Origin of the sequence: Massilia phyllostachyos (assembly GCF_021044825.1) — a bacterium.
GTDB lineage: Bacteria > Pseudomonadota > Gammaproteobacteria > Burkholderiales > Burkholderiaceae_D > Telluria > Telluria phyllostachyos.
The window spans coordinates 680,491-793,679 of sequence record NZ_JAJNOC010000002.1 but is presented as its reverse complement, the minus strand read 5'-3'; the positions used below and the strand labels follow the sequence as shown (position 1 = coordinate 793,679).

Sequence of the window (113,189 nt, the reverse complement as noted above, 5' to 3'; positions counted from 1 at the left end):
TCCAGATCAACACGTCCGCCCCCGGCTACTCGCCGCTCGAGGCCGAGCAGCGCGTTACCTTCCCGATCGAAACGGTCATGGCGGGCCTTCCCGGTCTAGAGGAAACGCGATCACTCTCGCGCTATGGCCTGTCGCAGGTGACCGTCATTTTCAAGGACGGCACCGATATTCACTTCGCCCGCCAGCTGGTGAACCAGCGAATCCAGGAAGCACGAGATAATCTACCCGCCGGGGTCGTACCCATGATGGGACCGATTTCGACCGGTCTGGGCGAAATCTACTTGTGGACCGTGGAAACCGAGGCGAACGCGAAAAAGCCGGACGGCACGCCGTACACGCCGACGGATCTGCGCGAAATCCAGGACTGGATCATCAAACCGCAGCTGCGCCAGGTGAAGGGCGTCACCGAGATCAATTCCATCGGTGGGTTCGCCAAGGAATACCTGATTGCGCCGGATCCGGCCAAGCTCAGTTCGTACGGCCTGTCACTGGCCGATGTCGTCGGCGCGGTCGAGCGCAACAACAATAACGTGGGTGCAGGCTACATCGAGCGCCGCGGCGAACAGTTCCTGATCCGCGCTCCCGGCCAGGTCCGTTCGCTGGACGACTTGCGCAATACCGTTGTCACCAACGTCAAGGGCGTAGCGATCCGCATCCGCGACGTCGCAAGCGTCGACATTGGACGCGAATTGCGCACTGGAGCGGCGACCGAAAACGGGCGCGAAGTCGTGCTGGGCACGGTGTTCATGCTCATCGGAGAGAATAGCCGCGCTGTTGCGCAAGCCGTGAGCGAAAAGATGGTCGAAGTGAACCGGTCGCTGCCCAAGGGCGTGATTGCAGTGCCGGTCTACGACCGCACGGTCCTGGTCGACAAGGCGATCGCCACGGTCAAGAAGAACCTGCTCGAGGGCGCCGTTCTCGTCATCGTCATTCTTTTCCTTTTCCTCGGCAACATCCGGGCCGCCATCATCACCGCAATGGTGATCCCGCTGGCGATGCTGTTCACTTTTACTGGCATGGTGTCCTACCGGGTCAGTGCCAACCTGATGAGCCTGGGCGCGCTCGACTTCGGGATCATCATCGACGGCGCCGTGGTCATCGTCGAGAACTGCGTCCGGCGCCTGGCGCATACGCAGGAACACCATCGTCGCGAACTGACGCTCGCCGAGCGCTTCCACGAGGTCTTCGCGGCGGCGAAAGAAGCCCGGCGCCCGCTCCTGTTCGGCCAGCTCATCATCATGGTGGTCTATCTGCCGATCTTTGCCCTCTCGGGGGTCGAGGGCAAGATGTTCCACCCGATGGCATTCGCCGTGGTGGCCGCACTGGTTGGCGCGATGATCCTGTCGATCACCTTCATTCCGGCCGCCGTCGCCCTGTTTATCGGAAAACGTGTCGCGGAGAAGGAAAACCGGATCATGACGATGGCCAAGCGCGCCTATGAGCCGGTCCTGGACAAGGTGCTGCGCAACGGCGCCGTGGTCGTGACGGGCGCGATCGTGCTTGTGGCTCTGTCAGGCTTGCTGGCCAGCCGCCTGGGCAGCGAGTTCATCCCGAACCTCAACGAAGGCGACCTTGCGCTGCAGTCGCTGCGTATTCCGGGAACGAGCCTGACGCAGTCGGTCGAGATGCAGAAGAAGATCGAGGCTGGACTGAAGGCGAAATTCCCCGAAATCGACCGGGTCTTTGCACGCACGGGCACTGCGGAAATCGCGTCCGACCCGATGCCACCGAATATCTCCGACGGCTACGTCATGCTCAAGCCCGAGTCCGAGTGGCCGGCGCCACGCAGGACGCGGGCCGAGCTGATCGAGGCGATCGAAAAGGAAGCGGACAAGTATGCCGGCAACGCCTATGAGTTTTCGCAGCCGATCCAGCTACGCTTCAACGAACTCATTTCCGGCGTGCGCAGCGACGTGGCGGTCAAGGTATACGGCGACGACATGGCCGTGCTTGAGGCAACAGGCAAGGAGATTGCCGCAGTGCTGGGACGCGTGGCCGGCGCGGCCGAGGTAAAGGTGGAGCAGACCGGCGGCCTGCCGATGTTGACCATTGATATCGACCGCGAAAAGACGGCACGCTTTGGATTGAACGTAGGCGACGTCCAGGAAGCACTGGCCATTGCCACTGGCGGTCGGGATGCCGGCACGATGTTCGAGGGCGATCGCCGATTTGACATCGTCGTGCGCTTGCCTGAAACCTTGCGTACGGACCTCGACGCGCTCCGGCAGCTGCCGATCCCGCTGCCGGCCGCCGAAGGAAGGGCCACGTCTTATATCCCACTGGGCGAAGTCGCCTCGCTCGAATTCACGCCGGGCCCGAACCAGATCAGCCGGGAGAACGGTAAGCGCCGTATCGTCGTCAGTGCCAACGTGCGTGGACGGGATATCGGCAGCTTCGTTCCCGAAGCCGCCGCCGCCATTGCCCGCGACGTCAAGATTCCAGCCGGCTACTGGACGAGCTGGGGCGGGACCTTCCAGCAGCTGGAGTCGGCCACCACCAGGCTACAGCTTGTTGTACCGCTGGCCCTGTTCATCGTCTTCACGCTGCTATTCATGATGTTCGGGAACATCAAGGACGGTTTAATCGTCTTCACGGGCATTCCATTCGCCCTGACCGGCGGCGTGATTGCGCTGGCCTTGCGTGGCATTCCGCTGTCGATATCGGCGGCCGTCGGGTTCATCGCGCTCTCGGGTGTGGCGGTCCTGAACGGCCTGGTCATGATTTCCTACATTCGCACCCTGCGCGAAGAAGGCATGGGGCTTGACAAGGCCATCACGCACGGCGCCCTGACCCGTCTGCGTCCGGTCTTGATGACGGCGCTCGTCGCCTCGCTGGGCTTTGTCCCGATGGCGATCGCGACCGGCACCGGGGCCGAAGTACAGCGTCCCCTGGCAACCGTCGTCATCGGGGGCATCCTGTCGTCGACAGCCCTGACTCTGCTTGTCCTGCCCTTGCTGTACCGCTTCGCTCACCGAAAGGATAGTGATGAGGTACCGGTGACTCCCGAGAAGATTCTCGTCCATTAACGTGAGCGGGCCGCGTAGCGCGCGCAGCCCTGTTCGGGAGAATCGATGAGTTTGCACAATGAAATCGGGCCAGATATGCGCGCTCCGAGGCTAGCGCGGGCCGATCTGCTCGCCCAGGCAGTCGCCTTGTCAAGCAGCGGCGTTGGCGGCTATGTGCTGGAGAGCGTGGTACTGGTCGCCTGCGCTGCGCATCATCTGGCGGGCATCGGATTCCGAATGCTTATCGGGGCGGCTTGGCAGGAAAGACCCCAGCCGGTTCAACGTGCAAGAGCATTTACAGCGGTGCAGGTGGTGATCTGGGCCTGTTGCCTGCTTCTGGCCGTTGGCGTGGTGCCCATGGGTGCCCACAGCATCTTCCATGCCGACTCTCTCGCGTCGCTTCAAGTGGCTGTGTATGCCTTGCCGGGAGTGGCTGCCGCAGTAACCTCGGCTTTATTGGTAAGGCCAGCTCGGCAAGCAGGCCTGAAACATTCTGGGGTGGATGCCTGGCTTGCAGCTGTGCCCAGCGCCTTGGCGTTCGCAGTGGCCTTCAGTGGGCCTCAGGCACAGGCCGGCACGATTGACGCGGCAGTGGGCGTGGCGATCGTGTTGCTACTTCCGTTGCGTGCCCTGCTTCACCTGGGGCGGCTTTTGAACTGAAAAGCTGGTGAAACCAGTTGCGGATTATTCAGCGAGGAAAGGAGGCAGCGATGAAGGCAGTCCAGCAGCAAGCAAGCAGCTCGCCCAGCCAGCAAGTGTTCGACACGTTTATTAGTGGGGCCTTGCGATTCGTTTGCGGTTCGTCGCGCGGGCGCAAGAAGTGACACGATAGGGGCTCGGCGTGCAGTCCGGGAATGGATTAACAACAATGGGAGGAGCAATAATGGGTTCAGGACATTCACACGCAGCACAGCCGGGACAGAACGAACGGCCACTATGGATCGCGCTCGTACTGACCACGGCATTTCTGATCGCCGAGATCATTGGCGGGATCGTGACGGGCAGCCTGGCACTGATCTCCGATGCGGCGCATATGTTCACCGACACGGCCGCACTCGCAATCTCCCTTGCAGCGATCCGGATCGGCAGACGTCCTGCCGACAGCGAGCGCACTTTCGGCTACTACCGTTTCGAGATTCTGGCTGCGGCCTTCAACGCGTTACTCCTGTTTGGGGTGGCGATCTACATCTTGTACGAGGCCTGGCAACGCCTTCGTAACCCGCCCGAGATCCAGTCCGGCACCATGCTGGTGGTGGCAGCGTTTGGCCTGGTCGTCAATCTCATCAGTATGCGCCTGCTGTCGAGCGGCAAGGACAGCAGCCTCAACGTCAAGGGGGCATACCTCGAGGTCTGGAGCGACATGCTCGGCTCGATCGGCGTCATCCTTGGCGCCCTGGTCATTCGCTACACCGGCTGGAGCTGGGTCGACTCCGTCATTGCGGTCGCCATCGGATTGTGGGTCTTGCCACGGACCTGGACCCTGCTCAAAGCGAGCATGAATGTGCTGCTCGAAGGGGTACCCGAAGGACTCGGCCTTGCCGACGTCAACGAGACCATTGTACAAATCCCGGGCGTGGCCAGCGTGCATGACCTGCACGTGTGGTCGATCACGAGCGGGAAGGCAAGTCTGACCGCGCACGTGGTTCACCAGAGCGGCGTGACGGATGTGCAAGCACTGTTGGTGCGGATCCGGGAAGTGGTGTCGTCGAAATATGACATTCACCACAGTACCATCCAGATCGAGGCGACTCCATGCGAACAAGCGGCGCAAGAGCATAGTTTCGGTCCGAACACGGGTACCGATCACGCAGACCATGATGGCCACGCGCACGAGCATGAGGAAAAGGGAGAAAAACGATGATCGACTACATCAAAGGGAACTTGATCGAGGCGCGCAATGCGCTGGATCGTCTCATCAACGAGGATGCACAACTCGACAATATCGCACGCGCCGCCGACCTCCTTGTCGACACGTTGCGCGGAGGAGGACGTGTGATTTCCTGCGGCAACGGCGGCTCGATGTGCGACGCCATGCACCTGGCCGAAGAACTGTCAGGGCGCTTTCGAGACGACCGTCCGGCCATGGCGGCGGTGGCCATCAGCGACCCGAGTTACATCAGCTGCGTGGCCAATGACTACGGGTACGAGCACGTCTTCTCGCGCTTTGTTCAAGGCAACGGCAAACCCGGCGACTTGCTCTTCGCCATCAGCACGAGCGGCGGCAGCGCATCCGTCGTTCGCGCCGCGCAGGCGGCCCACGCCAATGGGATGCGCGTGGTCGGCCTGACAGGCCGGCCAGGTTCCGCGCTCGAGCAGCACGCAGACGTGTGCGTCTGCACCGCGGCCGGCCGCTATGCCGACAGGGTGCAGGAACTGCACATCAAGGTGATCCACATCCTGATCGAGCTTGCCGAGCGCGCGCTGCAGCCGGCCAACTACCCCGAGAAGCCGTGAGACGCTCAGGCGTCACGCCCCCGTTTTTGCCTGTAGAGTCGTCAAGAGCCTGAGTCCGTTGAGGACCACGAGCAGGCTCGCTCCCATGTCTGCGAACACGGCCATCCAGAGCGTCGCCTTGCCGGCCAATGCAAGGACCAGGAAAACCGCCTTGATGAGTAGGGCCAACGCGATGTTCTGCCGCAGCACTGCTGCAGCGCGGCGGCTTAGCCGGATGAACTGCGCGATCTTGCGAAGGTCATCGTCCATCAAGGCGACGTCGGCCGTCTCGATTGCAGTGTCGGTGCCCGCTGCGCCCATCGCAAAGCCGATATCGGCTTTTGCCAATGCCGGCGCATCGTTGATGCCGTCGCCGACCATGCCGACGGTGCCGTGCCTGTTACCCTCAGCCGCGACCGCAGCAAGCTTGTCTTCCGGTAGCAGGTTCCCGCGTGCGTCGTCGATGCCGACCTGCCGCGCGATCGCAGCAGCCGTTACCGCGTTGTCACCGGTGAGCATTACCGTCCGTACGCCAAGCCGCTGAAGCTGTGCGATCGCAGCCTTGCTCGATTCGCGTACCGTATCGGCCACGCCGATCGCCAGACGCGGCGCCGTCTCGTCGCACAAGACGACCGCAGTCTTGCCTTCGTTCTCGAGCCGCGCGAGTACCTCCTCTGTCGCGCTGTTGCAGATACCGAGCTCTTCAATCAGGCGGTGGTTCCCAAGGAAATACCATTTTCCGTCGATCCGCCCCTTCGTGCCGCGCCCGGTGAGGGCTTCGAAGTCCACGACCGACGCAAGCATCTGGCCGGTCCGCCCACCGCGCCAGTGCTGGCTGACAGCGCCCGACACTGGATGGTCCGAGCGGTCCGCGAGCGATGCGGCCAGATACAAGGCGTGGTCGGCATCGCCCGACAAGGCGACGACGTCAGTGACTTCAGGACGCCCTTGTGTGATCGTGCCGGTCTTGTCCAATGCAATAGATCGCAGCTTGGCGCCCTGCTCCAGGTACACGCCTCCCTTGATCAGGATCCCCGCGCGCGCGGCAGCCGTCAAGGCGCTGACGATCGTGACCGGGGTCGAGATCACCAGAGCGCAGGGACAGGCAATCACGAGCATGACGAGCGCTTTGTAGATCCAGGTGAGCCAGTCTCCACCCAGCATCAGGGGCGGCACAAGGGCCACGGCCAATGCGATGGCAAAGACGGCCGGCGTATAGATACTGGAGAAGCGGTCGACGAAGCGTTGTGTCGGAGCTCGGCTGCCCTGGGCCTCCTCGACCGCGTGGATGATGCGCGCGAGCGTCGAGTTCCCGTGAGTAGCGGTTACCCGGTACTCGAACGAGCCGGTTTCGTTCACGGTACCGGCAAACACCTTGTCGCCCACACCTTTCGACACGGGGATGCTCTCGCCGGTGATCGGTGCCTGGTTGACGCTGGACTGACCAGAAACGACTTCGCCGTCGAGGGCAATCCGTTCGCCCGGTGAAACCCGGGCGATGCTACCGATACCGACAACAGAGGCCTGCTGCTCGCTCCAGCTTCCGTCGGGCTGCCGAACCGTGAGCGTCTCCGGTGCCAAGGTCATCAGGCTCTGGATTGCATTTCTTGCCCGGTCGAGGGACTTTGCCTCGATCATCTCCGCGATCGCGAACAGGACCATCACCATCGCCGCTTCAGGCCACTGTCCGATCAAGACCGCGCCGGTGACGGCGATCGACATCAAGGCGTTGATGTTCAGGTTGCGGTTCTTGATCGAAATCCAACCTTTTTTGTACACGCCCAGGCCCGTGGTGGCGATTGCCGCCAGGGCGAGCAAAATGACAGGGAGGGAATTTTCGAGCCCAGTGCTCCAGGCCACCACCTCCGCGGCGATCGCCGCAAGCAGTCCGAAGATCAATCCGATCTGCCGCTTGGGTTTGGCTTGGGGCGCGGCGCGATTTGCGCCCTCGGCGCTGACGAGGACGGCCTGCATGCCGACGGATTTCAAGGCCTGCTCGATCGTTGCCGCGGGTCCCGAATGGTGGACAGCCAGGCGCCGCTGCACCAGGTTGAAGTCGAGCCGCTCGACCAAAGGCATTGCGCCAAGCTTGCTGCGAATGAGCGCTTCCTCTGTGGGGCAATCCATGTTCTCGATCCTGAACACGGTGGCGCCGGCTTCGGCCCGGTCTGCCGCGACCGAATCGACCAGCGGCTCCATGCCGGCCGCTCGAATCGCCGCGATAATCGGGGTTTGATCGGAGAGGTGGTGCACAACGCGCAGCTTGCGCTGAACGAGATTGAAATCGAGCTGCGCGACCCCTGGCACACGCCCGAGGGCCTGACGTAGCATGCCCTCTTCGGTCGGGCAGTCCATCTGTTCGATGCGTAGCTGCAGTACCTCAGGCGGCAGGATCTCAGCCTGTGCATGTGAGGCCACTATCGGCTCGGTCGCTCCGGCCTTGCTGCAACAGGATGTGTTTTGGCAATCTGACATAACGGCTCCAACGAATTGTGTATAGTTCGCATTTAAAACCCTGTAGCCGCTGCAGGGTCAAGCGAAATACTTAGATAGGTGCATGATGAAAATTGGTGAACTTGCGGATCGGTCTGGTTGCCTCGTCGAGACAATCCGGTATTACGAGCGAATCGGCCTACTCATGCCGCCCGAGCGCGCGGCCAACAACTACCGTACCTACACCGAGCGGCACAGCGAACGGCTGTCCTTCATACGACACTGCCGCGCATTGGATATGTCTTTGGACGAAGTCCGGCTTCTGCTCGATTTCCGAGACCGGCCACAGGCTGGTTGCGCCGGTGTGAACGACTTGCTCGACAAGCACATTGGGCACGTTGTCGAACGCATCGAGGCGTTGACTTTTCTGGAAAGTCAGCTGCGTGAGCTTAGAAACCGGTGTGTGGTCGACGATACCGCAGCATCCTGCGCGATCCTTCGTGCGCTAAGTACCGAGCCGAGCGGTGAGAGCGTCGCTCAGAAAGGCCACGTCTGATGGCGACCGGGCGTGACCGGGCCATGCAGGATTGTCTCGCGCCGCAGCAAGCGGAAGGTGAAATTGCACCTATAGAAGCGCTACGCGTACCGCGTGAGCTGGATGGTTCACGCGGATCGAATCGCGAATGGGACGTTCCTCGGCAAATCGCGGCCAATACCGACGTCGAGGCCGTGCGCGCCTGGCTGGCCAATTTTGTCGGCGCCAGGACGACGTTCGATGCGTATCGAAAGGAGGCCGAGCGCCTGCTGCTGTGGTCGATCTGGGAAGCCGGAAAGCCGCTTTCTTCGCTGACCCACGAGGACTGGTTGCTCTACCAGCGATTCCTGGCGTCACCCACGCCGCGCCAGAAGTGGGTGTCAGAGAATGGACGCAAGCACCCGCGCAGCGACAACCGCTGGCGGCCCTTTGCAGGCCCACTTTCTCCCGCGAGCCAACGCCAGGCAAGTGTGATCCTCAACTCGATGTTCGCCTGGCTGGTTAGCGCCGGCTACCTTGCAGGCAACCCTTTGTCGCTTTCTCGCCACCGCAAGCTCCGCCAGGTGCCGCGCATCGAGCGCTACCTCGACGAGGACCTGTGGCAGCAGGTCAAGGCCACGATCGACGCCCTGCCCCGCGAGACCCCGCGCGAGCGCGAGCGATACTTCCGTTTGCGCTGGCTAGTGACCCTGTGTTACGTGTGCGGTTTGCGAATCTCGGAGATAGCCGAAAACAACATGGGCAACTTCTTCAGCCGGCGAGACTCTGACGGCACTGAACGCTGGTGGCTCGAGATCCTGGGCAAAGGCGGCAAGGTGCGGATCGTGCCTGCCACGAATGAACTCATGGCCGAGCTCGGGCGCTACCGCCGCGAACTGAGCTACCCGCCAATGCCGGTGCCTGGCGAGTCGACACCCTTGCTGCTGCCCATTGGGGGCGTTCCGAAGGCCATGAGCCGCGGCGGCATCCACGACATCATCAAGTCGGTTTTTTCGATGACAGCCGAGCGAATAAAACTCAAGGGGCCGGAACACGCACATGCAGCCAGCAAGGTCGCCCAGGCCTCGGCGCACTGGCTCAGGCACACGGCCGGCTCCCACATGGCCAACAAGGCCGTGGACTTGCGGCATATACGCGACAACCTCGGCCATGCCTCGATCAGTACGACGAGCGGCTACCTGCACGCGCCGGATGATTCCCGCCACGCCGATACGGAGGAAAAACATCGGGCGAACTGGTAACTACGGGGCCGCAGCTCTTGCCTGGAGCAACAGGTCAAGTGGAAGGCCGTCAATCGCTGGAAACGCGACCTGCCCATGGACCAGGTCGCCATTTACCGGATCGTATTTCACGTCAGCTGTGAAGAAGGCAGCCGAGGCTTCGTGAGAACCAGAGCCCTCCGTCCTTCCATTTCGCATAGACACCAGGCTCCAGTACAACGACGCATATTCGGCAATGAATTGCGCTCGCCAGCAAATACGCACCCGCTCCGCAAAGTCATTGCCATACGGAAAGCCAATATCCCGCTCATCCAGAACGGCATTCTCAGGGCGGCGTCCACCAAACATGCTAGAGAAGCTTTCGTAGCGCATGCGTAACCCAACCAAGGCCAGCAAGTGTAGGTTGCATGCTCGCGGGTGCACGCGAATATCTTTTGTGGGGATCATCAAGTAACGGCGGTATTCGGCGTCGCTGTAAGGGAATGCAAGCGAAATTAGAGACGTCAATCGACGCAGTGTCCCACGATAGACCTGCTGCGCAAGAATAAGGCGTTCGTATTTATACTTGCGCCCGGCCCAGATCCGCGTTTGCGGTTCCGGCGCCTGCAACCTGACTTTCCATCCCAGGACCACAAGCGGCGGAATTGTCTTGACTGAAATACCAGGCCATGACTGTGGCGGTGCCATTGAGTTTGCCCATTGCCTTAAACTTGGACCGGGTCTCAGTTCGTGAGGATAGTTCGACCAACTGGACCAGGGCAGCAAACCCTCGATACATTTGCGCCCTGGCGAGAGCGACTCCCACCACCGCTCCAGCCTGCATACCGTATCCTCTAGTTCGCGCGCCCTCTCCTGCATCGCCAGTCTAAGACCGATTGATGGCTCAATCCCTGAGATGGGCCTGCCACAGGTAGAACATTTATATGGAATGTTCAAGAGACTTCGATAAAACCCGTAATCCTGTAGCTGTGACCCGCAGCTATAGCATTTTACGAGGAGCGGTGCACCATCAAACGGACAACTGGACAGGAATTCACATTGATGCCAGTAGCTATGGTAGAGGTGCTCGAGACAGAGAGGGCAGTATCGCGTCGTCCTGGACCACCAGAGCGATCTGTGATTCTCATGACCGCTTTCGAGCAAGACAGTCTCAGTGTCGTGAGCGCGCCAACCGCTTGCAAGAGCGAATCGCTCGTGGTCATACCTCCGAAAGCAGTTACGCCGGGATTCAGTCGGGTACTTTCCTGTTGAGCAGTAGGTAAGAAGCGTTTTGGCATCCAAACCATTGCGCCAACCAAACCGCCATAACGACGAGACAAACGATTCGCCCGGCAAGTTCTCGAGGTCGGCGCATGCGTTCGGCGCAAACGTCTGGCGTTGTGAATCGCAGACTTTCACCGCTGCCTCCTTTTGATGCGTTTCGCTTCAGTTTTCGCCTCATCCATGGCGTCGGTGAGCAAGGCGAATTCGATCGCTTTTTCCCACAAGTCCGTTGGCGGCGCGCGGCCGAACGTGTCACTGAATTGCCTGGCCGTCAGGTAGTGGCGAATCACCCCAAAAAATTGCCGCGCGGGGAACCCCGTCGACCAGCCGGCGTTGTCCGAGCACGTTCGCACTGCCTCGAAAAACGCGCTTGTTTCATTTTCCAGGCGGAACCCAGCCGCCCATCCTTCGGGCACGAAAAACTGGGTCCACGTCTGCCCGCTGCCAGGTGGCCAGACTGCGGCATCGATCTGCCGGAATATGCTTGCGACATCTTCCTTGCGCGAGAGCAGGCGCAATGCTTGCCGGCGCCTTGCGAACCGGGAGACCAGATCTGATTTCCCTTGTTCACGCAGCCCGGCGACAACGTCGGAGAACTCCGGGTCCTGACCCATCATGATGGTAACGAGGAGGATCCCCTCCCGGTCCAAATCGTTGTAGACGTCCTTCAAGAACAGGAAATCGGCCAGCAGCATTGCGTTCGCTTCATCGATCAGGAGCACGACAAAAGGAGACTGCTGCGATCGCGCCAAATCGATTAGCCTGCATACCAGGCGATGGCGGAGGTCGAACGTCTCGCCACGCAGCTCGGGGTGGCCGACCGCTGTCAGAAAATGCTTGAAAAATGCCCGGATGGATGGGACTTGGTGGTTCCAGCTACTGTGCTGAATGATGACGAGTTCAGGCATCCTTTCGCGCAGCAGGTGTTCGAGAAGCATGAGGGCGCGAGTTTTTCCGGCGCCGCTTTGGGCGGTGAAACAGCAACCGTTCTCGCGCACCAGCAGGACGTGGCGAACTATCTGGTAGAGCTCCTTGATCGGCTCGGTGGTGAGCACTGTCGTTGGACTGAATAGCGGATGATTGACCGTCAAAAGGTCCGCCCGGCCGTCGGCGATTGCATTCATTTACTCTCCCAGATAGAAAGGTTTGCTCGGAGGGGGTTCGAAGTCGAAGAAGCCGACTTGTAGCGGGGCCACTGGCAAGGGGTGAACGGGTGCAGGCGCACGGACCGGCTCCTGCGGCACGATTCGCTCCTGGTCGGCCTGGACCTTGGCGAGGTCCAAAGCATCCTTCGACGCACGCTTGCGGTTTTTTGCTAGCTTGCCCCGCTCGCGCAGCTCACCTTCCTTCATGTCTGTCCAGCGAGTTACGACCGACGAGCCTCGCTCGCGATTGCGCTGCGACAGCCCACTTTGGTTCATCAGGGCCCGGTTACGCCAAGACACATGCAAGCCTTGTTTGCCGCTAGGGGCCTGCAGCAGGCCAAGCTGCTCCCCGGTCTCGAGCACGGTCGCGTGCGCTACCTGTACGTCCCTGCGATCGCAATAGACAATCAGCTCCCGGCCGATGAGACGGTATGCGCTCGCCAATGCGGCATTTGTATATCTCCAGCGGCCCAGGGTCACATACGGCCGCACATTCTTATTCCGATCGCCACGAACGACGACGACTTCGACGTGCGCGAGCAACTTGAGGTCCTTTTGCACGGCACGTGGCAGGGGCTGCAGAAACGTTCCTGACTCCGGTCGCGCCAATGCGTGCTGCAGGGCTTTCATGGGCGACGCAAAGCTGTTGCCCTCGTTGCCCTCTTCGTTATGCTCGCGAATGCAGCCATGGATGATGTCGGTCAGGTCACGGACGGTAATCTCGAATCTCATCGCCTTCTCAAGCGGCTGGCTTCGGCGCGTGTCCTTCGGCCCGGAACCAAGTGTCGAGGGCAGGCGTTTCAAGCCGCGCTCGGTCAACTTGCCGAAAATACGTTCCACCGGATGTCTACGCCACCACGCCTTGACGGGGCCAAAGTTGATCGCGCAGCCCACGGTGCGAATAATGTTGTCGACCACTTCGGTTGCGGCATTGGACCATGCGTTATCCATCTTGAGTACGCTAAACCCTTGGAACGCCAGCTCGGGCATGACTTGTAACGGGAAGACTTTGCCGTCGATGGTCAGGTGACAGAATGCAGTGTCGCTCGTCGGCGCAGGCGGACGCAAGGCACTCTCGACGACCTCCAGCACGCTGTCGCCGCTTGGCGTGAGCTCGAGTGCGACAAAAGCGCCCAGGACAAGGTTCCAGCGCTCTTCGATCAAAAAGCCAATATGCCAGCGCGCAATCGGCACAGGCAGCCTGCCACCGTCTTCGGTCTCAAGAATCATGACGGATGCGGCATCGACCTTGTGAAAGTCCAGCTGGCACGCTCCGTAACCGCGCAGCTGTGGGAGCACGCTGCGCTGGCCGGAGCCCACGCCATGGCGGCGCACCTCCTCTTCGCCGGCGCGGGCGCCGAACCAGCGGGTGGGCTGTTCATCCAACAATCCGAGGCAGAAGGCACGCAAGGACTTGTAGCCGCAATTCTTGGTATTGAAGGGCCAATCCTCGTCCGTCAGTCCAAGTGTACGCAGGTGCTCAAGGAACTCCCCATGCAACTGCGCATAACTGATTCGCACGACAGGCACACCGTGCCCGTGATTGCCGAGGTACCGGTTGCGAACATCGCGCTCCACTTCTGGATACAAAGAGAACAGTTGGGTAAGTGCTCCGGCACAGCCACCGGGACCGTCGCCAGCAATATGTGTGACCGGCGCCCGTCTCTCGTAGCCTGCCAAGCGCTGCCACGGCACGAGAGCGCGGAAGCCGACGATTGCTCCGTCGCCCGCAGCCGTCACACAACGCCCGACGAGGTAGAACAGGCTCTGGCGCGACACGTTAGTCGCCGCCGTGATGTCGGAATGGGGGATGCCATCGGCATACATCTGCACGGCCCGCTTGCGCGGGATGTACCTGGCGAGCGCGTCGTCGTCGAGCGCCTCTTCGTCTGGCGCCGGCCACTGAGAAAGGTCTGCGAACGCCGCAGGAATCAACGTGCGACGCCTGGATGCCGCCGTCATGATCGCACTCGCTTCAGTTGCGAGTGCATTCCGAACAGGCGCCGGGACAGGTCGGTCTGAACGATGCCGTTCTGGAGCGCTTTCGCCACGACCGCGAGCACGACGGCGGGGTCGGCCTTACCAAGGCCAAGAACGTCGCACACGCGTAACGAATCGTGCCGATCGAGCGCAGCCAGCAGCAGCTGGGTTTCAAGGTATGAGGGGCACGAACGGGCGCGCGTCATGATGGCGCACAGCGTGAGCCAGTTATCGAACAGGATTTCCTGGCCGATGAGCTCCACCTCCGTGCGGCGGTACACCTGCACACCGGCTGCGGCAGCCTGTTCCTCGAGCTCTTCTGGAATGACCGCTTTCTCCGCCCTGCCCGGTTTCGTCCGGGTACCCCGTCCGATGAGAAGCCAGTACCGACCGCCGTCGCGCAAGCGCACCCGGACATAGCCGTTATCGCCAGACGACGAGATGCTGAATGGATCGTCGACAAGGTCATAACCGGCGACGGCGGTATCACCCTCCAGTAGCACGAGGTGCATGAAAGGCACGTCGCCCGATACCGTCAGCCGGCGCTCGTTCTTCGGTGATTCGAAAATCCACAGATTCGACACCTTCTGCCCGCGTTTGCGAATCGCGGATAGCGGCGTCGGTTCAGCCTGGGCGCCTCTGCGCCCGACGGCCTGTCCCGATACTTCTTGCACCATTGCTCTACCCTCCATGCCAAGACGGATGCAGCTTTTTTGGAAACAAGAGTTGACCGTCCGGCCGGAGAGCGATATCGTTGAAGTGTCACGTTCGAAGATATATATCTTTGGCCAGAAAGCGGCGGATCTCAATTGTTGGGGTTCGTCGCTTTTTTACATGATTAGTCCTCCAGAAGGATCGCTTCGATCCGCGCAGCTTTTTCTGTCGTGATGAGGGAGGCGGCCTGGACGAGTGATTTGACCAGCATTGCTACCGGAGTCGACGCCGTGGTGCTTTCGCAAGCGGCCGCGCACCGGTCGGCCACCGCAACAGCCAGCAGGCGCCTTGTCTGCTCCGCGTCGAGTTCAAGGGCAGCGGCAATCTGCCGCAAGAGTCGGGGCGAAGGTGGCCCCTTCTTCGAATTTTCCAGCTGTGAGTAGTAACCGCGGCCAAGACCGGCGCGGGAGGCGACATCAGCTTGCGTGATGCCCTTCAGGCGCCGCAAGGCGAAAAGCTCACTACCGAAGTTGACGTCGCGACTGCACATGTCCTGGGAACGATAAGCGAGCACGAGAATGGATAACATTTATACAACCACTTCGCGCATAGTGCAAGCAACATGGCTTAGCCGCTGGTCGTTGGACAATATTCGCTTGGCGCAAACGTCCGTTCGGCAATTATTTGCTTTTATTGAGGCACCAATAAAGGTAAATAACGAATGGTGCATCTGGCACGACTTCGTCCACCGGACCATCAATGGACAGGTGCACTATTGCAGAGCTAACACAAAGGTTATCCCGAGAACCATGGTTTGGTCTTCTGATCAAAATCAGGCATCGGCATTCTGTTCGAAAATGTAGTTGTGGAGTCTACAATGCGGCTGCTAGTCCTATCAGATCTTCACTTGGAAGTATGGCGAGAGCATGCTCCGCGGATTGACCCCTCGGTTAGCAAGCCGGACGTTATTGTTCTGGCGGGGGATATCCATACAAAAGCTCGTGGGCCAGCCTGGGCATCAAACACGTTCCCCAATATTCCCGTGTTGTATGTGGCAGGCAACCATGAGTTCTACGGGGAGACCATCGAGCAGGTGAAAGCTGACATGGTGCGTGAATCCCAGCTCTACCGGGATGTGCATTACCTCGACTGCGAAGAGTATGTACTTGGTAAGATTCGCTTCCTGGGTGCTACACTCTGGACAGATTTTTTGCTGTTCGGATCCGACCGTCAGATGGATGCCATGTCCGACGCCACGGCGGTGATGAACGACTACCAACGTATTAGAATGGCTACAGCCAATTATCGGAAGTTGCGCCCTCAGGACACGACCCAGCTCCACGCTGAGCAGCGGATGTGGCTTAACCGGAAGCTTGATGAGCCATTCGACGGGCGTACAGTAGTCATCAGCCACATGGCGCCCTCGATGCGCTCGGTTACTCCTGTGTATGCGAGCGACCCGGTTTCTGCTGCGTTCGCCTCAAATCTCGACGATATGGTGATGATGGCCGACCTCTGGATTCACGGTCACACCCACACAAGTTTCGACTATCAAATCGGCAAATGCCGCGTCGTAGCAAATCCTCTCGGTTACATCACTCGCGGCGGAGGGCCCGAAAACCAGTCGTTCGACCCGAACTTCGTTGTTGAGTTGCAAGAATAACTCGGTGCAAGGATGGGCCAGCGGGTCCTTCGCTCGCGATGCCTTTTGCGATCGACAAGGCTCCAGGAGCGTTCCGCTCTACTACCGCGACCGCCTCGCCTCTGCTCAATTCACTGCGGTGACGACATACTTGCCACCCTGCGAGACGAACTCGACGTTGACTGGCTTGCCGACCACGAGCTTGTTGAACAAGGCTTTTTCCTTGACGAGGAACGTCATTGTCATTGCCGGCCAGTTCAAGGCTCGCACGGGGCCGTGTGCGAGCGTGACGCTGCCGGCCGCCGGATCGGCCGCCTTCACAGTACCGGTGGCCTTGTAGCTCGTCGACGCGACGCCCTTGGCCGGCGGCGATTTCTGCATGCCCTGCATGTCCATCCCCTGGACGTGCATGGCTGCATGGTTAGATTGGTGCATGTTCTTCATCTCCATCGATGTCGTACTGTCGGCTTGCGCGAATCCAACTGCAGGCAAACAAAGAGTGATGACCATGCCAAGTGTGGTTTTGCGTTTCATTTTCATCCCTTTCAGGTGGTCAGTTGCTACTTGAGTGAATTTCGAGGTCCGGTTGTGGACCTTCCACGGCGTGCCTGGGCTGCAGCTCCCTTCGGCGCACCAGCAGGTACACCGCCGGCACGACGAACAGGGACAGCAGCGGCGCCGTGATCATCCCACCGACCATGGGCGCGGCGATGCGCTGCATGACCTCGGAGCCCGTTCCCGCACCGAGCATGATCGGGATCAAGCCGGCGATGATGACCGCCACCGTCATCGCCTTGGGACGCACGCGCAGCACCGCGCCTTCGCGGATGGCGTCGAGCAGATCCGCCTCGGTGTGTTTCCCCAGCGTCAAGCGCGCCTCCCAGGCATGCTTCAAGTACAGAAGCATAATCACGCCGAATTCCGCTGCCACGCCAGCCAGGGCAATGAAGCCGACGGCGGCGGCAACCGACAGGTGGTAGCCAAGCCCCCACAAGAGCCAGACGCCTCCAGCCAGGGCGAACGGCAGCGTGGCCATGATCAGGGCCGCCTCGTCGAACCGCCCGAAGGTCAGGTAGAGCAACACGAATATGATCAAGAGCGTGGCCGGAACCACGACTTTCAACCTGGCGGACGCGCGCTCAAGGTATTCGAACTGGCCAGACCATGAAACCGAGTAAGCAGCTGGCAGCTGCACCTGCTTCGCGACGGCTTGCTGCATCTCGCGCACCACCGAACCTAGATCTCGCCCGCGCACATCGACGTACACCCATCCGGACAGGCGCGCGTTTTCCGACCTGAGCATGGGCGGACCGTCCACGATGTGAACCGCCGCCACGTCGGCCAGCCGGATCTGGCCGCCGCGCTCGGTCAGCACGGGCAACTCTCGCAGCCGCTCGAGCGAATCGCGGATCTCGCGCGGATAGCGCACATTGATAGGAAAGCGCTGCAGCCCCTCTACCGTTTCCCCGATGTTGTCGCCACCGATCGCCGCCGACACCACGCTTTGGACGTCAGCGATGTTCAATCCGTACCGGGCGGCCGCGTCGCGGTCGATATCGACGTCGATGTAGCGCCCGCCGGCTAGCCGTTCGGCGAGCGCCGACGAGACCCCTGGCACCGCCTTCACGACCCGTTCGATCTCGGTGGAGATGCGGTCGATTTCCTGAAGGCTCGTTCCAGCCACCTTGATCCCGACCGGCGTCTTGATGCCGGTGGCGAGCATGTCGATCCGGTTGCGGATCGGCTGCACCCAGACGTTCGACAGACCCGGCACTTTCACCACACGATCCAATTCCAGAACGAGCTGCTCGGGCGTCATGCCGGCTCGCCACTGGTCGCGCGGCTTGAACTGGATCGTCGTCTCGAACATCTCAAGCGGTGCGGGATCGGTCGCCGATTCAGCCCGCCCTGCCTTACCGAACACCGTCTGTACTTCCGGCACCGTCTTGATCAGGCGATCGGTCTGCTGCAGCAACTGCGCCGCCTTGCCCGCCGACAAGCCCGGCAGCGCCGAGGGCATGTACAGCAAGTCGCCTTCGTCCATGGGCGGCATGAATTCCCCGCCCAGGCGCATGAGCGGCCAGGCGCTCACGCCGACGATCAGGGCCGCGGCCAGCAGGAGCGTCTTCGGAAAGCGCAGGGCCGCGTCGAGCATGGGCCGGTAGGCTGCGATCATCAGGCGGTTCACCGGATTGCTTTCTTCGTGCGGAATGCGCCCGCGGATCAAATAGCCCATCAGAACCGGGATGAGCGTCACCGCCAGGGCGGCCGCGGCGGCCATCGCATACGACTTGGTGAACGCAAGCGGCGCAAACAGGCGTCCTTCCTGAGCTTCCAGAGCGAACACTGGAGCGAACGAAAGCACGATGATCAGGAGCGAAAAGAATAGGGCCGGCCCGACGTCGGCGGCGGCATCGCCAATCAGCCGCCAGTGTTCATCGGCCGTTCGGCTGCGGCCGGGATGCGCATGGTTCCAGGCTTCGATGTGCTTGTGCGCGTTTTCGATCATCACTACCGCCGCATCGACCATGGCGCCAATGGCAATCGCAATGCCGCCCAGGGACATAATGTTCGCGTTCACGCCCTGGTAATACATGACGATGTAGGCCGCCAGGATCCCGAGAGGAAGCGAGACGACCGCCACCAGGGCCGAGCGCGCGTGAAACAGGAACACGGCGCATACCAAGGCGACCACGGCGAATTCCTCGGCCAGCTTGTGCCCAAGGTTGGTGACGGCCCGCTTGATCAGGCTTGAGCGGTCGTAGGTCGGTACGATCTCGACGCCGGGCGGCAGGCTCGGTTTCAGCTGCTCTAGCTTTGCCTTCACCGCAGCGATCGTATCCAGGGCATTTTTACCGGAGCGCATCACGACCACGCCGCCGGCAACTTCCCCTTCTCCGTTCAACTCGGAGATCCCGCGCCGCATTTCCGGCCCGAGTTGCACGCGGGCGACGTCGCCCAGGCGAACCGGCACGCCGGCCGCCGTTGCGCTGAGCGGGATCTTGCCAAAGTCCTCGACCGACGCCAGGTAACCCGAGGCGCGCACCATGTACTCCGCTTCGCCCAGTTCGAGCACGGCGCCGCCGGTTTCTTGATTCGCCTTCTGCACCGCCTCGATCACCTTACCGTGCGGGATGTTGTAAGCCCGCAGCCGGTCCGGGTCGAGTACGATCTGGTACTGCTTCACCATGCCGCCAATACTGGCCACCTCGGACACGTTGGAAACGGCCTTGAGCTCGTACTTGAGGAACCAGTCCTGCAGGGCGCGCAGCTGCGACAGGTCCAGGCGCCCGGTGCGGTCAACCAGGGCGTACTCGAACACCCAGCCCACGCCGGTGGCGTCCGGTCCAAGGGCGGGCCTGGCCTGGGCCGGCAGCCTGCCCTGGATCTGGTTCAGGTATTCGAGCACGCGCGAGCGCGCCCAGTACGGATCGGTCCCATCTTCGAACAGCACGTACACGAACGAGTCTCCGAAGAACGAATAGCCGCGTACCGTCTTCGCGCCCGGTACCGACAGCATGGTCGTGGTCATCGGATAGGTGACCTGGTTCTCGACGATCTGCGGCGCCTGCCCGGGATAGCTCGTGCGAATGATGACCTGCACGTCGGACAGGTCGGGCAGCGCGTCGAGCGGCGTGCGCAATAACGCCCAGGCGCCCCAGCCGGCCAGTTGGAGCGACAGGAGCAGTACCAGCAGCCGGTTCGCGATCGACCAGCGGATCAGGCGCGCGATCATTGCGCCGCCCATTGCCGCGAGCCTGCGCTGGCAGCGCGGGCGATCGTAAGGACCTGGTAGCTGCCCTCTTCCACCTCGGCGATCGTGAACGTCACCGTGTCGCCGACCGCCACATCCTTCGGCAAGCCGGCGGCCGGCAGCTTGAAGCCCATCGTCATGGCGGGCCACTTCAGCGTAGGAATCGGCCCGTGGGAGAGGACAATTTCGTCCGGCCCGATGCTCTCCACCCTGCCCTCGCCGCGGTGCGTGGGTTTCACGGCCGCTTTGCCCGAGCGCGTGGCCTCAGGCGTCGGGCTCAAGCGCCTCATGGCGCCGCGCAGGCTCGCCTCCGAATCGATCAGGAACTGGCCGGACAGCACGACTTGCTGTCCCGCCTCCAGTCCTTGGCGAATTTCGGTTTGGCCGTTTGCCTCCAGGCCGGTTTGCACCTCCACCGGCGCGAAGCTTCCTTCGCCGCGCGCGACGATGACAACGCTGCGCGTACCGGTGCGAATCACCGCTTCGCTTGGCACCTGGAGCACGTCTACGCCGCGCGCCGGGCTCAGGTCGACGGTGACGAACATGCCGGGCACCAGGCGGCCGCCGGGATTGTCCAGCTCGATACGCGCCTGCAGCGTGCGGGTGGCCGGATCCAGCCGAGGCAGCAGTGCCGCGACCTTTCCCTTCAGGACGGTACTGGGCAAGGCAGCTGCGCGCGCCTCGATCGGACTCCCTACTGGCACCTGCCCGGCCATGGCTTCCGGCAGCTCGGCCTCGACCCAGACCGAGCGCAAGCCGTTGATTCGGAACAGCAGTGTGCCGACACCGACCGTCATGCCTTCGCGCACGCCAAGCTCGGTGACGACGCCGCCAAGGGGTGCCGTGACCGTGAGCCGCGCGTGCACCTTGTCGCTTGCCTCGACCTGGCGGATCTGGGCGTCAGTCATTCCGGCCAGGCGCATGCGCTGCCGCGCCCCGTCGAGCAAGCCTCCAGCGGCATCGCCCATGCGCTTGACCGTGAAAAATTCTTCCTGCGCCGCCACCCAGTCCGGCACGTAGAGCTCTGCCAGGGGCTGGCCCTTGGTGACGCGCTCGAAGGGTGCCCGCACGTACACGCGCTCGATGAAGCCGCTGCTGCGCGCCTGCAGTACAACCAGCTCGCGCTCGTTGTAGGCCACGTTGCCAACCGCGTTGACCACTGGTGCCAGTGGCCCCCTCCGGGCTACGACCGTGCGCACTCCCAGGTTCTGCTGAACCTGCGGACTGATGCTGACCCCGTGTTCTGCGCCGGCCTCGTCGGCATAAACCGGCACGAGCTGCATGTCCATGAACGGGGACTTGCCCGGCTTGTCGAACCTCTGGCCAGGCACCATTGGGTCGTGCCAGTACAGGATCTTCTTGCCGTTTGCGGGATCGACCTTGCCGCCCCCCGCGGACGAGTCGCCACCGCCCATTGCCGGCATTGCGGTATGCATGCCGTGTTGCACGCCCGCCCAATACAAGCCGGCGCCCAGGGCACTCAAGACACCTGCGACGGCCAGCGCGACAAAGAGGTGTTTATTCTTGATCATTTCGTGCTCCTGGTGACCGATGGGGGCGCCGGCACCGTGCTTTGCGAAGTCGGGAACAGGAAGTTCAACTGTGCCCAGAGCCTGGCGGTTTCGGCCTCAAGCTGTAAGCCTGAAAGCCTCACCTCCAGTTCGACACGCCGCGCCGCCAACACCTCGGACAGCGACGCCTTGCCACCGCGGTAGGCGGCCACTACGGCCTGGCTGCGCCCTTGCGCCAGAGGGACGAGTTCCCGGGAGTACCGAGCCAAGCGTTCGCGGTTGGCCTGCCACTCCGCCACCATGACGCGCGTCTCAGCCGTATGCGCGCGCAGCGTCTCGTCGCGTTCGGCACGCGTCTTTTCGACCGTCGCAAGCTTGGCCGCCAGTTCCCGGTTCTGGCGATTCTTCTGGTCCCACTGCAGAGGGAGCGAAACGCCGAACGAAATCATGTTGGAATATGCGGGGGCGCGCTGAGCGTAGCCCACCTCGACGGTCCAGTCGGCCTTCTTGTTGGCTTCGGCCAGCTTGGCCTCGGTCGCAGCGGCGTCGACCTGCCTGTTGAGGACGGCAATCTCGGGGTGATGCGCAAGCTGGGTATCGAGCGAATCAGCGTCGAGACGAATGGTGTCGATTGGCGGGCGATCGGCCAGGGGTTGGTTGGCCGAGTCGCCTATCCAACGTGCAAGCGCGATCTTTGCACTCCGTACCCGGCGCCCAGCATCGTCGACGCGGTCGGCAAACTGCGCGACTGCGGCCCGGGCGGACAGCACGTCAGCCTGGCTGCCGCGGCCGGCGCGAAAAGCTGCCTCGGCAGCGGCAAGCTCGCGTTGCGCCTGCTCTTGCTGCAAGGTCACCACAGAAGCCATTGTTTCGGCATAGTAGCGATCCAGCCATGCCAGCGCGCTTGCGCGCTCGATCGTCGCCACCGCGACGGTCTTCTCGGCCAGGGCGAGATCGCCTTCGCGCTCGAACCGTTCGGCGCGCAACCGCCGCTTCTCGCCGCGGGTCAGTTCCTGCATGATGCCGACCCTGCGCATCGTCATCGACTCCGCGTTCAAGCGAAACCGGTCGGAGCCATTGACCGGAACATTGTCGACTCCCGCTTTGAGTACCGGGTCGGGGAGCTGCGAGGCGGCGATCGCCATGTCACGCGCAGCCATTGCAGCCAGGTCCCGCGCCGGCAACTGCCTTGACTGGGCCAGCGCGATTCGCTGAGCCTGCGCGAGCGTAAGCGGCGTCTGCGCGGCTGCTGGAACGGGTGCGAGGACGACAGCCGACGCGGCTAGCGCGAACCTCGCAATGAAGGGAAACACGGCGCGCTCGCGAACGGGCGCGCATCGTCTAGATGCCATAAAACCTCCTGAATACGCTGAACAACATCGCTGCGTGGGCATGCGGCGGCGATGACGGGCCAGGCAGGAGGTGTCAAATGCGCAGGCAGCAGTGCCGGATCGCGATCGGCGGTGCGGTGGCGTGCGTTTGGCGCACGCGCGCGATCAGGGCAGTGTCAGGGAAGCTGGTGGCGATCTCGCCGATCAGCTGAGTCAGGCCGGCCGGAACGAAAGGATGGACGAGGGGCAGCTGCGGCTTGTCGAGCGACTGTTTGTCGGCCTGGTCGTACGCATGGCAAAGGCTCGGCTGGACAGGATCCATGTCGGCACAGCTGCCCATAGCATGTTCGCCACCAGCCGTCGCCATTGCGCTCGGGTGTCCGCCACCGCTCGTCGACTGTTCCGGACAGACATAGGACGCCAACGCAAGCTGCATGAAGAGCATGCTCAAGAGCGCGATCAATGCCGCGACAAACCGGGAGCGTCGGGATGGTTTCATAGGACAGGACAAGGGACGCTACAGGATACTTAGCATGCTGCCATGCTGTCAAGAACACTCGGTGGTGCAGGCCCTGAGATGGGCGCCACCGGTTTCGGTTGGTGAAAACTCAGCCGTCTAGCACCTGGTCCTGCGATCGCCCGGCATGCCGTTTGGCTCTGATATGTCGCCGAGCATATAGGTTTAGGTACAAACGACGAGGTCGTTTGTCGAGTCGGCACAATTAGGTACAACTTACTTCGGCGATGGGACAGGCGTGAACCTAAAACCAGTCACGGTTCGAACCAGGTTTTGAAAATCAAGGAGTTGGATGAACCGATCAGTCATCGGGTTCAGGTACGAGCGCTTTAGCCGCCCTTTCAAGCTTGGTAGCCGGCGCTGCACTCGGTGTCGTCGCAGCTGCTCGCACGGTGCCCGTGTCGATATGCAGGCGGTCGAGGATGGCCAGCGCGCGAGCACTTGGCGCATCCCGGCATAGCATTCCACGCAGGCAGCGCCGCAGTTCCGGATCATCGCGCCACGCCGTTGGTCGATAGCCTTTCTCCTGCGTCAGCCATTCCATCGCATCTTCCTTCACGGCTTGCTCCGGATAATGAATGATGAGATGGCGAGACAGGTCGGGAAAAACCGGATCGTGCCAGAGTGTTTGGCGCACGAAGAACAATACATTTCTTGTTTGGCTGCCCCAGCTCATACAACCGCGTGCGATCTCCGCGCGCGCTGTGGCCAGGTAGCTGGCCTCTCCTGTTACCTGGTGCAGTCGGCATGGCAGGTACACCAGCGCAGGAGCACCAAACGGCAGCTCCTCCATTCGGCGTTCGATGGTAGTGGCAAACTGGTCGCCCAATAACCACTGAAGCTGCACGGCAAGCGCCGCCCGGTCCTCGACCAGGGCCAGGAACGTGTCCGCAAGCTCCTGCCGTTCTTCGTTACCAAGCAGGTCGAAATCCTGACGGTCGAATCCGGCCTTATCGTGAGGATGTGCGTGCAACTCCGCGAGGATCCTGTCTGCTGCGAAGCTCATCATAATCAGTCCAATGGTTGCGTCACCATCACTGTAGCGGATCGCTCAGCAACGCGCTCGCTTGGAGTGCCGCCGGCCGTTTGGAAAGCGCGCTTGCGGTCGCCGCGCGCCGCATCAGCACGAGCTATCGAGATGAGTTCGGCCCGGACACGCTGAAAGACATGCTGAAAGACATGCTGCAGTCTGGCCAGGCACCGGAAAAATTCCATCCTCATCTGATGGCCCTGTTGGACGAGACGCCGCTCCCTGTCGTCATGAAGGCAGTCGCCGAGGCTGCAACGCCCGACGTACCTGCGAAGGAAATCATGAGGAATCTCCATCGCTGGGCCAACGAATGGAAGGTGTGCAGGGCAATCCGGTGATGGCGCGAGAATGGAGCCGCCCAGCGCTGTGCCAAGTAACTGATGGGTTCGGCGCCCTATTCTGATCGTGCACACAGGCGCCCGTCCGGTACCGATGCTCTCCCGGGCGCTTGGTCAACCGTGGTTTCTACTTGGTGGCTTGGCTGAGTATCGAAAGAGGCTTCTTAGTTGTTAGCGGTTCTGCTATAGGTTTTTAATTGCAACCTGTTCGTTAGTTACGTTTTCAGTTGTGCTTCGACCTCAAGCTTACAAACTCGGCCTATACTCGACAGTACGCAGCTTAGCAGTGTCCTAACAAATCATGAAAGCGGCAGATGACGACCAAGACCGATATCGAACAAATTTTCAATACCTTCATCGCAGATGAAGACAAGGCTGTGGCGACCGGCACCGATGGCGACTGGTATATCTACAACTGGCCGACCCTGAATCATCATTTGAGCTAGGCGCCGAAGATCCTGTCCGCGCAAAAGCTCGAGCAGCTCTACTTCCATCTGTTGCGGCTGGGAATCCTGCCTGGAAAAGAAGTCGCCGGCGCCTACCCCGTCCTCGAATCCGCCTATCGCCGCCATGCGCCCATGATGAAGCCGGTCGAAGGCATCGGCCGCATGAGTCTCCTGAACAGCTTCACCGGTTTGCTGCTCTTCGGCTGCGACGCCGAAACGGTGGTCGGGACCAACGCGGGGCCCCAAGATTACCTGCGCTACCGCGCCGCCTATCGCCAGTGCGCCGCCTATTCGCACATGCATGGCATGCTGAGCAAGCCGGAACGGTTCGTGGAACTGGCCGGCGACGCCCTGGTGGTGGCGCGGATCTGCAGCGTCATGCGCCGCCTCGATTTCATCCACGACGACTGGTACCGGGTCAGGCATTCCGAGGAGATCTGCGCGTGGACCTGGCTGCCGTTCTGGGGCGCCATCTACACGCTGCTGCTGAGCCCTCTCGACGACGCCCGGCAGACGATCGCGGATTTCAAATCAACGCCCAACCTGCCCTTGCGGAAAGAACAGATGGAAACGCTGGAGCGTTACGAGGTGGCCAGCCGGTCATTCCTGGCGCGTTGAACTTCTGGGCGCCATCGAGCAGCCACCTCCCTCCTGGCGGCCTGCTTGAGCATTGGGGGATTGATCGTAGTTGTTGGCGCCTATTTGTTCGGGTTGTGGGCCGAACACCGTTGGTTAGTTACCTTTTATGGTATGGTGACGGCACCGACTATTCAGGGAACTCACCATGCACTCCCTCACCCAATGGGATGCCGACCCAGTCAAGGCATTCAAGGCATTCGTCTCTACCGAAGCATTCGCCGAGACGGGCCGGCGCATGCGCGCCGACGGGACGCTGAAGATCCTGTCCGCCGAATCGGCCAAGATCTACACCTTCATGTTCAACAACGTCGCCGGATGGATCGCGGAACAGGGACTCGCCTTCTCCACCGCCACCCAGGCCGACCTGCTGCGCTTCATCGGCCGCACCGAAAAGGGCAAGCCGGTCCTGAACAGCAAGATCGCCTACCGCTACCTGCGTCTGCTCGAACGCTGCTACGAACACCTGACCGTGACGCCGAACCCGGCGCAGCAAGCCATCCTCCAGATCGACCGCGCCCACATCAAGAAGGATGACGCCGGACGCAGCCTCTCGGACGACCAGCTGGAACGCTTCTTCGCCGCCCTCCCCGCCGACGCGCCGCGCAAACGGCGCAATACGCCCTTCGATGGCTGGAAGCGTCGCCGTGACCGCGCCATGCAGGTCGTCATCGCGCTGGCCGGCCTGAAGGTGTCGGAAGCGGTCGGCCTGCTGGTGTCGGAAGTGGGCGGCCAGACGGCGATCGATGGGTCGATCATGCTTACCATTACACCAAGCGAGAAGCTCGACACCAGCCACGAACACACGGTCGCCCTACCCCGCGAAGGCGTCGACGAGCTGCGCCCATGGCTCGAGGAGCGGGAAAAGATGGCGATTCCGGGCCAGTTCGTCTTTCCCGCCAACCTGGCCGGCAACCGGCTGACCAGGAAAACGGTCTACGTGCAGATGCGCGCCACCTTCGAGCGCGCAGGGCTGGACCTGTCGCGTTCGGGCGGGCGCACGCTGCGCAATACCTTCGCCAAGCGGCAGCTCGACGAGGGGACCAAGCCCGAGGAGCTGAAGGACGCGCTTGGCCTGGCGCTCGAACGTTCGGCGGCCGACTACAAGCTGACCCGCGTGACGCCGGATCCCGGCTAATGAACCCTCTTCAGGTCACGCAAGCACTGCGGATTTGTAGGGTGGGCGGTCCTCCGCCCACCCTACGTGAAACCAGCTTACTGGCGCGGCGAACGCGCTTGCCGGTATGATGCGCACCATGATTACCTGTTTCGACATCGGCGGCAGCGCCATCAAGTGCGCGGTCGCGGCCAGCGACGGCCAGATCGGCGACCTGCAACGGGTGCCCACGCCCACCCATGACTTTGCGGCGTTCGTGGACGTCATGCGCGCGCTGATCGCTGAAGGCGGTCCATCGCGTGGCGTCGCGATCTCGATCGCCGGCGTGGTCGATACGAGCGAGGGCCGCATCAAGTGCGCCAACATCCCCTGCATCGACGGGCGCACGCTCGCCGCGGACCTGACCCAGGCCCTGGGTCTGCCGGTCTGGATCATCAACGACGCCGACAGCTTCGCCCTGGCCGAGGCCCAGGCCGGCGCGGGCCGCGGCCACGCCAACGTGTTCGGCCTGATCCTGGGCACCGGCGTCGGCGGCGGCCTGGTCTACAACGGCCAGCTGATCGGCGGCCCGGGCGGCTTCGCCGGCGAATGGGGCCACGGCCCGGTCGCGGCGCAGTTCGCCGGCACGCCGCCGCAAGCCATCCCGCGCTTCCCCTGCGGCTGCGGCCAGGCCGGCTGCCTGGATACGGTCGGCGGCGCGCGCGGCCTGGAGCGGCTGCACCAGCACCTGCATGGGCAGCGGATCGACAGCCGCGCCATCATCGACGCCTGGCAGGCCGGCGACGCCCAGGCCGCGCTCACCATCGACTGCTTCGTCGACCTGCTGACAGGCCCGCTGGCCATGCTGGTGAATACCGTCGGCGCCTCGATCCTGCCGGTCGGCGGCGGCCTGTCCAACAGCGCGCCGCTGATAGCGCGGCTCGATACGGCAGTGCGCGGCGCGATCCTGCGCAAGACCGACGCGCCCATCATCGTGCCGGGCCAGGCCGGCGCGGAGCCGGGCCTGATCGGCGCCGCATGGCTAGGCCTCGCCAAGCTGGGCCAGGCGCATGCTTGAGGCGATCACGCTGGAAGTCTGCGTCGACAGCGCCGACGGCCTGGCGCGTGCGATCGAGGGTGGCGCCGACCGCATCGAACTATGCAGCGCGCTCGAGATCGGCGGCTTGACGCCGAGCGCCGGCCTGATTCGCGCAGCTTCCAGTAGCCCGGTGCCGGTGGTCGCCATGATCCGCCCGCGCGGCGGCGACTTCTGCTTCACCGAGGCGGAAGTGACGCTGATGCTGCTTGACATCGAGGCGGTGGCCGCCGGCGGCTTGCCCGGCGTGGTGCTCGGCGCATCGCTGCCGGACGGACGCCTCGACGAGCGCGTCCTCGAGCGGCTCCTGCGCCGTGCGGCGAGCCTCGGCCTGCGCTGCACCCTGCACCGCGCCATCGACCTGTGTCCGGACCTGGGGCAGGCGGTGAGCCTCGCCATCGACCTCGGCTTCGAACGCATCCTGACTTCCGGCGGCGCCGCCAGCGCCCCGGCAGGGCTGGACGGCCTGCGGCGCTGCTTCGAGGCCGCCGCCGGCCGCATCGCCATCATGCCCGGTGCCGGCATCAACGCCGACAACGTCGACCTGCTTCGCGCGCAGCTGCCCTTGAGCGAGGTCCACGCGTCGTGTTCGGACCCGGTTCCGCCGCCGTCGCCCCAGGTCGCGGCCTTCGGCTTCGATTCGGGCGCCCGCCGCCGCACCAGCAGCGCGAAAGTCGCGGCCCTGAAAGCTAAACTGCTGGGGTGAACCGGCCTTTCGCTTGAAATCGGCGCGCCCGTGTGTGACACTCGACGCGTTTCATTGACACGGGAGCGCCCTGCTTGACGTTCGATCCGACCATCCTCGAGCCCTATCTCGGCGACCTCGCGGCGGGCGCGCGCTTGACCGCCCTGGCCTGCGCGCTGGCCCTGGCCGGCGCCCTGGTACTGGGCATCGCGGTGGCCCTGATGCGCACGGCGAGCGGCTCACAAGCGCGGCGCATCGCCAATCTCTACGTCGACGTCTTCCGCAACGTCCCTTTCATCGTCCAGCTGTTCTTCCTGTTCTACGGACTGCCCGAGATCGGCGTCGAGCTGAGCGCCTTCGCCACCGGCGTGCTCGCCCTGTCGCTGGCCGGCGGCGCCTTCGTGTCCGACGTGATCCGTTCCGGCATCCTGGCGCTGGAGCCGGGCGTGCTGGAGGCGGCGCAGGTCAGCGGCCTGTCGCGCCTCGCGATCTACCGCCGCATCGTGCTGCCGATCGCGCTGCGCACCTCGATCCGGCCGCTCGGCGCCGTGTTCGTGAACCTGATCCTCACCTCGTCGATCCTGTCGGCGATCACCCTCAACGAGCTGACCGGCGCCGCGAAGATCGTCGCCTCCGACACCTTCGCCCCGTTCGAGGTCTACGCGCTGCTGCTGGTCGTGTACGCCTTCATGACCTGGCTGGTGTCGCTCGCCAGCGGCGCCTTGCACCGGCGCCTGAACCGGAACCTGGCCTGATGCGCTACGACGCTTTTACCGCACACGACCTGCTCCTGCTGCTGCAGGGCCTCGGGGTCTCGGTCGCCCTGTTCGCGGCGACCACCTTCATCGGTTTACTCATCGGCCTGGCCTGGGCGCTGCTGCGCTACTACCGCGTGCCGGTGCTGGCGCAGATCGCGGCCCTGGTCGCCGAACTGCTCAAGAATTCGCCGGTGCTGGTGCAGCTCTTCCTCGTGTTCTTCGGCCTGCCGGTGCTGCTGCAGACCGACCTCTCGCCGGTGGAAGCGGCGCTCATTACCTTGTCCGGCAATACGGCCGCCTTTGTCTACGTGATCGCGGTGTCCGCCATCGAATCGGTCGGGCGCGAGCAGGTCGAGACGGCGCGCGTGTTTGGCCTGACCCGCTGGCAAACGCTGCGCCGCGTGGTGGCGCCGCAGGCGGCCGCCTTCGGTTTCGGGCCGCTGACCGGGCTCCTGGTGAACCAGCTGCAGGTGACGTCCCTGATCTCCGTGATCGGCGTGGTGGATCTCACCAAGGTCGGCGCGATCCTCAACCTGCGCACCTTGAAGCCCTTCATCGTCTGGACCGTGATCGGCCTGCTGTACTACCTGATGGCGCGCCTTGTCGCGGGAGTCTGCGCACGGAGGGAAGCGCGCCTGCGCGCGCATAGCCAATGGAAGGGTGTCTAGGATGATCCATATCGACCGCGTCGCCAAGCGCTTCGGCGCCAATACGGTCCTCGACGGCGTCGACCTGCGCGTCGACCCGGGCGAGGTCGTCTCGATCCTCGGGGCCAGCGGCTCGGGCAAATCGACGCTGATCCGCTGCATCAACGGCCTGGAAAAGCTCGACGGCGGCGCGATCACGGTCGACGGCCACCGCGTCGACGATCCCAAGGGCCTGCGCGAAGCGCGCCGCTGCTGCGCCACCGTGTTCCAGCTGTTTAACCTCTACCCGCACATGACGGCGCTGGAAAACATCACGCTGGCGCCGATCGAGGTGCTGCGCACGCCGCGCCGCCAGGCCGAGGACGAGGCGCGCGCGCTGCTGGATTCCGTCGGCCTGCTCGAGCGCGCCGGCGCCTACCCGAGCCAGCTCTCCGGCGGCCAGCGCCAGCGGGTCGGCATCTGCCGCGCGCTGGCGATGAAGCCGCGCTACCTGCTGCTCGACGAGGTCACCAGTGCGCTCGACCCGGAGATGACGGCCGAGGTGCTGGCCATCCTGGCCAAGTTAGCGGGCAGCGGCACCACCATGCTGTTCGTCACCCACGAGATCGAATTCGCGCGCCATATTTCGAGCCGCATCGTGTTCCTGGACGGCGGCCGGCTGCTGGCCGACCTGCCGACCGCGCGCTTCTTCGCGCCGGACGGCGGCCTGGCGCAGCCGCGCATCGCCCAATTCTTATCGAGGATGAGCAAATCGTGAAAATGCTGTTAGCGAACGCCGAGGCCTGGCCCGGCTTCGACACCACCGTCGACCTCCTGAAGGGGGGCGAAGCCGGGATCCCCGCCATGGTGGCCGGCATCGCGAAGGTCGAACGCGAAGCCAGGGTGCGCAGCGTCGGCTACGGCGGCTGGCCGAACATGCTGGGCGAGATGGAGTTCGACGCCGGCGTCATGGACGGGACCACGCGCGACGTCGGCGCGGTCGGCGCGGTGCCGGCCACGCTGCCCGTCTCCGCCCTGGCCTACGAGGTGATGCGGCACCTGCCGCACGTGATGCTGACCGGCGCCGGCGCGCGCCGCTTTGCCACCGAGCGCGGTTTCGCGGTCGACGAGGTGCTGCATCCGGACAGCAAGCGGGTGTGGTGGGAAAAACTGGAACAGCAGATGACGCCGCAGCAGCGCGCGGCCTTCCCCGATATCCCCCTGGCGCCGCTCAGCACCGCCATTACCGACCCCGAACGCGTGCGCGACACCACGGTGTTCCTGGCGCGCGACGCCGGCGCCAACCTCGGCGCCGTGACCTCGACCTCGGGCTGGGCCTGGAAGTATCCGGGGCGGCTGGGCGACTCCCCGATTCCCGGCGCCGGCTTCTACGCCGACAGCCGCTTCGGCGCGGCCGCCTGCACCCATACCGGCGAGATGACGATGCGCTGCGGGACGTCGCGCAGCATCGTGCTGGCGCTGCGCCTGGGCCATTCGCTCGAGGACGCGGTCAAGCTGGCGGTCGAGGAGCTGGCCGAACTGAAAAGCGGCTTCCTGGCCGGCGTCGTGATCCACGCGATGGATGCGCAAGGCAATCACCAGGTGGTCAACTACCGCTGCGACGAAGAGATACGCTACTGGTACTGGGACGAGCGCATGGACAAGGCGGAACTGCGCGTCGCCGCCAGGATCAACCCGTGAAAGGACACCTCATGCAACACCGTATGAAGCAGCTGGCCGTGGCCGCGGCCCTGACCCTGGTCGCGACTTCCGCGCTGGCCGGCCGCATCGAGGACATCAAGGCGCGCGGCTACGTGCGGATCGGCGTCTCGCTGGGCGGCGAGCCGGTGGGCTTCCGGAATGCCGCCAACGAGCCGGTCGGCTATGACGTCGACGTCGCCACGCAGCTGGCCGCGAAGCTCGGCGTGCCGGTGCGCTTCTCCGACGTGTCGAGCGACGCGCGCATCTCGATGCTGATGTCGAAGCAGCTGGATTTGGTGGTGGCGAACGTCTCGATCACGCCGCAGCGCGCACGGGTGGTGGACTTTTCGATGCCGTACAACGTGGCCGGCCTGCGCGTGATCGCGCAGAAAAGCGCCAATGTGAAGACGCTGGCGGACCTGAACGGCAAGCGCGTCGTGGTCGGGCGCGGCACCACGGCCGACGCTTTCCTGAAGAAGTCGGCGCCGCAGGCGGTGCCGGTCTACACCGACAATTTCGCGCCGGACGGCGTCTTGCTGCTGCAGCAGAAGCGGGTCGACGCCGGCATCGAGGATTCCTCGCTGCTCGATTACCTGGCCAGCAAGAACAATCAGCTGGCAACCCTGCCGCAAATGTACGGCAACACGCCGATCGGCATCGCGATGGCCAAGGGCGATCCGGCGCTGCTGAATTTCGTCAACGCGTTTGTCGCGGATTACATTAAGTCGGGCGCCTACGCGGCCAACTACAAGAAATGGTGGGGCACCCAGTCCGTGCCGCCTTCGCTGCAGGCCCGCTAGCGCCAGCCATGCGCGCGGGGATCCTTCCCCGCTGCGCCGCCCCATGTGCGGGCTCAAGCCGCCCGCCCCGCTCGTCGCTAGAATCGATCTGCCTTGCGCTTGACGCAAGCGAGCAATTTTCCAAGTATCAATAGCCTTTGCTTAGGATCGATCAAGGCGCGTGCCGTTCCGGCTCGCCCGCTACCGACGAGGTGTCCCATGAGCGCCAGGTTCGTGCAATTCCTCCTGCTGGCCCGCTGGGGCAGCGCGCTGGTCGCCCTGATGTACCACGTCAGGTTCCTGGCCTTTGTCAACTACGATGCGGTCGAGGATAAAAGTCTCCTGCTGACCGGGCTGTATTTCCTGACCGGACTGGGCCATGAAGCGTATGCGGTGTGCTTCATCCTGGACGGCATGCTCGTCGGACTCATCCTGCGACGGCAGCGCGCCGGGCCGGGGCCTGGAGACGCTTCCCTGGGGCGGCATGCGCTGGGCTTGTACGGCCTGCTGCTGCCCGGCCTGCTGCTGGGGGCGGCGTTCGACCATACCGGTGCGCACCTGTTCGGCGACACCGGGGTCTACACGGCCTTCCCGGAATTCAGCACCCTGGCGCTCGGGCTTGCCGTGCTGCTCGGGAACCTGCTCATGCTGCAACCGTTCGTCGTAGCGAATTTCGGCGGCAACAGCATGCTGTACCTGCTCTCTTACCTGTTCTGGTCGCTGGTGCTGCTCGCTGTCTTCTTGCGCGCCGGGCAATTGCCGCAGCCTCATAGGCGCGCCGCCCGGGTGCTGCTGCCGGCACTGGCCATCGTTTTCCTGCCCTATCAATTCCTGATCTGGTCGGCGATCTGGCTGGCCGGCCTCGGGCTGGTGTTCCTGGCGGAGGGGCGCAGCTGGCGGCCGCCGCTGCCGGCGACACTGCCGCTGTTCGGCGCGGCCCTGCTGCTGTCGCGCTTCCTTGGGCCGGCTACCCGCGGGCTGGAGGCGGTGCTGCGCGACTGGGTGATACAGTTCGGTTTCCTGGGCGCCGGGGTCGGATTCGCTGCGCTGGTGTGGAGTGTGTATCCGAAGGGACAGGACAGCGGCACGTTCGCCGCCGTGCGGGCGTCCGAAGCCTGGCCGGCGCAGGCGGCCTCGTTCACCTTCTTCTTCCACTTTCCCGTCATTATGCTGCTCGCGGCGTGGGGCGATGCGCGCCTCGGCCAGCCGCTGATGCAGCAGCCATCGGTCGCGTATCCCTGGTTCGCCGGCCTGGTGCTCGCCTCGGTATTGACCGCGACCGGCATCGCCCTGACCGTCGACAGCGCGCGGCGCGCGTTCGGCAATGCTGCCCGCTTGACCTCCGGGCGGCGCGGCGGCAGCCCCTCCTGAGCTCCAAGCGGTCTCAGGCCAGCACCGGCACGTTGCGCGCGCACAGGTGCGACATGTACAGGTAGACGAGGTAGAGCGCCGAACGCATGATCGCGTAGGCCATCAGCGAGCCGTGCAGGGACAGCGGCGCCACGAACACCAGCAAGGTGCACAGGAACAGCACGACCTGCCAGCACAGCTCCATCCGCTGCTTGCCGGACACGAAGAACACATAGCTCAAGGGACTGGCGACGAAGTTCAGGAAGCACAGCGGCGCCAGGATACGCGCCAGGTCGCCGGCCGGGCGCCAGTCCTCCCCGAACAGCCAGCCGAACAGCGCCGGCGAGAACAGCAGCAGCACCAGGGTCGGCCCCAGCGCCAGCAGCACCAGCGCCTTGAAGGTGCTCCGGTATACGGCCAGGCAATTGCCTACCGTCTGGAATTCATTCACGGCCTGGCGCTTGAACACTTCCAGGATCGAGGTGGCGATCAGCGCGGTCGGCGCGGCCAGCACGCGCTGGGTCAGGGCGAACAGGCCGGCCGCCAGCGCGCCGTGGTGGATGCCGATCATGAACAGGGGCAATTGCCCCACCATCGTGTTCAGGAGGCTGGACGGCAAGGAGTAGCGCCAGAACGCCCGATGCTTGTGCAGGTAGGCGCGCTGGGTGCGGTCGAGAAAGAAGGAAAAGCGCGCGCGTGGCGGCGACAGCAACAGGCGGCCCGCGACCAGCCCGGCGCCGAGCCCGATCAATTGCCCGGCCAACAGGGCGACGCCGTCGACGCCCGCATACAGCAACGCCAGCTGGCTGGTGGCAATGGTGCCCGCCTGCAGCAGCTTGATCCGGGCCGCGGTCCCGAACTGCCGGTGCGCGGCGGCGTAGGCCAGCGTGGTCTGGATGTTCGCACCCATCCAGGTCGCCAGGCCGACGGTGGCCATCTCGGGCCAGGACACCGTCTGCAGCGGCGGCAGCCCGAGCGCGCAGGCGCACAGGGAACACAGGGTGACGGCGAGCCCCAGCAGGGTCGCGAACCAGGCAACGACGCCGAAGCACAGCCGCTGCTGGCCGCGCTCGTGGTCGATGACCATGGCGTTCTCGACCCGCAGGGTGGCAATGATGGAGGTGACGGCGATCACGCCCAGCCAGACGCTGAAGCTGCCCATCTCGGCCGGCGTGCACAGGCGGGTGAGGAGCGGCGCCGCCAGCAAGGTCAGCGCCTGTGCGCCGGTCGCGCCAGTCATGACCGTGGCGACATTCCTCCAGAATTCGGGACGCGGCATACTCATGGGGATGTCATCGCGGTAACTCACCTGGTAAATCGTATCGGGCTGGCCGAAGTGGGCTTTCACCCGCCTCCAGGCGGTCATGTAAATCTGTGTAAAGGCGCATGAGAGCCCTTGTCTGGCAAAAGAAGGTGCTTGTACAGGGGGGATGCCGTGAATCTGCACCATGACGGTGCTATTGATGAGCTTGCTTACCCAGCGAGGCCAGCTCATGCCGATGCGATGCGCCTCCCAATGCTAGCCTGTCGCCCATCGACCCGGTTTGCGCCATCTCCACTATTAACCTTTGCAGACAGCCGACAAGCGTCCCTGCGCTCCGCGCCTTCAGTCCCACCAGTAGCCCGTATCACGACGTTCCGCCTGCAGCCCTTGGCGTAGACGGCGCAGCGACGGTATGCCGTGGTCCATGCCATGCGGGCGTGGGCCGGCATCTTCCGTCTCGATCAGGTCGCTCGACTTGCGCCAGCTGTCGGCCCGGCTGCGCCTCTGGCTGGAACACCCCCGGCCGCCACCCGCTTAGACAGGCGGATAAATTTTTTTTTCAAAAAGGTGCATCCAGACAGCGCCGTCCCGCGTAGTGAAAGAGTCAGCACGTTCCGGCGCCCCGCGCGCCGGGCGCGACACCAGGCATACGCCATCCGACTCTCACGACGAAAGGACAAGAACATGCAACGACAACTCCCCGCCCGCCTCCTCCTGGCGGCAACCCTGGGCGCAGCGCTGGCCGCGTGCGGAAGCAGCAACGACGACCGTCCGGCCACGCCGCCGGCCCCGACGCCGACACCGCCCGCACTGAGCGCCGGCGACATGTTCATCCTGACGGCCAGCAACCGCCTGGTCAGCGTCAACCGCGACGCCCCGGGAACGATCCGCACTTCGGTGCCGGTCTCCGGCCTGCAGGCGGGCGAAAACCTGGTCGGCATCGACGTGCGTCCGGCCGACGGCCTGCTCTACGGCGTCGGCAGCAGTGGCCGGATCTATACCATCGATACCGGCAGCGGCGCCGCCACCCTCAAATCGCGCCTGGCAGCCGACAGCAGCGACAGCACGGCGCCCTTCAGCGCCCTGGCCGGCACGGAATTCGGGGTCGACTTCAATCCGGTGGCCGACCGCCTGCGCGTGGTCGGCAGCACCGGCCAGAACCTGCGCATCAACGTCGACACCGGCGCCACCACCACCGACGGCGACATCAACGGCGGTGCGCCGAACGGCGCCGTGACCGCGGCCGCGTACACCAATTCCTTTGCCGGCACCGCCGCCACCACGCTCTACGTGCTCGATTCGGCCAGCGACACCATGTACGTCCAGAACCCGCCGAACAACGGCACCCTTGCCACCCCGGTCGCCCTCGGCGTCGACGCCGGCGCCATGAACGGCTTCGACATCGACGCGCGCAACAATATGGGGTATGCGGTGCTGACGGTCGGCGGCGCGCGCAACCTGTACACGGTCAACCTGGCGGCGACCTCGGCGCCCCTGAGCGCGGTCGGCGCCCTGGGCCTGACCGAAGACATCCGCGGCATCGCGCTGCGCGCCGTCGCCGCGCCGGTGGTGGTTGGCCTGGCCGACAACGGCCGCCTGGTGTCGTTCAAGCCGGCCACCCCCAACACCCTCGACGCCAATGTGGCGATCACCGGCCTGGCCGCTGCCGAGACCCTGCTCGGGATCGACTTCCGTCCGCGTGACGGCCTGCTGTACGGGATCACCTCGAACGCCCGCATCGTGACCATCGACCCGGCCACCGGCGCGGCGACGCCCAAGACCACCCTGAGCGCCGACCCGGCCGACACGACCCAGCCCTACACGGCGATCGCCGGCGCCGCCTTCGCGGTCGATTTCAATCCGGTGGCCGACCGCCTGCGCGTCATCGGCAATACGGGGCAGAGCCTGCGCATCAACGTCGACACCGGCGCCACCACGACCGACGGCGCGATCAACCGCAGCGGCGCGGCGCCGAGCGTGACGGCGGCGGCCTATACCAACAGCTATGCGGGAACGACCGCCACGGCGCTGTACGACATCGATACGGCAAGCGCCAGCCTGGCATTGCAGAATCCGCCGAACGACGGCACCCTCGTGAATGTCGGGGCGCTCGGCGTGGCGGCGGTCGGCGATGCCGGCTTCGACATCGCCGGCGGCGCCAATGGCCTGGTGCTGGCCGCGCTGCGCACCACGGCCGGTGGCCCGTCGACGCTGTACCGGGTCGACCTGGCGACCGGCGCCGCCACGCCGGTCTCGGCCGGCATCGGCGGGGGGCTTGGCTTGCGCGACATCGCGATCTGGCTGAAGTAGCCAACGCTGCAGGCGTGGGCGGGAACCGCCCATCTTGCTCAAATCTTGACCGCGCGGCCGATGTAGAGGATCGGGCCGGTCGGGCGTCCGGTCGGCGAGCCGGCGCCCGGCTCCAGCGTGATCTCGAACAGCTGGTTCGGCTGCAGCGGCGGCAAGTCGCGCAGCGGCACCTCCACGGACTGGCCGGGCTTGACCAGGCCGAGCGACACCGGCTTGCTCCAGCCATCGGCCTTGGTCCAGAGCTGCAGCGCGCGCTCCGGCGGCACCGCGGTCGGGCGCAGCGGCGCGAGGGTGAGGCGGTCCGCCTCGCGGCCCTGGAGCACCCATCCCGGCGCCTGGTTGTCGGGCGCCGCCAGCACCACCATATAGCGCGGCGCCGGCGTGACCGGCGCCAGCGGGCCGACCGCTACCGCCAGGACGGCCGCCGCGAATCCGGCCGCCGCCAGGCCGCGCCACAGTCCGAGGCGGTTCCACCACGGCGCGGCGGACACCGGCGCCGGCGCACGCATCTCCAGCGAAGCCGCGATACGCGTCCACAGCTGCGGCGACGGGTCGACCGGCGGCGCCAGGCGGCTCAAGGGCAGCAGGCGCGCGTCCCAGCACGCGACCGCCGCGCGCAGTTCGCCGTCGCCGGCCAGCCGCTGCTCGAACGCGCGGCGCGCCTCCAGCGGCATGGTGCCGAGCACGTACTCGCCAGCCAGTTCATCCGGATCGCCGTCCGGCCTGTTGTCCGCTGCGCTCATCCCATGCACTCCCGCAGCGACTTCAGACCGCGCTGGATCCAGGCCTTGACCGTTCCCAGCGGCGAACGCAGGCGCTGTGCGATCTCGCTGTGCGAGCAGCCGTCGACGTAGGCATACAGGATGCTGGTGCGCTTCGAAGCGTCCAGCCCGACCAGGCAATCGCGCAGGCGTCCCAGGTCCTCGCCCAGCGCGAAGGCCTCTTCGGGCCCGAGGCCGGGGTCGGCCGCCAGGCCGGCGAGCACATCGTCGCCGAGCGGGAGTTCCCGGTCGCTGCTGCGCGCGAAGCTGATCGCCTGGTTGCGCACGATGCTGTGGATCCAGCCGCGGCCGGCGCCGCGCGCCGGATCGAAGGTACCGGCCCGGGTCCAGATGCTCAGGAAGGCATCGTGCAGGACGTCTTCCGCCACCTGGCGCTGCCGGACGATGCGCAGCGCCACGCCCAGCAGGCGCCGGCCGTCCTGGTCGTAGATGCGGCGCAGCGCGCCCTGGTCGCCGCGCGCGCAGGCGTGCAGCGCGGCCTCGTAGTCGAAGATGTCGGTCGTCGCAGTCGCCATGGATGGGTGGGTAGGTTGAAGACAGTGCATGGTAGAGCATTTCAGGCCGCACACGGTTACCGATGCAGGAATGCGGTCATGCCGAAGGCGGCGCCGGCGACACATCGGCAGGCTGATCGAGCGCGGGCTGGCTACTCCGTCGGCGCAACCATTGCGTCGCTTCGAGGCGGCAAATCGCCCCCCGCCACTTGGCGAACGGCGCGTTTTGCTTTATACATAGCCGTTTGCCTTGACGAACGCCCCCTCGCAACGAATGAACGTCCCGCTTCCCTCCCTGCGCCTGAACGCCAACGCCGTGGTCAGCGCCACCTGTGTCGTCGCCCTCCTGTATTTCGGCCGCGAGGTGCTCGAGCCGCTGGCGCTGGCGCTGATCCTGAGCCTGGTGCTGGCGCCGCTGGTGCGCAGCATGACGCGGGTCGGGCTGGCGCGCATGCCGGCGGTGCTGCTGTCGGTGGCCCTGGTCGCCACCTGCGTGGTCGGGATCGGCGCAGTGCTGGCCAGCCAGCTGGTGACGATCACGCGCGACCTGCCGCAGTACCGCGCCGCGATCAAGACCAAGGTGGTCAAGGTGCGCGACATGGTCGAGCGGCCGCTGACCCGGCTCGAGGCCGAGCTGACCGCGGTGGCTCCGCCCGGCACGGTGGAGCCGGCGCGCGCCCGGCGCGGCACGCTGGCGGCGGCCAATCAGCCGGTGCCGGTCGAGGTGCGGGTGCCGCGCACCATGAAGGACACGCTGGGACGGGCCATCGCCCTGGTCTGGGGGCCGGTGGGCGAAGCCGGCGTGGTGCTGATCCTGCTGGTCTTCATCCTGCTCGAACAAGGGTCGCTGCGCGACCGCCTGGTGCGCCTGGCCGGCCAGGCGGAAGTGAGCCGCACCATCCGCACCTTGGGCGACGCGGCCCAGGGCGTGTCGCGCTTCTTCTTCTCGCAGTTCATCGTGAACGCCACCTTCGGCGCCGTGATCGGGCTGTCGCTGTGGCTGGCCGGGGTGCCGCACGCGGTGCTGTGGGGTGTGCTGAGCGGCGTGCTACGCTTCGTGCCCTACCTGGGCGTGCTGCTGGCCGGCGCCATCATCGCCGTGTTCGTGGCCGCGATCGACCCGGGCTGGACCCTGGCCCTGACCTGCATGGCGATCTTCCTCGCCTTCGAACTGGCGCTGGCCAACTTCATCGAGCCCAAGGTCTACGGCCACAGCTCGGGCCTGTCTCCGCTGGCGGTGATCGTGTCGGCGCTGTTCTGGGGCGTGCTGTGGGGGCCGGTCGGCCTGCTGCTCTCCACCCCGCTGACACTGTGCCTGGTGGTGGCCGGCCGCCACGTGCGCGCGCTGGCCCCGGTCACCATCCTGCTCGGCGACGCGCCCGACATGACCGACGCCGAGCGCTTCCACCAGCGCGTGCTGGCGGGCGAGGCGGCGGAACTGGGCAAGGATGCGCGCGCCTACGTGCGCCGCTACAGCTTCGCACGCTACTGCGACCACGTGCTGCTGCCGGGCCTGCGCATGGCGGTGTCGGACCTGGGCGCCGGCCTGATCGACAAGGCCCAGCAGGAGCGCATGCGGGCGGTGATCGCCAACATCGCGGAGACGGTGTCGTCGAACTACGACCGCCGTGCGCGCATGCGCCGCAAGCACGTGCCGCTGCTGGACGCCAACATCGGCGCCCACCTGCGCCAGATGCGCGAAGCCCGCTTCGGGCGCTGGCAAGGTTCGCTCGACGTGCCGCCGGGGTCGATCGTGCTGTGCGCCGGGCTGCCGTCGGAGCGCGACGAATTCATCACCGAACTGCTGGTGCGCGCCCTGCGCGAGGGCGAGGTCGATGCGCGCAGCATCGCTGTCGGCGCGGCCGGCGAACAGCGCGAACGGCCGGAAGGCACCGGGCCGGAACTGGTGTCGACCGTGTTCATCACCTATCCGCGCCAGGACAACCTGGACGAGTGGTGCGCCGCGGTAGCCTCGCTGCGCGCCGACCTGCCGGAGGCGCTGCTGGTAACGGTGTTGCTGCCCTACGACGAGCAACTGCCCAAGCGCGCCCTGGTCGAGCCGCACGTGGACATGATCCTGCGCTCTTTCGAAGAGGGCCTGGCCTTCGTGGCGCCGGACCGGCAGGCGGCGGCGTGAATGGAATGACAAGACAAGTGTGAGAATTCGTTGTTTTTGTGCTTCGGTGATTCTGAAAATTTGTCGAAGTTGAGCAGGTGTTTACGTTTTCCAGTCTTTCCCACGTAAAATGCTTTCCTATCGGCATTATCACTACATGGCGGAATATGAAATCGGTTCAACAAGAAGTCGACGAGCGCAGCAACCTCACCAGCAACAACAAGTTCGAACTGCTCCTGTTCCGCCTCGGCGGCGACGAGAACGGCGAGCGTAGCGAACTGTTCGGCATCAACGTGTTCAAGATCCGCGAGATCGTCGCGATGCCCGAGATTACCGCCGTCGCCGGCTCGATGCCGCACGTGCTGGGCGTGGTCAACCTGCGCGGCCAGATCATCCAGGTGCTGGACTTGCCGGCGATCGCCGGCGTCAAGCCGAAGACCGGCCTGAACATCATGCTGGTGACCGAATTCGCGCGCACCACCCAGGCCTTTGCGGTCGAGAGCGTGGAAGAGATCGTGCGCCTGGACTGGAACCAGGTGATGTCGGCCGAGCGCACCGCCGCCAGCGGCATGGTGACCAGCATCGCGCGCCTGCCGGAAGTCGACGGCGTGCCGGGCCGCCTGGCCCAGGTGCTCGACGTCGAGACCATCCTGCGCGACATGAACCCGGATTCCGGCCCGGAGATCAACCAGCAGACGGTCGGCGCCAAGATCCACATCAAGCCGGGTTCGGTGATCCTGGCGGCGGACGATTCCGTGGTGGCGCGCGCCCTGATCGAGGACGGCCTGAACGCAATGGGCCTGCCCTTCATCATGACCAAGAGCGGCCGCGAATGCTGGGACCAGCTCAACAGCATCGCCAACGCCGCCGAAGCCGAAGGCAAGACCGTGCACGACAAGGTCGCGCTGGTGCTGACCGACCTCGAGATGCCGGAAATGGACGGTTTCACCCTGACCCGCAACATCAAGAAGACCGGGCGCTTTTCCAGCATGCCGGTGGTGATCCACTCCTCGCTGTCGGGCACCACCAACGAGGAACACGTCAAGAACGTCCAGGCCGACGCCTATGTCGCCAAGTTCTCGGCCGAAGACCTCGCCTCCACCTTGCGCCGCCTGCTGCGCCAGTAATGCGCCCCGGCGCGGGCAGCCCCGGCTGCCCGCGTGTCAACGGCTGTTTCGTCTCTCGCGTTGTCCAGTTACAAACGCTCACACACTGGACGGCGCGCCGCGCCGCCATCGTGTAATATTGACAACATGGTACAGCGACGACGAGACGAGGACACCGCAGTAACTGCCGAGTACGCCTTCTTCCTGGCGGAAACCCGGGGGCTGCGCTTCGCGCTCGACTACCTCGACAATTGCCGCATCCCGCGCGACATCCTGCTGCGCAGCGTGGATGAACCGGAGCGCCGCCGGCGCACCGAGCGGCGCCGCTATCCCCGCAACGACTAGGTTTCTTCTTCATCCCCGCGCGGAAACGCGCGGCGGCGGCGCGTGCGCCATGCTACCGTCTGCGCCACGGGAGGAAGCGGCCATGAACAAGTGCTACCGCTGGCGGTCGGAAGACGGCGCCGGGCTCGAACACCTCGAACTGCAGTGGCGTGACGACGTGATCGTCGCCGAGGGCGTGGTCGTCGGCGACGAAGCCTTCGGCTGCGGCTACCGCATCTGCTGCGACGCCGGCTGGCGCGTGCGCTCGGTCGAGGTGCAAGTGGCGGGCGGCGCCTCGCTGGTCATGACGACCGACGGCGACGGCGCCTGGCGCGACAGCGACGGCCGCAAGCTTCGCCATTTGGACGGCTGCATCGACCTTGACATCTCCGCCACACCCTTCACCAATACCCTGCCGATCCGCCGCCTCGGCGATGGCCTGCAGGAGCGCACCGAACTCCTGATGGCCTGGATCAAGGTGCCGACGCTCGAGGTGCGCCGCGCGCCGCAAGCCTATACCCGGCTGGCGCCGCGCCGCTACCGTTTCGAGGCGCTCGACATCGGCTTCGAAGCCACGCTCGCGGTCGACGAGGATGGGCTGGTGATCGATTATCCGGCGCTGTTCCGGCGTGTCCGGGCGCCGTAGACCTTATTCCTCGCCTTGCGCGCGCAAATTCGCCTGGACCCGCGCCAGCAGGCCGGCCAGTTGGCCCCGCTCGGCCTCGCTCAGCCCCGCCAGCGCCTGGCCGGCCAGCTGCTGGCCGTGGCGGTGCATGTCCACGAACACGGTCTCGCCGAGCGGGCTCAGGTAGAGGCGGGTGCTGCGCCGGTCCTGCTCGTCCTGGCGCGCATCGAGCAGGCCCCGGTCGCGCAAGCCCTGCACCAGGCGCGTCACCTGCGCCTTGTCGCGGCCGGAATGCTGGACCAGGTCGCGCTGGGTGGCGCCGGGATGGCGTGCGAAATAGCCGAGCGCCTTGGTTTCCATATGGCTGATCTCGCCGCCGGCGCCAGCCTCCGCGCGCAGCGCGCGATACAGGTGCATGATCGCGTGCATGGCCTCCATGACCTCACCGTCTCCGGATGAGAGAAAATGATTGACCTTATCAACTTCTTTTTCCATAATGGATGACATTATCAACTAATTCGGACCGACATGGAACGGCAAAACCGCCTGGGCGTACAACGCGTGCGCCATGAACTCCACATCCGCGACGTCACCGTCGCCCGCATCGCCCCAGTGGGCGACAGTTTTCTCAGCATTACTTTCCAGGGCGAAGCCTTGGCCCAGTTCACCTCGCTCTCCTTCGACGACCACGTCAAGTTCATCTTCGACGTGAACGGCGAGCAGGTGCGGCGCGACTTCACGCCGCTGCACCATGACTTGGACAAACGCGAACTGACGCTGGAATTCGCCCTGCACGAAGACGGCGCGTCGTCGGTCTGGGCGCGCGCCGCCACTGTCGGCCAGCGCGCCATTATAGGCGGGCCGCGCGGCTCGATGGTCATTCCCGCGGAATACGACTGGCATTTGCTGGCGGGCGACCGCAGCGCCCTGCCGGCGATGCGGCGCCGTTTGGCCGAGCTGCCGGCCGATCGCCCGGTGTTTGCCGTGATCCACGCGAGCGGGGGCGACCGCCTGCTGCCCGAAACGCAGGCCGGGCTCGACCTGCGCTGGGTCGACAGCGATGCCGAACTGGTCGAGACGCTGCGCGCGCTGCGGCTCCCTGGCGGCGACGGCTTCGCCTGGTTCGGCGGGGAAGCGAGCACTGCCAAGGCCGTGCGCGCCGTGCTGGCCGAGGACAAGGCGCATCCCAAGGACGCCATGCGGGTCTCGGCCTACTGGAAGCAAGGTGTGGCGGATCACCACGAAAACCTCGAATAAGCGGCCGTCAGGGCTGGCCGGGCATGACGCAAGCCCTTGATGTGGCTATAATTTCGGCCTTCGCATCAAGGAAACCGTCATGTCCCTCTTATCCCACGAGCTTGAACTGCTGTCGCCCGCCAAGACCGCCGAGATCGGCCGCGAGGCCATCCTCCACGGCGCCGACGCGGTCTACATCGGTGGCCCCGCCTTCGGCGCGCGCCACAACGCCAGCAATCCGCTCGACGACATCGCGGCCCTGGTGCAATTTGCCCACGGCTACCGCGCGCGCATCTTCGTCACCATGAACACGATCATGCACGACAGCGAGCTGGAGCTGGCGCGCAAGCAGATCTGGCAGCTGTACGAGGCCGGCGTCGACGCCCTCATCATCCAGGACATGGGCTTGCTGGAAATGGACCTGCCGCCGATCCAGCTGCACGCCTCGACCCAGTGCGACATCCGCGGCGTCGACAAGGCGAAATTCCTGGGCGACGTCGGGTTCTCCCAGCTGGTGCTGGCGCGTGAATTGACCGTCGAACAGATTCGCAAGATCAAGGCCGAAGTCGATACGCCGCTCGAATACTTCGTGCACGGCGCCCTGTGCGTGGCCTTCTCGGGCCAGTGCTATATCTCGCACGCCGACACCGGCCGCAGCGCCAACCGCGGCGACTGCTCGCAGGCTTGCCGCCTTCCCTATACCCTGAGCGACGGCCAGGGCCGCGTGGTCGCCTACGAAAAGCATTTGCTCTCCATGAAGGACAACGACCAGAGCCGTAACCTGGAAGCCCTGGTCGACGCCGGCATCCGCTCGTTCAAGATCGAGGGCCGCTACAAGGACATGGGCTATGTGAAGAACATCACGGCCCACTACCGCCTGCTGCTCGACGAGCTGCTCGAGCGCCGCCCGGAATTCGCGCGCGCATCGAGCGGCACGACCCGCGTGCTGTTCACCCCGGACGTCGACAAGAACTTCCACCGCGGCCACACCGATTACTTCGCGCAAGGGCGCCAGGACGATATCGGCGCCTTCGATTCGCCCAAGTACGTGGGCGTGGAACTGGGCACGGTTACCCGCGTCGGGCCGGACTTCATCGAGCTGTCGACCAATGCCGCGATGGCCAACGGCGACGGCCTGAACTACATGAACAAGCGCGAGACGGTCGGGCTGCAGGCCAATACCGCCGAAAAGCTGGGCGAGGATGGCGACGCCCAGCGCTGGCGCGTGTTCCCGAACGAGATGGTGAAAAGCCTGGCGGGCTTGAAGGTCGGCACCGTCATCCACCGCAACCGCGACCACCACTGGGAAGCGGCGCTCAACAAGAAGTCGTCCGAACGCAAGGTGCGCATCGACCTGCGCCTGGAAGAACAGCCGGGCGGCCTGCGCCTGGTGATCCGCGACGAGGACGGCATCGCGTCCGCCACGTCCGCCGAGATCGCACTGCAGCCGGCCCAGCAGGCCGAGCAGGCCGCCGCCGCGCTGCGCACCAACCTGTCCAAGCTCGGCAACACCATGTTCGAGGCCGGCGCGGTGGAACTGGCGCTGTCGCAGCCCTGGTTCGTGGCGGCCAGTGCGATCAACGCGCTGCGCCGCGATGCCGTCGCCGCCCACGAAGCGGCGCGCCTGGCCGCCTGGGACCGTCCGCAGCGCAAGGCTGCCGCGGAACCGCCGGCGGTCTACCCGGACCAGCAGCTGAGCTACCTGGCCAACGTCTACAACGAAAAGGCGCGCGCCTTCTATCACAAGCACGGCGTGCAACTGATCGACGCGGCCTACGAATCGCACGAAGAGCCGGGCGAAGTATCGCTGATGATCACCAAGCACTGCCTGCGCTTCTCCTTTAACCTGTGCCCGAAGCAAGCCAAGGGCGTGCAAGGCGTGCAGGGCCAGGTGCGGGCGGAACCGATGACCCTGGTCAGCGGCGACGAGCGCTACACCCTGCGCTTCGACTGCAAGCCCTGCGAGATGCACGTGGTCGGCGCGATGAAGACCAACATCCTGAAACAGCCGCCGCCGTCGGCCGTGCCCTACAGCCCGCTGACCTTCCACCGCCAGCGTCCGCGCGCCTGACGGCGCTCGCATCGCTTAGCCACAGGAAAAAATAAACGCCGCCCGGTTACCCGTGGCGGCGTTTGTTCTTGAAGCGAAGGTCGATCAGTCGACCGTCGCACCACTCTGCTTGACCACCTTCGACCAGCGCGCGTGCTCGGCCGCGACGAACTTGCCGAAGTTCTCCGGCGTATCGCCCACGTAGTCCGAACCGGTATCGGCCAGCACCTTCTGGAACTCGGCGCCCTTCATGACTTTCTGGGCCTCGGCATTGATCTTGTCGACCACCGCCTTCGGGGTCTTGGCCGGAGCGAAGAAGCCGTACCAGGCGTAGGACTCGATCTGCGGCAGGCCGGCTTCGGCGAAGGTCGGAACATCCGGCAGCAGCGGCGAACGCTTGGCGCTCGAGATGGCGATCGGCTTGACTTTACCGCTCTTAATATGTGGCATGATCGCGATGGTGCTGTCGAACATCACCGGAATGTGGCCGCCCAGCAGGTCGGAGATCGCCGGCGCAGAGCCTTTGTAGGGCACGTGGGTCATCTCGAGCTTGGTGACGCTGGCGAACAGTTCGCTGGTCAGGTGCTGCGGGGTACCGTTGCCCGAGGAGCCGTAGGAGAACTGGCCCTTCTTCGACTGGATGTAGGCCATCAGTTCCTTCAGGTTCTTGGCCGGCACCGAGGGGTGGGCGACCAGCACCAGCGGCACGCGCAGCAGGTTCGTCACCGGCGCGAGGTCCTTGAGCGGATCGAAGTTCATGTTCTTGTACAGGCTCGGATTGATCACGATCGGTGCGCTCGACGTGATCAGGAGCGTGTTGCCGTCCGGCTTGGATCGGGTCACGGCCGAGGTGCCGATATTGCCGCCGCCGCCGGCGCGGTTGTCGATGACGAAAGGCTGGCCGAGCGCCTGCGTCAGGCCCTTGGCAAGCGGACGCGCCGCGATATCCGAGGGGCCGCCCGGCGGCCAAGGCACCACCACGGTCACCGTGGAGCTGGGCCAGTTCTGCGCCATCGCGCAGAACGACACCGCCGACGCCGCAATGGCGAAACCGAGTTGCTTAACCGAGCCGAAGAATAAACGCATAGTCCCCATCCTTGTATTGATGAATTGGCATGAGCGGACAGTGTAGCGTATTCGAGGCTGGGCAACACGTCTTAAATGATGGGTCATCAAACAGCCGTTTTGCCAAAAATGACGATCGTCCTTCGCGCTGTCGCGTTGCTGTCGTGCTCTACGCAACAAATTCGTCAGATTTGGGTCGAAAATAATAGATTTACAAAAAGAAATACATTATTCTGTAGGAACTCTCCTACTGGGACTCATTTCATGGACCGCAGCTACCCCTATACCCGGCGCCAGGATCGGCGAACGCAGCTCCACAAGCGCCTGGGCGCCGTCGCTGCGCTGGGCCTGGCGGGCGGCGCGTTGGTGTACGCACTGTCGACGCCGGGGCCGGCAGAGCGGTCGATCATTGCCGACACCGCGCCCGCATCGGCTGCCGCCACCGCGCCGACGCCCGCCGCCCAGGAGGAAGCGCTGAAGCCCGGCCAGCGCCGCGTCTATCCGCATTCGATCGTGCCCGGCGGCGTGACGGGCGTGCGCGACCTGGGCCGCGTGATCCGCGAGGACAAGGTCGTGGCCGCGCACTATGCCGAGTTCGACCTGGCCAAGGCCCATGAGAAAACCGTGACCACGCCGCGCGCCGTGCACGTGTCCTACCGCAAGGGCGACAAGGTCTACTGGACCGCGAAGAAACTCATGCTGGCCGAGGGCGAGACCTTGATTTCCGACGGCAGCCACGAGGCGCGCGCGCGCTGCGCCAACCAGATTTCCGATACGCCGCGCCTGCCGGTCGAAGCGCATGGTCCGTCGGCCGAGGAGCTCGATTCCGCCGTCGTCGAGGGTGATCCCGCAGCGGGCGCTCTCGAGAACGTCGGCTATGGTCTGCCCGACCAGGGCCCCGCGGGCGGCTTCCTGAATGCGCCGGGCAATGGCGCCACCGGCATCCTGGCGGGCGGCGCGGAGAGCGCATCGCACTCCCTGTTCGCGGCCAACGTCCCGGGCGCGCCCTACGGCGCCTATCTCGGATCGCGCGGCGGCAGCGGACGCGGCGGTTCGGGCCAGTCCGGCAGCGGCGGCACGGATGGCGGCAGCGGCGCCAATCCCGGCGACACGTCCGGCGCCCCCTCGGGCAACAACACCGGGGCAAGTGGCGGCGCCGGCAGCGGCACGCCCGCGGCATCGACCCCGGTCACCGCTGCGCCAGGCGCCGGAGCGCCGGCTACCGGGACACCAGCCACCGGGACGCCGGCCGCCGGGACGCCGGCCGCCGGGACGCCGGCCGCCGGGAATACAAATCCGGCGCCGGCCCCGCAGACCGGCGCCACCCAGCCGTCCACGCCCGCGGCGCCGGCGACCCCGGGCGGCGGCAGCGGCCCCACGTCGCCGGGCGGCACGCCATCGACGCCATCCCAGCCCGCGCTCCCCTCGCCCGCCACGCCGCAAGCGCCTGGCGGCGGCCAGGTCGGCGGCGGCGCCAGCGACATCGGGGTCGATCCGATCCCGGGTGGCACGCCTGTGAATCCGGGCATCCCCGCCGGCGGCCCGGACAGTTCGCCGGCGCCCCAGCCGACGCTCAATGCGCCGCAGGACCCGACTCCGGCGACGGGGGATCCGGACAAGCCGGCGGAAGTGCCGGAGCCGGGCTCCCTCTGGCTGGTCGGCGCGGCGCTCGGCCTGATGGTGGTGCAGCGCCGCCGCCGCCGCCCGGCTTGATCACCCCGGAATGGTGAGCCCGGCCGCCACCGCCGGACGCGCACGGAAAGCCTCGAGCGCCGCCTGCACGCGCGGGAAATCCTGGAAACCGACCACGTCGGCCGCATCGTAGAAGCCGACCAGGTTGTTCACCCAGGGGAAGGTGGCGATGTCGGCGATGGTGTACTCGTCGCCCGCGATCCACGCATGCTTGCCCAGCTGCGTTTCCAGCACGCCCAGCAGGCGCTTCGATTCGCCGGCGTAGCGGTCGCGCGGGCGCTTGTCCTCGTACTCCCGGCCGGCGAACTTGTGGAAGAAGCCGAGCTGGCCGAACATCGGCCCGATGCCGCCCATCTGGAACATCACCCACTGGATCGCGTGGTAGCGCCCGGCCGCGTCAAGCGGCAGGAACCTGCCCGTCTTCTCGGCGAGATAGATCAGGATGGCGCCGGACTCGAACAGCGCCAGCGGCTTTCCGTCCGGGCCGTTCGGATCGATGATGGACGGGATCTTGTTGTTCGGATTGAGCGACAGGTAGGCCGGCGACAGCTGGTCGTTGGTGGCGAAGTCGACCTTGTGCACCTCGTAGGGCAAGCCGGTCTCCTCCAGCATGATCGATGCCTTGACGCCATTCGGCGTCGGCAGCGAATACAGCTGGAGGCGGTCGGGATGCTGCGCCGGCCACTTGGCCGTGATGGGAAAAACGGAAGCGTCGAACATGGCGGTCCTCGTCTGATTGCGGGACTGCCAACTCTAGCGCAATTCCTCGCTTCCCGCCGAAGACCGCCCGCCCCTCAGCCGAACAGCTTGGCCGCGGTTTTCGCGATCAGTTCACCCTGGTGGCGCGCGCCGCCCAGCTCGATCTCGCTCGGCTGGCGCTGGCCCTGGCCGCCGGCGATGGTCGAGGCGCCGTAGGGGCTGCCGCCGACGATTTCGTCGAGCGACATCTGGCCCGCATAGCTGTACGGCAGGCCGACCACCGTCATCCCGAAGTGCAGCAGGTTGGTGATGATCGAGAACAGCGTGGTCTCCTGGCCGCCGTGCTGGGTCGCGGTCGAGGTGAAGGCGCCGCCGACCTTGCCGTTCAGGGCGCCGCGCGCCCACAGCCCGCCGGTCTGGTCGAGGAAGGCCGCCATCTGCGACGGCATGCGACCATAGCGGGTCGGCGCGCCGATGATGATCGCGTCGTAATCGGGCAGCTCGTCCACGGTGGCGACCGGCGCGTCCTGCTGCAGCTTGAAGTGGCCCTTCTTCGCCACTTCCTCGGGCACCGTTTCCGGCACCCGCTTGACCTCCACCGTGGCGCCGGCCGCACGCGCGCCTTCGGCAACCGCGTTCGCCATCTGTTCGATATGACCATAGGTCGAGTAATACAGCACCAGGACTTTTGCCATGCTCTTGCTCCCTTGGGTGATTGGAAAAAAGCCTATTGTGCCGCCGATGGGGTTTTGGCGGCACCCGCAAGAAGATAGGCAATTCATGCAGGGCGCGTGGTGCGCCGGCGCCCGCAGGCCATAAAATCGAGCAACATCACGAGCCGACCAGGTGGCTACCCCCCCGATATGGAAAAACGTGAACAACCTTGCGCAGCGCCCGCGGCGCCTGCAAACATCAGCGCGACCCTCGACGGTTATCGGTGGGCGCGCGACACCGTGGGCGAATCCGGCGGCGCCGTCTACCGCCTGCATGGCAAGGCCGGCGCTCCCGACCTCTACCTGAAATGCGGCGAAGGGCCGATCGCCGACGAGATCGCCAACGAGATGGTCCGGCTGCGCTGGCTGGCCGGCCGGCTGCCGGCGCCCAGTGTCGAAGGATTCGTGCAGGACAGGAACGCGGCGTGGCTGTTGATGTCCGCGATGTGGGGCCAGGCCGCCTGGCAGCTGATGGACGCGCAGCCCGCGCTGCGGCCCACCGTGGTGGATGCGCTGGCCGCCTTCCTGCGCCGCCTGCATGCGATTCCGGTCGACAGCTGCCCCTTCACCAGCGACCACGCCCACCGCCTGCGCGCGGCGCGGGTTCGCATCGATGCCGGGCTGGTGGACGAGGACGATTTCGACGAGGAACGGGAAGGCTGGAGCGCCGAGCAGGTCTGGGATGCGATGCAGGTCCTGCTGCCCCTGGATCCGGACGCGGTCGTGACCCACGGCGACTACTCGCTCGACAACCTGTTCGTGCTGGACGCCGCGGTGTGCGGCGTGATCGACGCCGGCCGGGTGGGCATCGCCGACCGCTACCAGGACCTGGCCATCATGTGGAATTGTCTGGGCGAATTCGGCGCCGACTGCCAGCAGCGCTTCCTCGCCAGCTACGGGATCGACGCGGTAGACCAGCGCAAGCTGGCCTTCCACCTCATGCTCGACGAGCTGTTCTGATCAGGTCAGAGCCACCAGATGAAGGCGATCAGCGCGACCACCAGCAGCACGCGGGTGATGTTGTAGGCCGTCTTGTTCCACGCCTTGAAGCGGCGGCGGTACTGGCCCATGTAGTAGGAAACGCGGAAGAGTTTACTCACCAGGCCGACCTGGTCGCCGGTTTCGTTGGGCGAGGCGGCGGCGGTCATCACGGTGCGGCCGAACCAGCGGTTGAACGCCCCCATCCAGCGGTAGCGCATCGGGCGCTCGACGTCGCAGAACAGGATGATGCGGTCGCTCTCGCTGCCGTTGATGGCCCAGTGGATATAGGTTTCGTCGAAGATGACGCCCTGGCCATCGCGCCAGCTGTGGCGCTCGCCGTCGACCTCGATGAAGCAGCGGTCGTCGTTCGGCGTGGCCAGGCCCAGGTGGTAGCGCATCGAGCCGGCGAAGGGGTCGCGGTGCGGGTTCAGCTTGCCGCCCGGCGGCAGCTCGGCGAACATCGCCGCTTTGACCGAAGGGATCGATTGCAGCAGCGCATAAGTCTGCGGGCATAGGCGCTCGGCCGACGGGTGGCTGGCGTCGTACCATTTCAGGTAGAAGCGCTTCCAGCCATTCTTGAAGAAGGAATTGAAGCCGGCGTCGTCGTTCTGCTCGGCGGCCTTGATCTTCTTCAGCGCCAGCAGGTTCTCGGCTTCGGCGCGGATGACGGGCCAGTTCTCCTGCAGGCGGCTCAGTTCCGGGAATGCGCTGACGGGAATGTAGGGCGTGCTCGGCACCCGCGAGAACTTGTGCATGAAGATGTTGATGGGCGCCATAAACGACGAATGGTCGAACAACTGGCGGCGCAGCGGCAGGCGCACCCGTCCGCGGAAGTGAATGTGCAGGATCGACAGAACATAGAAACCGACCACGACCCACTTCATTGCATCCTCCATCTCGGCCCGATCGGCCAGCTTGACAAGGACGCAGAATACCATAACGGCCGCTCGGCCGTTGGAGGCGGGGCCGCAATTCTACGGCCCCAGGTTGCGCCGGCTAGAGCGCCGGTTCAGCATGTCAGCCTTCCCGGCCGACAGGGAAACTCAATGCTGGCTCGAGGTGATCGCGTAACCCTTTTCACCGATCTGGCCGGAGACGTTTTCCAGGTCGAATTCGCTCACCTGGTTGGCGTCGTCGTCGACCTCGTAGGCACGGGTCTCGATTTCCCAATCGGTATTGGTGGCTTCCTCAGGGATGTTGCGTGATTCCGGTACTGCCAGATAGGACAGCTTGCCGTCGGTATCTGCTCTACGGTAAATATCCAAGCGCATAGTCGTTTCCTCAAAGTCAAAGCCTGCTTTCACGATGAAAGCGGGCAGCTCCACAGTAGAAGATCGAAGCGCTGTCGTCTGTTAACTGACCCACACTCGGCAGGCATGTCACCGGCCAGGCGAGTTCCCCAGTATGCGTGCCGGCAACATCACGATGGCGCGCAGCAGTTCGAACACCGCCTCGACGCCGATGCCGAGCAGCCGGAATGGCAGCAGGATCAGCCACACCAGCGGATACAGCAGCAGCGCCAGCAGGGCGATGGGCCAGCACAGGAACAGCAGCAGCAACCATAGCAGGAAACCTAACATTGTCCTCGCTCCTTTGAGTTTGACGGGTCAGGAGGGACTGTAGGGTTTTGCTGCGGTATTGACAATCCGTATGCGACGAACGGTACGAATCGGGGGATAAGTGGGAAAAACCGGGACGCCGGGGTCAGGCCTGACCCCGGCCTATCTTTACGATCAAGCGAATGCGGGAACTTGCTCGGTCACCTTCTGGTTGATCACCTGCGCCTGGATCGAGGCCTGCAGCGACGGGATCGACCCGCCGGCGCGGTACTGGAAGGCCACGTGCAGCATGTCGCCCGCGGCCACCTGCATCGGGTTGGCCAGCGGCAGGGTCATGTAGTGGTTGAGCCAGTCGATCGTGGTCGATTGCTCCTGCACGATGGCCAGCACGTTCTTGGTGATGAAGCGCATGGCATTGAACAGCCCGCCCTTCTCGACCATGATCGCGCCTTCCCAGGCGAACACACTGTCCACCGGCTGGCTGAAGTCGATCACGCTGTACACGGCCGGCTGGCCCAGCTCGACGGTGCCCGGCCAGATCACGCCGGTTTCCTGGAACTGCACGATCGGGGCGTGGAAGCCTTCGAAATCGTATTCCTGCGAGATCGGCTGGGCCGCCATGATCACGGCTTCCGGCAGGAACACCGGCAGCGGGCCGCCGAACTTGGCGAGGTAACGGCGCTTGAACGACTCGATGACCTCGACCTGCTTCTCGCGCAGCATGGCGACGTGGATCATTTCGCAGATCACGACGTCGACCGGTTCCGGCGGCAGGTAGTCGAAAGCGTCGGCGTGGATCACCTCGACCTTGTGGCCGTTCGGATTCATCGCCAGGAACTTGCGCGCCTCGCGCACCATGTCCGGGTTGTATTCGACGCAGTACACCTTGGCGGCCTGCTGGGCCGCGAAGAAGGACAGCACGCCGGTGCCGCCGCCCAGCTCCAGCACTTTCGCGCCCGGCTTGACGGCATAATGAATGGCGGACTTGAAGCTGTGCATCCGGTTCTGGTCCATCAGCATATTGTGATGGTAATGGACTGGGATGAATTGCCCCAGGTAGCAGCTTTCGATTTCGCGTTCGTTCAGCATGGTCTTCCTTCTCGCACGATGTGCACGCGATGTGCACATTTCCAGGTCATGGGAGCATTATGGAGAAGGAAACATCGCGCCCATGCGCGGAGCTGGAGGGTGTTTACCGCTTAGTTCCGCGAGGAAATGTTAAAAGCTCAGCGCCTGGCGCCGCTGAGCGTCGTGACGATGTCGCTGCGCCCTGCCCGCTCGGCGATCTGGACGGCGGTGAGGCCCTCGCTGTCCTTCAGGCGCGGATCCGCGCCCTGCTCCAGCAGCAGCCGCGCCATCCCCTGCTGGCCTTCGCGCGCCGCCATCATCAGGGGCGTGTAGGCGCCGCTTTCCTTCGGCGAGACCGCATCCAGCCGGGCCTCTTTGGCGATCAGGAGCCGCGCGATGTCCTCGTCGCCGCTGGCGGCGGCATAGTGCAGCGGCGTCCAGCCGGCCTGGTTCACCCTGGCGCCACGCGCCAGCAGCGCCTCGGCGGCCGGCTTGTTGCGCTTGTAGGCCGCCATCATCAGCGCCGTGTTGCCGTTCATGGCCTTGGCTTCCAGGTCGGTGCCGGGGTGTTGCAGGAGGGCCTGGAACACCCCCATCGACCCTTCGCGCACCGCCAGCACCAGGGCCGGCTCGCCGCCGAGCGGGTTGATCTCGTTGGGGTTGACGGTCTTGCCGACCAACTGCTGCACCGTTTTCGTGTCGTTCAGCTGCACGGCGCGGAAGAACGCAGTCAATTGCTCGGGCGTGGCGGCCAGGGCGGCAAAGGATTGCAGGGACGCGAACAGGACGAGGGGAAGGACGAGCCGGCGCATGGAATCAAGCCTTTGCGGTATCGAACAGGGTGAAGAAGTTCTCGCTGGTCCGGCGCGCCACTTCGGGCAGCGGCACGCCCTTCAGGTTGGCGATGAATTCGCCCACGTGGGCCACATAGCCCGGCTCGTTCATCTTGCCGCGGAAGGGTACCGGGGCCAGGTAGGGCGAATCGGTCTCGATCAGCATGCGCTCGAGCGGCACCGCCTTCGCGACTTCCTGCAGGTCCCTGGCGCTCTTGAAGGTGACGATGCCGGAAAACGAGATATAGAAGCCCTGCTCCATGGCAGCCTGCGCCACCTCGAGCGACTCGGTGAAGCAGTGCATCACGCCCGCCACCCCGCCTGCATCCGTGCCCGCGCCCTCTTCCTTCATGATGCGGATGGTGTCGGCGCTGGCCGCGCGGGTGTGGATGATCAGCGGTTTGCGGGTCTCGCGCGAGGCGCGGATGTGGGTGCGGAAGCGTTCGCGCTGCCATTCCAGGTCGCCTTCGAGGCGATAATAGTCGAGCCCGGTCTCGCCGATGGCGACGATCTTCGGGTGCTTGGCCAGCTCGACCAGCTGGGCCACGCCCGGTTCCGGCGTGTCCTCGTAGTCGGGGTGCACGCCGACCGAGGCGTAGATGTGCGGGTGCTGCTCGGCCAGGGCCAGCACTTGCGGGAAGTCCGGCAGGTCGACCGACACGCACAGCGCATGGGTCACCCTGTTCTCGGCCATCTTGGCGAGGATGTCGGGCATCCGGGCTGCCAGCTCCGGAAAATTGATATGGCAGTGGGAATCGATGAACATCCCGCCATTTTAATGCAGCCGCTCCTCCGGCGTCGCCCAGCGCCCCGGCGGCTTGCTCTACAATATTGCAAGCGCACACGATGGGATGGATATGGCGATACCGCAGTTCAGCTACGGCTCCGACGATTCAGGACTGGTCTGGGGCTATCTTCTGCAGGAAGGCGCGCCCGCCGTGCCGATCGGCGCGCAGGCGGCGCTCGACTGGATGGCGGCGCCGCAGCCGGGCCAGTTCGTCTGGCTGCACTTCAACCTGTCGAACGCCGCCAGCGAGCGCTGGCTGCGCGTCCACGGCGGCCTGTCCGAGGAATTCTACGATGCGCTGCACCAGGGTTCGCGCTCGACCCGCATCGAGATCGCCGACGACGCCCTGATCGCGGTGGTCAACGACGTCCTGCACAACTTCCAGATCGACAGCGCCGACATCTCGACCCTGTGGGTGCACGTGACCCCGCGCGGCGTGTTCAGCGCGCGCCGCAAGCCGCTGGCCTCGATCGAACGCCTGCGCCAGGCGGTCGGCCAGGGCGACACCCTGCGGAGCCCGGTCGACCTGCTGGTGCACCTGCTGCGCGACCAGGCCGAGGTGCTGGTGCACATCGTGCGCGAGGCGGTGGCGCGGGTCGACACCAGCGAAGACCAGCTCTTGTCGGGCCGCCTGACGCGCCGGCGCGAAGACCTGGGCACCCTGCGCCGGGTGCTGGTGCGCCTGCGCCGCCTGCTGGCGCCGGAGCCGGCCGCCGTGTTCCGCCTGCTGCAGCGCCCGCCCGCCTGGATCGCGCTGGAAGACCGCCAGGACCTGCGCCAGGCCACCGAGGAATTCGACGTGGTGCTGAGCGACCTGACCGCGCTGCAGGAACGCATCAAGCTGCTGCAGGAAGAAATCGCGGCGCGCGTCAACGAGGACAACAACCGCAGCCTGTTCCTGCTCACCATCGTCACCGTGATGGCGCTGCCGATCAATATCGTGGCCGGCCTGATGGGGATGAACGTGGGCGGCGTGCCGCTCGGGCAGCATCCGCACGGCTTCTGGATCGTGCTGGGACTGATCGGCGTGTTCAGCGTGGCGGTGGCATGGGTGCTGTTGCGGCTGCAGCGCCAGCGCTGAGGTGGGCTATCAGCCTTTCGGGATAGGCATGTTGCGTTCCGACAACTGACCAACCATTAATTTAGGTAAAGACTTAAAAGTTGCTATACGTCTATCGACGGTAAGGTGTGACAAGAATACATTGTTGCCTGTAGGGAGTCTCCTACATGGACCGAAAGTGCACCGTGCTGGCGCATATCGGCCTGGCTTGCACTATTTTCTTCCATCACGAACCGACGAATCTGACTTATGAGCTACCTCTTCCGCCACATGCGCATCGGGACACGTCTCGGCCTGATGTTTTCGCTCGTCCTGGTGCTGGCCCTGGTCGCGACCGCCGCTGCCCTGCTGACCGCCCGTTCCAATGCCCAGGCCACCGAACAGATGATGGCGCAGCCGCTGGCCAAGGAGCGCCTGGTCTCGGACTGGTACGTCAACACCCATTCCGCCATCGTGCGCACCGGCCTGATCGCGCGCAGCACCGACGGCACGCTGTCCACCGTGTTCGCCAAGGACATCGCCGACAGCGTCACCGCCAGCACCGAGCTGATCAAGAAGATCGAACCGCTGCTCGATTCCGAGGAAGAAAAGGCCAAGCTGCAGAACGTGCAGGCCCTGCGCGCCAAGTACCAGGCGGCCAAGGTCGAGGTGATGGACGCGAAGAAGGCCGGCGACGCCGAAACCGCCGAGCGCCGCTTCAACGAGGGTTTCGCGCCGGCCGCCAAGGCCTACTCCACCTCGATCAAGGAACTGCTGGCGCTGCAGCGCAAGGAAATCGACACCCGCACCGCCGCCATCGGCGCCGCCTACGCCTCGCGCGCCAAGCTGGTGCTGGGGCTGAACGTGCTGATGGTGCTGCTGGTGGCCGCCGCCGCCGTGGCGATCACGCGCAGCATCGCGCGTCCGCTGACCGACGCGGTCGCCGCCGCCCAGGCCATTGCCGAGGGTAACCTGTCGGGCTGTTTCGAAGCCGACCGCCGCGACGAGATCGGCGACCTGATGGGGGCGATGAAATCGATGAACGACGGCCTGGCCAAGGTCGTGTCCGAGGTGCAGCAGGGCGCCCACGCGATCGCCGGTGCTTCCGGCCAGATCGCCACCGGCAACCTGGACCTGTCGGCCCGCACCGAGCAGCAGGCCGGCGCCCTCGAGGAAACCACCTCGTCGATGGAAGAACTGACCCAGGCGGTGCGCCAGAACGCCGACAGCGCCCAGCAGGCCAACCAGATGGCGCAGGAGGCTTCCCAGGTCGCGATCCGCGGCGGCCAGATCGTCGGCGAAGTGGTCGACACCATGGGCGCGATCGACGCCGCCTCGCGCAAGATCGTCGACATCATCAGCGTGATCGACGGCATCGCCTTCCAGACCAATATCCTGGCGCTCAATGCCGCGGTTGAAGCCGCCCGCGCCGGCGAACAGGGCCGTGGCTTCGCCGTGGTCGCCAGCGAAGTGCGCAACCTGGCGCAGCGCTCGGCCACCGCGGCCAAGGAAATCAAGGGCCTGATCGGCGACTCGGTGGCGCAGGTGAACACCGGCACCACCCTGGTCCAGCAGGCCGGCGACACGATCGGCGACGTGGTGTCCAGCGTGGCGCGCATGACCAGGATCATGGCCGAAATCACCGCCGCCAGCCGCGAGCAGAGCAACGGCATCAGCCACGTAAACGCGGCGATCCTGCAGATGGACCAGTCGACCCAGCAGAATGCGGCGCTGGTCGAGGAAGCCGCCGCGGCGACCGCCTCGATGCAGGACCAGGCGCACCGCCTGGCGGAAGCGGTCAGCGTCTTCAAGCTGGCCGTGGACACCGACCGCCTCAACGCCCCGCGCCTCTCCTCCCAGCCGCGCCGCCCGGCGCTGACGCAAGCCTGAACCCCAACACCGGTGTCAGATCTGACACCGGTGTTGCTTGCAAGGTCGGCTCAGGCGACGCGTTTGCCGAGGATGATCAGGTCGCGCTCGATGCCGTCCAGGTTGGCGACGCGCGGGAAGTGGGCCCACTTTTCGAAGCCGTACTTGCCGAACAGCGCCAGGCTCGGCGCGTTGTGGCCGAAGATGAAGCCCAGCAGGGTGTGCACGTTCACCTCTGGCGCGTGCGCCATCGCCAGTTCCAGGCAATAGCGGCCGAGACCTTTACCACGCCACTGCTCGGCGATGTAGATCGACACCTCGGCCGTGCCCGAGTACGCCGGGCGGCCGTAGAAATTCGAGTAGGACAGCCAGCCGACCACTTCCGGCTGCGCGCGGGTGTCGTCGGCATCGTGGATCACCCACAACGGCCGGCGTTCCGGCGTATGGTCGGCGAACCATTGTTCCCGCGACTGGACCGTGATCGGCGCAGTATCCGCGGTGACTTCGCGCGAGGCGATGGTGGAGTTGTAGATGTCGACGATGACCGGCAGGTCGTCGCGCGTGGCCAGGCGGTGGGTGTAGGACGGCATAGATTAAGCGCAGCTGATCCGGAATCAGCAAAGATTAGAAATATTGAACTAGAGCGTGTGGGTGGCGCGCGCCGAGCGCAGCGCCGCCCCGAGGATTTCCTCGATCCTGGCCTTGGCGCGCTGCCCTGCCTCGTCGGCCGGGAAATGCACGCCGATGCCCTGTGCCTTGCTGTTGTTGGCCCCGGCCGGGGTGATCCAGGCGACCTTGCCGGCGATCGGGTATTTGTTGGGGTCGTCCATCAGCGACAGGATCAGGTAGATCTCGTCGCCGATTTTATAGGGCTTGGTGGTCGGCACGAACATGCCGCCATGCTTCAGGAAAGGCATGTAGGCGGCGTACAGGGCCGCCTTTTCCTTGATCGCGAGCGACAACACGGACGGCCGCGGCTGCTGTGGTGCGGTCGAGTCGTTCGTGGTGGCGTTCATCGGGATCCTTTCATGCGCAGCACGAAGTGTACTCAAGCAACATATCTTCTACAAACAATTTCGCTGAAAGGGGATGGTCGGCCACCGCGCGGCGCTCGCCGGCCGCCTTGATGGCGCGATTCAGGCTGGCGGTCGGCACCCGGCCGGCAAGCGCGGCAAGTTCCTTCTGGTAGCGCGGGTAATAGCGCAGGCGCCCGGACAGCTTCATCGAGAACACATCGTACAGCCAGCGCTGCTGCCACGCCACCAGTGCCGGCAAGGCCGACTTCGACAGCTTCTCCGCGGTGCGCAGGGCGCTGTCCACCGCGGGATGGGCCAGGAACTGGAGCAGGACGTCCATCTCCTCGCGGCTGCCGGCTTCCGATTCCTGCAGTGCGGCCAGCGGCGCGCCGCCCTGCTCGCGCAGCCAGCTGTCGGCGTCCTGCACACCCTGTTCCTTGAGCCAGGCCAGCGCCTCTTCGTGCCCCGGCATCGGCAGCGCGAACTTGCGGCAGCGCGACAGGATCGTCGGCAGCAGGCGGTCCAGGCTGTTGGACGCCAGCAGGAACACGGTGCCCGGCGGCGGCTCTTCCAGCGTCTTCAGCAGCGCGTTCGAAGCCGGCATATTGAGCGCCTCGGCCGGATACAGCACCACCACGCGCAGGCCCTGCCGGTGGGTGGAGATGTTCATGAAGTCGGCCAGTGAGCGGATCTGCTCGATCTTGATCTCTTTCGACGGCGCCTTGGTCGACTTGGCCTTGCCGCCGGATTCGGCGCCCTCCTCGCCCTCGGCGGGCGGCTCATCCTCGAAAGCTTCGGGCCGCACGCGGCGGTAATCCGGGTGGTTGTTCTGCAGGAACCAGCCGCAGGAGGCGCAGGCGCCGCAGGCATGGCCGTCGGGGCGCACGTTCTCGCACAAGAGGGCCTGGGCAAAGGTTTCCAGGAAATCGGCCTTGCCGACGCCTTGCGGGCCATGGAACAGGATCGCGTGCGGCATGCGCTCGCGCATCTGCTGCAGGCGGGCCCATGCGTCCTGCTGCCAGGGGTACATCGTCACAACAATTTCTCCAACACTTTCGACAGCTGGGCCTGGATCGCCGGAATCGTCTGGGTGGAATCGATCACGACGAAGCGCCCAGGGAACTGTGCGGCCCGGCGCAGGTATTCGCCGCGGCATTTCTCGAAAAACGCGGCCTGCTCGCGCTCGAACTTGTCGAGCGTGCGGGTCGCGTCCAACCGTTCGCGCGCCACTTCGAGCGGCACGTCGAACAGCAGGGTCAGGTCCGGCTGCAAGTGCGGATGGACCCAGGCTTCCAGCGCTTCCATTTTGGCGCGCTCGAGCCCGCGGCCGCCGCTCTGGTAGGCGAAGCTGGCATCGGTGAAGCGGTCCGACAGCACCCAGTCGCCGCGCGCCAGGCCGGGTTCGATCACCTGGGCGATGTGCTCGCGCCGGCTGGCGAACATCAGCAGCGCCTCGGTTTCCAGGTGCATCTTCTCGTGCAGCAGCAGTTCGCGCAGCTTCTCGCCCAGCGGCGTGCCGCCCGGTTCGCGCGACGACACCACGGTCTTGCCGCGCGCCGCCAGGAATTCGGCGACAAAACCGATGTGCGTCGACTTGCCCGCCCCATCGATGCCTTCGAACGTTATGAATTTGCCTTTCAACTTGATTCCTGCACCTTGCGTCATTGATTGATCCGCCGCTGGTACTGGTTGACCGCCCGGTTGTGGTCGTTCAGGTTGTCCGAGAACTGGCTGGTGCCATCGCCGCGCGCCACGAAATACAGCGCTTGCGTCCTGGCCGGCGCCAGCGCCGCCGACAGCGACTGGATGCCCGGCAGCGAGATCGGGGTCGGCGGCAGGCCGGCGCGGGTATAGGTATTGTAGGGGGTATCGGTCATCAGGTCCTTCTTGCGGATGTCGCCCACAAAACTCGTGCCCATGCCATAGATCACGGCCGGGTCGGTCTGCAGCATCATGCCGGTGCGCAGGCGATTCACGAACACGCCGGCGATCATGGTGCGCTCGCTCTTCTGCCCGGTTTCCTTTTCGATGATCGAGGCCATGGTCAGCGCCTCGTAGGGATTCTTGTAGGGCAGGCTCGGGTCGCGCGTCTCCCACGCCGCCTTCAGGTGGTTCAGCATGGCCTGGTGCGCCTGCTTGTAGATGGCGAGTTCCGACGAGCCCTTGGCGAACAGGTAGGTGTCCGGGAAGAACAGGCCTTCCGGCTTGGTGTACTCGGTCGAGACCTTCTTCATCAGCTCCTCGTCCGACAGCCCCACGGTGTCGTGGCGCAGGCGCTGGTGCGCCTGGATCGCGGCGCGCATCTGGCGGAAGGTCCAGCCTTCGACGATGGTGATCGATTCCTGCGCAAATTCGCCGCGCACCAGCTGGGTCAGCAGGCGCCGCGGCGAGGTGTCGGGTTTCAGCTCGTAGCTGCCGGCCTTGATGCGGCCGGCCTGGCCGGTGACGCGCGCCAGGATGTTGAACAGCTGCGGGTTGACCGGGACGCCGGCCTTGGCCATCTGCTGGGCGGCGGCGCCGACCCCGCTGCCCGGAGTGATGGTGAACTCGATCACCGGAGGCGCCGTGGTGAGCGGGCTCTTGGCCCACCAGGAAAAGCCGGCGACCGCGGCCACCGACACGACGACGCCGGTGACCAGGATTTTTTTAATGAATGCCATGTGTTCTTTTTTTGGTTTCTGCCGAGGTTTTTGCCGTCCCCGGCGCGATTGTGCCGACATCTTTATAATGAGCCCGTAATGATAAAGCCTAATTGCTAATACTAACTGGATTTATGCTCAACTGGACAGATACCCTTTCCTCCCTCGGCGCCCGCATCGGTATTGACGCGGCCGGCGAGGTCGAGGATTTCGGCCGCGCCCTGGGCGCCGCCGAACTGGCCGAAGGCTTCGTGGCCCCGGTGACCGACCTCGGCATCATCGCCGTGCAAGGCGAGGACGCCGCCGGATTCCTGCACAAGCAACTGACCAACGACGTCGAGCAAATGGGCCAGAACGAGGCCCGGCTGGCCGGCTACTGCACGCCGAAGGGACGCCTGCAGGCGACCTTCCTCTACTGGCGCGACGCGGACACCGTCTACCTGCAGCTGCCGCGCGCGATCCAGCCGCCACTGCAGAAGCGCCTGTCGATGTTCGTGCTGCGCGCGAAAGCCAGGCTGCGCGACGCCACCGAAGAGGCGCCGCTCGCCGCCGTCCTCGGCCTCGGCGGCGCCAAGGCGGAAACCGCGCTGCGCCGCCATGTGCCGCAACTGCCCGAGGCGCCCCATGGAAAAGTCACGGGCGAGTTCGGCACCGTGATCCGCCTGCAGGATGCCTTCAAGGCGCCGCGCTACCTGTGGCTGGCGACGATCGACGCCGCCGGCGCCGCCCTGCCCGGCCTGGCCGGCGAACTCGCGCTGGGCGGCAACCAGGCCTGGCGCCTGGCCGCCATCCATGCCGGCGTGCCGCAGATCAGCGCCGCCACCCAGGAACAGTTCGTGCCGCAGATGGTGAACCTCGAACTGCTGGGCGGGGTGAACTTCAAGAAGGGCTGCTACCCGGGCCAGGAGATCGTCGCGCGCAGCCAGTATCTCGGCAAGCTGAAACGCCGCACGGCGCTGGCCACGGTCGACAATCCCGCCGCGCGCGCCGGCGACGAAGTCTATGCGATGGAAGATCCCGGCCAGCCCTGCGGCATGGTGGTCAACGCCGCGCCGAACGGCCTGGGCGGGTCCGACCTGCTGGTCGAGATGAAGCTCGGCGCGCTCGGCGAGGACGTGCGGCATGGCGCCGCCGGCGGCCCGGCGCTGCGCTTCGAACAGATGCCCTACCACCTCGACGCGCTGGACATCTAGCGATGATCGACCTGTACGTGTATTACAAGGTGCGTGAGGAAGACGCCGCCCTGCTCGCGCCGCGCGTGTGCGCGATGCAGGAGCGCCTGGCCTGCATGGGCGCGACCTGCCAGCTCAAGCGCCGGCCCGAGAGCCGCGACGGCCTGCAGACCTGGATGGAAGTCTATCCGGTCGCGCTCGCGTCCTTTGCGGCCACGGTCGAACAGGCCGCGATCGAGGCCAAGCTCGCCGAATACATCCAGGGCCCGCGCCGGGCCGAAGTCTTCATGGACCTGCCGCCATGTGCCTGATCGTCTTTGCCTGGCAGGTGCTGCCCGGCGTGCCCATCATCGCCGCGGCCAACCGCGACGAGTTCTACGACCGCCCCGCGACCCCGGCCGCGCCCTGGCCGGAGCATCCGCACGTGATCGCGGGCCGCGATTTGCAGGGCGGCGGCAGCTGGATGGGGGTGACGACAGTCGGCCCGAACGGCCCGAAGTTCGCCGCCCTCACGAATATCCGCGGCCCGGCCGAACGGCGCGAGAACGCCCCGACCCGTGGCGACCTGGTGGCCGGCTTCCTGACCGGGGACCTGTCGGCGCCCGACTATATCGAGACCATCGTCGCGCGCGGCGACGTCTACAACGGCTACAATCTGGTGCTGGGCGACCGCGGGGCGCTGTATTGGTATTCGAACCGCGGCGGCGACGACCCGCGCAACGGCCAGCCGCTGGAACCGGGCCGGATCTACGGCATCTCCAACGGCCTGCTGGACGCGCCCTGGCCGAAGGTGCTGCGCACCAAGGCGCAGTTCGCGAGCCTGCTGTGCCAGGGCGCGCCGGAAGACGCCTATTTCGAGATGCTGGCCGACACCACCCGCGCCCCCGACGTGCGACTGCCCGAGACCGGCATGCCGATCGAGGTCGAACGCATGCTCTCGCCGGTGTGCATCGAGTCGCCCGGCTACGGCACCCGCACCTCGACCGTCGCCATGCTGTACAGCCAGGGCGAGCCGGCGCTGCACGAGCGGATCGTGCAGCCGGTGTAAGCCTTAGCGCTTGCGCCCGACGCCGGCCTTGAGCATCGCCGTCACCTGCGGCGTCGCCGCATACGGGTCGGCCGGCGGCGCGCCCTTCACGATGGCGTCGAAGCGCTCGGCCGCCGACGCCAGCGCCTGCGGGTGCGAGTAGATGTAGAAGCGCTCCTCGCGGATCGCATCGAAGGTGATGCGCGCGACGTCGGCGGCCGTCACCCGGCCCGACTCGACCGCTTTCTCCGTCATCATCTGCGCCGCCATCTGGCTGGCCGTCACGCGCTCTTCGCTGGCCAGTTCTTCCGGCCGGTTGCGGTGCGACTGCGCGATCCCCGTCGGCACGAAGTAGGGGCACAGCACCGAAGCCTTGATCGGCGCGTCGACCAAAGCCAGGTCGTGGTGCAGGGTTTCGCTGAGCGCCACCACCGCGTGCTTGGACACGTTGTAGACGCCCATCGCCGGCGGCGTCAGCAGCCCCGCCATCGAGGCCGTGTTGACGATGTGGCCCTCATAGTCGCCGTCGCGCGCCGCGCACTCGAGCATGGCGCGGGTGAACACGCGCACGCCGTGGATCACGCCCCACAGGTTCACGCCCAGCACCCATTCCCAATCCTGTTCCGAGTTCTCCCAGACCAGGCCGCCGGAACCGACGCCGGCATTGTTGAACACCAGGTGCACCGCGCCGAAGCGGGCGATGGCCGAATCGGCCAGTTCCTGCACGTGCGACGCCTTGCTGACGTCGCACACCATGGACAGCACCTCGGCGCCGCCGTCCAGCAGCGCTTCGGTGGCGTGTTCCAGGGCCTTGGCCTGCACGTCGGCCAGCACCAGCTTCATGCCGAGACCCGCCGCCGTATTGGCGAACTCGCGTCCCAGGCCACTCGCGCCGCCGGTGATGACGGCGACCTTACCGCGGAAATCCTTCATTGCTCCATCTCCCCTTGTTGGCCGCTAGACCGCCGACACGCCGCCGTCGACCGCCAGCGTCTGGCCCGTGATGTGCTTGCCGGCGTCGGAAGCGAACAGCACCACCGCGCCTTTCAGGTCCTCGTCGTCGCCCAGCCGGTTCAGCGGCGCGTCCTTGGCCAGGTTCTCGGCGCCGAAGGCGGCGAACACGCCCTTGGTCATCTTCGACGGGAAAAAGCCCGGCGCGATCGAGTTCACCGTGATGCCGTAGCGGCCCCATTCGCCCGCCAGCGCCCGCGTGAAGTTGACCACCGCGCCCTTCGAGGTGTTGTAGGCGATGGTCTGCATCGTGCCCGGCGGGTTGCCGGCCAGGCCGGCGATCGACGAGATGCTGATGATACGCCCGTAGCGGCGCGGGATCATGGACAGTTTGCCGACCGCTTGCGTGACCAGGAAGATGCTGCGCACGTTCAGGTCCATGACCTTGTCCCAGGCCTCGACCGGATGGTCCTCGGCCGGCGCGCCCCAGGTGGCGCCGGCGTTGTTGACGAGGATGTCGACGTGGCCGAGGTGGGCGATGGCCTGCTCCACGAACGCGTGGGCTTGCGCCTCGTCGGACAGGTCGGCGGCGATGGCGTGGGCGTCGATGCCTTGCTGCTTCAGCTGCGCGATGGCAAGGTCGAGTTCGTCCTGCTTGCGCGAGCTGATCACCAGGCGCGCGCCTTGCTCGCCGAGGGCCTGGGCCATCTGCAGGCCGAGGCCGCGGGAGCTGCCGGTGACGATGGCGGTTTTGCCTTGGAGGGAGAAGAGTTGTTGGGTGGTGCGCATTGGTGGTGTCTCCGAACGTTATTGTTGATTTGGTGCTGCGACTTCAGGCGAGAAATGGAGTTCCGGCCTGCGCCGGAACGACGTGCAAGGGGACGCAGCCAGAACGGCGTCCGTGAATCGCAATCCTGGAGACCGTCGCCCCGGCGCAGGCCGGGGCCCAATTTTGCCAGCTTGGCGCTTTCGCCCGATCACACCTCATAATCCATGCACTGCCGCCCCTCCCGAATCGCCCCAATGAACGGCACCACCGCCTTGTGCACCGGATGCTCGATATACGCCTGCAGCGCCGCCCTGTCCGTGAACTCCGAATACAGCACCACATCGTAGGTCGCCTCCAGCCCTTCCTGCGCCAGCACCACTTCGAACGTCAGCTGCCCCGGCACGATGTCCGCGCACGCGTCCAGCCGCCGCTTCATTTCACGCGCATTGGTGGCGCGGTCCGCACCCTCGGCTTCATCCTTCAACTTCCACATCACGATATGCTTGAGCATCTTTACTCCAGAATCGGTTAAACAACTTCGAACAGCCCGGCCGCGCCCTGGCCGCCGCCCACGCACATGGTCGCGACCACGTACTTGACGCCGCGCCGCTTGCCCTCGATGAGGGCGTGGCCCACCAGGCGCGCGCCAGACACGCCGTACGGGTGGCCGACCGCGATCGCGCCGCCGTTGACGTTCAGGCGCTCCATCGGAATGCCGAGCTTGTCGGCACAATACAATACCTGCACCGCGAACGCCTCGTTCAGTTCCCACAGGCCGATGTCGTCGACCGTCAGGCCGGCGCGCCGCAGGAGCTTGGGAATGGCGAACACCGGCCCGATGCCCATTTCGTCCGGCTCGCAGCCGGCCACGGCGTAGCCGCGGAAGATGCCGAGCGGCTGCACGCCCTTCGCTTCGGCCATGCGGCTGCTCATCACGATGGCGGCGGCGGCGCCGTCCGAGAACTGGCTGGCGTTCCCCGCCGTGATCACGCCGCCCGGCAGCGCGGTGCGGATCTTCGCCACGCCCTCGAGCGTGGTATCGGCGCGGATGCCCTCGTCGGCGGCGATGGTCACCTCGCGCGAGAGCAGCATGCCGGACGCCTTGTCGGCCACGCCCATGGTCACCGTCATCGGCACGATCTCGGCGTCGAAGCGGCCGGCGGCCTGGGCGCTGGCGGCGCGCTGCTGGCTCTGCACGCCGTATTCGTCCTGGCGCTCGCGCGAGATCGCATAGCGCTTGGCCACCGTCTCGGCGGTCTGCAGCATCGGCCAGTAGATCTCGGGCTTGTTCTGCTTGAGCCAGACCTCGTACAGCATGTGCCGGTTCATTTCCTGCTGCACGCAGGAGATCGATTCGACGCCGCCGGCGGCATAGATGTCGCCCTCGCCGGCCAGGATGCGCTGGCTGGCCGTGGCGATGGCCTGCAGACCGGACGCGCAGAAGCGGTTGACGGTCATGCCAGGCACCGTCACCGGGCAGCCGGCGCGCAGCGCAACCTGGCGCGCGATGTTGACGCCGGTCGCGCCTTCCGGATTGGCGCAGCCCATCAGCACGTCCTCGATCTCGCCGGCCTCGATGCCGGCGCGCTCGATGGCGGCGGCGAGGACATGGCCGCCGAGGGTGGCGCCGTGGGTCATGTTGAATGCGCCTTTCCACGACTTGGCCAGGCCCGTGCGGGCGGTCGATACGATGACGGCGTCTAGCATGCTGGTCTCCTTGTGAGCTGTTCTGGACCGTTCGAGAATAGCATGATTAAGAACGGTCGTTCGCAAAAAAATTATGTGATCGATATGGCGCGTCGCAGCATGATCGCTGTCAGAGTGTAAACACGCTGCCAGCCGAACTATTGCATGACTTGCATTGTCAAACTGTAAGTTTCGAGTAAGTTTGGAGCAAGCATCGTGTAAGGAAACCGGAACACACTCCGCGACAGCTGACGAACAATCAGCATTTCCGGTGACCGAAGTACATTACATAATACGGAGACACACATGGCAATTACACCCGGCATGACCGCCGGAGGGAAAGCTCCATCTTCCTCCTCCGGCATCACCAAGGAAGAACGCAAAGTCATCTTCGCTTCCTCGCTCGGCACGGTGTTCGAGTGGTACGACTTCTACCTCTACGGCTCGCTCGCTTCCATCATCGCCAAGCAATTCTTCATCGGCGACCCGACCACCACCTTCATCTTCGCCCTGATGGCCTTCGCCGCCGGCTTCATCGTGCGTCCCTTCGGCGCGCTGGTGTTCGGCCGGCTGGGCGACATGATCGGCCGCAAGTACACCTTCCTGGTCACCATCCTGATCATGGGCGCCTCGACCTTCCTGGTCGGTCTGCTGCCGAGCCACGCGCAGATCGGCATCGCGGCCCCGATCATCCTGGTCACCCTGCGCATCCTGCAGGGCCTGGCGCTGGGCGGCGAGTACGGCGGCGCGGCCACCTACGTGGCGGAGCACGCGCCGCACGGCAAGCGCGGCCTGTTCACCTCCTACATCCAGACCACGGCGACCATCGGCCTGTTCCTGTCCCTGCTGGTCATCCTCGGCACCCGCACCGCCATGGGCGAGGAATCGTTCCAGGCCTGGGGCTGGCGCATTCCCTTCCTGATCTCGGTGGTCCTGCTCGGCATCTCGGTCTGGATCCGCCTGTCGATGAACGAGTCGCCGGCTTTCGCCAAGATGAAGGCCGAGGGCAAGACCTCGAAGGCCCCGCTGTCCGAAGCCTTTCTCAAACCGAAGAACGCCAAGGTCGCCTTCCTGGCCCTGGCCGGCCTGACCATGGGCCAGGCGGTGGTGTGGTACACCGGCCAGTTCTACGCCCTGTTCTTCCTCACCAAGACGCTCAAGATCGACGAGCCGACCGCCAACATCCTGATCGCGATCGCGCTGGCCCTGGCCACGCCCTTCTTCATCGTGTTCGGCTCGCTGTCCGACCGGATCGGACGCAAGTGGATCATCCTCGGCGGCTGCGTCATCGCCGCGGCCACCTACTTCCCGATCTTCAAGGCCATCACCCACTACGGCAACCCGGCCCTCGAGCGCGCCATCCAGACCTCGCCGGTCGTGGTGGTGGCCGACCCGGCGACCTGCCACTTCCAGGTCGACCCGACCGGCACCGCGAAATTCCCCTCGTCCTGCGACATCGCCACGCGCATGCTGACGGCGGCCTCGGTGAGCTACAACATCCAGGAAGCACCTGCCGGCACGGTGGCATCGGTGAAGGTCGGCGACGCTACCTTCCAGTCCTTCAACGCGGTCATGACGCCGGATAACCTGAACTTCGACGCCGCCTCCAAGGCACGCGAAGACGCGCTCAAGAAGGAAGTGACGGGCGCCCTCACCAGCGCCGGCTACCCTGCCAAGGCCGATCCGGCCGAGGTCAACAAGCCGATGGTGGTGTTGCTCCTGTTCATCCTGGTGCTCTACGTGACCATGGTCTACGGGCCGATCGCGGCGATGCTGGTCGAGATGTTCCCGACCCGGATCCGCTACACCTCGATGTCCCTGCCCTACCACATCGGCAACGGCTGGTTCGGCGGCATGCTGCCGACCGTGACCTTCGCACTGGTGGCGTTCAAGGGCGACATCTACTACGGCCTATGGTATCCGATCGTCATCGCGCTGGCGACCGTCGTCATCGGCGGCCTGTTCATCCGCGAGACCAAGGACAACAACATCTACGCGCACGACTGAGGCGACGCCTCCTCCGAAACGACAATGCCGCTGGAAACAGCGGCATTTTTTTATGCGGCGCGGCCTGGTTTCGCCGCTCCCCGGTCCAGCAGCCTGCTGGTGGGCTTGACCAGCAACACGGCCAGCCAGGCGGCTGCGGCGAACAGCCGCCACACGCCGAAGAAGCAGAACGCGAACAGCGTCCATTGCGCCGCGCCGCTCGGTGACGCGATGCCCGCCATGTCGAGGATGAAGCGGGTACCGAATGCGCTGACGCCACCGGCGAGCGCGCAAAACCACCATGTTCTTTCGAGATTCGTCATCGGGGCTCATTGGACCATGCACTGAATGTGAAAGTGTAACAGCGCGGGCGGCCAGACAAAGTCGCGCATTCTCACGTGGCCGGCGGCGGCTTGCCCCGGATCCCGGATCGTGGTTTAATTATACGCCGTATATTTAAGGAGGAAGCATGACGACCGCACACGTGTTCATCGCTACCAGCCTCGACGGCTATATCGCACGCCCCGATGGCGACATCGGCTGGCTGCTCGAGCGCGACGCCGCCGACGAAGACCATGGCTACGACGACTTCATCGCCGACAAGGACGCCATCGTGATGGGTCGCGGCAGCTACGAAAAGGTCGCGACCTTCGCCACCTGGCCCTATGACCGCCCGGTGCTGGTACTGTCGCGACTGCTGGCCGGGACGCCGGTGCCGGACGCACTGGAAGGCAGGCTGCACTTTTCGCCGCTGGCCCCGCGCGCGGCCTTGGGCATGCTGGCGGAGCAGGGCGTACGCCGGGTCTATGTGGACGGCGGGCAGCTGATCCAGTCCTTCCTGCGCGAGGGGCTCATCGACGACCTGGTCGTGACCACGGTACCGGTCCTGATCGGCGCCGGCCGGCCGCTGTTCGGCGCCCTCGCGCACGACGTCGGCCTGGCGCTGCTCGCGAGCCGGAGTTTCCCCTCCGGGCTGGTGCAGTCGACCTACCGCGTGCTGCGATGAACCGCCCGCGCGGTCGGCCGGCGCGCGGCCAGGGCTTAACGGCGGAGGCGATCCTGGACGCTGCGTTGGCCTTGCTCGATGAAGGCGGCGAAGCGGCGCTGTCGATGCGCGCCCTCGCCACGCGTCTCGGCGTCACGCCGATGAGCCTGTATCACCACGTGGCCGACCGCGCAGCCCTGCTGGCTGCCCTGTCGGAGCGGATCTACGGCGGCGTGCTGGACGGCGCGCCAGACGACGCGCCCGCGGAACCGGCCCTGCGCGCGCTGCTGCTGCGCTACTACGACGCCGTCGGCCGCCATCCGGCATTGACCCTGGCGATCTTCGCCGAGCCGGCGGCCTTCGCCGGCGCCACGCTGCGCATCACCGCGCAGCTGGAAGCGCTGCTGGCCGGCCTCACGCCCCAGTTCGCGCCGTGGCGCGACATCCTGGTCGACCATGCGCACGGCAGCGGCCTGGCGCTGTCCGCCGCCAGGGATGCGGCGCAGGCCAAGGACCTGCGCCGGCGCCACGAGGAAGCACTGGACTTGCTGCTGGGGCAGTTGCGTGCCACCGGCAAGCACGGCTGAGCGTTGCGCGCCCCCGCGCCGCATCCCTGTACCATCAGCGCCATGGGACCGGTGGCGTGACGCACCGGCAGATGATCCGGGAGAGAACACGTGTTCGAACAGGTCGAGGGACAGGTCCAGGCATCCGTGGAGTGGCTGCGCCTGTTCGTGGAAGGACTTGGCGCGCTGGTGATCGCCGCAGGCATCGTCGTCGTGGTGGTGGCCCTGGCGCGCCATTTGCTGTCCGATCGCGGCGGCAACTTCGGGCCGATCCGCCTGACGTTCGCGCGCTACCTGACCCTCGCGCTGGAACTGCAGCTGGCGGCCGACATCCTCTCGACCTCGGTGGCGCCAACCTGGGACCGGATCGGCAAGCTGGCGGCGATCGCGGTGATCCGCACCGCGCTGAATTACTTCCTGAGCAAGGAGCTGCAGGCCGAAGGCGCTAGTCCCGCGGAGGCGACGGGCGCACCGCCCCGGCCGGATCGTCCGTGACCTGCGCTTGCCGAACGCCGCCGGCCGCGCCCTTCTTCATCGGAAGCGCGCCGTTCCAGCGCCGCGCGAGGAACACGATGGCGCCGACCGGCAGCGAGGCGCTCAGGACCGGGGGAGCTCCGAGCGGCGCCATGTAGCTTGCGCCAAGCAGTTGCAGGTGCAGCAGATGGAATCCCCACGCGCCGCTGCTCCACTCGATCGCGAGCCGGCCAAAGCCGAACAGGATGAACACGATCCACAGCGCCTTGTAGGCCAGACCCTTCGTGCGCACGCAGAGATAGAGCGCATACAGCGTCAGCGCCACCGCGGCCACCGCGGCGGCAAGCACGGCAACATGCAGCGCCGATTTCCCGGCCAGGTCGAAGCGGTGTTCGTCCGCCAGCGACCGGGTAGACGGCACCACGTGGAATGCGCTCACGACTGCGGCGCCGTCTCTCGTCTCGGTGGTGACGTTGGCCAGCATCCAGCCGCTGGCGAACTCGTATTCGAAGCTCAGGGTCAGCGAGCTGACGCCGGCGTTGCGGTTCCTGGAGGCGCCGATGGTTTGCACGGAACGCGGCTCACCGGCCGGCACCATGGCTGCCATCTTCTCCAATGCCGGGCGCAGCTCGGGCGTGCGCAAGTCGGCGCGCAGCGCGCCTTCGATCGCGTCGAAGTCGCGGGCGCGCAGATGGTCGACGTGGCTGCGGGCGCGCGCCTGCTCCTCGGGCGAGGCGACCATGCCGATCCAGGCGTCGAGCGAGCAGCCGGCCAGCGCCGCGCAGAAAGCCAGCAGCCATGGCTGGAGGAAGCGCCGCAAGCATAGTGCTGCGCCATCGGTCCGGATCAAAGAAGGTGAATGCATCGCTGTCGTCGAAACAAGCCAGCGGCGACGATAGCACGCCGCCGGCCTTTCAAAACCAGCGAAATGTCACGCTCCGGGCCACGAAGCGTGATTTACCCGGCAGCTCAGGCGTTGAAGCCCCGGTTCTCCTCGGCGCGCTGCACCAGGAGCCGCGCCGGCTGCCACGCCGCGCCATGGCGGCCGCGCGCATATTTCTGGATCGACGCGAGCACGTTCGGCAGGCCGATGAAGTCGGCGTAGAACATCGGGCCGCCACGATGCAGCGGGAAGCCGTAGCCGGTCAGGTACACCATGTCGATGTCCGAGGCGCGCAGCGCGATCCCCTCTTCCAGGATCTTCGCACCCTCGTTCGCCAGCGCATACAACAGGCGCTCGACGATCTCGGCGTCCGGAATGGCGCGGCGCTCCACGCCGATGTCCGCCGAGTGCCGCACGATCATGTCGTTCACCCATTGGGAAGCATAAGCCTTGCGGTCGCCCGCCTGGTAGTCGTACCAGCCGGCGCCGGTCTTCTGGCCGAAGCGGCCTTGCTCGCACAGCAGGTCGGCGGTCTTCGAATACTGGATATCCGGGGACTCGATGGCGCGGCGCTTGCGGATGTACCAGCCGATGTCGTTGCCGGCCAGGTCGCTCATGCGGAACGGGCCCATCGCGAAGCCGAATTTCTCGATCGCCGCATCGACCTGCTCCGGCAGCGCGCCCTCCTCCAGCAGGAAGAAAGCCTGGCGCAGGTACTGCTCCAGCATGCGGTTGCCGATGAAGCCATCGCACACGCCGGAGACCACGCCGGTCTTCTTGATCTTCTTCGACAGCGCCAGCGCGGTGGCCAGCACGTCCTTGCCGGTCTGCTTGCCGCGCACGATCTCGAGCAGCTTCATCACGTTGGCCGGGCTGAAGAAGTGCAGGCCGATCACGTCCTGCGGGCGCGAAGTAAGGGCGGCGATGCGGTCCAGGTCCAGGGTCGAAGTGTTCGACGCCAGGATCGCGCCCGGCTTCATGACCTCGTCGAGCTTGCGGAACACGGACTCCTTCACGCCCATGTCCTCGAACACCGCCTCGACCACGATGTCGGCCTGCGCGATGTCCTCATACGCCAGCGTCCCGCTGATCAGGCCCATGCGCTGCTCGCACTTCTCCTGCGTCAGCTTGCCTTTCCTGACCGTGTTCTCGTAGTTCTTGCGGATGGTGGCCAGGCCCTTGTCCAGCGCTTCCTGCCTGGTCTCCAGGATCGTCACCGGAATGCCGGCGTTCGCGAAGTTCATCGCGATGCCGCCGCCCATGGTGCCGGCGCCGATCACGGCGGCGCGTTCGATCTTGCGCACCGGCGTATCCGCCGGCACGTCCGGCACCTTGCCGGCGGCGCGCTCGGCGAAGAAGGCGTGGCGCAGCGCCTTCGATTCCGGGGTCTGGGCCAGGTGCAGGAAGCGCTCGCGCTCGAACTTCAGGCCTTCCTCGAACGGTTTGGTCACCGAGGCGGCGATCGTTTCGACGCACTCCAGAGGCGCCGGGAACGGCCCGGCCATGGCCTTCACCGTATTGCGCGAGAACTGCAAAAAGGCCTCGTGGTTCGGATAGTCGACCTTGCGGTCGCGCACCCTGGGCAGCGGCCGCACGTCGGCGACTTTTTCGGCGAAGGCGATCGCCGCCGGCAGCAGCTCGGTCCCGGCCGCGAACACCTCGTCGAACAGCGCGGTGCCGGCCAGCTTCTCGGACGCCACCGGGGTGCCCGACACCACCATGTTCAGCGCCATCTCCAGGCCCAGCACGCGCGGCAGGCGCTGGGTGCCGCCGGCGCCCGGCAGCAGGCCGAGCTTCACTTCCGGCAGCGCGATCTGGGCGCCCGGCAGCGCCACCCGGTAGTTGCAGCCCAGCGCCAGCTCCAGGCCGCCGCCCATGCACACGGTATGGATCGCGGCGACAGTCGGCTTGCTGCTGTTCTCGACCACCCGAATCAGGCTGTGCAAGGTCGGCTCGGTCAGGGCCTTGGGCGAATTGAACTCGCGGATGTCCGCGCCGCCGGAGAACGCCTTGCCGGCGCCGGTGATGACGATCGCACGGACGGCATCGTCGCTCTCGGCCTGGCGGATCGCGTTGACGGCGGCGGTCCGGGTCTCCAGGCCCAGGCCGTTCACCGGCGGATTATTCAGGGTCACTACGGCAACGCTGCCCTGGACGGTGTAGTCGGCGCTCATGTCTCTTGTTCTCCTTGTGTGTGGCGGGCCTGCGCCCCCTGTGTGATCTTCTGAACTATACCTCAAATAAAAGAACGAGCGTATTATTTTCTGGCAGAGTCCGCGTATGCCAGAATAACGCCCTCTTTTCACATCGTCCGCACCCATGGAAAAACTGTTCGCACAACTGTCCCGCCTCTATCTTATGCCGGGCGCCGCGCCGGCCGGCCAGGATGCGCACGGCCGCGTGCCGCTGGTGTCCGGCGACGGGCTGAGCCGCGCGATCGTCATCGACTTCCCCCGCCTGCGCGACGGCGCGCCGGAGCAGCACTGGCACAAGCTGTGCGCGGTGGCGAACGCCCTGCAGGAGACCTTCGGCTTCCCGCCGCCGGCCGTCAGCATCGATGGCGGCTCCGGCTACCGGCTGTGGCTGTCGCTGGACGAGCCGGCGCCGGAGGGCGACGTGCGCCGTTTCGTGTCCATGCTGCGCGAGCGGCATTTCCCGGAACTGGAACTCGCGATCAGCGAGCAGGTGCAGCTGCCGCCCGCGCTGAACCCGGTGTCCGGCAAATGGGCGGCCTTCATCCACCCGGGCATGGGCGCCTCCTTCGCCGAGGAAGCGGGGCTGGAGATCGAACCGCCGCTGCACGCGCAACTGGCGTTTTTGGAGGGCTTGAAAAGCATCGGCAAGGCGCAGTTCTTCGACGCGTTGGTGGCGCTCAAGCAGAACGAGGCGGCAAGCGATGCGCCGGTCATCGCGCCGGGCCCCACAGCGTCGACCGCAGGGCTGCTGCTGAAGGACGCGACGCTCGAAGACATCGTGCGCCACCTGCACGCGATGAATATCGAGCCGACCTTTCGACATGTGCTGCAAGGTCAGAAACTAGCGGGCGGTTCTACCGACTTCGATGCAGGCAGTACCGGACGTTCCGGCGGCGCCTATTCCGGTTCCGATTTCGTCCGATAGCGCGTCCCGGCCGGCGCCCAGAACACGGCGCCGAACGGCGGCAACTCCAGGTTCGTTTCCAGGCCGCGGTCGGCCAGCTCCCGCTTTAGTCCCTCGATGCCGTCCTCGGTCTCGATGACGTAGGCCTCGGCCAGCACGTCGCCGTAATGCTTCTCGGTGCTGCGCCTGGCCAGCGCCACGATATCGTCCACCTGTTCGCCGAGCGACCAGAAATGCACGTCCTCGTCCATGGCATAGGTCTTGATGCGCCAGGCCGCGTCGCCCGCGGCGTAGAACTGCACGGTGTCGAAGATGGCCGGCGTCGCGTCCGATTCGGTATCGTTCGCGTAGCTCGACTGGATCGTCAGGAAGAAGAGGACCAGGGTCGTTTTCATCGTTGCATGGGACAGGTGAATGGATCAGACAGTATACGCAACTGCCTGAACACCCGCGCGCCTCAGGCGGTCGGCAGCCGGTGCCCCTGATAAGCTTCGCGCAGCTTGTTCTTCTGGATCTTGCCGGTGCCGCCCACCGGCAGCGCGTCGGTGAACACGATGTCGTCCGGAATCCACCATTTCGCCACCTTGCCCTCGAACCAGGCCAGCAGCTCTTCGCGCGACACCGCGAGGCCGGGCCGCCGCACCACCACCAGCAGCGGGCGCTCCGCCCACTTCGGATGCGCCACCCCGATGCAGGCCGCCTGCAGCACGCTTGGGTGCGCCATGGCGATGTTCTCCAGGTCGATCGAGCCGATCCACTCGCCGCCCGACTTGATCACGTCCTTGCTGCGGTCGGTGATCGCCAGATAGCCGTCCGGGTCGATCGTCGCGACGTCGCCGGTCGGGAACCAGCCGTCCTGCAGCACCTCGCCGCCCTCGCTCTTGAAGTAGCCAGAGACCACCCACGGCCCCTTCACCAGCAGGTGGCCGTAGGTCGTGCCGTCCCAGGGCAGCTCGCTGCCGTCGTCGTCGACGATCTTCATGTCGACGCCGTAGATGGCGTGGCCCTGCTTGCGCAGGATGGCGCGCTGCTCGCCTGTCGGCAGCGCGCGGTGCTTCGCCATCAGGGTGCAGCTGGTGCCGAGCGGCGACATCTCCGTCATGCCCCAGGCGTGCACCACCTGCACACCGAAGCGGTCGATCAGGGTGTCCATCATCGCCGGCGGACAGGCCGAGCCGCCGATCACGGTGCGGCGGAAGGTCGAGAAGCGCAGGTCGTTCTCGACCAGGTAGTTGATCAGGCCGAGCCAGACGGTCGGCACGCCGGCCGAGAAGGTCACGCCCTCGGCCTCGAACAGCTCGTACAGCGACTTGCCGTCCAGTGCCGGCCCCGGGAACACCATCTTGGCGCCGGCCAGCGGCGCCGAATACGGCAGGCCCCAGGCGTTCACATGGAACATCGGCACCACCGGCAGCACCACGTCGCTGGCGGAGACGTTCAGGGCGTTCGGCATGCCGGAGGCATAGGCGTGCAGGACGGTCGAGCGGTGCGAGTACAGCGCGCCCTTGGGGTTGCCGGTCGTGCCCGAGGTGTAGCACAGGGCCGCGGCCGAGCGTTCGTCGAACTGCGGCCAGGCGTACTCGCCGGATGAGGATGCGATCAGGTCCTCGTAGCACAGCAGCATCGGAATGTTCGTATCCTTCGGCATCTGGGCGCGGTCGCACATCGCGACGTAGCCCTTGATGGTCTTGCACTGGCGCGCCATCGCCTCGATGGCCGGCAGGAAGGTCATGTCGAAGAACAGGTACTGGCCTTCGGCGTGGTTGACGATGTAGGCGATCTGTTCCGGATGCAGGCGCGGGTTGATGGTGTGCAGCACGGCGCCCGAGCCGGACACCGCGTAGTACAGCTCCAGGTGGCGGTAGCCGTTCCAGGCCAGGGTCGCGACCCGGTCGCCCGGCTTGACGCCGAGGCCGGCAAGCGCCTGCGCCATGCGCCGTGCGCGCACTTCGCAGTCGCGGTAGGTATAACGGTGGATGTCGCCCTCGACGCGGCGCGAGACGATCTCGTTGGCGCCGTAGTGGCGGGCGGCGAACGCGATGATGCTGGAAACCAGCAGCGGCTGGTCCATCATCTGCCCCAAGAGCGGCGTTGAATTCGGGCTCATCGGATACTCGGTCATGCTTCCCTTCCTGTAACCTTCTGGCAAAATTTGCAAGGTAATGTCGAGTTTCAGCTGCACGGCCGGGCCGCGTCAATCCAATTCGATGACGCGACGCAGCATGCTCAAGCACGGTTCGCGCGCCCGGGCGGCGCACCCGTGGCGCATGGTATCCGCCCGGGTACGGTAGAATCCTGCCAATACCGGTCGAACCACGGCCATTCCCGATTGGAGCTGCCATTACCGCCGACGAGATCCCCTTCACCAACTCCTTCGCCGAGTTGCCGCCCGCGTTCTACACGCGGCTGATGCCGACGCCGCTGCCGTCGCCCTCCTTCATCGCCGCCAGCGCACCCGCCGCGGCGCTGGCCGGGCTCGACCCGGCTGATTTGACGCGCGACGACTTCGTCGAGGTCTTCAGCGGGAACAAGGTGGCGGTGCGTTCGCAGCCCCTGTCCGCCGTTTACTCGGGGCACCAGTTCGGCGTCTGGGCCGGCCAGCTCGGCGACGGCCGCGCCATCGTGCTGGGCGACCTCGATGGTCCGGAAGGACGGATGGAAGTCCAGCTCAAGGGCGCCGGCCTCACGCCCTATTCGCGCATGGGCGACGGCCGCGCCGTGCTGCGCTCCTCGATCCGCGAATTCCTGTGCTCGGAAGCGATGGCGGCGCTCGGCATCCCGACTACCCGCGCGCTGATGCTGACCGGCTCGCCGCAGCGCGTCATGCGCGAGAACGTCGAGACTGCGGCCGTCGTCACCCGCATGGCGCCGACTTTCATCCGCTTCGGCTCCTTCGAGCACTGGCACTACCGTAACAAGCCGGACGAGCTCAAGACCCTGGCCGACCATGTGATCCGGAACTGGTATCCCGAGTTCCTCGATGCGGCCAACCCGTACAAGGAATTGCTGGCGGAAGTCACGCGCCGCACCGCACACACCATCGCCGGCTGGCAGGCGGTCGGTTTCATGCATGGCGTGATGAACACCGACAATATGTCGATCCTCGGCCTGACCCTCGACTATGGCCCCTTCGGCTTCATGGAAGCCTTCGACGCCAAGCACATCTGCAACCATACCGACCAGGGCGGCCGCTATTCCTATGCGAACCAGGTGCCGGTCGGCCACTGGAACTGCTATGCGCTGGGCAACGCCCTGCTGCCGCTGATCGGCACCCCCGAGGAAGCGGAAGAAGCGCTCGACGTCTACCGTCCGGCATTCGGCGCCAGGCTCGACGAACTGCTGCACGCCAAGCTCGGCCTGCTCGACGCGCGCCCCGGCGACGAAGCCCTGTTCGACGGCATGTTCACCCTGCTGCAGGCGAATCACGCCGACTTCACGCTGTTCTTCCGCCGCCTGGGTGACCTGCAGGTCGACGGCGATGTGGCCAGCGACGCGCCGCTGCGCGACCTGTTCCTCGACCGCGCCGCCTTCGACGCCTGGGCCGTCCAGTACCGCGAACGCCTGCGCCAGGAAGGCAGCGCCGACGCCGCGCGCCGCGCCGCCATGCACCGGGTCAATCCGAAGTACGTGCTGCGCAACTACCTGGCCCAGAACGCCATCGAGCAAGCCCAACACGGCGACTATGCCGAGGTGCACAAGCTGCTCGCCATCCTCGAGCGCCCCTTCGACGAACAGCCGGAACATGACGCCTACGCGGCCCTGCCGCCCGACTGGGCAGCCCACCTCGAAGTGAGCTGCTCTTCCTGAACGATTCTCACCAAGCGAGACCGATATGAACGACAAAGTGACGAAAACCGACGCCGAATGGCGCGCCCAGCTCGACCCGATGGAATACCAGGTGACCCGCCACGCCGCCACCGAGCGCGCCTTCACCGGCAAGTTCTGGGACCACCACGAGCACGGCATCTATACCTGCGTGTGCTGCAACACTCCGCTGTTCGAATCGGACGCCAAGTTCGATTCCGGCTGTGGCTGGCCCAGCTATTTCCGCGCCCTCGACCCGGACAACGTGATCGAGAAAACCGACCGTACCCACGGCATGGTGCGCACCGAGATCATCTGCGCCGTCTGCGACGCCCACCTCGGCCATGTGTTCCCGGACGGCCCGCCGCCGACCGGCTTGCGCTACTGCATCAACTCGGCCGCGCTGCGCTTCGAACCCCGCTGAGGAAACGTACATGATCAAGTTTTTGTTCGACATGCTGCCGGTGATCCTGTTCTTCGGCATCTACAAGGTCGGTGAAAACAACCCGGAATGGGCCCACGGCATCGTCAGCGACTACCTCGGCTTCCTGATCGCCGGCGGCAACGTGCCGGCGGCGCAGTCGCCGATCCTGCTGGCCACCGCCGCCACCATCGTGGCCACGGTGCTGCAGATCGTCTACCTCTTGGTGCGCCGCAAGAAAATCGACGGCATGCTGTGGCTGTCGCTGGGCGTGGTCGTGGTCGCCGGCGGCGCCACCATCTACTTCCACGACGACACCTTCATCAAGTGGAAGCCGACCATCCTGTACTGGGCCTTCGCCGCGGCGCTGCTGTTCGGCCAACTGATCTACCGCAAGAACCTGATGCGCTCGGCCCTGGGCGGGGCCATGAACCTGCCGGACGCGGTGTGGACCCGCGTACTTTACGCCTGGGTCGCCTTCTTCATCGGCATCGGCCTGCTGAACCTCCTGATGGCCTTCGTGGTGTTCCGCAGCGATACCGGCGCCTGGGTCAGCTTCAAGCTGTTCGGCATCAGCGGCATCCTGTTCGCCTTCATCATCATTCAATCGCTATTCCTTTCCAAACACATCCAGGAGGACGCCTGATGGACCAGAACCGTACCGAACGCCTGCGCGAGCGCCTGCAGGCGGAGCTCTCGCCCACCGTGCTCGAGATTACCGACGATTCCCACCTGCATGCCGGCCATGCGGGGGCGGCCTCGGGCGGCGGTCATTACAGCGTTAAAATTGCTTCTGAGAAGTTCGCGGGCCTGACGCTGGTCATGCGGCATCGTCTTGTGTATGATGCCGTTCACGAAATGATCAACAAGGCGGAAATCCATGCCCTGGCGATCACGGCGATTGCGCCGTCGGAACAAGCTTAAGGGTGAGCTGCAAGCCGGTTGGGCAACCTGCCGGCTTCAGTCAGCTTTAAGAATAGTGGCAGACAATATGTAACGCGAAGTACCAGAACTCGAAGTGCAAGAACACATCCAAGAACGAAGCAATTCCCGTCCAAGCTCATCCCCCCAAGGAATCCCAGAAATGACTTTTAAGCCAGCACGCCTGCTGTTAGCTCTGATCGCCGTTAGCGCGGCGCCTGCCTTCGCGCAGAACCTCGCCGTGGTCAACGGCAAGCCGATCCCGACCTCGCGCGTCGAGGAAGCGGTCAAGCAGATGGTCGCGGCTGGCCAGGGCCAGGATTCCCCGCAGCTGCGTCTCGCCATCAAGAACGAGATGATCGCCCGCGAAGTGCTGATGCAGGAAGCGGTCAAGCAGGGTTACGACAAGAAGCCGGAAGTGAAGCAGGCCCTCGACAACGCGCGCCAGGCGATCGTCGTCAACCAGCTGGCCAAGGACTACATCACCAAGAACCCGGTGGGCGACGCCGAGATCAAGGCCGAGTACGACCGTTTCGTGAAGCAGACCGGCGACAAGGAATACCACGTGCGCCACATCCTGCTGGAAAACGAAGCCGACGCGAAGGCCGTGATCGCCAAGCTGAAGGGCGGCGCCAAGTTCGAAGAGCTGGCCAAGCAGTCGAAGGACACCGGCACCGCCAACAACGGCGGCGACCTGGACTGGGCCGTGCCGGCCGCCTTCCCGCCTGAATTCGCAGCCGGCTTCACAGGCCTGCAAAAAGGCGGCGTCACCGAGAACCCGGTCAAGACCGCCAACGGCTTCCACGTGATCAAGCTGGACGACACCCGCGCCGCCAAGCTGCCGACCCTTGACGAACTCAAGCCGCAGATCGCCGATTCGCTGGTGCAGAAGAAGCTCGAAGCCTATAAAGAGCAAATGGTCAAAAAGGCAAAGGTGCAGTAAGATGTACTACCGCCGGTGCTGCGAAGCACCGGTTATTGCCGCCCGCGGCGAACTTTTATTCGTGTTTAGATAGGACCTTAACAATGATTTTGAAGCCAGCCCGCCTGTCCTTGGCACTCACTCTCGCCTTGGGCGCCTTCGTTGCCGCGCCGTCGTTCGCGCAGAACGTCGCGACCGTCAATGGCAAGGCCATCCCGGCGGCAAAGGTTGACCAGCTGGTCAAGCAAGTGGTCGCGCAAGGCCGCGCCACCGATTCGCCGCAGCTGCGCGACGCCATCAAGAAAGACCTGATCGGCCGCGAAGTCCTGATCCAGGAAGCCGACAAGCAAGGCGTCGGCGGCCGCGCCGACGTCAAGGCAGCGATCGACAATGCCCGCCAGAGCATCATCATCAACGCCATGCTCGCGGACTACGTCAAGAAGAACCCGGTCAAGGATGCCGACATCAAGGCCGAGTACGACAAGTACAAGGCTGCCGTGGGCGACAAGGAATACCACGCACGCCACATCCTGGTCCAGACCGAAGACGAAGCCAAGGGCATCATCACCAAGCTGAAGGGCGGCGCCAAGTTCGAAGACCTGGCCAAGGCCCAGTCGAAAGACGGCTCGGCCCAGAACGGCGGCGACCTGGACTGGGCAAGCCCGGCCAACTACGTGCCTGAGTTCTCGAAAGCCATGGTCGCCCTGCAAAAAGGCGCTATCACCGATACGCCGGTCAAGACCCAGTACGGCTTCCACGTGATCAAGCTGGAAGACGTGCGCCAGGCCAAGATCCCGGCCCTGGACGAAGTCAAGCAGCAGGTCGCGGAACAACTGCAGCAGCGCCAGCTGGCGCAGTACCGCGAAAGCCTGGTCAAGAAGGCCAAGGTTCAGTAAGAACCGGTTGGTTTGATCGAGAAGCGCTCCCGAGGGGGCGCTTTTTTATTGCCTGACCATGTCGAATCCAGTGCTGGCTTCGCCGCAGTTCGCGGCGTCATACCCGACGCTACACCTATCAACGTCGCCCCGGCGCAGGCCGGGGCCCAGGTTTGCACGCGTACCGGCTACGCTCGGGTTCTCACTGTGCACTGGAATTGGGTCCCGGCCTGCGCCGGGAGTCATGGGCGCCTGTGGCGCGCATGACCTTGGTTGAGAGTGCATCTCCCCAACGATCAGCGACTTCGGAGTAGCCTGCGTGCGTCCCCTCCTACGCCCCCGTCACCCGTGCTCCTATTGAGACTTTGGCCAGCCGCGCTACCATGGTCCCAAAGCCATCCATGAGGAGAACAGCATGAACCAGAACAAGGATCAGGATCGCAAGCGCGACGCCGGCCGCGGCGGCCCGGGCGACGACATGCCGATGCCGGGCGCCGGCACCTCGAATGCCGGCCACTACACCCCCAACCCCGCCGGCCGTGGCGGCGGCATCGTCAGCTCGTCGGCGGAAGCCCAGGTGAATCCGCCGGGCAAGCCGCAGAGCGGCCAGGGCAGCGCGACCGAGCCGGTGGCGCCGGGCGTGGCCGGCATCCGTTCGAATGAAGCTGCCGCGGGACGGATCGCCGGCGGCGCCGGTGGCGGCGACCTGGGGAACCAGGCCCCGAATGCCGACAGCAATATGAGCAACTCGGCCGGCGACGACTGAAGGGAGGCACCATGAACCAGGAACAGAAACCAGTGCCGGGCGCCGGCGGCGGCCAGCCCGGCCAAGTCCAGCAACCGGGCGGCGCCGGAGGCGGCAAGCAGCCGGGCCAGGACAACGGCACGTCGGCGGGCGCCGGCGCCGGCATTCCGCCGGGCACGCCGGGCGGGAACGGCAGCAAGGACGAACCGATCTGGGGCAGCTAGGCTCCCGAAAAAAAAGCGCTTCCGAGGAAGCGCTTTTTCATCATCTTAACCCAGCCACTTGCGTGCGTTCTGGAACATGCGCGCCCACGGCGCCGCGTCGCTCCACGCATCCGGCGCCCACGAATGGACCACCGTGCGGAACACGCGCTCGGCGTGCGGCATCATCGCCGTGAAGCGGCCGTCCTCGGTCGTCACGGCGGTCAGGCCGCCCGGCGAGCCGTTCGGGTTGAACGGATAGGTTTCGGTCGCCTGGCCGCGGTTGTCGACGTAGCGCAGCGCTTTCACTGCGGCATTGACGTCGCCGGTCAGCGAGAAGTCCGCGAAGCCTTCGCCGTGGGCGATGGCGATCGGCGCCTGGGTGCCGGCCATGCCCTGGAAGAAGATCGACGGCGAGTCCAGCACTTCGACCATGCCGAAGCGCGCTTCGAACTGTTCCGACTTGTTGCGGGTGAACTTCGGCCACGCATGCGCGCCCGGAATGATCGGCTTCAGGTTGGCCAGCATCTGGCAGCCGTTGCACACGCCCAGGCCAAAGGTGTCCTTGCGCGCAAAGAAGGCGGCGAACTGGTCGGCCAGCTGCGGATTGAACAGGATGGTCTTGGCCCAGCCCTCGCCCGCGCCCAGCACGTCGCCGTAGGAGAAGCCGCCCACCGCGATCACGCCGTGGAAGTCCTCCAGTTTCGCGCGGCCCGCGATCAGGTCGCTCATGTGCACGTCGACGGCGCTGAAGCCGGCCTGGTGCATCGACCAGGCGGTCTCGATGTGCGAGTTCACGCCCTGCTCGCGCAGGATGGCCACGCGCGGACGGGCGCCCGTCGCGATGAAGGGCGCGGCGATGTTCACGCTCGGATCGAACGTCAGGATCGGCGACATGCCCGGATCCTGCTCGTCCAGCAGGCGCTCGTATTCCTGGTCCGCGCAATCCGGATTGTCGCGCAGGCGCGCAATGCGCCAGCTGGTCTCGCTCCACAGGCGGTGCAGCTCGCTGCGGCGGGCAGAGTAGATCACCTTGGCGTCGCGGGTGAACTCGATCGCGCCGCGGTCGTTCAGTTTGCCGATGATGTGGCTGCAGGCGCCCAGGCCGAGTTCGCGCAGCACGGCCATCACGGCCTGCTTGTCCTCCGCGCGCACCTGCACCACCGCGCCCAGCTCTTCGCTGAACAGTGCGCGCAGGGTCATCTCGTTGCGGCGCTCGCCGACTTGCGTCGCCCAGTTCTTGGCGTCGCCCCAGTCGGAGGCGTGCTCGCCTTCCATGGTCAGGATGTCGAGGTTGACCGACACGCCGGTACGGCCGGCGAAGGCCATCTCGGTCAGGGTCGCGAACAGGCCGCCGTCCGAACGGTCGTGGTAGGCCAGCAGCTTGCCTTCCTTGTTCAGGCGCTGGATCGCGTTGAAGAAGGCCTTCAGGTCTTCCGGCGAATCGACGTCCGGCACGCTGTCGCCGATCTGCTGGGTGACCTGCGCCAGGCTTGATGCGCCGAGGCGGTTCTTGCCGCGGCCCAGGTCGACCAGGATCAGGGCGGTGTCGCCGAGGTCGGTGCGCAGCTGCGGGGTCAGCGAACGGCGCACGTCGGAGACCGGCGCGAAGCTCGAGACGATCAGGGATACCGGCGAGATGACGGCCTTGCTGGCGCCATCGTCGTTCCAGGTGGTGCGCATCGACAGCGAATCCTTGCCGACCGGAATCGACACGCCCAGCGCCGGGCACAGCTCCATGCCGACCGCCTTGACGGTGTCGAACAGCGCGGCGTCCTGGCCCGGCTGGCCACAGGCCGCCATCCAGTTGGCCGACAGTTTGATGTCGCCGATCTGCTCGATCGCGGCGGCGGCGATATTCGTGATCGCCTCGCCCACGGCCATGCGGCCCGATGCGGCGGCGTCGATCACGGCCAGCGGGGTGCGCTCGCCCATCGCCATCGCCTCGCCCACGAAGCCCTCGTAGGACATCGCGGTGACCGCGCAGTCGGCGACCGGCACCTGCCACGGGCCGACCATCTGGTCGCGCACCGTCATGGCGCCGACGGTGCGGTCGCCGATGGTGATCAGGAAGGATTTGTCGGCCACGGTCGGCAGCAGCAGCACGCGGCGCGCGGCTTCCTCCAACGCGATGCCGGTGAGGTCGATCGCCGGGAACTGGTATTTCACATGCTCGACGTCGCGCAGCATCTTCGGCGGTTTGCCGAGCAGGACGTCCATCGGCATGTCGACCGGGTTGTTGCCGGCCTCAGGGTCGATCACGCGCAGCTGGCGCTCTTCGGTCGCGGTGCCGACCACCGCATACGGGCAGCGCTCGCGCTCGCACAGGGCGGCAAATTGATCGAGGTCCATTGGCGAAATTGCCAACACATATCGCTCTTGCGACTCATTCGACCAAATTTCCTTCGGCGCCAGACCACTCTCTTCCAGCGGCACCTTGCGCAGGTCGAACAGCGCGCCGCGCTTGGCGTCGTTGACGATCTCCGGGAAGGCGTTCGACAGGCCGCCGGCCCCGACGTCGTGGATCGAGATGATCGGATTGTCCTCGCCCATCTGCCAGCAGCCGTTGATGACTTCCTGGGCGCGGCGCTCCATCTCCGGGTTGCCGCGCTGGACCGAATCGAAGTCCAGGTCGGCGGTGTTGGTGCCGGTCGCCATCGAGGAGGCGGCCGAGCCGCCCATGCCGATGCGCATGCCCGGGCCGCCGAGCTGGATCAGCAGGCTGCCGACCGGGATCTCGTCCTTGTGCGTGTGCGCGGCCGAGATGTTGCCGATGCCGCCCGCGATCATGATCGGCTTGTGGTAGCCGTAGACCGCGTTGGCGGCGCCGACGTTCTGCTCATACGAGCGGAAGTAGCCGCCCAGGACCGGGCGGCCGAATTCGTTGCTGAAGGCGGCGCCGCCGATCGGGCCGTCGATCATGATCTGCAGCGGCGACGCGATGCGCTCCGGCTTGCCGTAGACCGCGTCCACGCGTCCGGCTTCGCCCTTGCTGACGTCGCTCGCGTTTTCCCACGGACGCTCGGCGCCCGGGATCAGGAGGTTCGAGACCGTGAAGCCGGTCAGGCCCGCCTTCGGCTTGGCGCCGCGTCCGGTCGCGCCCTCGTCGCGGATCTCGCCGCCGGCGCCGGTGGAGGCGCCCGGGAACGGCGAGATCGCGGTCGGGTGGTTGTGGGTCTCGACCTTCATCAGGGTGTGGGTCAGCTCGGCCGAGGCGCCGTATTCCTGGCCTTGGCGCGGGAAGAAGCGGGTCACCGTCGCGCCCTCGATGATCGAGGAATTGTCGCTGTAGGCGACCACGGTGCCGCGCGGGTTCAGCTGGTGGGTGTTCTTGATCATCCCGAACAGCGACTTGTCCTGCTTCACGCCGTCGATGATCCAGTCGGCGTTGAAGATCTTGTGCCGGCAGTGCTCCGAGTTCGCCTGGGCGAACATCATCAGCTCGACATCGGTCGGGTTGCGCTGCGCCTTGGTGAAGGCATCCAGCAGGTAGTCGACCTCGTCGATCGACATCGCCAGGCCCAGCTCCGTGTTCGCGCGCACCAGCGCCTCGCGGCCCTGCCCGATCACATCCACCGTCTCGAGCGGCTTGCCTGCGAGTTCGTCGAACAGGCGCGAGGCCTCGTCGGCATTGCGCAACACCGATTCCGTCATGCGGTCGTGCAGCAGCGCGGCGACGGGGGCGATCTCGTCGTCGTCCAGCTTCTTGGGGGCGCCGATGCCGGTGCCGAGCAGGCCGCTTTTCAGGACCACGGTGTAGCCGATGCCGCGTTCGATGCGGTGCACGTGGGTCATGCCGCAGTTGTGCGCGATGTCGGTGGCCTTCGAGGCCCATGGCGAGATCGTGCCGAGGCGCGGGATCACGAAGAACTCTTCGGTCACGCCCTCGTACAGGGTCTGGGCGGCCGGCTCGCCGTAGGTGAGCATGGCCGACAGGCGCTCGGTGTCCTCCACGCTGAGCGGTGCGCTGCTGTCGATGAAGTGGTAGAAGCGCGCCTGGACTGCGGCAATCGATGGAGCGACCGATTGGAGTTGCGACAGGAGGCGTTGGCTACGGAAGGCAGAGAGGGCGTTGGAACCCGGCAGAATCAACATGGCTGAGAAGTCGGTTGATGCAGCGTGGCTGCTAGGGTGGAAGATAGCCCGCTATTATACAGTGTTGCAATGCAGCGATGCATTCCACCCTCGGCATTCATTGTAGAACGGACATTTCTTGATCCGTAGGGAAGTTATCGGTATCGTAAGCGCTATATAAAGACAACAATTTGGGGAACGGAAAGCGAAGATGCAAGAGAATGCGAACCTGTCGGTCCTGATCGTGGATCCCAACCAGGGCATGCGCGGCAGCCTGCAGAACATGCTGAACCAGTCCGGCATCAGCAAGGTCGAGTCGGCGATCAACGCCAGCATGGCGATCAAGCAGCTCGGCAAGCGGGCCTACGACATCGTCCTGTGCGAGTACGACCTGGGCGGCCCCGGCGGCGACGGCCAGGACGGCCAGCAGCTGCTGGAAGACCTGCGCCACCACCGCCTGATCACGGCCTCGACCATCTTCATCATGCTGACTTCGGAAGGCGTCTACGACAAGGTCGTCAGCGCCGCCGAACTGACCCCGACCGACTACGTTCTGAAGCCGTTCACGGTGGAGGTGCTCGGCAGCCGCATCAAGCGCGCGCTGGAGCGCCGCACCGCCCTGCTCCCGGTCTGGCAGCTCGCCGCCCAGGGCAAGCCGATCGACGCGATCCGCGCCTGCACCACCGCGGCCATCGCCAGCCCGCGCTATGCGCTCGACTTCCTGCGCCTGAAGGCCGAGCTGCACGTCTCGGTCGGCGAGCACGCGCAGGCCGGCAGCATCTACCGCGACGTGCTGGCCGAGCGGCCGGTCGGCTGGGCCGGCCTGGGCCTGGCGCGCACGATGTTCGCGCAGGGCCAGGTCGAGCAAGCGCGCGAGGCCTTGGATGCGCTGGTGCAGGCCAATCCGCGCCTGATGGCGGCCTACGACCTGCTGGCGCGCTGCCACGAAAAGCTCGGCGCCGTGAAGCAAGCGCAGAAGGTGCTGGAAGACGCGGTGTCGATCTCGCCGCACATGGTGCGCCGCCTGCGTAAACTCGGCGAGGTCGCGCTGGAAAACGGCGACGCGCTGGCGGCCGAGAAGTCCTTCAAGCAGGTCGTCACCAAGGCCAAGTACTCGGAATTTCGCAACCCGGAAGACCACGTCAACCTGGTCAAGGCGATGGTCACGCGCGGCGACGTGCAGGGCGCGGGCGGCGTGATCCGCGACCTGGAACGCTCGATGCGCGGCAGCGCCGACGTCGACGCCTGCAAGTCGTATTCGAGCGCCCTGCTGCACGAAAGGATGGGCAACGTCAGCGCGGCCGTGGCCGAGCTGCAGATGGCGGCCAGCGCGGCGCGCACCAGCAATGGCCTGTCCTCGAACCTGCGCATCGGCCTGGCCGAGGCCTGCCTCGAACACCAGATGGACGAGCAGGCCTCGAACGTCCTGATGGCCGTGATGCACGACGTCTCCAGCCCGGTGAGCGTGGACGACGCCATGGGGGTGTTCGTGCGCGCCGGCCGCCCCGACCTGGCCGACGGCATGGGCGCCCAGCTGCGCGCGCAAGCCCAGATCCTGCTCGGCGTGGCCGACGAGAAGCGCAATATGGGCGACGTGCGCGGCGCGGTGCAGACCCTGCTGGAGGCGCTGCACATGGCGCCGGGGAACCTGCAGGTGATGGTAGCGGTGGCCGGCGGCATCCTGCGCCAGGTGAACGAGCTGGGGTGGGACCATACGCTCAGCGAGGTGGCGAACGAGCAGATCGAGCGGCTGCGGGCGCTGGATCCGAACCACCCGCGTCTGGTGGCGCTGACCAAGGAGTTCCTGGACGCGAAGCGCCGCTACGGTATTTCGACCTGAGGCCCAAGCACGTCGTTCCGGCGCAGGCCGGAACCCAAGTTTGCGTGCGTTACCAATGCGCTCGCAAAATTAGGCACCGGCCTGCGCCGGTGCGACGGTCTTGCGGTTAACAATAGGAACAGCGCGTTGCTGTATCATCCGGCACTCGCAACGAAAGCTGTCTATGCTCATCATCACCATCAAACAGGGCAAGGAAAAAGCCCTCCTCGCCGGCGACCCGTGGATCTACCTGTCGGCCATCGACAAGGTCGAGGGCAAGCCCCATGAACGCAGCAAGATCGGCGCCACCGCGCTGGTGCAGTCTTCCTCGCGCCAGTTCCTGGCCCGCGCCGCCTACAATGCCAAGTCGCAGATCGCCGGACGCGTCTGGACCCTGCGTGAAGACGAGCCGGTCGACCATGCGCTGATCAAGCGCCGCGTCCAGGCGGGCGTCGAGCGCCGCATCGAGGCCCTACGCAAAGCCGATCCGCAGGCGCTGGTCCAGCTGATCGACGGCGAACAGGACGGCCTGTCCGGCCTGCAGGTGCACAGCCATGGCGGCGCCTCGGGCTATCTGATCTGCCAGTTCAATGCCGGCGGCGTCGAGTTCTGGAAGATTCCGATCGTGCAGGCGCTGATGAAGGAAACCGGCTGCGCCAACGTCTACGAGCGCAGCGACAAGTCGATGCGCGACGCGGAAGGACTGCCGTTCAAGGCGCGCGTGCTGGCGGGCGAAGAACCGCCGCAGCGCCTGATGGTGCGCGACGGCGAGCGGCTGCTGCCGATGGATATCCGTACCGGTTTCACCTACCCACGCTGAGGAGATTCACAAGATGCCCCAATCGCCACGCTCCGCCCTTCTGCCCCTCCTGCTCGCCGCGCCCCTGGCCTGGGCCGACGCCGGCGTGACCAACGTCGTCGCCATCGACAGCGGCAAGGTTGCCGGGACGGTCGGCGACGGGGTGGCCAGCTGGAAGGGCATTCCTTACGCGGCCGCGCCGACCGGCGCCCTGCGCTGGCGCCCGCCGCAGCCGGTCGCGGCCTGGCGCGAGGTGCGCGATGCGTCCGCCTACGGCGCGGATTGCATGCAGCTGCCCTTCCCCAGCGACGCCGCGCCGCTTGGCACCACGCCCAGCGAGGATTGCCTGTTCCTGAACGTGTGGAAGCCGGCGGGCGCGAAAGCGAAACTGCCGGTGCTGGTGTGGATCCACGGCGGCGGCTTCGTCAACGGCGGCGCCTCGCCGCCGACCTATTCGGGCGCACCGCTGGCGCGCCAGGGGCTGCTGGTGGTCAGCATCAACTACCGCCTGGGACGCTTCGGCTTCTTCGCGCATCCGCAGCTGACGCGTGAGCATGCGGGCAAGACGCCGCTGGGGAACTACGGTCTGATGGACCAGCTGGCGGCGCTGCAGTGGGTCAAGCGCAATGCCGCGGCCTTCGGCGGCGATCCGAAGCAAGTTACCATCGTCGGAGAATCGGCGGGCGGCATGGCGGTCAACGCCTTGCTCACCTCGCCGATGGCGAACGGCCTGTTCGCGCGCGCCGTCGTGATGTCGGGTGGCGACGGCGGCATGCAGCCGACCACCCTGGTGTATGCCGAGAAGATCGGCCTCGCCTTCGCGGCCGGCAAGGGCATCCAGGCCGACGATCCGGCCGCGCTGAGCAAGCTGCGCGCCCTGCCGCCCGAGGCGGTGGTGGACGGCCTGAACCTCGCGAACTTCTCGCGCCAGGGGATGCCGACCTATCACGGGCCTTTCGCCGAAGGCAAGCTGGTGGTCGACGGCGCCGCCGCATTCGCCGAAGGGCGGTTCCAGAAGGTGCCGGTGATGATCGGCGCGACCAGTGCTGACATCGGCGGCAAGACCGGCTTCATGGTGGCCGGCGCGCGCAAGCTGGCCGGCTTGCTGGCCGACGCCGGCGCGCCGGTGTATGCCTACCGCTTCTCGTATGTGGCGAAGTCGATCGGCCAGCCGGGCGCGCAGCATGCGAGCGACATCCCTTACTTCTTCGACACCGTGGACGTGAAGTACGGCGCGCAGGCCGACGCCCTCGATATCGGCATGGGCAAGGCGATGAGCGGCTACCTGGCGAACTTCGCGAAGACCGGCAATCCGAACGGCGCGGCGCTGCCGGCCTGGCCGCGTCATACGCGCGCCGGGGACCAGATCGTCGACTTCGCAGCGGACGGCAAGCCGGTTGCGCTCAAGGATCCGTGGGGTGCGGAGATCGACGCGGCGTCCGGCAAGCGCTGAGGCGCGCGCTACTTGGGCCCGACGCCCTGGAACTTGTCCGGGTCGAAGTCGGCGATGTCGATCTTGCCGAAGTGGCGCGGCGGCTTGTAGGTTTTGGTCTTCATGTCGTCCGGGTTCGATGTGTGGAATGAGGACTCCTCGACCTCGACCAGTTGCCAGGTGTTGTCGCGTTTCGAGTAGGCGAAGCTGAAGCTGTTCGCCCAGCGCCAGTTGCTGCCCCCGTAGTGGCTGACCGAGAAACCCTTGGTGGACGCGGACAAGCCCTCGAACGGGTCGCCGAACACGCCGCCGCAGGAGCGGCAGAACGCCACCTTGCGATTCTGTTTCACCACCTTGAGCGCGCCTCCGGGCATGCGGATCGCAATCTTCAAGGTACGCACGCCTTCGTCATTGGTCTTCTTTGGCTCGACGATGAAGACGACGTCGCGTGTGCCGTCACCATTCAGGTCGGCGTATCCGTAGGCGAGGATCGATTCGTTCTCCGCCGCGAATGGCTTGAGTTCCCTGGGCACCTGGTTTGGGTCGGCAGCCTGGCCGAGGGCCAGGGCCGGAACGCACAGCATCAGGGGGAATAGTGATGAACGCATGATCTCCTTCCGCATGATCAGTCAGGGGCGCCGAAGCCGCCGCCGCCCGGCGTGTCGATGATGAATGCGTCGCCGGCCGCCATGTCGAGCTTTCCGACGTGGCCGATGGTCTCGACGCCGCCGTCCGCGCGCAGCACAGTGTTGCGTCCGCGTTCGCCGGGCGCGCCGCCGGCCATGCCGAACGGCGCGTGGATCCGGTTGTTCGACAGGATCGCCGCCGTCATCGGCTCCAGGAAGCGCACCTTGCGGGTGCCGCCGCTGCCCCCATGCCAGCGTCCTGCCCCGCCGGAGCCGTGGCGGATGGCGTAGCTCTCCAGCCGTACCGGGAAGCGGAACTCGAGGATTTCCGGATCGGTCAGGCGCGAGTTGGTCATATTGGTCTGGACCACGTCGGTGCCGTCGTAGCCTTCGCCCGCGCCCGAGCCGCCGGAGATGGTCTCGTAGTACTGGTAGCGCGCGTTCCCGAAGGTGAAGTTGTTCATCGTGCCCTGGCTGGCCGCCATCACGCCCAGCGCGCCGTAGAGGGCGTTGGTGATGCAGGTCGAGGTCTCGACGTTGCCCGAGACGACCGAGGCGGGATAATGCGGGTTCAGCATCGAGCCCGGCGGGATGATGACCTTCAGGGGTTTGAGGCAGCCGCCGTTCAGCGGAATCTCGTCGTCGACCAGGGTGCGGAACACGTACAGCACCGCGGCCATGCAGACGGCGGACGGCGCGTTGAAGTTGTTCGGCAACTGGGGCGAGGTGCCGGTGAAGTCGATCTCCGCGCTGCGTTCCAGCTGGTCGACGCGGATCGCGACCTCGATGCGCGCGCCGTTATCGAGCTCGATGCCGTAGCTGCCGTCCTTCAGTGCGGAAATTACGCGCCGCACCGCTTCTTCCGCGTTGTCCTGCACGTGGCCCATGTAGGCGCGCACGACGTCCAGCCCAAAATGCGCGACCATGCGATGCAGCTCCTCGACGCCCTTCTGGTTCGCGGCGACCTGGGCGCGCAGGTCGGCCATGTTCTGGTCGGGATTCCTGGCCGGATAGCGCCCGCTCGTCAACAGAATGCGAGCGGCATCTTCGCGCAGGATGCCGTCGCCACCGTCGACCAGCTTGAAGTTATCGATCAGGACGCCCTCCTGCTCGATGTGGTGCGAGTCCGGCGGCATCGAACCGGGCGTGGTGCCGCCGATGTCGGCGTGGTGGCCGCGCGAGCCGACGTAGAACAGAATCTCCTCGCCGGCCTCGTCGAATACCGGCGAGATCACGGTGACGTCCGGCAGGTGGGTGCCGCCGTTGTACGGGTCGTTCAGCACGTAGACGTCGCCGGCTTTCATCTTGCCCGCGTTCCTGCGCATCACGGTCTTGATGCTCTCGCCCATCGAGCCCAGGTGCACCGGCATGTGCGGCGCGTTCGCCACCAGGTTGCCGCCGGCGTCGAAGATGGCGCAGCTGAAGTCCAGGCGCTCCTTGATGTTCACCGAGTAGGCGGTGTTCTGCAGGCGCAGGCCCATCTGCTCGGCGATCGACATGAACAGGTTGTTGAAGATCTCCAGCATCACCGGGTCGGCGGTGGTGCCGATGGCGCGCCGCTCGGGCAGCGCCTCGACCCGCTCCAGCACCAGGTGGTTGCAGGGCGTGACCTCGGCCTGCCAGCCCGGCTCCACGACCGTGGTCGCATTCGCTTCGGCGATGATGGCCGGGCCGCGCACGACGTCGCCGGGCCCAATCGCTTCGCGCAGGTAGACGCCGGTGTCGTGCCAGGCGCCGCCACTGTACATGCGCACGGTTTCGCCGGCCTGCGGCCGGATCCCTTCCGACACCACGTCCGACCGGGTTTCGGTGGGCGCGTCCGAGCGCCCGATCGCTTCCACCGACACCGCCTCGACCACCAGGCCGCGCGCCGGCATCAGGAAGGAGTAGCGGCGTTTGTAGGCCTGTTCGAACGCCGCCTGCATCGCCGCCGGGTCGGCGAAGGGCACGACGATGGCGCAATCCGTGCCCTCGTAGCGCAGGTGCACGCGCCGGACCAGTTCGATGCGATCCTGGGCGACGCCCTGCTTGCGCAGGCTGTCCTGCGCATCCTGTCCCAGCACCGCCAGTTCCCGCGCCAGCGCGTCGCTTCCCAGTTCGGCCAGGCGCTGCTCGATGGCGCGCTCGCGCATCGCGGTCTGGTCGGCCAGGCCCATGCCGTAGGCCGACAGCACGCCGGCCAGCGAATGGATGAACACCGTCTTCATGCCCAGCGCATCGGCCACCAGGCAGGCGTGCTGGCCGCCGGCGCCGCCGAAGCTGGTCAGGGCGTACTCGGTGACGTCATGGCCGCGCTGCACCGAGATCTGCTTGATCGCGTTCGCCATGTTCCCCACTGCGATCCGGATGAAGCCCTCGGCCACCTCTTCCGGCGCGGGCGCGGCCCCGGAGCTCGCGCCGATCTCCTGCGCCAGCGCGGCGAAGCCGGCGCGCACGGCCTCGGTGTCGAGCGCGTCGATGCCCATCGGACCGAACAGGCGCGGGAAGTGCTGCGGCTGGATCTTCCCCAGCATGACGTTGCAGTCGGTGACCGCCAGCGGCCCGCCGCGCCGGTAGCTGGCCGGGCCCGGATTGGCGCCGGCGCTGTCCGGCCCGACGCGGTAGCGCGCGCCGTCGAAGTGCAGGATCGAGCCGCCGCCGGCCGCCACCGTGTGGATGCTCATCATCGGCGCGCGCATGCGCACGCCCGCGACCTGGGTCTCGAACACCCGTTCGAACTCTCCGGAATAGTGCGAAACATCGGTCGAGGTGCCGCCCATGTCGAAGCCGATCACGCGCTCGAAGCCGGCCAGGCGGCTGGCGCGCACCATGCCGACGATGCCGCCGGCGGGGCCGGACAGGATGCTGTCCTTGCCCTGGAAGGCGCGCGCGTCGGTGAGCCCGCCGCTGGACTGCATGAACTGCAGGTTCACGCCGGGCAGCTCGCTCGCGACCTGGTCGACGTAGCGGCGCAGGATCGGCGACAGGTAGGCGTCGACCACCGTGGTGTCGCCGCGCGCCACCAGCTTCTGCAGGGGGCTGACCTCGTGCGACACCGACACTTGCGTGAAGCCGATGCCGCGCGCGATGCGCGCCGCCTGCGCCTCGTGCGCCGTGTAGCGGTAGCCGTGCATGAAGACGATGGCGAGCGCGCGCAGGCCCTTGTCGTAGGCCGCCTGCAGCGCGGCGCGCGTGGCCGGCTCGTCGAGTTCGCGCACCACCTCGCCGTGGGCGCCCATGCGCTCGTCGACCTCGATGACGTCACCGTACAGCAGCTCGGGCAGCACGATGTGGCGGTCGAACAGGCGCGGACGGTTCTGGTAGGCGATGCGCAGCGCATCGCGGAAACCCCGCGTGATCGCCAGCACGGTCGGCTCGCCCTTGCGCTCGAGAAGCGCATTGGTGGCGACCGTGGTGCCCATCTTGACTGCCTCGACCTGGCCGGCCGGCAGCGCCTCCCCGTGCGCGACGCCGAGCAGGTGGCGGATGCCGGCCACCGCGGCGTCGCGGTACTGCTCGGGGTTTTCGGAGAGCAGCTTGTGCGTGACGAGCTGCCCGTCGGGCCTGCGCGCGACGATGTCGGTGAAGGTGCCGCCGCGGTCGATCCAGAACTGCCAGTCCATGATGCTGCTCCTGCGTATGCTGTCGATCCCGCTATTCTAGTCGCAGCGCGCGACCGGCTTGGCGAAAATGCACGACAATGCGGGGCATGGACAATCATCTTTACACCGTGGCGCAGTTGCGCGCCATCGAAACGGCGGCCTATACGGGCCTGCCCGCCGGGACCCTGATGCGCCGCGCGGGCGAAGCCGCCGCCCGCTACGCGCTCGAACTGCTGGGCGACCGGCGCGACAAGCCGGTGCTGGTGCTGGCCGGCCCCGGCAACAACGGCGGCGATGCGCTCGAGGCGGCGGCCAGGCTGGCCGACGCCGGAGTCGATGCGACCGTGCTGTTCCAGCCGGGCCAGCGCGAGATCTCCGAGGAAGCGCAGAGCGCGCACGAGCGCGCCCGCGCCGGCACCGTCGGCTTCATCGACATGCTGCCGCCCGATGGCGACTGGGGGCTGGTGGTGGACGGCCTGTTCGGCATCGGTCTCGCGCGCCCGATCGAGGGCGATTATCGCGAGATGGTCGACGCCGTCAACGCGATGCGCTGCCCGGTGCTGGCGCTGGACGTGCCGAGCGGCCTGGATGCCGACACCGGCGCCGTCGTCGGGCCGGGCGGCGTCGCGGTGCGCGCCAGCCACACCATCACCTTCCTGGGCGACAAGCCGGGCTTGCACACGCTGGATGGGCGCGATCACGCGGGACAGGTGCGGGTCGAGATGCTCGGTGTCGATCCCGCCCAGCTGCCGGCGCCAGTCGCTCGGCGCGGCGGCGCCGAACTGTTCGGACATTTACTCGCGGCGCGGCGCCACAACAGCCACAAGGGCAGCTACGGCGACGTCGCCATCGTCGGCGGTGCGCACGGCATGCTCGGCGCCCCATTGCTGGCCGCGCGCGGAGCGCTGCATGCCGGCGCGGGACGGGTGTTCGTCGCCATGCTGGACGCCGGCCCCGGCTACGACAGCGTGCAGCCGGAACTGATGCTGCGCCAGGCCGACGGCTTCGATTTCACCGGGCGCACCCTGGTCATCGGCCCCGGCATGGGCGACTCGGCGACTGCGATGCGCCTGCTGGCCAGGGCGCTCGACGGCGACAGCCCGCTGCTGATCGACGCCGACGCGATCAACCTGATCGGCGCCAGCCCCGACCTGCTGGCGCGCCTGGCCGGGCGCGCGGCGCCGAGCGTGTTGACCCCGCATCCGCTGGAAGGCGCGCGCCTGCTCGGCATGACGACCTCGGTGATCCAGGCCGACCGCCTGGAAGCGGCGCGCGAGATGGCGCTGCGCACGCGGGCGACCGTGATCCTGAAGGGGTCTGGGTCGATCGTCGCGCGGCCGGATGGAGAGATGGTGATCAATCCGACCGGGAACGCCGGGCTGGCGACAGCCGGCAGCGGCGACGTGCTGGCGGGGATCTGCGGCGCGCTGCTGGCGCAGGGCTGGCCGGCGTGGGAGGCGGCGCTCGGCGCGGCGTGGATCCACGGCGCCGCGGCGGACCTGCTGGTGGCGCATGGCATCGGGCCGATCGGGATGACGGCGGGCGAACTTCCTGCCGCTGCGCGCGCCGTGTTGAATCTGCTGGTGGCCGAGGTCTCTACGCCAAGCGGCCCGCCGCGATCGTGATCGTGCGGCCACAGCGCGCCGCCATCGCCGGATCGTGCGTCACCAGCACCAGCGTCGACCCACGCTCGCGATTGAGCTCGAACATCAACTGGATCACCTGCTCCCCGGTCGCCGCATCGAGGCTGCCGGTCGGTTCGTCCGCAAACAGCAGCGGCGGTTCGGTCACAAAAGCACGCGCCAGCGCAACCCGCTGCTGTTCGCCACCCGACAGATACTTGGGATAATGCTTCAGCCGGCTCGACAGCCCCACCCGCCCCAGCATCGCTTCGGCCTTGGCGCGCGCATCCGCGTCACCGCGCAGTTCGAGCGGCAGCATCACGTTCTCGACCGCGTTCAGGTGGGCCAGCAGCTGGAAGGACTGGAACACGAAGCCGAGCTTGGCCTTGCGGAATGCGGCGCGGCCATCCTCGTCGAGCGCGAAGATATCGGTGCCGTCGAGCACGACCTTGCCCTCGCTCGGCGTGTCGAGACCGGCCAGCAGGCCGAGCAGGGTCGACTTGCCCGAGCCCGATGCGCCGACGAGCGCGAGCGTCTCGGCCGCTCCCACGGTAAAATCGATGTTGTGGAGGATGGTGAGTTCGCCGCTGGCGTCCGCCACCCGCTTCGACAGTCCGCTGGCCACGATCGCCGGCGGCTGTTTCCCTCCCATCGCCACACCATTCTTGAACACCTCGGGGTTATCGCGCATGCCGGTTTTTCACTATCTTAAAAAGTTGTTCGTGATTGCTTGCCTGATGCTGGGCGCAGCGGCGAGCGCCTATTCTGCACCAAAAACCGTACTGGTGGTGGGCGACAGCCTGTCGGCCGAGTACGGGATCACGCGCGGCGCCGGCTGGGTCGCCCTGCTCGACCAGAAACTCAAGCAGCAGAAGATCCCCGCCACCATCGTCAACGCCAGCATCAGCGGCGAAACCACGATCGGCGGACGCACCCGCATGCCGGCCCTGCTGGACCAGCACAAGCCGGACATCGTGGTCATCGAACTGGGCGCCAACGACGGCCTGCGCGGCCTGCCGGTGGCCGCGGCCGAAAGCAATCTGCGCGCGATGGTCGGCATGGCGCAGGAAAAGAAGGCGCGCGTGATGCTGGTCGGGATGCGCATGCCGCCCAACTACGGGCGCGCCTATACCGAGAGCTTCTTCAATATGTTCAAGAAAATCTCGACCGAGACCAGGTCGCCGCTGGTTCCGTTCATGCTGGAGGGCGTGGCCGACAAGCCGGCCCTGTTCCAGCAGGACCGCCTGCACCCGCTGGCGGCCGCCCACCCCATCATCCTGAATAACATCTGGCCGACGTTTTCAAGCCTCCTGAAGAAACAATGAAATACCCTGCCGTCCTGAGCTTCGCCGACATCCTCCCCGAGCTCGATTCCTTCGACACCATCATCGACGCGCGCAGCGAGTCCGAATACGCGCTCGACCGTATCCCCGGCGCCATCAACGCGCCGGTGCTGGACGACGCCCAGCGCATCCGCGTCGGCACGCTGTACAAGCAGACCGGCTCCTTCGAGGCCAAGCGCGTCGGCGCGCCGCTGGTGGCGGCCAACATCGCGCGCCACATCGAGACCCTGTGGGCCGACAAGCCGCGCGAGTGGAAGCCCCTCGTCTACTGCTGGCGCGGCGGCAACCGCAGCGGGTCGATGGCCCACATCCTGGCGAAGATCGGCTGGCCGGTGGTGCAGCTGGAAGGCGGCTACAAGGCCTACCGCGCGCACGTCGCGAGCAGCCTGGAACAGCCGCCGGCGCTGGACTTTCGCGTCGTGTGCGGCACCACCGGCAGCGGCAAGAGCCGCCTGCTCGAGACCCTGGACGGCATCGGCGCCCAGGTGCTCGACCTGGAGAAGCTGGCCGCCCACCGCGGCTCGGTGCTCGGCCACCTGCCGCACGAACCGCAGCCGAGCCAGAAGTGGTTCGAGAGCCAGGTCTGGGACCTGCTGCGCCGCTTCGATCCAGCCAAGCCCGTGTTCGTCGAATCCGAAAGCAAGAAAGTCGGCAACCTGCGCGTGCCCGACGCCGTCATGGCGCAGATGCGCGCCGCGCCCTGCATCGCGCTGAACCTCTCGCGCGAGAACCGCGTGCGCCTGCTGATGGAAGACTACGAGCACTTCTGCGCCGACCCGTCGGCCCTGAACGGCCAGCTGGCGCACCTGGTCCAGCTGCACGGGCGCGAGCGAATCGCGGCGTGGCAGGAGATGGCCACCAGCGGGGCGATGCCCGAGCTGGTGGATCAGCTCTTGTTGCAGCATTACGATCCGGCGTATCTGAAGTCGATCGACCGGAACTTCGTGGAGTATCCGAAGGCGCAGGTGCTGGAGCTGGGGGATATTTCGAAGGATGATTTCGAGGCCGCCGCGAGAAAGCTCCACGCAGCGTGAACAGCAGGTCTGCCACCTTTCACCCGTGACGCGTTGACGTCATGCGCGCCACTGGCGCCCGTGACTTCCGGCGAAGGCCGGAATCCAATCCCGTCGCGTGCCACCTGCCTCACGCGCAGCGAATACGCACGCAAACTTGGATCCCGGCCTGCGCCGGGATGACGTGCCGAGGTCCGTGGGGAATGAAAGCGGCTGTGGTCCATCGATCCCAGACCTAAGAACAAAAAGCCCGGCCTGCTCACGCAGCCGGGCTTTTTCACGACCAGGTCGTCTTACTGCGCGTCGCTGCGCACACCCAGCTGCGACGGCGTCACATTCACCTTCGCCTTGGCCTTGGTCTTGAGCGACTCCACGAAGTTGTACATCTCCGCCTGGCCCACCAGCTGGCCGATCTGCTGCTGCTCCTGGGTGCGGCGGGCCGCGTCCGGGGTGGCGGGCTGGGAGACCTTGCCGATGCGGTAGACGCCGTAGCCCTGGCCCGGCACTTCCACGCCGACGTAGGCCGGCAGCTTGCTCACGTCCGCCTTCAGCACCGCGACGGCGGCCGTGGTGTTGATGGTCGGCTGCTTGGTGCGGGCCACGACGGTGGCGGCGCCGAAGCCGGTGGCGTCGCCGGAGGCCTTCACGGCGGCCAGCTTCTGCTCGCCGGCGGCGCGCGCCATGCGGCTTGCTTCTTCCAGGGTCACGCGCTGGCGGATCTGGGCGTCGACTTCAGCCAGCGGACGCTTGGTGGCCGGCTTGAACTCGACCACGCGGCCCGAAATCAAGACGCTCGGCGACACTTCGACCGCTTCGGTGTTGCGCTTGTTCTTCACCGCATCCACACCGAACAGCGCGGTGAGGAACTTCTCGTTGTTGAACGGCGCGGTGGCCAGCGCCGGATTCGGCTTGCGGGTCAGCGCATCGACGGTCTCGATCTTCAGGCCCAGCTTGTCGGCGACGGGTTTCAGGCTCTCCGACTGCTCGTACACCATATTGGTGAAGACCTCGGCCATCTCCGAATACTGCTTCGACATCTTCTGCTTCTTGAGGTCGGCCGCGATCTCGGCCTTTGCGTCCGCCAGCGGCTTTTGCGCGGCCGGTTTCAGCGCGGTGACCTTGATGATGTGGTAGCCGTACTCCGACTGCACCAGGCCGCTCGTCTCGCCTTCCTTGAGCGCGTAGATGGTGTCCTCGACCGGCTTCACGAAGGCGCCCTTCTCCACCACGCCCAGGTCGCCGCCCTGCGCGGCCGAGCCCTGGTCCTGCGACTGGGCCTTGGCGATCTCGGCGAAGTTGGCTGGGTTCTTGCGCACGTCGGCCAGCACCGCTTCGGCCTTGGCCTTGGCGGCGGCCTGGTCGGCCGGCTTGGCGTCGCGCGCCAGGTTGATCAGGATGTGGCTGGCGGTGCGCTGTTCCGGCGTCGTGTAGACCTTCAGGTTCTTGTTGTAGTACTCGTTGATCTCGGCGTCGCTGACCTGCACCTTGGAAGCCACGGCGTCCGCGTCGAACACGACGTACTCGGCCTTCACCTGTTCCGGGATCGTGAACAGGGCGGCGTTCTTGTCGTAGTAGGCCTTGACCATGGCGTCGGTCACCTGCACTTGCGGCAGGTATTGCGCGATCGGGAACACCAGCTCCTGGACTTCGCGTTCCTGGTCGTTGATGTCCGACAGGCGGCTCGCCATGCTGCGCGGGGCGAAGGCGGTCTGCTGGATCGAACCCACCAGCTGCTGCACGGTCATGTCGCGGCGCAGGCGCTGGTCGTACATGCTCGGGGTCAGGCCCTGGGCGGCGAGCAGCGACTTGTACTGCTCCATGTCGAAGCTGCCGTCGGGCTTGCGCAGGCCCGGGATGTCGGAGATCTGGCGCGCGATGGCGGCGTCGCCCACGGTCAGGTGGCTGGCCGCGATTTCGGCGTTGACGGCGCGTTCGGCCACCAGGTTGTTCAGGATCGCCTGCTTGGCTTCCGGGGTCTCGAACATCTTCTGGTCGAACTGCGCGCCCATCATCTGGCGCGCCTGGTCGATCTGGCGGCGCTGGGCTTCTTCCCATTCCTGCTGGGTGACCTTCTGGCCGGCCACGGTCGCCACGCCGGCGGCGGCGTCGCCCCGGTTCTGGTAGCTCTCGACACCGACTAACACGAACGACGGCAGGATGATGACGAGCAGCAGCCCTTGCATCACGCGCTTGTTGTTACGGACAAAATCAAACATGGTCAGCCATTCAAGGTTGAAAATGCTTTAACAGCACAGGTTAAAAAAAAAGGCGAACTCGCGTTCGCCTCTTCTCGTCTTCCGAGGCCCTTGCAAGCGTCGGATCTTACTGAATTCTGGCGGAGCGGACGGGGCTCGAACCCGCGACCCCCGGCGTGACAGGCCGGTATTCTAACCAACTGAACTACCGCTCCAGATTCATGTTGTGGATGTTGGCGGAGCGGACGGGGCTCGAACCCGCGACCCCCGGCGTGACAGGCCGGTATTCTAACCAACTGAACTACCGCTCCAACAAATATCAACTACATTGCACTGCCCCTTTCGGGACACTGCCTCTGCATGTCACTGCAGAGAAGGCATTAGTTTACAGCATCTTTCAGAGCTTTACCAGCCTTAAATTTGGGAACCTTCGCAGCCTTGATCTTGATCGGTTCCTTGGTGCGCGGATCGCGGCCGGTACGCGCCGCGCGCTCGCCGACGGTGAAGGTGCCAAAGCCGACCAGCGTGACGCTGTCATTCTTTTTCAGGGACTCGGTCACGGCGCCGATCATGGCGTCGAGCGCGCGCGTTGCCGAGGCCTTGGTAATGTCCGCGGACTTCGCGATTTCTTCGATCAGTTCTGTCTTGTTCACTCTATCCCTCGTTCGTTCGTTTGACGCCGCGGCGCCTACTTGCAAAAGTGCAAGCGCGTATTAAACAAGGGCAACTTTGGGATGTCAAGCGAGATGCGTTGGGGGTGGGACGTTTAGGCGTGGGCGTGCTAGCACGATGGGATCCCGGCCTCCGCCGGGATGACGTTGGCAAAGGGACGAGGATTGAATATTCCGCGGCTTTGCTATAGCCACCGCAGGCAAGACCGTCGCTCCGGCGCAGGCCGGAGCCTAAGTTCGCATGCGTGCCAACAGCCCAAAAAAACAGGCGCCCTCAGGCGCCTGTTCTTCAATCAGGATAGATCCCTATCAGTGCTTGACCACTTCCGTCGCCCCTTCCGCAGGTGCCGGCGCAACCGCCACCGTGGCCGGCACGTCCGCCAGCGCTTCCGGCTGGCGCTCGAGCGCCACTTCCAGCACCTTCTCGATCCAGCGCACCGGCACGATCTCGAGCTTGTTCTTGACGTTGTCCGGGATCTCGGCCAGGTCCTTCACGTTCTGCTCGGGGATCAGGACCGTCTTGATGCCGCCGCGATGCGCCGCCAGCAGCTTTTCCTTCAGGCCGCCGATCGGCAGGACTTCGCCGCGCAGGGTGATCTCGCCGGTCATCGCCACGTCGGCGCGCACCGGGATGCCGGTGAAGGCCGAGACCAGGGCGGTGGTCATGCCGATACCGGCCGACGGACCATCCTTCGGCGTCGCGCCTTCCGGCACGTGGATGTGGATGTCGGTCTTCTCGAACGTCTCCGCCTTGATGCCGAAGCGCTGTGCGCGCGAACGGACCACGGTGCGGGCCGCCTCGATCGATTCCTTCATCACGTCGCCCAGGGTGCCGGTGCGGATGATGGCGCCCTTGCCCGGCACGTTGACGGCTTCGATCGTGAGCAGGTCGCCGCCGACTTCGGTCCAGGCAAGACCCACCACCTGGCCGATCTGGTTTTCCTTCTCGGCCACGCCGAAGTCGTAGCGGCGCACGCCCAGGAACTTGTCCAGGTTCTTGCCGTTCACGAGAATCTTCTTCTCGCCCTTGGTCAGCAGCAGCATCTTGACGACCTTGCGGCAGATCTTCGAGATCTCGCGCTCGAGCGAACGCACGCCGGCTTCCCGGGTGTAGTAGCGGATGATGTCGCGGATCGCCGATTCCTCAACCTTGATCTCGCCTTCGCGCAGGCCATTGTTCTTGATCTGCTTCGGCAGCAGGTAGCGCTGCGCGATGCTGGTCTTCTCGTCCTCGGTGTACCCCGACAGGCGGATCACTTCCATCCGGTCCAGCAGCGCCGGCGGGATGTTGAAGGAGTTCGAGGTCGCCACGAACATCACGTCCGACAGGTCGAAATCGACTTCGACGTAGTGGTCGCTGAAGGTATGGTTCTGCGCCGGGTCCAGCACTTCCAGCAGGGCCGAGCTCGGATCGCCGCGGAAGTCCGCGCCCATCTTGTCGATCTCGTCGAGCAGGAACAACGGGTTGCGCACGCCGACTTTCGACAGCGACTGCAGCACCTTGCCCGGCATCGAGCCGATATAGGTGCGGCGGTGGCCGCGGATCTCGGCTTCGTCGCGCACGCCGCCGAGCGCCATGCGCACGTACTTGCGGCCGGTCGCGCGGGCGATCGATTCGCCCAGCGAGGTCTTGCCCACGCCCGGAGGACCGACGAAGCACAGGATCGGGGCTTTCAGCTTATCGACGCGCTGTTGCACCGCGAGGTACTCGAGGATACGTTCCTTGATCTTGTCGAGGCCGTAGTGATCCGATTCCAGCACTTGCTGGGCTTTTTCCAGGTCAATGGTGACCTTGGACTTCTTCTTCCACGGAAGACCAACCAGGGTATCGATGTAGTTGCGCACGACGGTGGCTTCGGCCGACATCGGCGACATCATCTTGAGCTTCTTGATCTCGGCTTGCGCCTTTTCCAGCGCTTCCTTCGGCATCTTGGCTGCGATCACTTTCTTCTCGAGCTCTTCGATGTCGGCGCCGTCTTCGCCCTCACCCAGTTCCTTCTGGATGGCCTTGACCTGTTCGTTCAGGTAGTACTCGCGCTGCGATTTTTCCATCTGGCGCTTGACGCGGCCGCGGATGCGCTTCTCGACCTGCAGGATGTCGAGTTCGCCTTCAAGCTGGCCGAGCAGGTGCTCGAGGCGCTTGGCGACGTTGAAGATTTCCAGGATGACTTGCTTCTGCTCGAGTTTCAGCGGCAGATGGGCGGCAACGGTGTCGGCCAGGCGGCCGGCGTCGTCGATGCTGGCCAGCGAAGCCAGGATCTCGGGCGGGATCTTCTTGTTGAGTTTGACGTACTGGTCGAACTGCTGGACGATGGCGCGGCGCATCGCCTCGACTTCGGAGTCGTCGCCGATTTCCGAGCTCAAGGGGGTCAGCTCGGCGGTAAAGTGGGTCGCGCCGTCAAGGATGGTATCGATGCGCGCGCGCTGGGCGCCCTCGACCAGCACCTTCACGGTGCCGTCGGGGAGCTTCAGCATTTGCAGAATATTGGCCACGCAGCCGATCTCGTAGATGTCGGCGGCGGAGGGTTCGTCCTTGGCGGCGGCCTTCTGGGCGGCCAGCATGATGCTCTTGCCCTGCTCCATCGCGGCTTCCAGGGCCTTGATGGATTTCGGACGGCCGACAAACAGAGGTATCACCATATGCGGGAACACGACCACGTCGCGCAGCGGCAGGAGGGGCAGCGTCGTTTGCTCGGTTAATTTCGAAGTTGTCATGGCGTACCTTATAAAAGCGTGTTGCTGAACTTGGGCGCTCGCCGCGAATATTACAAGACCGCGGCGGAAATATTTTCTACGAAGTAAAAGATAAGCAATTTACTGAAAATATAGCCGTTCCTATAAAAACCCGATTTTCAAAAGAAAAAGCCACCGCGCGAAGCATCCGCGAGTGGCTTTTCGATTGAAGCCCGGTTCTTATTGGATTCTAGTGTACTCGCAAGAATCCGTACGGCAAGACTTTTGTTGCAACTGTGCAGGGCTTTTTTAATTCTCCCCAGATGCCTTGGCCGACTCGCTGTAAATCAGCAAAGGTTTTGCGCCATTCGTGATCGTATTTTCATCGATAACGACCTTGACGACGTTTTGCTGGCTCGGCAATTCGTACATGACATCCAGCAGCGCGTGCTCGAGAATCGAACGCAGGCCACGGGCGCCGGTTTTACGGGCCAGCGCCTTGCGCGCGATCGCGTGCAGGGCCGCAGGACGTATTTCGAGTTCGGCGCCTTCCATTTCAAGCAGCTTCGAGTACTGTTTGATCAGGGCGTTCTTCGGCTCGATCAGGATCTGGATCAGCGCCTCTTCGGTCAGCTCGTTCAGGGTGGCGACCACCGGCAGGCGGCCGACCAGTTCCGGAATCAGGCCGAACTTGATCAGGTCTTCCGGCTCGGCATCCATCATGATCTCGCTGGCCGCGCGCTCGGTCTGGCTCTTGACGGTAGCGGCGAAGCCGATGCCGCTCTTTTCCGAACGGTTCTGGATGATCTTCGCCAGGCCGTCGAAGGCGCCGCCGCAGATGAACATGATGTTGGTCGTGTCGATCTGGACGAAGTCCTGGTTCGGGTGCTTGCGGCCGCCCTGCGGCGGCACCGAGGCCATGGTGCCCTCGATCAGTTTCAGGAGCGCCTGCTGCACGCCCTCGCCCGAGACGTCGCGGGTGATCGACGGATTGTCGGACTTGCGCGAAATCTTGTCGATCTCGTCGATGTAGACGATGCCGCGCTGCGCCTTGTCCACCTCGTAGTTGCAGCTCTGCAGCAGCTTCTGGATGATGTTCTCGACGTCCTCGCCGACATAGCCGGCTTCGGTCAGGGTGGTCGCGTCGGCGATCACGAAGGGGACGTTGAGCATGCGCGCCAGGGTCTGGGCCAGCAGGGTCTTGCCGGAGCCGGTCGGGCCGACGAGCAGGATATTGCTCTTGGCCAGTTCGACTTCGTCCTTCTTGCCCAGGTGCTTGAGGCGCTTGTAATGGTTGTAGACCGCCACCGACAGGATACGCTTGGCCGTCTGCTGGCCGATCACGTACTGGTCGAGCAGTTCGGTGATTTCGTGCGGCGTCGGCAGGTCGGACTTCGCGCCCGCCACCGACTCGACGTTGGAGGTCTCGTCGCGGATGATGTCGTTGCACAGGTCGATGCATTCATCGCAGATGAACACCGACGGTCCCGCGATCAGCTTTTTCACTTCGTGCTGGCTTTTTCCGCAGAAAGAGCAGTACAAAAGTTTTTCGCCGCTGGAGGATTTTTTGTCAGACATGGGGGCAGGTTATCTTAAGAGATTGCAATGAATATAACGCGATTACGGGTACGCAACAAGTGCGCACACGGACATGCTACCCGAAATAAAAACGAAACGCCCGAACACGTTTTGCGCCCGGGCGTTTTTTGGCAACACCTTTGACGGCGTCGCAACGCGCGCGATTACGCGCGGTTCGTCAGCACGCGGTCGATCATGCCGTATTCGACAGCCTCTTCGGCCGACATGAAGCGGTCACGGTCGGTGTCGCGGTGGATCTGCTCGATGCTCTGGCCGGTGTTTTCCGACATGATGCGCGCCAGGCGCTCACGCAGGTACAGGATTTCCTTGGCCTGGATCTCGATGTCCGAGGCCATGCCCTGCGAACCTCCGGACGGCTGGTGGATCATGACGCGCGAGTTCGGCAGCGAGAAACGCTTGCCCTTGGTGCCGGCGGCCAGCAGGAAGGCGCCCATCGAGGCGGCCAGGCCGGTGCACAGGGTCGAAACGTCCGGCTTGATGAAATTCATCGTGTCGAAGATCGCCAGGCCCGCCGAGACGGAACCACCCGGCGAGTTGATGTACAGCGAAATGTCCTTGTCCGGATTTTCGCTTTCCAGGAACAGCATCTGGGCCACGATCAGGTTGGCCATCTGGTCGTTGACAGGGCCGACCAGGAAGATCACGCGCTCTTTGAGGAGGCGCGAGTAGATGTCATAGGCGCGCTCGCCGCGGCCGCTCTGCTCGACGACCATCGGCACGAGGCCGAGTGCTTGGGTATCCAATGCCGGATGATGAATCATGCCTGTCTCGTTCCTTGTAAAAATGGGTTGAAGAAAAAACCGGCCCTTGCGGGCCGGGACTTTTCCTTAACCCTGTGGGTTGCCACCCATCAGTTCATCGAAAGCGATGGTCTTGGTGCTGACCTTCGCCTTGCCGAGGACATAGTTAACGACGTTTTCTTCCAATACAAGAGCTTCCACTTCGGCCAGGCGGCGACGGTCGCTGTAATAGTACTTCAGGACTTCCTTCGGATCTTCATAGCTCTGCGAGAAGTCTTCGATCTGCGCCTTGACCTGGTCTTGCGACGCTTCCAGCTTGTTGTCGGCGACCAGCTGCGACAGGATCAGGCCCAGGCGCACGCGGCGCTCGGCCTTGTCGGCGAACATTTCGGATGGGAACGGCATCGATTTGACGTCCATGCCACGCTGCATCATATCCTGACGGGTCATCTCGGCCAGGCGCTCCGAATCCTGCTCGATCATGGCCTTCGGCACGTCCAGTTCGGTCGACTTGACCAGGGCGTCCATCACGGCTTCCTTGTTGCGGGCCTTGATGCGGGCGGTGACTTCGCGTTCCAGGTTGGTCTTGATGTCGGCGCGCATTTTTTCGATGGAGCCGTCTTCGATGCCCAGCGACTTGGCGAATTCCTCGTCGACTTCCGGCATGTGCGCCCACTCGAGGTTCTTCAGGGTGATGGTGAACTCGGCGGTTTTGCCGGCCACGTCCTTACCGTGGTAGTCCTCGGGGAAAGGCAGCGGGAAAGTCTTGCTCTCGCCGACCTTCAGGCCGACGGTCGCGGCTTCGAATTCCGGCAGCATGCGGCCTTCGCCCAGCACGAACGGGTAGTCTTCGGCCTTGCCGCCGGCGAATTCCTCTCCGTCGATCTTGCCGACGAAGTCGACGGTCACGCGGTCGCCGTTGGCAGCCACGGCCTCGCCGCCGGTGCCGTGCTCGCCTGCCTCACCCTTGGTGTGGTAGTGCACGCGCTGCTTGCGCAGGATGTCGATGGTCTTGTCGATTTCGGCGTCCGACACGTCGGCCGAGACGGTTTCGATGTCCACATTGGCCAGGTCGCCGATCACGACGTCCGGGTAGACTTCGAAGGTCGCGTCGAAGGCCAGGGTGCCTTCCGGTGCGTCCTGCTTCGGTTCGATTTTCGGGAAGCCGGCAACGCGCAGCTGGTTCTCGTTGGCTGCGGCGTTGAACGCGCGGCCGACCTTGTCGTTCAGCACGTCCGATTCGATCTGGTAGCCGTATTGGGCCGCGACCATCTTGAGCGGCACCTTGCCCGGACGGAAGCCCGGAGCCTTTGCCGTCTTGGCCTGCTGCTTGAGACGCTTTTCGACCTCCGTACGGACGTCAGCTACCGGAAAAGAGATCGTCAGGCGACGTTCGAGTTTACCCAGGGTTTCGACTGCAGTTGCCATTATAAAAATCGTCCAAAAAAATAATTATTCGTGGTGCGAGGAGGGGGACTCGAACCCCCACACCATTGCTGGCGTCAGGACCTAAACCTGGTGCGTCTACCAATTTCGCCATCCTCGCGCAGGATTGCATTTTCTGCCACAAAAACAAAGGGCGCCCGACAGTGAAACCGGCCGCCCTGCACTCCTCTGTTTAGGGGCTACAACTTCAAACGAATATTTTACTGGATTTTCTGTCACTATTGGGTGCTTTTTTGATAGGCGTGCGGGGTGGGGAGCTCTTCTATATAAGGTGGCATACGGCTCAGCCATATATGCATTCTTTTCAAGCTAGCCGTAAGACCGTCGTTCCGGCGGAGGCCGGAACCCAATTTCGTCGCGTCACGGTGGCGGGTGCACGCAAGCGTTTGTGGTCAATTGAAGAAATTGGATCCCGGCCTGCGCCGGGATGACGGTTCTACTGCTACAGGTGAAGGGATGCTTAGGCGACTGTCGTGCCGACCGGCTTTTTGACACGGAACCACGCCGCATACAAGGCCGGCAGGAACAGCAAGGTCAGTGCCGTCGCCACCAGCAACCCACCCATGATCGCCACCGCCATCGGCCCCCAGAACACCGACCGCGACAAGGGAATCATGGCCAGCGCCGCCGCGGCCGCCGTCAGCAGGATCGGCCGGCAGCGCCGCACCGCCGCCTCGACGATCGCATCCCAGGCCTCGGCCCCGTTGGCGATGTCCTGCTCGATCTGGTCGACCAGGATCACCGAATTCCGGATGATCATCCCGAACAGTGCAATCACGCCCAGGTTGGCCACGAAGCCGAAGGGCCGGTCGAATACCAGCAGCGCCATCGCCGCGCCGGCGACGCCCAGGGGGCCGGTCAGGAACACCAGCAGCGCCCGCGAGAAGCTGTGCAGCTGCAGCATCAGGAGCGTGAACACGATGAACAGCACCAGCGGCACGTTGGCCATGATCGATGCTTCCGCATCCGAGCTGTCGGCCGCGGCGCCCTCCACTTTCACGCGGTAGCCGGCCGGGAGTTTTGCGCGGATGGCGGCGAGTTTCTCGTCGACCTGGGCGGTGACGGTCGGGCCCTGGATGCCGGCGACGACGTCGGACTGCACCATGATCGCCCACTCGCGGCCCTCGCGCCAGACCACGCCCGGCTCCCACACGAACTGCACCCGCGCCACCTGGCCGATCGGCACCGCGCCGCCTCCACTCGTCGGCACCAGGGCTTCGGACAGGCGCGTGATGGTGGAGCGTTCCTCGACCGGCTGGCGCACCACGATGTCGATCAGGCGGTTGGTTTCGCGGAACTGGCCGACCGGGGTGCCGGTGAGCGTGGTGTTGACCACGCGCCGCACCGCCTGCGACGTCACGCCGAGGGCGCGCAGCTTGTCCTGGTCAAGGTCGAGGCGCAGCACCTTGACCGCCTCGTTCCAGTTGTCGTTCACGCCCACCGTGTTCGGGTTGGCGCGCATGGTGTCCTTCACCCCGTCCGCCAGCCTGCGCACGATGCCGATGTCCGGCCCCAGCACCTGGAACTGCACCGGATACGCCACCGGCGGCCCGTTCGGCAGCAGCTTGACGCGCCCGCGCACTTCCGGGAAGTCGATGCGGAAGGCCTCTTCGATTTTGAGGCGCAAAGCATCGCGGGCGTGCGCATCGACGGGCAGCACCACCAGCTGTGAGACGTTCGACTGCGGGAAGATCTGGTCGAGCGGCAGATAGAAGCGCGGGCTGCCGGTGCCGACATAGCTCGTCACGCTCTGCACGCCCTGCTGCTTCGACAGGAAACTCTCGAAACGCTTCACCACCGCCTCGTTGGCGCCGAAGCTGGTGCCTTCGGGCGACCACATCTCGACCATCAGCTCGGGACGGCTGGAATCCGGGAAGAACTGCTTCTCGATGAAGTTGAAGCCGAACACGCCGAGCAGGAACACGCCGAGACTGAGCGCGATGGTGGTCTTGCGCCATTCGACGCAGCGATTCACCAGGCGCCGGAAGCGCTCGTAGGCCGGGCTGTCGAACACGTCGTGCGACGATTCGCCCTGGCCGTGCGGCTTCACCTTCAGCAGGATGTAGCCGATATACGGCGTGAACACCACCGCCGCCACCCAGGAAATGAGCAGCGCCAGCGCGTTCACCGAGAACATCGTGAAGGTGTACTCGCCGGCCGCCGACTTGGCCAGGCCGATCGGCAGGAAGCCGGCCGCCGTGATCAGGGTCCCGGTCAGCATCGGGATCGCGGTCGAGGTGTAGGCGAAGGTCGCCGCCTCGAAGCGCGACATGCCCTCTTCCATCTTCCGCACCATCATCTCGACCGCGATGATGGCGTCGTCCACCAATAAACCCAGCGCGATGATCAGGGCGCCCAGCGAAATCTTGTGCAGCGAGATGTCGAACACCCGCATGAAGAGGAAGGTGATCGCCAGCACCAGTGGAATGGTCAGCGCCACCACCAGGCCCGGGCGCACGTCGATGCGCAGCTTCGGCTTCGTGTGCAGGCCGAGCGCGATGAAGGAGACCGCCAGCACGATGACCACCGCCTCGATCAGCACCTTGATGAATTCGTTCACCGAGGCCGTCACCGCCTGCGGCTGGTTCGCCACCCGTTCCAGCTCGATGCCGACCGGGAGCTGGGCGCGGATCGATTTCACGGTGGCGTCCAGGCCCTCGCCCAGCTTGATGATGTTCCCGCCCTTCTCCATCGACACGCCCAGGCCGATCACTTCCTTGCCGTTGTAGCGCATCTTGTCCTGCGGCGGGTCCTGGTAGCCGCGTTGCACGAGGGCGAAGTCGCCCAGGCGGAAGGTGGTGTTCCCGGCGCGCAGCTGCAGGTTTTCCAGCAGTTCGGTGGTGCGCAGGGCGCCGGTGACGCGCACCTGCAGATTGTCGGTGGGCGTCACCAGCACGCCGCTGGCCTCGACCCCGTTCTGGGTCGCGATCTGGTTGACGATCTGCTCGAAGGGTACGCCCAGCTGGGCGAACTTCTTGCTCGAGAACTCGATGTAGACCTTTTCCTGCTGCACGCCGAACTGCTCGACTTTCGAGACCAGCGGCACCTTCAGGAGCTGCTGGCGCACGAAGTCGGCGTAGTCGCGCATCTCGGCCTGGGTGAAGCCGTCGCCGGAGATCGCGAAGATGGAGCCGTAGGTGTCGCCGAATTCATCGTTGAAGAAGGGCCCGACCACGCCCTGCGGCAAGCTCGCCGCCATGTCGCCGATCTTCTTGCGCACCTGGTACCAGGTCGGCGCTGTCTCGTCGGGGGGCGTCGATTCGCGCAATTCGAGCAGGATGGTGGTTTCGCCCGGCTTGGAGAAGCTGCGGATCTTGTCGATGTAGGGCGTTTCCTGCAGCTTGCGTTCGAGCGGGTCGGTCACCTGTTCCGCCATCTGCACGGCGGTGGCGCCCGGCCACACGGCGCGGATCACCATCGCGCGGAACGTAAACGGCGGGTCCTCGTCCTGGCCCAGCTGCTGGTAGCTGAGGATGCCGCCGATGAGCAGCGCCGCGATCAGGTAGCGCGTGAGCGGAATGTGTTCCAGCGCCCAGCGCGACAGGTTGAAACCCTTGATCATCGCGCGCCTCCGCCGACCGCGGCGGCTTCGGTGTCGCCGCGGCGCGAGACGTCGGCGGTGAGGATGGTGACCTTCTGGCCGGGTTTGAGCAGGTGCACGCCGGCGGTGACCACGGTCTGGCCGGGCTGCACGCCGCCACCGAGCAGGATGTCGTTGCCGGCCTGTCCCGCCACCTGCACGCGGCGCAGCTGCACCGCGCCGTTTTCCACCACCCAGACGCTGGTCGCGCCCTTGTCGTGCACCAGCGCGCTGAGCGGCACGCGCAGCTGGGCGCCGT

The 113,189-nt window shown here is 65.3% G+C and carries 103 protein-coding genes and 3 tRNA genes (2 of these 106 only partly in view); 52 read left to right on the top strand and 54 right to left on the bottom strand.

Annotated features, from left to right (window positions below; genetic code table 11):
* The 4 genes from LQ564_RS10520 to LQ564_RS10505 all read left to right on the top strand — a co-directional run.
* Positions 1–3,026 carry the 3' portion of a CusA/CzcA family heavy metal efflux RND transporter gene (locus LQ564_RS10520; protein WP_231058042.1) on the top strand. The gene continues 139 nt to the left of window position 1, outside the view, so the window shows 3,026 of its 3,165 coding nt (coding positions 140–3,165); the start codon falls outside the window, past its left edge; the stop codon is at positions 3,024–3,026.
* Between the two features lie 45 nt (positions 3,027–3,071).
* The gene (locus tag LQ564_RS10515; RefSeq protein WP_231058041.1) at positions 3,072–3,665 is read left to right on the top strand and encodes a hypothetical protein; all 594 of its coding nucleotides are present in this window, start codon (positions 3,072–3,074) and stop codon (positions 3,663–3,665) included.
* A 223-nt stretch (positions 3,666–3,888) separates the two neighbouring features.
* On the top strand, positions 3,889–4,866 hold the full coding sequence (locus LQ564_RS10510) for a cation diffusion facilitator family transporter (RefSeq protein WP_231058040.1): 978 nt from the start codon (positions 3,889–3,891) through the stop codon (positions 4,864–4,866).
* Positions 4,863–5,459: an SIS domain-containing protein gene (locus LQ564_RS10505; protein ID WP_231058039.1), complete on the top strand. Its 597-nt coding sequence runs from the start codon at positions 4,863–4,865 to the stop codon at positions 5,457–5,459. The genes LQ564_RS10510 and LQ564_RS10505 overlap by 4 nt, the downstream gene beginning before the upstream one ends.
* A 12-nt stretch (positions 5,460–5,471) precedes the next feature.
* Here LQ564_RS10505 and LQ564_RS10500 read toward each other — a convergent pair whose 3' ends face one another.
* On the bottom strand, positions 5,472–7,913 hold the full coding sequence (locus tag LQ564_RS10500) for a heavy metal translocating P-type ATPase (protein WP_231058038.1): 2,442 nt from the start codon (positions 7,911–7,913) through the stop codon (positions 5,472–5,474).
* A gap of 85 nt (positions 7,914–7,998) precedes the next feature.
* On the opposite strand from LQ564_RS10500, the gene cadR reads away from it, so the two are divergent.
* Both cadR and LQ564_RS10490 read left to right on the top strand, forming a co-directional pair.
* Positions 7,999–8,427: a Cd(II)/Pb(II)-responsive transcriptional regulator gene (gene cadR, locus LQ564_RS10495; RefSeq protein WP_231058150.1), complete on the top strand. Its 429-nt coding sequence runs from the start codon at positions 7,999–8,001 to the stop codon at positions 8,425–8,427.
* 23 nt (positions 8,428–8,450) lie between these two features.
* Positions 8,451–9,647, top strand: coding sequence for a tyrosine-type recombinase/integrase (locus LQ564_RS10490; RefSeq protein ID WP_231058149.1), 1,197 nt, complete (start codon positions 8,451–8,453; stop codon positions 9,645–9,647).
* On the opposite strand, the gene LQ564_RS10485 is transcribed toward LQ564_RS10490, so the two are convergent.
* From LQ564_RS10485 to LQ564_RS10465, 5 genes are all read right to left on the bottom strand, one after another.
* Positions 9,648–10,313: a hypothetical protein gene (locus LQ564_RS10485; protein ID WP_231058037.1), complete on the bottom strand. Its 666-nt coding sequence runs from the start codon at positions 10,311–10,313 to the stop codon at positions 9,648–9,650. It abuts the gene before it with no gap.
* A gap of 707 nt (positions 10,314–11,020) precedes the next feature.
* Positions 11,021–12,013 carry an ATP-binding protein gene (locus LQ564_RS10480; RefSeq protein ID WP_231058036.1) on the bottom strand — a complete coding sequence of 331 codons (993 nt, stop codon included), beginning with the start codon at positions 12,011–12,013 and terminating at the stop codon, positions 11,021–11,023.
* Complete coding sequence (locus LQ564_RS10475) at positions 12,014–13,996, bottom strand: hypothetical protein (RefSeq protein ID WP_231058035.1); 1,983 nt, start codon at positions 13,994–13,996, stop codon at positions 12,014–12,016.
* The gene (locus LQ564_RS10470) at positions 13,993–14,691 is read right to left on the bottom strand and encodes a hypothetical protein (protein WP_231058034.1); all 699 of its coding nucleotides are present in this window, start codon (positions 14,689–14,691) and stop codon (positions 13,993–13,995) included. Before LQ564_RS10470 ends, LQ564_RS10475 begins: the two co-directional genes overlap by 4 nt.
* 161 nt (positions 14,692–14,852) lie before the next feature.
* Positions 14,853–15,257, bottom strand: a complete 405-nt coding sequence (locus tag LQ564_RS10465) for a helix-turn-helix domain-containing protein (RefSeq protein ID WP_231058033.1) — start codon at positions 15,255–15,257, stop codon at positions 14,853–14,855.
* A gap of 288 nt (positions 15,258–15,545) precedes the next feature.
* Here LQ564_RS10465 and LQ564_RS10460 point away from each other — a divergent pair, with 288 nt between their 5' ends.
* The gene (locus LQ564_RS10460) at positions 15,546–16,331 is read left to right on the top strand and encodes a metallophosphoesterase (RefSeq protein WP_231058032.1); all 786 of its coding nucleotides are present in this window, start codon (positions 15,546–15,548) and stop codon (positions 16,329–16,331) included.
* A gap of 105 nt (positions 16,332–16,436) precedes the next feature.
* On the opposite strand, the gene LQ564_RS10455 is transcribed toward LQ564_RS10460, so the two are convergent.
* From LQ564_RS10455 to LQ564_RS10430, 6 genes are all read right to left on the bottom strand, one after another.
* Positions 16,437–16,844: a copper-binding protein gene (locus LQ564_RS10455; protein ID WP_231058031.1), complete on the bottom strand. Its 408-nt coding sequence runs from the start codon at positions 16,842–16,844 to the stop codon at positions 16,437–16,439.
* Positions 16,845–16,863: 19 nt separating this feature from the next.
* Positions 16,864–20,046, bottom strand: coding sequence for an efflux RND transporter permease subunit (locus tag LQ564_RS10450; protein WP_231058030.1), 3,183 nt, complete (start codon positions 20,044–20,046; stop codon positions 16,864–16,866).
* Entirely contained in the window at positions 20,043–21,596 is a 1,554-nt protein-coding gene (locus LQ564_RS10445) for an efflux RND transporter periplasmic adaptor subunit (RefSeq protein ID WP_231058029.1), read from the bottom strand. The genes LQ564_RS10450 and LQ564_RS10445 overlap by 4 nt, the downstream gene beginning before the upstream one ends.
* Positions 21,593–22,927 (bottom strand): TolC family protein, encoded by a 1,335-nt coding sequence (locus LQ564_RS10440; RefSeq protein ID WP_231058028.1) that lies wholly within the window; start codon positions 22,925–22,927, stop codon positions 21,593–21,595. The genes LQ564_RS10445 and LQ564_RS10440 overlap by 4 nt, the downstream gene beginning before the upstream one ends.
* 73 nt (positions 22,928–23,000) lie before the next feature.
* Positions 23,001–23,357, bottom strand: a complete 357-nt coding sequence (locus LQ564_RS10435) for a hypothetical protein (protein ID WP_231058027.1) — start codon at positions 23,355–23,357, stop codon at positions 23,001–23,003.
* A gap of 367 nt (positions 23,358–23,724) precedes the next feature.
* Positions 23,725–24,432 (bottom strand): hypothetical protein, encoded by a 708-nt coding sequence (locus LQ564_RS10430; protein WP_231058026.1) that lies wholly within the window; start codon positions 24,430–24,432, stop codon positions 23,725–23,727.
* A 77-nt stretch (positions 24,433–24,509) separates the two neighbouring features.
* Between LQ564_RS10430 and LQ564_RS10425 the strand changes: the two genes are divergently transcribed.
* From LQ564_RS10425 to LQ564_RS10375, 12 genes are all read left to right on the top strand, one after another.
* Positions 24,510–24,791: a hypothetical protein gene (locus tag LQ564_RS10425; RefSeq protein WP_231058025.1), complete on the top strand. Its 282-nt coding sequence runs from the start codon at positions 24,510–24,512 to the stop codon at positions 24,789–24,791.
* A gap of 314 nt (positions 24,792–25,105) precedes the next feature.
* A complete protein-coding gene (locus LQ564_RS25835; RefSeq protein ID WP_269143486.1) occupies positions 25,106–25,237 on the top strand; it encodes a hypothetical protein in 132 nt (43 codons plus the stop codon).
* A 132-nt stretch (positions 25,238–25,369) separates the two neighbouring features.
* On the top strand, positions 25,370–25,855 hold the full coding sequence (locus LQ564_RS10420; RefSeq protein ID WP_231058024.1) for a hypothetical protein: 486 nt from the start codon (positions 25,370–25,372) through the stop codon (positions 25,853–25,855).
* A gap of 166 nt (positions 25,856–26,021) precedes the next feature.
* Positions 26,022–27,011, top strand: coding sequence for a site-specific integrase (locus LQ564_RS10415; protein ID WP_231058023.1), 990 nt, complete (start codon positions 26,022–26,024; stop codon positions 27,009–27,011).
* 118 nt (positions 27,012–27,129) lie between these two features.
* On the top strand, positions 27,130–28,047 hold the full coding sequence (locus LQ564_RS10410; protein ID WP_231058022.1) for an ROK family protein: 918 nt from the start codon (positions 27,130–27,132) through the stop codon (positions 28,045–28,047).
* Positions 28,040–28,771, top strand: coding sequence for a copper homeostasis protein CutC (locus tag LQ564_RS10405; protein WP_231058021.1), 732 nt, complete (start codon positions 28,040–28,042; stop codon positions 28,769–28,771). The genes LQ564_RS10410 and LQ564_RS10405 overlap by 8 nt, the downstream gene beginning before the upstream one ends.
* 74 nt (positions 28,772–28,845) lie before the next feature.
* The gene (locus tag LQ564_RS10400) at positions 28,846–29,505 is read left to right on the top strand and encodes an amino acid ABC transporter permease (protein ID WP_231058020.1); all 660 of its coding nucleotides are present in this window, start codon (positions 28,846–28,848) and stop codon (positions 29,503–29,505) included.
* Positions 29,505–30,176, top strand: a complete 672-nt coding sequence (locus tag LQ564_RS10395) for an amino acid ABC transporter permease (RefSeq protein ID WP_231058019.1) — start codon at positions 29,505–29,507, stop codon at positions 30,174–30,176. The genes LQ564_RS10400 and LQ564_RS10395 overlap by 1 nt, the downstream gene beginning before the upstream one ends.
* Before the next feature lies 1 nt (position 30,177).
* On the top strand, positions 30,178–30,912 hold the full coding sequence (locus LQ564_RS10390; protein ID WP_231058018.1) for an amino acid ABC transporter ATP-binding protein: 735 nt from the start codon (positions 30,178–30,180) through the stop codon (positions 30,910–30,912).
* Positions 30,913–30,914: 2 nt separating this feature from the next.
* Positions 30,915–31,835, top strand: a complete 921-nt coding sequence (locus tag LQ564_RS10385) for an isoaspartyl peptidase/L-asparaginase (RefSeq protein ID WP_231058148.1) — start codon at positions 30,915–30,917, stop codon at positions 31,833–31,835.
* Between the two features lie 11 nt (positions 31,836–31,846).
* On the top strand, positions 31,847–32,635 hold the full coding sequence (locus LQ564_RS10380; protein WP_231058017.1) for a transporter substrate-binding domain-containing protein: 789 nt from the start codon (positions 31,847–31,849) through the stop codon (positions 32,633–32,635).
* Between the two features lie 198 nt (positions 32,636–32,833).
* Positions 32,834–33,985, top strand: coding sequence for a YIP1 family protein (locus tag LQ564_RS10375; RefSeq protein WP_231058016.1), 1,152 nt, complete (start codon positions 32,834–32,836; stop codon positions 33,983–33,985).
* 13 nt (positions 33,986–33,998) lie between these two features.
* On the opposite strand, the gene LQ564_RS10370 is transcribed toward LQ564_RS10375, so the two are convergent.
* Positions 33,999–35,249, bottom strand: coding sequence for a lipopolysaccharide biosynthesis protein (locus LQ564_RS10370; protein WP_231058015.1), 1,251 nt, complete (start codon positions 35,247–35,249; stop codon positions 33,999–34,001).
* 663 nt (positions 35,250–35,912) lie between these two features.
* Here LQ564_RS10370 and LQ564_RS10365 point away from each other — a divergent pair.
* Positions 35,913–37,538: a DUF4394 domain-containing protein gene (locus LQ564_RS10365; RefSeq protein ID WP_231058014.1), complete on the top strand. Its 1,626-nt coding sequence runs from the start codon at positions 35,913–35,915 to the stop codon at positions 37,536–37,538.
* A gap of 38 nt (positions 37,539–37,576) precedes the next feature.
* Here LQ564_RS10365 and LQ564_RS10360 read toward each other — a convergent pair whose 3' ends face one another.
* Positions 37,577–38,281, bottom strand: coding sequence for an anti-sigma factor (locus LQ564_RS10360; protein WP_231058013.1), 705 nt, complete (start codon positions 38,279–38,281; stop codon positions 37,577–37,579).
* Positions 38,278–38,835 (bottom strand): sigma-70 family RNA polymerase sigma factor, encoded by a 558-nt coding sequence (locus tag LQ564_RS10355; RefSeq protein WP_231058012.1) that lies wholly within the window; start codon positions 38,833–38,835, stop codon positions 38,278–38,280. The genes LQ564_RS10360 and LQ564_RS10355 overlap by 4 nt, the downstream gene beginning before the upstream one ends.
* Before the next feature lie 253 nt (positions 38,836–39,088).
* On the opposite strand from LQ564_RS10355, the gene LQ564_RS10350 reads away from it, so the two are divergent.
* The 4 genes from LQ564_RS10350 (at position 39,089) to LQ564_RS10335 (ending at position 43,006) form a co-directional block, all read left to right on the top strand.
* Positions 39,089–40,951, top strand: coding sequence for an AI-2E family transporter (locus LQ564_RS10350; protein WP_231058011.1), 1,863 nt, complete (start codon positions 39,089–39,091; stop codon positions 40,949–40,951).
* A 146-nt stretch (positions 40,952–41,097) separates the two neighbouring features.
* Positions 41,098–42,057, top strand: a complete 960-nt coding sequence (locus LQ564_RS10345; RefSeq protein WP_231058010.1) for a chemotaxis protein — start codon at positions 41,098–41,100, stop codon at positions 42,055–42,057.
* Positions 42,058–42,183: 126 nt separating this feature from the next.
* Positions 42,184–42,381, top strand: coding sequence for a hypothetical protein (locus tag LQ564_RS10340; protein ID WP_231058009.1), 198 nt, complete (start codon positions 42,184–42,186; stop codon positions 42,379–42,381).
* Between the two features lie 82 nt (positions 42,382–42,463).
* On the top strand, positions 42,464–43,006 hold the full coding sequence (locus LQ564_RS10335; protein ID WP_231058008.1) for a putative glycolipid-binding domain-containing protein: 543 nt from the start codon (positions 42,464–42,466) through the stop codon (positions 43,004–43,006).
* Between the two features lie 3 nt (positions 43,007–43,009).
* Here the strand turns inward: LQ564_RS10335 and LQ564_RS10330 are convergent, their stop codons facing one another.
* Positions 43,010–43,423, bottom strand: a complete 414-nt coding sequence (locus LQ564_RS10330; protein ID WP_231058007.1) for a MarR family winged helix-turn-helix transcriptional regulator — start codon at positions 43,421–43,423, stop codon at positions 43,010–43,012.
* Between the two features lie 90 nt (positions 43,424–43,513).
* On the opposite strand from LQ564_RS10330, the gene LQ564_RS10325 reads away from it, so the two are divergent.
* Together LQ564_RS10325 and LQ564_RS10320 are read left to right on the top strand one after the other, a co-directional pair.
* Complete coding sequence (locus tag LQ564_RS10325) at positions 43,514–44,242, top strand: siderophore-interacting protein (RefSeq protein ID WP_231058006.1); 729 nt, start codon at positions 43,514–43,516, stop codon at positions 44,240–44,242.
* Between the two features lie 79 nt (positions 44,243–44,321).
* Positions 44,322–46,292 (top strand): peptidase U32 family protein, encoded by a 1,971-nt coding sequence (locus LQ564_RS10320; RefSeq protein ID WP_231058005.1) that lies wholly within the window; start codon positions 44,322–44,324, stop codon positions 46,290–46,292.
* An 84-nt stretch (positions 46,293–46,376) separates the two neighbouring features.
* Here LQ564_RS10320 and LQ564_RS10315 read toward each other — a convergent pair whose 3' ends face one another.
* On the bottom strand, positions 46,377–47,357 hold the full coding sequence (locus tag LQ564_RS10315) for a Bug family tripartite tricarboxylate transporter substrate binding protein (protein WP_231058004.1): 981 nt from the start codon (positions 47,355–47,357) through the stop codon (positions 46,377–46,379).
* Positions 47,358–47,600: 243 nt separating this feature from the next.
* On the opposite strand from LQ564_RS10315, the gene LQ564_RS10310 reads away from it, so the two are divergent.
* Positions 47,601–49,049 (top strand): PEP-CTERM sorting domain-containing protein, encoded by a 1,449-nt coding sequence (locus LQ564_RS10310; RefSeq protein WP_231058003.1) that lies wholly within the window; start codon positions 47,601–47,603, stop codon positions 49,047–49,049.
* Here LQ564_RS10310 and LQ564_RS10305 read toward each other — a convergent pair whose 3' ends face one another.
* Together LQ564_RS10305 and wrbA are read right to left on the bottom strand one after the other, a co-directional pair.
* Positions 49,050–49,748: a glutathione S-transferase N-terminal domain-containing protein gene (locus LQ564_RS10305; protein ID WP_231058002.1), complete on the bottom strand. Its 699-nt coding sequence runs from the start codon at positions 49,746–49,748 to the stop codon at positions 49,050–49,052. It abuts the gene before it with no gap.
* 74 nt (positions 49,749–49,822) lie between these two features.
* The gene (wrbA, locus tag LQ564_RS10300) at positions 49,823–50,422 is read right to left on the bottom strand and encodes an NAD(P)H:quinone oxidoreductase (RefSeq protein WP_231058001.1); all 600 of its coding nucleotides are present in this window, start codon (positions 50,420–50,422) and stop codon (positions 49,823–49,825) included.
* A 168-nt stretch (positions 50,423–50,590) separates the two neighbouring features.
* Here wrbA and LQ564_RS10295 point away from each other — a divergent pair, with 168 nt between their 5' ends.
* Entirely contained in the window at positions 50,591–51,400 is an 810-nt protein-coding gene (locus LQ564_RS10295; protein WP_231058000.1) for an APH(3')-I family aminoglycoside O-phosphotransferase, read from the top strand.
* Positions 51,401–51,405: 5 nt separating this feature from the next.
* Here LQ564_RS10295 and lpxO read toward each other — a convergent pair whose 3' ends face one another.
* The 6 genes from lpxO to LQ564_RS10265 all read right to left on the bottom strand — a co-directional run bounded on the left by lpxO (position 51,406) and on the right by LQ564_RS10265 (position 55,647).
* Positions 51,406–52,305 (bottom strand): lipid A hydroxylase LpxO, encoded by a 900-nt coding sequence (lpxO, locus tag LQ564_RS10290; protein ID WP_231057999.1) that lies wholly within the window; start codon positions 52,303–52,305, stop codon positions 51,406–51,408.
* 159 nt (positions 52,306–52,464) lie between these two features.
* Positions 52,465–52,692, bottom strand: a complete 228-nt coding sequence (locus LQ564_RS10285; protein WP_231057998.1) for a DUF6139 family protein — start codon at positions 52,690–52,692, stop codon at positions 52,465–52,467.
* A gap of 108 nt (positions 52,693–52,800) precedes the next feature.
* Positions 52,801–53,001, bottom strand: coding sequence for a hypothetical protein (locus LQ564_RS10280; RefSeq protein ID WP_231057997.1), 201 nt, complete (start codon positions 52,999–53,001; stop codon positions 52,801–52,803).
* A 153-nt stretch (positions 53,002–53,154) separates the two neighbouring features.
* Positions 53,155–54,069, bottom strand: a complete 915-nt coding sequence (locus LQ564_RS10275) for a class I SAM-dependent methyltransferase (protein ID WP_231057996.1) — start codon at positions 54,067–54,069, stop codon at positions 53,155–53,157.
* Between the two features lie 137 nt (positions 54,070–54,206).
* Positions 54,207–54,860: an ankyrin repeat domain-containing protein gene (locus LQ564_RS10270; RefSeq protein ID WP_231057995.1), complete on the bottom strand. Its 654-nt coding sequence runs from the start codon at positions 54,858–54,860 to the stop codon at positions 54,207–54,209.
* Positions 54,861–54,864: 4 nt separating this feature from the next.
* Complete coding sequence (locus LQ564_RS10265; RefSeq protein WP_231057994.1) at positions 54,865–55,647, bottom strand: TatD family hydrolase; 783 nt, start codon at positions 55,645–55,647, stop codon at positions 54,865–54,867.
* An 85-nt stretch (positions 55,648–55,732) separates the two neighbouring features.
* Between LQ564_RS10265 and LQ564_RS10260 the strand changes: the two genes are divergently transcribed.
* Together LQ564_RS10260 and LQ564_RS10255 are read left to right on the top strand one after the other, a co-directional pair.
* Complete coding sequence (locus tag LQ564_RS10260) at positions 55,733–56,749, top strand: transporter (RefSeq protein WP_371873458.1); 1,017 nt, start codon at positions 55,733–55,735, stop codon at positions 56,747–56,749.
* A gap of 228 nt (positions 56,750–56,977) precedes the next feature.
* Positions 56,978–58,597: a methyl-accepting chemotaxis protein gene (locus LQ564_RS10255; RefSeq protein WP_231057992.1), complete on the top strand. Its 1,620-nt coding sequence runs from the start codon at positions 56,978–56,980 to the stop codon at positions 58,595–58,597.
* 50 nt (positions 58,598–58,647) lie between these two features.
* Here the strand turns inward: LQ564_RS10255 and LQ564_RS10250 are convergent, their stop codons facing one another.
* Genes LQ564_RS10250 through mltG form a run of 5 tightly spaced genes read right to left on the bottom strand, consistent with a single transcriptional unit; the run spans position 58,648 to position 62,252 of the window.
* On the bottom strand, positions 58,648–59,166 hold the full coding sequence (locus tag LQ564_RS10250) for a GNAT family N-acetyltransferase (RefSeq protein WP_231057991.1): 519 nt from the start codon (positions 59,164–59,166) through the stop codon (positions 58,648–58,650).
* A gap of 48 nt (positions 59,167–59,214) precedes the next feature.
* Positions 59,215–59,592, bottom strand: coding sequence for a PilZ domain-containing protein (locus tag LQ564_RS10245; protein ID WP_231057990.1), 378 nt, complete (start codon positions 59,590–59,592; stop codon positions 59,215–59,217).
* A 10-nt stretch (positions 59,593–59,602) separates the two neighbouring features.
* Entirely contained in the window at positions 59,603–60,622 is a 1,020-nt protein-coding gene (locus tag LQ564_RS10240; RefSeq protein ID WP_269143513.1) for a DNA polymerase III subunit delta', read from the bottom strand.
* Between the two features lie 2 nt (positions 60,623–60,624).
* Positions 60,625–61,257, bottom strand: coding sequence for a dTMP kinase (gene tmk, locus LQ564_RS10235; RefSeq protein WP_231057989.1), 633 nt, complete (start codon positions 61,255–61,257; stop codon positions 60,625–60,627).
* Positions 61,254–62,252: an endolytic transglycosylase MltG gene (gene mltG / locus LQ564_RS10230; protein ID WP_231057988.1), complete on the bottom strand. Its 999-nt coding sequence runs from the start codon at positions 62,250–62,252 to the stop codon at positions 61,254–61,256. The genes tmk and mltG overlap by 4 nt, the downstream gene beginning before the upstream one ends.
* Positions 62,253–62,365: 113 nt before the next feature.
* On the opposite strand from mltG, the gene ygfZ reads away from it, so the two are divergent.
* Genes ygfZ through LQ564_RS10215 form a run of 3 tightly spaced genes read left to right on the top strand, consistent with a single transcriptional unit; the run spans position 62,366 to position 64,451 of the window.
* Positions 62,366–63,424, top strand: coding sequence for a CAF17-like 4Fe-4S cluster assembly/insertion protein YgfZ (gene ygfZ / locus LQ564_RS10225; protein ID WP_231057987.1), 1,059 nt, complete (start codon positions 62,366–62,368; stop codon positions 63,422–63,424).
* A 2-nt stretch (positions 63,425–63,426) separates the two neighbouring features.
* Positions 63,427–63,714, top strand: coding sequence for a DUF4936 family protein (locus LQ564_RS10220; RefSeq protein ID WP_231057986.1), 288 nt, complete (start codon positions 63,427–63,429; stop codon positions 63,712–63,714).
* Positions 63,705–64,451 (top strand): NRDE family protein, encoded by a 747-nt coding sequence (locus LQ564_RS10215; protein ID WP_231057985.1) that lies wholly within the window; start codon positions 63,705–63,707, stop codon positions 64,449–64,451. Before LQ564_RS10220 ends, LQ564_RS10215 begins: the two co-directional genes overlap by 10 nt.
* A gap of 3 nt (positions 64,452–64,454) precedes the next feature.
* Here the strand turns inward: LQ564_RS10215 and LQ564_RS10210 are convergent, their stop codons facing one another.
* The 4 genes from LQ564_RS10210 to LQ564_RS10195 form a co-directional block, all read right to left on the bottom strand.
* Complete coding sequence (locus LQ564_RS10210; RefSeq protein ID WP_231057984.1) at positions 64,455–65,363, bottom strand: SDR family oxidoreductase; 909 nt, start codon at positions 65,361–65,363, stop codon at positions 64,455–64,457.
* A gap of 24 nt (positions 65,364–65,387) precedes the next feature.
* Positions 65,388–66,170 carry an SDR family oxidoreductase gene (locus LQ564_RS10205; protein ID WP_231057983.1) on the bottom strand — a complete coding sequence of 261 codons (783 nt, stop codon included), beginning with the start codon at positions 66,168–66,170 and terminating at the stop codon, positions 65,388–65,390.
* Between the two features lie 188 nt (positions 66,171–66,358).
* Positions 66,359–66,661 (bottom strand): Dabb family protein, encoded by a 303-nt coding sequence (locus LQ564_RS10200; RefSeq protein ID WP_231057982.1) that lies wholly within the window; start codon positions 66,659–66,661, stop codon positions 66,359–66,361.
* A 17-nt stretch (positions 66,662–66,678) separates the two neighbouring features.
* Entirely contained in the window at positions 66,679–67,857 is a 1,179-nt protein-coding gene (locus LQ564_RS10195) for an acetyl-CoA C-acyltransferase (protein WP_231057981.1), read from the bottom strand.
* 285 nt (positions 67,858–68,142) lie between these two features.
* Here LQ564_RS10195 and LQ564_RS10190 point away from each other — a divergent pair, with 285 nt between their 5' ends.
* Complete coding sequence (locus LQ564_RS10190) at positions 68,143–69,843, top strand: MFS transporter (protein WP_231057980.1); 1,701 nt, start codon at positions 68,143–68,145, stop codon at positions 69,841–69,843.
* A 50-nt stretch (positions 69,844–69,893) separates the two neighbouring features.
* Here LQ564_RS10190 and LQ564_RS10185 read toward each other — a convergent pair whose 3' ends face one another.
* Complete coding sequence (locus LQ564_RS10185) at positions 69,894–70,145, bottom strand: hypothetical protein (RefSeq protein WP_231057979.1); 252 nt, start codon at positions 70,143–70,145, stop codon at positions 69,894–69,896.
* A 146-nt stretch (positions 70,146–70,291) separates the two neighbouring features.
* On the opposite strand from LQ564_RS10185, the gene LQ564_RS10180 reads away from it, so the two are divergent.
* The 3 genes from LQ564_RS10180 (at position 70,292) to LQ564_RS10170 (ending at position 71,868) form a co-directional block, all read left to right on the top strand.
* Positions 70,292–70,828, top strand: coding sequence for a dihydrofolate reductase family protein (locus LQ564_RS10180; protein WP_231057978.1), 537 nt, complete (start codon positions 70,292–70,294; stop codon positions 70,826–70,828).
* Positions 70,825–71,394, top strand: coding sequence for a TetR/AcrR family transcriptional regulator (locus LQ564_RS10175; RefSeq protein WP_231057977.1), 570 nt, complete (start codon positions 70,825–70,827; stop codon positions 71,392–71,394). Before LQ564_RS10180 ends, LQ564_RS10175 begins: the two co-directional genes overlap by 4 nt.
* Before the next feature lie 90 nt (positions 71,395–71,484).
* The gene (locus LQ564_RS10170; RefSeq protein ID WP_231057976.1) at positions 71,485–71,868 is read left to right on the top strand and encodes a DUF1622 domain-containing protein; all 384 of its coding nucleotides are present in this window, start codon (positions 71,485–71,487) and stop codon (positions 71,866–71,868) included.
* Here LQ564_RS10170 and LQ564_RS10165 read toward each other — a convergent pair.
* Both LQ564_RS10165 and LQ564_RS10160 read right to left on the bottom strand, forming a co-directional pair.
* Positions 71,819–72,712, bottom strand: a complete 894-nt coding sequence (locus LQ564_RS10165; protein ID WP_231057975.1) for a hypothetical protein — start codon at positions 72,710–72,712, stop codon at positions 71,819–71,821. The two genes, LQ564_RS10170 and LQ564_RS10165, sit on opposite strands and share 50 nt — an antisense overlap.
* 104 nt (positions 72,713–72,816) lie before the next feature.
* On the bottom strand, positions 72,817–74,904 hold the full coding sequence (locus LQ564_RS10160; RefSeq protein WP_231057974.1) for a 3-hydroxyacyl-CoA dehydrogenase NAD-binding domain-containing protein: 2,088 nt from the start codon (positions 74,902–74,904) through the stop codon (positions 72,817–72,819).
* A gap of 145 nt (positions 74,905–75,049) precedes the next feature.
* Here LQ564_RS10160 and LQ564_RS10155 point away from each other — a divergent pair, with 145 nt between their 5' ends.
* Positions 75,050–75,850, top strand: coding sequence for a hypothetical protein (locus tag LQ564_RS10155; protein ID WP_231057973.1), 801 nt, complete (start codon positions 75,050–75,052; stop codon positions 75,848–75,850).
* Here LQ564_RS10155 and LQ564_RS10150 read toward each other — a convergent pair.
* Together LQ564_RS10150 and LQ564_RS10145 are read right to left on the bottom strand one after the other, a co-directional pair.
* Complete coding sequence (locus LQ564_RS10150) at positions 75,823–76,224, bottom strand: hypothetical protein (protein WP_231057972.1); 402 nt, start codon at positions 76,222–76,224, stop codon at positions 75,823–75,825. The two genes, LQ564_RS10155 and LQ564_RS10150, sit on opposite strands and share 28 nt — an antisense overlap.
* Before the next feature lie 62 nt (positions 76,225–76,286).
* On the bottom strand, positions 76,287–77,951 hold the full coding sequence (locus LQ564_RS10145; RefSeq protein ID WP_231057971.1) for a 3-(methylthio)propionyl-CoA ligase: 1,665 nt from the start codon (positions 77,949–77,951) through the stop codon (positions 76,287–76,289).
* Between the two features lie 173 nt (positions 77,952–78,124).
* On the opposite strand from LQ564_RS10145, the gene LQ564_RS10140 reads away from it, so the two are divergent.
* The 8 genes from LQ564_RS10140 to LQ564_RS10105 all read left to right on the top strand — a co-directional run bounded on the left by LQ564_RS10140 (position 78,125) and on the right by LQ564_RS10105 (position 83,741).
* Positions 78,125–79,636 (top strand): protein adenylyltransferase SelO, encoded by a 1,512-nt coding sequence (locus LQ564_RS10140; RefSeq protein WP_269143511.1) that lies wholly within the window; start codon positions 78,125–78,127, stop codon positions 79,634–79,636.
* A 25-nt stretch (positions 79,637–79,661) separates the two neighbouring features.
* On the top strand, positions 79,662–80,057 hold the full coding sequence (msrB, locus tag LQ564_RS10135) for a peptide-methionine (R)-S-oxide reductase MsrB (protein WP_231057969.1): 396 nt from the start codon (positions 79,662–79,664) through the stop codon (positions 80,055–80,057).
* A gap of 13 nt (positions 80,058–80,070) precedes the next feature.
* Positions 80,071–80,700: a septation protein A gene (locus tag LQ564_RS10130; protein WP_231058146.1), complete on the top strand. Its 630-nt coding sequence runs from the start codon at positions 80,071–80,073 to the stop codon at positions 80,698–80,700.
* Positions 80,700–80,978, top strand: a complete 279-nt coding sequence (locus tag LQ564_RS10125) for a BolA family protein (protein ID WP_231057968.1) — start codon at positions 80,700–80,702, stop codon at positions 80,976–80,978. Before LQ564_RS10130 ends, LQ564_RS10125 begins: the two co-directional genes overlap by 1 nt.
* 160 nt (positions 80,979–81,138) lie before the next feature.
* On the top strand, positions 81,139–81,918 hold the full coding sequence (locus tag LQ564_RS10120; protein ID WP_231057967.1) for a peptidylprolyl isomerase: 780 nt from the start codon (positions 81,139–81,141) through the stop codon (positions 81,916–81,918).
* A gap of 83 nt (positions 81,919–82,001) precedes the next feature.
* Positions 82,002–82,793 (top strand): peptidylprolyl isomerase, encoded by a 792-nt coding sequence (locus LQ564_RS10115; RefSeq protein WP_231057966.1) that lies wholly within the window; start codon positions 82,002–82,004, stop codon positions 82,791–82,793.
* A 394-nt stretch (positions 82,794–83,187) separates the two neighbouring features.
* Positions 83,188–83,538, top strand: coding sequence for a hypothetical protein (locus LQ564_RS10110; protein WP_231057965.1), 351 nt, complete (start codon positions 83,188–83,190; stop codon positions 83,536–83,538).
* Positions 83,539–83,549: 11 nt separating this feature from the next.
* The gene (locus LQ564_RS10105) at positions 83,550–83,741 is read left to right on the top strand and encodes a hypothetical protein (protein ID WP_231057964.1); all 192 of its coding nucleotides are present in this window, start codon (positions 83,550–83,552) and stop codon (positions 83,739–83,741) included.
* A 45-nt stretch (positions 83,742–83,786) separates the two neighbouring features.
* On the opposite strand, the gene purL is transcribed toward LQ564_RS10105, so the two are convergent.
* The gene (gene purL / locus LQ564_RS10100) at positions 83,787–87,812 is read right to left on the bottom strand and encodes a phosphoribosylformylglycinamidine synthase (RefSeq protein ID WP_231057963.1); all 4,026 of its coding nucleotides are present in this window, start codon (positions 87,810–87,812) and stop codon (positions 83,787–83,789) included.
* A gap of 190 nt (positions 87,813–88,002) precedes the next feature.
* Here purL and LQ564_RS10095 point away from each other — a divergent pair, with 190 nt between their 5' ends.
* From LQ564_RS10095 to LQ564_RS10085, 3 genes are all read left to right on the top strand, one after another.
* Complete coding sequence (locus LQ564_RS10095) at positions 88,003–89,631, top strand: tetratricopeptide repeat protein (RefSeq protein ID WP_231057962.1); 1,629 nt, start codon at positions 88,003–88,005, stop codon at positions 89,629–89,631.
* A 163-nt stretch (positions 89,632–89,794) separates the two neighbouring features.
* Complete coding sequence (locus LQ564_RS10090) at positions 89,795–90,430, top strand: class I SAM-dependent rRNA methyltransferase (RefSeq protein ID WP_231057961.1); 636 nt, start codon at positions 89,795–89,797, stop codon at positions 90,428–90,430.
* A gap of 13 nt (positions 90,431–90,443) precedes the next feature.
* Positions 90,444–91,862 carry a carboxylesterase/lipase family protein gene (locus tag LQ564_RS10085; RefSeq protein ID WP_231057960.1) on the top strand — a complete coding sequence of 473 codons (1,419 nt, stop codon included), beginning with the start codon at positions 90,444–90,446 and terminating at the stop codon, positions 91,860–91,862.
* Between the two features lie 8 nt (positions 91,863–91,870).
* On the opposite strand, the gene LQ564_RS10080 is transcribed toward LQ564_RS10085, so the two are convergent.
* Both LQ564_RS10080 and LQ564_RS10075 read right to left on the bottom strand, forming a co-directional pair.
* Positions 91,871–92,449: a hypothetical protein gene (locus tag LQ564_RS10080; protein WP_231057959.1), complete on the bottom strand. Its 579-nt coding sequence runs from the start codon at positions 92,447–92,449 to the stop codon at positions 91,871–91,873.
* Between the two features lie 17 nt (positions 92,450–92,466).
* Positions 92,467–96,069, bottom strand: a complete 3,603-nt coding sequence (locus tag LQ564_RS10075; RefSeq protein WP_231057958.1) for a hydantoinase B/oxoprolinase family protein — start codon at positions 96,067–96,069, stop codon at positions 92,467–92,469.
* 86 nt (positions 96,070–96,155) lie between these two features.
* On the opposite strand from LQ564_RS10075, the gene LQ564_RS10070 reads away from it, so the two are divergent.
* Positions 96,156–97,673 (top strand): NAD(P)H-hydrate dehydratase, encoded by a 1,518-nt coding sequence (locus tag LQ564_RS10070; RefSeq protein WP_231057957.1) that lies wholly within the window; start codon positions 96,156–96,158, stop codon positions 97,671–97,673.
* On the opposite strand, the gene LQ564_RS10065 is transcribed toward LQ564_RS10070, so the two are convergent.
* Positions 97,645–98,361 (bottom strand): ABC transporter ATP-binding protein, encoded by a 717-nt coding sequence (locus LQ564_RS10065; RefSeq protein WP_371873457.1) that lies wholly within the window; start codon positions 98,359–98,361, stop codon positions 97,645–97,647. The two genes, LQ564_RS10070 and LQ564_RS10065, sit on opposite strands and share 29 nt — an antisense overlap.
* On the opposite strand from LQ564_RS10065, the gene LQ564_RS10060 reads away from it, so the two are divergent.
* Entirely contained in the window at positions 98,360–98,995 is a 636-nt protein-coding gene (locus tag LQ564_RS10060; RefSeq protein WP_371873456.1) for an arylesterase, read from the top strand. The genes LQ564_RS10065 and LQ564_RS10060 overlap by 2 nt on opposite strands.
* Positions 98,992–100,047 (top strand): tRNA 2-selenouridine(34) synthase MnmH, encoded by a 1,056-nt coding sequence (mnmH, locus tag LQ564_RS10055; RefSeq protein WP_231057956.1) that lies wholly within the window; start codon positions 98,992–98,994, stop codon positions 100,045–100,047. The genes LQ564_RS10060 and mnmH overlap by 4 nt, the downstream gene beginning before the upstream one ends.
* A 272-nt stretch (positions 100,048–100,319) precedes the next feature.
* Here mnmH and LQ564_RS10050 read toward each other — a convergent pair whose 3' ends face one another.
* The 11 genes from LQ564_RS10050 to LQ564_RS10000 all read right to left on the bottom strand — a co-directional run.
* Entirely contained in the window at positions 100,320–102,242 is a 1,923-nt protein-coding gene (locus tag LQ564_RS10050) for a SurA N-terminal domain-containing protein (protein WP_231057955.1), read from the bottom strand.
* A gap of 117 nt (positions 102,243–102,359) precedes the next feature.
* Positions 102,360–102,436 (bottom strand) — tRNA-Asp (locus tag LQ564_RS10045).
* A gap of 19 nt (positions 102,437–102,455) precedes the next feature.
* A tRNA-Asp gene (locus tag LQ564_RS10040) sits at positions 102,456–102,532 on the bottom strand.
* A gap of 69 nt (positions 102,533–102,601) precedes the next feature.
* Entirely contained in the window at positions 102,602–102,874 is a 273-nt protein-coding gene (locus LQ564_RS10035; protein WP_231057954.1) for an HU family DNA-binding protein, read from the bottom strand.
* 327 nt (positions 102,875–103,201) lie between these two features.
* Positions 103,202–105,607, bottom strand: coding sequence for an endopeptidase La (gene lon, locus LQ564_RS10030; RefSeq protein ID WP_231057953.1), 2,406 nt, complete (start codon positions 105,605–105,607; stop codon positions 103,202–103,204).
* A 267-nt stretch (positions 105,608–105,874) separates the two neighbouring features.
* Complete coding sequence (gene clpX, locus LQ564_RS10025) at positions 105,875–107,143, bottom strand: ATP-dependent Clp protease ATP-binding subunit ClpX (protein ID WP_231057952.1); 1,269 nt, start codon at positions 107,141–107,143, stop codon at positions 105,875–105,877.
* A gap of 164 nt (positions 107,144–107,307) precedes the next feature.
* A complete protein-coding gene (gene clpP, locus LQ564_RS10020) occupies positions 107,308–107,925 on the bottom strand; it encodes an ATP-dependent Clp endopeptidase proteolytic subunit ClpP (RefSeq protein WP_269143483.1) in 618 nt (205 codons plus the stop codon).
* A 66-nt stretch (positions 107,926–107,991) separates the two neighbouring features.
* Positions 107,992–109,332, bottom strand: coding sequence for a trigger factor (gene tig, locus LQ564_RS10015; RefSeq protein ID WP_231057951.1), 1,341 nt, complete (start codon positions 109,330–109,332; stop codon positions 107,992–107,994).
* Between the two features lie 31 nt (positions 109,333–109,363).
* Positions 109,364–109,450: transfer RNA gene (locus LQ564_RS10010), tRNA-Leu, on the bottom strand.
* A gap of 360 nt (positions 109,451–109,810) precedes the next feature.
* Positions 109,811–112,912 carry an efflux RND transporter permease subunit gene (locus LQ564_RS10005; protein ID WP_231057950.1) on the bottom strand — a complete coding sequence of 1,034 codons (3,102 nt, stop codon included), beginning with the start codon at positions 112,910–112,912 and terminating at the stop codon, positions 109,811–109,813.
* Positions 112,909–113,189 carry the final stretch of an efflux RND transporter periplasmic adaptor subunit gene (locus LQ564_RS10000; RefSeq protein WP_231057949.1) on the bottom strand. Its footprint extends 880 nt past the window's final position, so the window shows 281 of its 1,161 coding nt (coding positions 881–1,161); the start codon falls outside the window, past its right edge; it ends in the stop codon at positions 112,909–112,911. Before LQ564_RS10000 ends, LQ564_RS10005 begins: the two co-directional genes overlap by 4 nt.

Excerpts from the sequence above, each read along its gene's own strand:
- LQ564_RS10515 (WP_231058041.1), top strand. The coding sequence starts at position 3,072 with ATGAGTTTGCACAATGAAATCGGGCCAGATATGCGCGCTCCGAGGCTA.
- LQ564_RS10510 (WP_231058040.1), top strand. The coding sequence starts at position 3,889 with ATGGGTTCAGGACATTCACACGCAGCACAGCCGGGACAGAACGAACGG.
- LQ564_RS10505 (WP_231058039.1), top strand. The coding sequence starts at position 4,863 with ATGATCGACTACATCAAAGGGAACTTGATCGAGGCGCGCAATGCGCTG.
- LQ564_RS10500 (WP_231058038.1), bottom strand. The coding sequence starts at position 7,913 with ATGTCAGATTGCCAAAACACATCCTGTTGCAGCAAGGCCGGAGCGACC.
- cadR (WP_231058150.1), top strand. The coding sequence starts at position 7,999 with ATGAAAATTGGTGAACTTGCGGATCGGTCTGGTTGCCTCGTCGAGACA.
- LQ564_RS10490 (WP_231058149.1), top strand. The coding sequence starts at position 8,451 with ATGCAGGATTGTCTCGCGCCGCAGCAAGCGGAAGGTGAAATTGCACCT.
- LQ564_RS10485 (WP_231058037.1), bottom strand. The coding sequence starts at position 10,313 with ATGGCACCGCCACAGTCATGGCCTGGTATTTCAGTCAAGACAATTCCG.
- LQ564_RS10480 (WP_231058036.1), bottom strand. The coding sequence starts at position 12,013 with ATGAATGCAATCGCCGACGGCCGGGCGGACCTTTTGACGGTCAATCAT.
- LQ564_RS10475 (WP_231058035.1), bottom strand. The coding sequence starts at position 13,996 with ATGACGGCGGCATCCAGGCGTCGCACGTTGATTCCTGCGGCGTTCGCA.
- LQ564_RS10470 (WP_231058034.1), bottom strand. The coding sequence starts at position 14,691 with ATGGTGCAAGAAGTATCGGGACAGGCCGTCGGGCGCAGAGGCGCCCAG.
- LQ564_RS10465 (WP_231058033.1), bottom strand. The coding sequence starts at position 15,257 with ATGTTATCCATTCTCGTGCTCGCTTATCGTTCCCAGGACATGTGCAGT.
- LQ564_RS10460 (WP_231058032.1), top strand. The coding sequence starts at position 15,546 with ATGCGGCTGCTAGTCCTATCAGATCTTCACTTGGAAGTATGGCGAGAG.
- LQ564_RS10455 (WP_231058031.1), bottom strand. The coding sequence starts at position 16,844 with ATGAAACGCAAAACCACACTTGGCATGGTCATCACTCTTTGTTTGCCT.
- LQ564_RS10450 (WP_231058030.1), bottom strand. The coding sequence starts at position 20,046 with ATGATCGCGCGCCTGATCCGCTGGTCGATCGCGAACCGGCTGCTGGTA.
- LQ564_RS10445 (WP_231058029.1), bottom strand. The coding sequence starts at position 21,596 with ATGATCAAGAATAAACACCTCTTTGTCGCGCTGGCCGTCGCAGGTGTC.
- LQ564_RS10440 (WP_231058028.1), bottom strand. The coding sequence starts at position 22,927 with ATGGCATCTAGACGATGCGCGCCCGTTCGCGAGCGCGCCGTGTTTCCC.
- LQ564_RS10430 (WP_231058026.1), bottom strand. The coding sequence starts at position 24,432 with ATGATGAGCTTCGCAGCAGACAGGATCCTCGCGGAGTTGCACGCACAT.
- LQ564_RS25835 (WP_269143486.1), top strand. The coding sequence starts at position 25,106 with ATGACGACCAAGACCGATATCGAACAAATTTTCAATACCTTCATCGCA.
- LQ564_RS10420 (WP_231058024.1), top strand. The coding sequence starts at position 25,370 with ATGATGAAGCCGGTCGAAGGCATCGGCCGCATGAGTCTCCTGAACAGC.
- LQ564_RS10415 (WP_231058023.1), top strand. The coding sequence starts at position 26,022 with ATGCACTCCCTCACCCAATGGGATGCCGACCCAGTCAAGGCATTCAAG.
- LQ564_RS10410 (WP_231058022.1), top strand. The coding sequence starts at position 27,130 with ATGATTACCTGTTTCGACATCGGCGGCAGCGCCATCAAGTGCGCGGTC.
- LQ564_RS10405 (WP_231058021.1), top strand. The coding sequence starts at position 28,040 with ATGCTTGAGGCGATCACGCTGGAAGTCTGCGTCGACAGCGCCGACGGC.
- LQ564_RS10395 (WP_231058019.1), top strand. The coding sequence starts at position 29,505 with ATGCGCTACGACGCTTTTACCGCACACGACCTGCTCCTGCTGCTGCAG.
- LQ564_RS10390 (WP_231058018.1), top strand. The coding sequence starts at position 30,178 with ATGATCCATATCGACCGCGTCGCCAAGCGCTTCGGCGCCAATACGGTC.
- LQ564_RS10385 (WP_231058148.1), top strand. The coding sequence starts at position 30,915 with ATGCTGTTAGCGAACGCCGAGGCCTGGCCCGGCTTCGACACCACCGTC.
- LQ564_RS10380 (WP_231058017.1), top strand. The coding sequence starts at position 31,847 with ATGCAACACCGTATGAAGCAGCTGGCCGTGGCCGCGGCCCTGACCCTG.
- LQ564_RS10375 (WP_231058016.1), top strand. The coding sequence starts at position 32,834 with ATGAGCGCCAGGTTCGTGCAATTCCTCCTGCTGGCCCGCTGGGGCAGC.
- LQ564_RS10370 (WP_231058015.1), bottom strand. The coding sequence starts at position 35,249 with ATGAGTATGCCGCGTCCCGAATTCTGGAGGAATGTCGCCACGGTCATG.
- LQ564_RS10365 (WP_231058014.1), top strand. The coding sequence starts at position 35,913 with ATGCAACGACAACTCCCCGCCCGCCTCCTCCTGGCGGCAACCCTGGGC.
- LQ564_RS10360 (WP_231058013.1), bottom strand. The coding sequence starts at position 38,281 with ATGAGCGCAGCGGACAACAGGCCGGACGGCGATCCGGATGAACTGGCT.
- LQ564_RS10355 (WP_231058012.1), bottom strand. The coding sequence starts at position 38,835 with ATGGCGACTGCGACGACCGACATCTTCGACTACGAGGCCGCGCTGCAC.
- LQ564_RS10350 (WP_231058011.1), top strand. The coding sequence starts at position 39,089 with ATGAACGTCCCGCTTCCCTCCCTGCGCCTGAACGCCAACGCCGTGGTC.
- LQ564_RS10345 (WP_231058010.1), top strand. The coding sequence starts at position 41,098 with ATGAAATCGGTTCAACAAGAAGTCGACGAGCGCAGCAACCTCACCAGC.
- LQ564_RS10340 (WP_231058009.1), top strand. The coding sequence starts at position 42,184 with ATGGTACAGCGACGACGAGACGAGGACACCGCAGTAACTGCCGAGTAC.
- LQ564_RS10335 (WP_231058008.1), top strand. The coding sequence starts at position 42,464 with ATGAACAAGTGCTACCGCTGGCGGTCGGAAGACGGCGCCGGGCTCGAA.
- LQ564_RS10330 (WP_231058007.1), bottom strand. The coding sequence starts at position 43,423 with ATGGAGGCCATGCACGCGATCATGCACCTGTATCGCGCGCTGCGCGCG.
- LQ564_RS10325 (WP_231058006.1), top strand. The coding sequence starts at position 43,514 with ATGGAACGGCAAAACCGCCTGGGCGTACAACGCGTGCGCCATGAACTC.
- LQ564_RS10320 (WP_231058005.1), top strand. The coding sequence starts at position 44,322 with ATGTCCCTCTTATCCCACGAGCTTGAACTGCTGTCGCCCGCCAAGACC.
- LQ564_RS10315 (WP_231058004.1), bottom strand. The coding sequence starts at position 47,357 with ATGCGTTTATTCTTCGGCTCGGTTAAGCAACTCGGTTTCGCCATTGCG.
- LQ564_RS10310 (WP_231058003.1), top strand. The coding sequence starts at position 47,601 with ATGGACCGCAGCTACCCCTATACCCGGCGCCAGGATCGGCGAACGCAG.
- LQ564_RS10305 (WP_231058002.1), bottom strand. The coding sequence starts at position 49,748 with ATGTTCGACGCTTCCGTTTTTCCCATCACGGCCAAGTGGCCGGCGCAG.
- wrbA (WP_231058001.1), bottom strand. The coding sequence starts at position 50,422 with ATGGCAAAAGTCCTGGTGCTGTATTACTCGACCTATGGTCATATCGAA.
- LQ564_RS10295 (WP_231058000.1), top strand. The coding sequence starts at position 50,591 with ATGGAAAAACGTGAACAACCTTGCGCAGCGCCCGCGGCGCCTGCAAAC.
- lpxO (WP_231057999.1), bottom strand. The coding sequence starts at position 52,305 with ATGAAGTGGGTCGTGGTCGGTTTCTATGTTCTGTCGATCCTGCACATT.
- LQ564_RS10285 (WP_231057998.1), bottom strand. The coding sequence starts at position 52,692 with ATGCGCTTGGATATTTACCGTAGAGCAGATACCGACGGCAAGCTGTCC.
- LQ564_RS10280 (WP_231057997.1), bottom strand. The coding sequence starts at position 53,001 with ATGTTAGGTTTCCTGCTATGGTTGCTGCTGCTGTTCCTGTGCTGGCCC.
- LQ564_RS10275 (WP_231057996.1), bottom strand. The coding sequence starts at position 54,069 with ATGCTGAACGAACGCGAAATCGAAAGCTGCTACCTGGGGCAATTCATC.
- LQ564_RS10270 (WP_231057995.1), bottom strand. The coding sequence starts at position 54,860 with ATGCGCCGGCTCGTCCTTCCCCTCGTCCTGTTCGCGTCCCTGCAATCC.
- LQ564_RS10265 (WP_231057994.1), bottom strand. The coding sequence starts at position 55,647 with ATGTTCATCGATTCCCACTGCCATATCAATTTTCCGGAGCTGGCAGCC.
- LQ564_RS10260 (WP_371873458.1), top strand. The coding sequence starts at position 55,733 with ATGGATATGGCGATACCGCAGTTCAGCTACGGCTCCGACGATTCAGGA.
- LQ564_RS10255 (WP_231057992.1), top strand. The coding sequence starts at position 56,978 with ATGAGCTACCTCTTCCGCCACATGCGCATCGGGACACGTCTCGGCCTG.
- LQ564_RS10250 (WP_231057991.1), bottom strand. The coding sequence starts at position 59,166 with ATGCCGTCCTACACCCACCGCCTGGCCACGCGCGACGACCTGCCGGTC.
- LQ564_RS10245 (WP_231057990.1), bottom strand. The coding sequence starts at position 59,592 with ATGAACGCCACCACGAACGACTCGACCGCACCACAGCAGCCGCGGCCG.
- LQ564_RS10240 (WP_269143513.1), bottom strand. The coding sequence starts at position 60,622 with ATGTACCCCTGGCAGCAGGACGCATGGGCCCGCCTGCAGCAGATGCGC.
- tmk (WP_231057989.1), bottom strand. The coding sequence starts at position 61,257 with ATGACGCAAGGTGCAGGAATCAAGTTGAAAGGCAAATTCATAACGTTC.
- mltG (WP_231057988.1), bottom strand. The coding sequence starts at position 62,252 with ATGGCATTCATTAAAAAAATCCTGGTCACCGGCGTCGTCGTGTCGGTG.
- ygfZ (WP_231057987.1), top strand. The coding sequence starts at position 62,366 with ATGCTCAACTGGACAGATACCCTTTCCTCCCTCGGCGCCCGCATCGGT.
- LQ564_RS10220 (WP_231057986.1), top strand. The coding sequence starts at position 63,427 with ATGATCGACCTGTACGTGTATTACAAGGTGCGTGAGGAAGACGCCGCC.
- LQ564_RS10215 (WP_231057985.1), top strand. The coding sequence starts at position 63,705 with ATGTGCCTGATCGTCTTTGCCTGGCAGGTGCTGCCCGGCGTGCCCATC.
- LQ564_RS10210 (WP_231057984.1), bottom strand. The coding sequence starts at position 65,363 with ATGAAGGATTTCCGCGGTAAGGTCGCCGTCATCACCGGCGGCGCGAGT.
- LQ564_RS10205 (WP_231057983.1), bottom strand. The coding sequence starts at position 66,170 with ATGCGCACCACCCAACAACTCTTCTCCCTCCAAGGCAAAACCGCCATC.
- LQ564_RS10200 (WP_231057982.1), bottom strand. The coding sequence starts at position 66,661 with ATGCTCAAGCATATCGTGATGTGGAAGTTGAAGGATGAAGCCGAGGGT.
- LQ564_RS10195 (WP_231057981.1), bottom strand. The coding sequence starts at position 67,857 with ATGCTAGACGCCGTCATCGTATCGACCGCCCGCACGGGCCTGGCCAAG.
- LQ564_RS10190 (WP_231057980.1), top strand. The coding sequence starts at position 68,143 with ATGGCAATTACACCCGGCATGACCGCCGGAGGGAAAGCTCCATCTTCC.
- LQ564_RS10185 (WP_231057979.1), bottom strand. The coding sequence starts at position 70,145 with ATGACGAATCTCGAAAGAACATGGTGGTTTTGCGCGCTCGCCGGTGGC.
- LQ564_RS10180 (WP_231057978.1), top strand. The coding sequence starts at position 70,292 with ATGACGACCGCACACGTGTTCATCGCTACCAGCCTCGACGGCTATATC.
- LQ564_RS10175 (WP_231057977.1), top strand. The coding sequence starts at position 70,825 with ATGAACCGCCCGCGCGGTCGGCCGGCGCGCGGCCAGGGCTTAACGGCG.
- LQ564_RS10165 (WP_231057975.1), bottom strand. The coding sequence starts at position 72,712 with ATGCATTCACCTTCTTTGATCCGGACCGATGGCGCAGCACTATGCTTG.
- LQ564_RS10160 (WP_231057974.1), bottom strand. The coding sequence starts at position 74,904 with ATGAGCGCCGACTACACCGTCCAGGGCAGCGTTGCCGTAGTGACCCTG.
- LQ564_RS10155 (WP_231057973.1), top strand. The coding sequence starts at position 75,050 with ATGGAAAAACTGTTCGCACAACTGTCCCGCCTCTATCTTATGCCGGGC.
- LQ564_RS10150 (WP_231057972.1), bottom strand. The coding sequence starts at position 76,224 with ATGAAAACGACCCTGGTCCTCTTCTTCCTGACGATCCAGTCGAGCTAC.
- LQ564_RS10145 (WP_231057971.1), bottom strand. The coding sequence starts at position 77,951 with ATGACCGAGTATCCGATGAGCCCGAATTCAACGCCGCTCTTGGGGCAG.
- msrB (WP_231057969.1), top strand. The coding sequence starts at position 79,662 with ATGAACGACAAAGTGACGAAAACCGACGCCGAATGGCGCGCCCAGCTC.
- LQ564_RS10125 (WP_231057968.1), top strand. The coding sequence starts at position 80,700 with ATGGACCAGAACCGTACCGAACGCCTGCGCGAGCGCCTGCAGGCGGAG.
- LQ564_RS10120 (WP_231057967.1), top strand. The coding sequence starts at position 81,139 with ATGACTTTTAAGCCAGCACGCCTGCTGTTAGCTCTGATCGCCGTTAGC.
- LQ564_RS10115 (WP_231057966.1), top strand. The coding sequence starts at position 82,002 with ATGATTTTGAAGCCAGCCCGCCTGTCCTTGGCACTCACTCTCGCCTTG.
- LQ564_RS10110 (WP_231057965.1), top strand. The coding sequence starts at position 83,188 with ATGAACCAGAACAAGGATCAGGATCGCAAGCGCGACGCCGGCCGCGGC.
- LQ564_RS10105 (WP_231057964.1), top strand. The coding sequence starts at position 83,550 with ATGAACCAGGAACAGAAACCAGTGCCGGGCGCCGGCGGCGGCCAGCCC.
- purL (WP_231057963.1), bottom strand. The coding sequence starts at position 87,812 with ATGTTGATTCTGCCGGGTTCCAACGCCCTCTCTGCCTTCCGTAGCCAA.
- LQ564_RS10095 (WP_231057962.1), top strand. The coding sequence starts at position 88,003 with ATGCAAGAGAATGCGAACCTGTCGGTCCTGATCGTGGATCCCAACCAG.
- LQ564_RS10090 (WP_231057961.1), top strand. The coding sequence starts at position 89,795 with ATGCTCATCATCACCATCAAACAGGGCAAGGAAAAAGCCCTCCTCGCC.
- LQ564_RS10085 (WP_231057960.1), top strand. The coding sequence starts at position 90,444 with ATGCCCCAATCGCCACGCTCCGCCCTTCTGCCCCTCCTGCTCGCCGCG.
- LQ564_RS10080 (WP_231057959.1), bottom strand. The coding sequence starts at position 92,449 with ATGCGTTCATCACTATTCCCCCTGATGCTGTGCGTTCCGGCCCTGGCC.
- LQ564_RS10075 (WP_231057958.1), bottom strand. The coding sequence starts at position 96,069 with ATGGACTGGCAGTTCTGGATCGACCGCGGCGGCACCTTCACCGACATC.
- LQ564_RS10070 (WP_231057957.1), top strand. The coding sequence starts at position 96,156 with ATGGACAATCATCTTTACACCGTGGCGCAGTTGCGCGCCATCGAAACG.
- LQ564_RS10060 (WP_371873456.1), top strand. The coding sequence starts at position 98,360 with ATGCCGGTTTTTCACTATCTTAAAAAGTTGTTCGTGATTGCTTGCCTG.
- LQ564_RS10065 (WP_371873457.1), bottom strand. The coding sequence starts at position 98,361 with ATGCGCGATAACCCCGAGGTGTTCAAGAATGGTGTGGCGATGGGAGGG.
- mnmH (WP_231057956.1), top strand. The coding sequence starts at position 98,992 with ATGAAATACCCTGCCGTCCTGAGCTTCGCCGACATCCTCCCCGAGCTC.
- LQ564_RS10050 (WP_231057955.1), bottom strand. The coding sequence starts at position 102,242 with ATGTTTGATTTTGTCCGTAACAACAAGCGCGTGATGCAAGGGCTGCTG.
- lon (WP_231057953.1), bottom strand. The coding sequence starts at position 105,607 with ATGACAACTTCGAAATTAACCGAGCAAACGACGCTGCCCCTCCTGCCG.
- clpX (WP_231057952.1), bottom strand. The coding sequence starts at position 107,143 with ATGTCTGACAAAAAATCCTCCAGCGGCGAAAAACTTTTGTACTGCTCT.
- clpP (WP_269143483.1), bottom strand. The coding sequence starts at position 107,925 with ATGATTCATCATCCGGCATTGGATACCCAAGCACTCGGCCTCGTGCCG.
- tig (WP_231057951.1), bottom strand. The coding sequence starts at position 109,332 with ATGGCAACTGCAGTCGAAACCCTGGGTAAACTCGAACGTCGCCTGACG.
- LQ564_RS10005 (WP_231057950.1), bottom strand. The coding sequence starts at position 112,912 with ATGATCAAGGGTTTCAACCTGTCGCGCTGGGCGCTGGAACACATTCCG.